This is a genomic window from Pseudomonas sp. S2_E01 (assembly GCF_054668365.1).
In genome coordinates this window covers 2,060,663-2,175,576 of sequence record NZ_CP162762.1, presented here as the reverse complement: position 1 = coordinate 2,175,576, position 114,914 = coordinate 2,060,663, and the positions used below count along the sequence as shown (strand labels likewise).

The window sequence follows — 114,914 nt, the reverse complement described above, 5'->3', positions numbered from 1 at the left end:
CCTGCAGTGGAGGCGGAGCACCCGCCTCTTTCACTTCACTGAGAGAGAGTTGCCCCATGAACAAAATCGAAATGCACCACACCATCATGGCCGCCAAGGCCCGTCTGAATCTGAACTGGGACAGCCTCGCCGACGCAGCGCAAAAAGCCCCGGTCTGGGTCGCTTCGGTGTGTTACGGGATGAACAGCGCACCGGCAGATGTGGCAGCGCGACTCTGTCAGGCGCTGGAATTGGATGACGACGTTGCGACCGCGATGACAGTTTTCCCGACCAAGGGCTGGGATCAGGCGATCCCCCAGGACCCTCTGATCTATCGCCTGTACGAACTGGTGGGCGTTTACGGGCCGACCCTGAAAGATGTGATCCAGGAAAAATTCGGCGACGGCATCATGAGCGCCATCGACTTCTCCATGCACGTCGACAAGATCGAAGACCCCAAGGGTGACCGCGTGTTGGTGACCCTCAATGGCAAGTTCCTGCCTTACCGATCCTGGTAACGACTTCACCTTCTCGCAACGTTCGCCAAGGGGTCATCCAATGTCTTATCTATTGCCGTTCGAATTCGTCACCAAAATGGTCGATGCCGGCGAATCCAAGATCCACATGTCCACCCGCGATACATTGATCCGCGCCTACATGGCGGGTGCCATCCTCGCGCTGGCCGCGGTGTTCGCAGTCACCATCGCCGTGCAGACCGGCTCGGCATTGCTGGGCGCCGTGCTCTTCCCCGTGGGCTTCTCCATGCTCTATCTGATGGGCTTCGACTTGCTCACCGGCGTGTTCGTCCTGACCCCGCTGGCGCTGCTGGACAAACGACCGGGCGTCACCGCCAGCCGCGTCCTGCAGAATTGGGGGTTGGTGTTCCTCGGCAATTTCGCCGGCGCGTTGACCGTGGCGTTCATGATGGCGTTCATCTTCACCTACGGCTTCAACGCACCACCGGGCGCCGTGGGCGACAAGATCGCCAACATCGGCGAAGCCCGCACCCTGGGCTACGCACATTACGGCGTCGCCGGCTGGTTCTCGATTTTCCTGCGCGGCATGCTGTGCAACTGGATGGTGTCGATGGGCGTGGTGGGCGCGATGATCTCGACTTCGGTCAGCGGCAAGGTCATCGCCATGTGGATGCCGATCATGCTGTTCTTCTTCATGGGCTTCGAGCACTCGGTGGTGAACATGTTCCTGTTCCCGTCCGCGATGATCATGGGCGGCAATTTCTCGATCATGGATTATATGATCTGGAACGAGATCCCCACGGTACTGGGCAACCTGGTCGGTGGCCTGGCCTTTACGGGCCTGACGCTGTACAGCACGCATATCAGGACGGCGGCGAAGCGCGCGATTTGCTGATCCATCGGCCAGGCCGCCGTGGGTATCAGGCGGCCAGCATGATCGTTGACGACCATCGCGACGGTTCGACGGTTCGACGCTTCGACGTGCTCGCGCCTACAAGTGCATCGGGGCTTCGAACCTTGTGGGGGGGGGCTCGCTCCCCACGACATCAAGGCTTGACCATCGCCTTGACACTGGCGATCACCGCGTCGATCGTAAACGGCTTGGCGAACACATCGGCGAACAGGTCAGCCCGCTCGTTGGCCAGATGGGCCTGCGCGCCGCTCATGAGCATGATGGGTATCTTGCTGAACTGGTCTTTCGCCTTGATGGATTCGGCGAACTCCAGCCCCGTCATGCCCGGCATCATGAAGTCGGTGATGATGAGGTCCGGCCGCTCCCGGTCGAGAATGTCGAGTGCTTTGAGTGCGCTTCCGGCCGTTACGGTCAGGAACCCCTCGTCCTCAAGCGCGAAGCTCAAAATGTCAGCGATCAGGTACTCGTCGTCGATGATGAGAATGGTAGTCATATTTCGCGTACATCCCACATCAGCCCCGAGGAACTCGAGCGAAATACACAATCTGGCCGTCCACAAATTGCCATTCGCATGTCTCAGGCCTTTTTCAGTTCGATTCCAGCATGGCCTATCACGACTTCGAGAAGCGAAGGGTCATAGGCGTTGTCTCTGATCTTGAGAATGGAGAGCTGGCGTTGAAGTTCAGAACCTTTGTAGCCGAACTGGATGAGCAACAGGTTATCCATGACACCGGAGAGTTCGGGCGCCGAGATGATCGGATGATCGCTGAAAAGATGCTGGATCTCCCAAGTGGCCAAAACCGTCACATCCCTTGAACGCAACTCGCCCAATACCGCCGTAAAAACCTCCAACACCCGGGTCTGATCGACCGAGACCCTGGCCATGGCCAGCAAGCTGTCGATAAAGACGCGCTTGATCCCATTCTCCTTGACGGTGTAGAGCAGGTCGTAGGCCAGGCGATCGATGAGCCCGGCCGACGCCGAGTTCCAGGACAGGTGCAGCGCACCTGATTGTTCCAGGGCAGTAAAGTCGTGACCGAGCGCCTGGGCCTTCATGCGCAGGCGTGAGGGCGATTCGTGGAAACCGAAATACAGGCCCGGCGCCTGCGGCGTGGAGCCTGCGAGGAATTGGGCGCCCAGCGACGTTTTACCTGCACCCGACGGTCCCATGACCAGCGTCACCGAAGAAGACATCAACCCGCCGCCAATCCGCGTATCAAGGGTGGGGATGCCACTGCTGACCAGATCGAACTCACCCGTGTCAATCAGCGCCGGACCGGTCAGGATACTTTCGATGCGCGGATAAACGGTGATGCCGTTTTCAGTGATTTCGAACTCGTGCGGACCTGCAATGGCGCCACTGCCACGGGTTTTGCGCAACCTGATCCGGCGGACCGCCTTCGAGGCCACCGACTCCTCGCCCATCTCGATGACGCCGTCCACCATCGTATGCTCCGGGCTGCCGTCATCAAGCTGCGAGCTGGTCAGGAACAGCACGGTGCAACCGGCAAAGGCTGCGTGCCCCTGCAACTCGGAGATGAACTGCTTGGTGTCCAGCGGCGACTCGGCCTTGGAGCGTGCATTGAGCAACCCGTCCAGAATCAACAGGCTGGATTTCTGCCGACTGATCTCTCGACGCAGCAGCTTGACCACCGCATCCAGACCGTCGTTTTCCAGCGTGTCGAACGCGCTGACGAACTGAATCCTTTGATTGACTTCGGCCTTATCGTAGAAGCTCAGGGTAGAGAGGAACTGGAAGAGCCGGTCATGGGGTTCCGCGAGCAGGGTCGCAAAAAGAACGTGACCATCACGCTTGATGTGGTTGAAACCGATCTGGTTCGCCAGGATGGTCTTGCCCGATCCTGGCCGTCCTTGAATGATGTAGGACGCGCCGGCGATCAGGCCTCCCTTCAACAGGGTATCGAGGCCTTCGATCCCACTTTCAAGACGTTTAAGCTGATTCAACGCTGATCCCTCCACTGATCTTCACCGGGTGCCAAAATAGCCTGTTGCGCTGGTGGAACGCGTTTGCGACGAGTGTTTTACCGAGTGTAACCCACACGCCTTAAAAACCTGTACAAAAGCATCGCCCGCGTAAAGCAGACAACCGTTTTCGTCGTTCGTGCCGGGAGAATGGGACTTGGCGAGACTGGGATCGTCGCACATCAAAAAAGGCAGTCGTCAGACACAAAAATGCCGCTCAATGAGCGGCATTCTGTTTGATCTGCAGGAAGGGGCCGAACAGGTTCAGGCGGTCGAATCGTCCTTTACTCGCTCCCCCGCCGGCCGGTCCGTCGCAATCACCGCGTCGATCCCCCAGTCATTGGGCTCGGCCCAATCCTCGCCGAACATTTCCACCGGGTGCATGGTGCGATCGGCGCCGTTACCGCAGGCCAGGGACTTCGCCGGACAATACCGATCACACCCCCAGCAGATGCGTTCAGGGTGACTGGGATTGACGGGGAAATTCTTGGCCATGCCGTTCTCCGGTCTTCAAGGGGCGTATTCCCACCCTACAACCTCGAACCGCCGCCAGCCTTGACTCACGTCAAGAACGGACACCCAACACCCTCACACGCTTCACATTCCTCGGGCTAAGCTTGTCTCGCCTGATACAGACCGGAGAGTCGCGATGCTTAACAAGAATCCTGCCACCCAGAATCCGCCGCCACTGTCCACATGGGACGATCAAGACGTCGCCGGGCACGAAGCCTTCACGGCCCCACCCGCCTTGACCAATGCGGAGTTGGTGCACCTGCGGGTCAGGGTGATTGCCCTGGAAAACCTGGTCATCGCCCTGCTGGCCGAAGGCTCGGAGCGCCAACGGGCGATAGCCCGGGAAATGGCCGATTTCATTTCCCCACGATCCGGTTTCACGCAACACCCGCTGACTATTCACGCGGCGGACCACATGACCCACAGCGTTGAGCGCGCCGAACGTTTCCGTCGACGGGAGGAAATTGAGGTTTAAATGCTCAAAACTTGATAACAATCATTATTGTTCGCAGTGAAGCTTCCTAGACTCGGGTTCCTATTTCCAAAGTCCCCAGGAAGTCACCATGCGTACCCCGTTCTCGCTGTCACTCGCCCTGCTCCTGCTCGCACCATTGGCCCATGCGAAGGAATACCCGATCGGATCGCCGCAGATGTGCGCCGGGCTGGAGGTCGGGGCGGTGTACTTGCAGCCGATTGAAATGGAACCCGCCGGCATGATGCGCGCCACTGCGGATTCCGACGTGCACCTGGAAGCCGACATCCGTGCCACTGCGGACAACCGTAACGGCTTCCAGGAAGGCAGTTTCGTGCCGTACCTCAACGTCTCGTTCAAGCTGAAAAAGGTCGGCGGCGAGCAGGAGCTCAAGGGCGATTTCCACGCCATGGTGGCCAACGACGGCCCCCACTACGGCGATAACGTCAAATTGCTCGGCCCTGGCAAATACCAACTGACCTTCACCGTCCTGCCACCGAGCGGCCATGCTGCACTGGGTCGTCACACCGACAAGGAAACCGGCGTCGCCCCATGGTTCGACAAGTGTGAGCTGAACTACGAGTTCGTCTACGCCGGCATCGGTAAAAAAGGCGGTTACTGAGATGAAGCGCCTGCCGCTGGCCCTGCTGCTGGCCGCAACCCTGGCACCGCTGGCCGCCCAGGCCGAGCTGCCGACCTATGAACTGAGCCTCAATGACGGTCATTTCACCCCCGCCGTGCTCGAGGTGCAGGCGGGACAGCGCTTCAAGATCATCTTGAAAAACATCGGCCAGGGGCCTGCCGAGTTCGAGAGCACACCGCTGCGAGTGGAAAAGGTGCTCTCGCCCGGGGTGACCACATTCGTGGTCATCCATCCGCTTAAACCTGGCCAATACCCGTTCTTCGACGAGTTCAATACGCAATTGCCCGAAGGCAGCATTCTCGCGAAATAACCCGTACGGAGTTCTCATGAATCAATCAATGTTCATCGTCTGGCGGGAAAGTGTCGAGGCGCTGCTGGTCATCGGCATTCTCCAGGCCTGGATCAGCCAACAGAGCCAGGGCAGCCGACTGGTCAAGTTTCTTTGGGCCGGGGTGGTGCTGGGGCTGTTGTTTTCCGGCCTGCTGGCCGGGCTGATCCTGTTGGCGGGCAGCGCCATGAGCGGACCGGCCAGTGAATGGTTCCAGGCTGCGCTCGCCTTGATCGCCAGCCTGTTGATCGTGCAAATGGTCAGCTGGATGCACCGCCATGGACGCACGCTCAAGCAGGACCTGCTGCGCGATGCCGACAGCAAGATGTCCCGGCAAGGTGGCTGGGGCCTGTTGCTGTTGGCGCTGCTCGCGGTGAGCCGCGAAGGCAGTGAAACCGTGGTGTTCCTGTATGGCGCAGGGGCGCAATTGCGTGGCCCGCAGCTGGGTCTGTTCGCCATCGGTGGCGCGCTCGGCCTGGTGCTGTCAGCGCTGACCATCGTCGTGCTGCATGGCAGTCGCCGGTTTATCTCGTGGCAACGATTCTTTGCCATCAGCGAGACGATCCTGCTACTGCTCGGCGCGGCGTTGCTGGTCAGCGGCATCGAGCGGGTGGGCGGCCAACTGCTCGCCATGGACGTGCCGGAGTGGGTCTACAGCCTTGCCGGTGACGCGCTGTGGGACAGCAACGCCTTGCTCAGCGACAGCCATGGCATGGGTGGTTTTCTTGCCAGTTTCACCGGTTACCGGGCCACGCCCAGCGCCCTTGCCGTGCTCGCATGGCTGGGTTATTGGTTGCTGGTCGGTGGCTGGCTACGGCTGCGAACCGCGGACAAAGTCCCATGCCTGAACTGACCTGGCGCAACCGCTGGTTGCAGCGCCTGGGAGACGGGATGCGTCATCACGCCCCCGTCATTCGGGCGGTGCAGTGGTTTGTCGTGCTGTTCTATGCCTTGCTGCTGGTGATCCCGGCGCTGCTGCCACTGCCGGACAGCCAGGCGCGGATGCTGGATAACCTGACCCTGTTCGCGCAGTTTCTGTTCTGGGGTCTCTGGTGGCCGTTCGTGCTGCTGTCGATCGTGCTGTTCGGCCGAGTGTGGTGTGGCGTGTTGTGTCCGGAAGGTTCGCTTAGCGAATGGGCCAGCCAGTACGGCAAAGGCATGGGCGTGCCACGCTGGGTCCGCTGGGGCGGTTGGCCGACCCTGGCGTTCTGCCTGACCACCCTCTATGGCCAACTGATCAGCGTCTATGACTACGCGCAAGCGGCGCTGTTGATCCTGGGCGGCTCGACTGTGGCGGCAGTGGTCGTCGGCTTGCTGTTCGCCCGGGGCAAGCGCATCTGGTGCCGTTACCTGTGCCCGGTCAGCGGCGTGTTCGCCCTGCTCGCCCGCCTTGCACCGGTGCACTTTCACGTCGATGAACAACGCTGGGTGGAAAACGCCGCCCCGCGCCAGCCACCGCCCAACTGTGCGCCACTGCTGGACATTCGCCGCCTGCGCGGCGCCAGCGACTGCCATGCCTGCGGGCGTTGCAGCGGCCAGCGTGGCGCAGTGCAATTGATCGCCCGCTCGAGCAATCAGGAAATCCTCGACTCGACGACGCAAAGCGTTTCCGCCTGGGACGTGCGCCTGTTGCTGTTCGGCGTGATCGGCCTGGCGATGGGCGCCTTCCAGTGGACGGTCAGCCCGTGGTTCATCGCCCTCAAGCAAAGCCTTGCGCAATGGCTGGTGGAGCATGATCAACTGTGGGCGCTGAACGACAATGCGCCCTGGTGGCTGCTCACCCATTACCCGCAGCTCAATGACAGTTTCAGCTGGCTCGACGGGTTCAGCATCATGGCTTACCTGGGGGTGAGTTCGCTGGTACTCGGCGCGGCATTGCTGATTATCATGCGCCTGGCCGCCCGGCTGGCCGGTGATCGCGCACTGTATTGGCCCCTGGCGCTGACCCTCACGCCCCTCGGTGGTGCGGGACTGTTTCTCGGGCTATCGGCGACCACCGTGAAATTACTGCGTTATGAAGGCTTGTTGCTGGAGTGGGTGCAACCGGCCAGGGCCTGCTTGCTGATCGCGGCGGTGGGTTGGAGTGTGCTGCTGGGGTACAAGCGCCTGAACCGGCAACGACTGCCCGTGCCAAGGCGACTGGCTGCCTGCACCTGCCTGATGCTGGCCAGTGGATTGATCGGGTACGGCTGGTGGTTGCAGTTTTGGGGTTGGGCCTGATGACATCCCCCATTCCCTGTAGGAGCGAGCATGCTCGCGATGGAGGCAGGGACAACACGGGCATCCAGGCAGCCCGCGTTATCGTTGACCTCCATCGCGAGCATGCTCGCTCCTACAGGGGGATTGGGGTGTCAGAGAAAAACGCGATCTAGACTTTGAACCGCGCCACCGTCTGATGCAGGTCGCCGGCCATTTGTGCCAGCTCCTGGCCAGCGCTGTCAGTGTGTTGGGCGCCGAGCAGGACCTGCTCGGATAAGCTGCGGATGCTCACCAGGTTGCGGTCCACTTCCCGGGCCACCAGCGCCTGCTGTTCGGTGGCACTGGCAATCATCATGTTGCGCTCGTTGATCTGTGAGATGGACCGAGTGATCTGATCCAGCGCTTCACCGGAACGGCGCGCGACTTCCAGGGTGGACTGGACCAAATCGTTGCTGCCGTGCATGGCGGTCACCGCAAGGCCGCTGTCTTGGCGAACATTGTCGATCATCTGTTCGATTTCCTGGGTCGATTCCTGGGTGCGCTGCGCCAGCGCCCGCACTTCATCGGCCACCACCGCAAAGCCGCGCCCGGCTTCCCCGGCCCGCGCCGCCTCGATCGCCGCATTGAGAGCCAGCAGATTGGTCTGGCCTGCAATGCCACGAATCACGTCCAGCACCTTGCTGATGTCCTGGACCCGGCCAGCCAGTTGTTCAATCCGTTGGGAGGTCTCGATGACGCCATCCGCCAGCACGCCAATCGAGGCGACCGTTTCCTGGACCTGTTCACGTCCCCGATGCGCGGTTTGCTCGGATTGCCGCGAAGCCTCGGAGGTGCTGACCGCATTGCGCGCCACTTCATCCACGGCGGCGGTCATCTGGTTGACGGCAGCCGCAGCCTGCTCGATCTCCTGCCCCTGCAATTGCAGGTTGCTGGCGGTCTGGCTGCTGACGGCGCTGAGTTCCTCGGAAGAGCTCGCGACCCGATCCACCGAGCCTGCGATGTGCTTGACCATGGTGTTGAGGTTCTGCTGCATCTGGCGCATGTTCATCATCACGCTGCCGGCGCTGCTGGAACTCACCGGCACCTCAGTCGTCAGGTCACCCTCGGCGATCTGGCTCAGAACCCGCGCGGCATCATTCGGTTCACCGCCCAGGGGCCTAGTCACGCTGCGGGTGACAATGATCGCAGCGCCGATGACCAGGGCGACACAAAACACAAACAGGCCGAGCATGTTGCGCCGCGCCTCGCTGTACAACTGCTGCGCCGACTGCTCACGGTCGGAGAATATTCTTCCCTGTAGCGCCATCAACTCATCCAGGCTGCGGTACACCTCAAGCTCGGCCGGGATGACCTTTTGCTTGAGTTGGGCCATGGCGTCATCGGTCGCGCCTTGCCCGATCAATACCTGCACCTGCGTGAACGCGGCAACGTACGCTTCGCGATTCTTTTTCAATGCCGTATAGGCTGCCTTTCCCTCGGGCAGGTCGAACAACGGCGCAAGGGTTTCGAAGGCCTGGGTGATGCGTTTTTTAGTGGAATCGATCGACTGTTGAGCTTGCAGGTTATCTTTGCTGATCAACAGATCCCGCGTGTTTCTGGCGTTGTCGCGAACGCCGGTGGCGATCACCATCATCGGCTCGATTTTCGGCCAGTCCTGTTTGACGATGACCTCCGACTGCTGCTTGAGCGTCGCCAGGTCATTCAACGCGTAAAACGCAATCCCCATCAGTGCCAGCGGTGCAATTGCAAAGCCGATCACGATACGTTGTGCCGTGGATAATTTAGCCATATCAAATGCTCCCCGTTTGATACCTGCCCGAAGGCAGCGCATTTGAACATCATGGTTGGGCTGTGCCGTCCCGGTCACCCCCGCAAAACGAAGACCGGAAACAGCTCGCGCATCGCGTCCCAAAGATCGGGTAGCAAGGCCTGTGCCGAAACGCTCGACAACAAGGGGTCGAACATCCGTTCGGTGCGCACCAGTTGGACAGCGAACCGTTTGACGCCCAGGGCACTCAGGCGCTGGGCAAGCACCAGCAGGCGTTCGGGCTCGAACAGATGCCAGTGCACGGTGGTGCGACATTCATAGTCCACGCCACTGGCCAGCAGGTATTGGAGACTGCGCCAGTTGGCGGTGCCGCTGCCCTCGACCCGGGTGATCGCCTGGGTGTCCTCGGGCAGCGCCTTGACGTCGAACCCCACCCAATCCGCCCCTTCCAGTGCCTTGGCGAAGGCCGCCGGCTTGATCCCGGCACTGTGCAGGCCGATGCGAAAACCCATGGCCCGCACTTCATCCATGGCCCCGAGCAGACAGTCCTGCAACGTCGGCTCGCCCCCACTGAACACCACGGCATCGAGCAGATCCTGACGGCGTTGCAGAAACGCAATGACCCGCCGCCAATCCACTTCCTCGGTGCCCCGAGGCGGGATCAGTTGCGGGTTATGGCAGTACCGACAACGCCAGGCACACCCCTGGCAGAACAGCACGCAGGCGAGTTGCCCCGGATAGTCGATGGTGGTCAGGGGCACCATGCCCCCGACCCGGATCACTCGACTCATTGACGCCCGGCCGCAGCCGAGCACTCGGTGAAATGGACGCGCTCGCGGTGCTCGGACTGTTTGCCGGGGTTGAACGCCGACACCGGACGGTGGTAACCCATCACGCGGGTCCAGACTTCGCAGCGTTGACGTTGAGCCTGTGGCAGGGTTTGCGATGCAGTCATGGTGAAGCTCCTTGCGGTTGAGTGGATCAAATCATTGAGCGGTGTCATAGAGCGGTGGCGGCTTTCTGCTCCTTGAGCAGCAAGGCCTCGTCGCATTTCGGGCAGAACTCGTGCTCACCATCGAGGTAGCCGTGCACCGGGCAGATCGAGAAGGTCGGCGTCACGGTCAGGTACGGCAGGCGGAAGCGCCCCAAAGCCTTGCGCACCAGCTGCTTACAGGCCTGGGTCGAGGAAATCCGCTCGGCCATGTACAAGTGCAACACGGTGCCACCGGTGTATTTGCATTGCAGTTCGTCTTGCAGCTCCAGAGCTTCGAACGGATCTTCGGTGTAGCCCACCGGCAACTGCGAAGAGTTGGTGTAATACGGCGCCTGGGCGCTGCCAGCCTGGAGAATGTCCGGGAAGCGCTTGAGGTCTTCCTTGGCGAAGCGGTAAGTGGTGCCTTCCGCGGGCGTTGCTTCGAGGTTGTAGAGGTGGCCGGTTTCCTCCTGGAAACGCAGGAGCGTGGCGCGCACATGGTCGAGCACGTTCAGCGCAAATTGCCGGCCCTTCTCGGTATGCATGCCCTCCTCGTCGCCGCTGAAATTGCGCAGCATTTCGTGCAGGCCATTCACACCGATGGTCGAAAAGTGGTTACGCAGGGTGCCCAGATAACGCTTGGTGTAGGGGTACAAACCGGCATCCATATGCCGCTGGATCACTTTGCGCTTGACCTCCAGGCTTTCCATCGCCAGTTCCATCAGCGTGTCCAGACGCTGCAACAAGCCACTGGTATTGCCCTTGAACACATAACCCAGGCGCGCGCAGTTGAGGGTGACCACCCCCAGCGAACCGGTCTGTTCCGCCGACCCGAACAGGCCGCCACCGCGCTTGAGCAGCTCGCGCACGTCCAGTTGCAGACGGCAGCACATCGAGCGCACCTGGTTGGGCTGCATGTCGGAGTTGAGGAAGTTCTGGAAGTACGGCAAGCCGTAGCGCGCGGTCATTTCAAACAGGCGGTCGGCGTTTTCGCTGTCCCAGGGAAAGTCATGGGTGATGTTGTAGGTCGGGATCGGGAAGGTGAACACTCGCCCTTTCGAGTCGCCCGCCTGCATCACTTCGATGTAGGCGCGGTTGAGCAGGTCCATTTCCACTTGCAGGTCGCCGTAGGCAAACGGCATTTCCTGGCCGCCGATCACTGGGATCTGCTCTTTGAGGTCCTGCGGACACACCCAGTCGAACGTCAGGTTGGTGAACGGGGTCTGGGTGCCCCAGCGCGACGGCACGTTGAGGTTGTAGATGAACTCCTGGATCGCCTGGCGAACCTCATCGAAGCTCAGTTGGTCCTTGCGCACGTACGGCGCCAGGTAAGTGTCGAAAGAGCTGAACGCCTGGGCGCCGGCCCATTCGTTTTGCAGGGTGCCGAGGAAGTTGACCATCTGGCCCAGGGCGCTGCTCAAGTGCTGCGGCGGGCCGGCTTCCACCCTCCCCGGTACGCCGTTGAGGCCTTCGTGCAACAGGGTTCGCAACGACCAGCCGGCGCAGTAGCCGGCGAGCATGTCGAGGTCGTGCACATGCAGGTCAGCCTCCCGGTGCGCCTCGCCGATGGCTTCGCTGTACACCTCATCCAGCCAGTAATTGGCGGTGACCTTGCCCGACACGTTCAGTACCAGCCCGCCCAGGGAGTAACCCTGGTTGGCGTTGGCCTGTACGCGCCAGTCTTCCCGGTCGAGGTATTCGTTCATCGAGGTCGCGACTTCGACCATGGTTCGGCGGTCGCGTCGCAGACGGCCGTGCTGTTCGCGGTAGACGATGTAGGCACGCATCGCGAAGAAGTAACCGGCGTCCATCAGGACCCGCTCGACCCGGTCCTGGACCTGCTCGACATGCAACCTCGGCATGCCTTCCAGGCGGGCAAGCACTGCCTCGAGCAAGCCTTCGACTTCGACGTCCGTGTACTCCCCGGTCGCCTTGCCGGCGGCGATCAATGCCTGACGAATCTTGTTGGCATCGAAGGCAACCAGGTCGCCATTGCGCTTGTGCAAGCGGTTACTTCCCACTGAGATCAGCGTGCTCTGCATTCGGCCTCCAAACACTACATATTGATTTTTAGAAATTCAAAAACACAAGATGATGTGAAGACTACGGACTAAACGGGGCTGTGCAATTGATCGATATCAAGTTTGGGCGGGGAAAAAAAGCCGCTCGAAAGCGGCGAGGAAAGGGAAGTTTTGGAAGGGTGACCGCCGACCACCGCACTCACTGTAGGAGCGAGCTTGCTCGCGATGGCGGTGCATCAGCCTAAAGTGATGTCGCCTGACGCTCCGCCATCGCGAGCAAGCTCGCTCCTACAGGGGTGTTGGTGTGTAATGGGTTATGTCACCCCCCACTCATGTTCATGAACCGCACAATCTGCACATCGCCTTGCGGGGTGAAGTCATGTCGTAGCGGTTTGCCGCGCAAGGCCTTTTGCACCGCGTTGATCACCGGCTGGTCATCCAGCGGATAACGACGCAGCAACCCGCGCAGATCCAGGGCGTCGTCCTGGCCGAGGCAGAGCAACAGCTTGCCTTCAACGGTCATGCGCACCCGGTTGCAGGTGCCGCAGAAGTTGTGGCTGTTGGGTGAGATGAAACCGATGCGCGTCTCGGGATGTTGCTCCAGGCGCACATAGCGTGCCGGCCCGCCGCTGTTTTCCGTGCTGTCGAGCAACCGATGGTGACGGGCAATTTCTGCCCGGACCTCTTCGCTCGAACAGAACGACTCGCCACGGGACCGCCCGACATCGCCCAAGGGCATTTCCTCGATGAAACTGATGTCGATACGCTGGTCGATGGCGTACTGCACCAACGCCGGCACTTCATCGAAGTTGCGCCCCTTCATCACCACGCAATTGAGTTTGATCCGCTCGAACCCGGCATCCCGCGCCGCCTCGATACCGTTGAGCACCTGATCGAGGTCGCCGATGCGGGTGATGGCGCGAAATTTGTGCGGGTCCAGGCTGTCGAGGCTGATGTTCATGCGTTTCACACCGGCCTCCACCAATGGTCGCGCCAGTCGGCCCAGTTGCGAGCCATTGCTGGTCATCACCAGTTCGCGCAAACCGGGCAGCGCGGCGATGTTGCGGCACAGGTCGACGATGCCTGGGCGGATCAACGGCTCGCCGCCGGTGAGGCGGATCTTGCGCACACCCATGCCCACGAACAACGTGGCCAGGCGCTGCAATTCCTCCAGCGTGAGCACCTGCTGACGCGGCAGGAAGGTCATGGTTTTCGCCATGCAATATACACAGCGAAAATCACACCGGTCCGTCACCGACATCCGCAGATAATCGATCTGCCGTCCAAAGCCGTCTTGCAAGTTCATCACGTCTCCCGGTTTGCCTCGATGCCTACTGCACCAGTGGTGAATCGGCGCCCTGCAAATGAATACCGCGAACATCCGCCGCACCGATCAGGGTTTGCAGATACTGCACCAGGGCTTTTTGCCAGACACCTTGTTGCAACTGCGTGCGGATCGCCGTCGCCACCGCTTCATAAGGCAATTGCTGGCCTTCGATGCGCTGATCAACGCTGATCACATGCCAGCCGTAGCGGCTTTCCAGCGGCTTGCTGGCCAGCCCGGCTTGCAGCGTGAACAATTGACGCTCCAGCTCCGGCACTGTCTGACCCTTGCTGATCTGCCCCAGCGAACCGCCCTGCTCCTTCGACGGGCAGGCCGAGTACTTCTGGGCCAGCTCGGCGAAACTGCCGGGCAAGTCGTTGAGCCGTTGCAGCAGCACTTCGGCCTGGTCGAAGGCAATGCCCCGGGCCTCGGCGTCGTCCGGTGCGCATTCGAGCAGAATGTGCCGCACTGCCAGCAACGGCGCGCTGTGAAACCGCGCACGGTTGCTTTCGTAGTAGCGAAGGCTGGTTTCTTCATCCAGCTCAGGCACTTTCACCTCACGCTCGAGCAACAACCGTGTGGCAGCCTCCTCTTCGTTCTCGCCGGCACCGACTTCGAGCGACAGCCCGAGTTCGGCAATGCGCTGCTGCAACAACTCACGGATCACCAGCGCCTTGGCGGCGAGGTACACCGCCTCCTCGCGACTTTCCGCCGGGTGATATTGCAGCTCCTGCGCCATCGCCTCCGGGGTGATCACCACCTCGTTGACGCTGATGATCGGCCATTCCTGTTCACTGCTGGCGATCAACTGGGCAGGCGTTTCTTCGACTGCCGCCGGTTCCACTGCCAGCTCTTCGAACAGTGCCGCCGGCGCCGCATCGAGCACCTCCTCAACGGGTCTTGAAGAACCGCAGCCACCGCCGCCCGCACCACCGCCGCCACATCCACAACCTGACATGATGACCTCCTCAGAATTTCTGCCGAACGATTTGATAACGACGTCCCAGGTACCAGACCGGCGCGCTGACGATGTGCACCAGACGGGTGAACGGGAACAGCACGAACAGGGTCAGGCCCAGGAACACGTGCAGTTTGTAGGTCAGGCCAACCGGAGCGATGGACGCTGCCGCCTCGATCGGGCGCAGCATCACGGTGTTCTGCGCCCAGTCGGCGAGCATCACCATCACCGAACCGTCCATATGCGCAGTAGAGGCAACGATGGTCAGCAGGCCCAGCAGCAATTGCGCCAGGAGCACGAACAGGATCAGGATGTCCGACGTGCTGGAAGTGGCGCGCACCCGTGGGTCGGTCAGGCGACGTTTGATCAGCATCAGCAAGCCGATCAGGCACAACAGGCCAAAGAAGCCGCCGGACACCATCGCCAGCAATTGCTTGTGCTCGGTGCTGATCACATGGTGATAGATCGACGCCGGGGTCAGCAGGCCGACGAAGTGGCCCGCCAGCACGAACAGCACGCCAACGTGGAAGAAGTTGCTCGCCACGCGCATGCCGCGTCCGTTGAGCATCTGGCTGGAGCCCGCCTTCCAGGTGTATTGCGACAGGTCGAAACGTGCCCAACTGCCAATCAGGCAAATCGCCAACGCCACGTAGGGATAGATCCCGAACACCAACAGATTCCATTTAGACATTGCGTGCCTCCTTGGCAGGCACGGCGGCCTGCCCTTCATGCTGAAAATCCACCCAGTGCAACGGCACTGCGCTTTCTTCCCGGGCCTTGCCCGGTGCGCTTGGCATCGAGCCGCAGCGCTCCTGCTGCTCGGCCTTGAGGAAGTCCACGGCCTCCTCTTCCCAGACTTTGTCCAGGGCTTCGAGGGAGTCGTCGCGTTTCTCGGCGGCGACCTGCTCACGCAGGTCGGCCACGGCCTGGTGCGGCTCGGTGCCGGCAATCTGCAGCAGCGCACGGAAGCAACTGGCGTAGGCGCTTTCACGCTCCTCCAGGCGCGCCGCGAGCAAGGCCAGCAAGTGCGCGACATCCGCCAGGCCCTCGCGGGCCTCGCCATCTTCACGGGTGGACAGATACTCCAGGTACAGCGGGATATAGTCCGGCAGCTCCTTGACGCCGATGGCAAACCCGGCTTCTTCGTACTGCGCCATCATGTCGACCATGGCCTGGCCACGGTCGCGGGACTCGCCGTGCACGTGTTCGAACAGCAGCAGCGACAGCGAGCGGCCCCGGCCGAACAGGGCACCGTAGTGCTCCTGTCCGTCCATCAGGTCATTGCCGCAGATCAGCTCCAACAACTCGAACAAGGCACCACGCTGTTTCGGGCTGATTTCCCGGGACTGGTGAATCGCCTGCTCGAGCTCATCACGGCCGCTGACCAGGGTTTCGGTCGGGTAATCAAGCAACAACGAAATCACTTTGAGGATTTGCATGCTCAGTCCTCCCACAACTGGACGGTTTTGAGGATGTCGCGACGGTTGGCTTTCTTCGCCCCGAACATGTTGGTGTCGGAACTGCCGCTGCAACCGCTGCCGAAGCTGAAGCCGCAACCGGAACGCTCGGCGAACGCGTCGCTCATGGCGTCTTCACGGTGGGCGCTCGGCACCACGAAACGATCTTCGTAGTTGGCGATGGCCAGGTAGCGATACATCTCCTCGACCTGGTTCACGCTCAGGCCGACATCCGCCAGCACTTGCATGTCCTTGACGCCATCGACCTGCTCGCTACGTTTGTAGGCGCGCATGGCCAGCAGGCGCTTGAGCGCACGCTTGACCGGTTTTTCGTCGCCGGCGGTCAGCAGGTTAGCCAGGTAGCGCAGCGGAATACGCAGGCTGTCGACGTCCGGGATCACCCCGTTCATGCCAACGGTGCCAGCCTCGGCAGCGTTTTGAATCGGCGAGAGCGGTGGTACGTACCAAACCATTGGCAAGGTGCGGTATTCCGGGTGCAGCGGCAGTGCGAGTTTCCAGTCCACGGCCATTTTGTAGACCGGCGAGCGCTGGGCGGAGTCGATCACCGATTGCGGAACGCCGTCGGCCAGGGCCTGGCGAATGACCGCCGGGTCGTTTGGATCGAGGAAAATCTCCAGTTGTTTCTCGTACAGGTCCTGCTCGTTGGCGGTGCTCGCCACTTCGCTGATACGGTCGGCGTCATACAGCAACACGCCCAGGTAACGGATACGCCCTACGCAAGTTTCGGCGCAGACGGTCGGCATGCCAGCTTCGATCCGTGGGTAGCAGAAGATGCACTTCTCGGATTTACCGCTTTTCCAGTTGAAGTAAATCTTCTTGTACGGGCAACCGCTGATGCACATCCGCCAGCCACGGCACTTTTCCTGGTCGATCAGGACGATGCCGTCTTCTTCACGCTTGTAGATCGCACCGCTCGGGCACGATGCCGCGCACGCCGGGTTCAGGCAGTGCTCGCACAGGCGCGGCAGGTACATCATGAAGGTGTTTTCGTACTCGCCATAGATGTCCGCCTGGATCTTGTCGAAGTTCTTGTCCTTGCGACGCTTGGCGAACTCAGTGCCGAGGATCTCTTCCCAGTTCGGGCCCCACTCGATTTTCTCCATGCGCTTGCCGGAGACCAGCGAGCGTGGACGTGCTACCGGCTGGTGCTCGCCCAAGGGCGCGGTGTGCAGGTGCTGATAGTCGAAGTCGAACGGCTCGTAGTAGTCGTCCAGGCTCGGCAGGTCCGGGTTGGCGAAGATGTTCGCCAGCACGCGGAACTTGCCGCCGATGCGCGGGTTGATCGAGCCATTGGCGTTGCGGATCCAGCCGCCCTTCCACTTGTCCTGGTTTTCCCATTCTTTGGGGTAGCCGATGCCGGGTTTGGTTTCAACGTTGTTGAACCAGGCGTACTCCATGCCTTCGCGGCTGGTCCAGACGTTTTTGCAAGTGATCGAGCAGGTGTGGCAGCCGATGCATTTGTCCAGGTTCAGGACCATGCCGATTTGTGAGCGAATCTTCATCTCAGTTCTCCTCGATGTCGGTCGGCAGTGGACGCGGCAAGGCATCGCCGTCGGTGCCATCGAGCCAGTCAATTTTGGACATTTTGCGCACCACCACGAATTCGTCGCGGTTACAGCCGACGGTGCCGTAGTAGTTGAAACCGTAGGCCTGCTGCGCGTAGCCGCCGATCATGTGGGTCGGCTTGAGCACCACGCGGGTCACCGAGTTGTGGTGGCCGCCACGGGTCTTGGTGGTCTGCGCACCCGGCACGTTCACGATCCGTTCCTGGGCGTGGTACATGATCACCATGCCGTCTTTCACGCGCTGGCTGACCACCGCACGGGCGGTCAGTGCACCGTTGGCGTTGAAGCACTCGACCCAGTCGTTGTCCTCGATGTTGGCGCGCTTGGCGTCGTTCTCCGAGAGCCAGACAATCGGGCCGCCACGGCTCAGGGTGAGCATCAGCAGGTTGTCGGTGTAGGTACTGTGGATGCCCCACTTCTGGTGCGGAGTGATCCAGTTCAGGACGATTTCGGTCTCGCCGTTGCCACGCTTGCCTTTGACACCGGCAATGGTGCGGGTGTTGACCGGTGGGCGATAGTTCATGAACTGCTCGCCGAACGCCTGCATCCACGGGTGATCCTGGTAGAACTGCTGGCGACCGGTGATGGTGCGCCACGGGATGTCTTCGTGCACGTTGGTGTAGCCGGCGTTGTAGCTGACGTGTTCATCCTCGAGCCCCGACCAGGTCGGGCTGGAGATGATCTTGCGCGGCTGCGCCTGGATGTCGCGGAAACGAATCGCTTCGTGGGCCTTGGACAACGCCAGGTGGCTGTGGTCGATGCCGGTGAATTCCGACAGCGCCGCCCAGGCCTTGACCGCTACGTGGCCGTTGGTTTCCGGAGCCAGGGACAGGATCACTTCGGCAGCGTCGATGGCCGTGTCGATTTTTGGCCGACCCTGGCTGATACCGTCAGCGGTTTCGTGGTGGTTCAGCTCGCCGAGGAATTCCACTTCCTCTTCGGTGTTCCAGTTGATGCCCTTGCCGCCGTTGCCGTGTTTCTCAAGCAAAGGGCCCAGCGAGGTGAACTGCTTGTAGATGTTGGTGTAGTCACGCTCGACCACTTGCAGGTTCGGCGCGTTCTTGCCCGGTTGCGGGGCCACACCGGCGGTTTTCCAGTCGGTGCCGCCGAACGGCTGGGCCAGTTCGCCCACGCTGTCGTGCATCAGGGGAACGGTCACCAGGTCTTTCTCGACACCCAGGTGCCCTTCGGACATGGCGGAAAACGCCTTGGCGATGCCTTTGTAGATTTCCCAGTCGGAACGCGATTCCCATGCCGGGTCGATGGCGGCCGACAGCGGGTGAATGAACGGGTGCATGTCCGAGGTGTTCATGTCGTCTTTTTCGTACCAGGTTGCGGTCGGCAACACGATGTCGGAATAGACGCAGGTCGAGGACATGCGGAAGTCCAGGGTGGTCACCAGGTCAAGCTTGCCGATGGCGCCCTGATCGACCCATTCGGCTTCTTCAGGTTTGCAGTCGCCCACCTGGCCGATGTCTTCGTTCATCACCCCGTTCTTGGTACCCAGCAGGTACTTGAGCATGTACTCGTGGCCCTTGCCCGAGGAGCCCAGCAGGTTGGAACGCCAGATGAACATGTTGCGCGGGAAGTTGACCGGGCTGTCCGGCTGTTCGCAGGCAAAGCGCAGCGAACCGTCCTGCCACGACTTGACCACGTAGTCTTTGGGGTCCATGCCGGCGGCAGCAGCGTCGCGGCAGATGTTCAGCGGGTTGGTGTTGAGTTGCGGCGCACTCGGCAACCAGCCGGCGCGTTCAGCACGGATGTTGTAGTCCAGGGCGTGTTCGGGGAACTGCGACTTGTCGGCCAATGGCGACAATATGTCGTGCATGCTCATCTTCTCGTGGCGCCATTGCGAGCTGTGCGCGTAGAAGAAGCTGGTGCCGTTCATCTGGCGTGGCGGACGGTTCCAGTCCAGGCCGAAGGCCAGTGGCAGCCAGCCGCACTGCGGACGCAGTTTTTCCTGGCCCACGTAGTGTGCCCAACCGCCACCGGTCTGGCCGACACAACCGCAGAGCATGAGCATGTTGATCAGCCCGCGGTAGTTCATGTCCATGTGGTACCAGTGGTTCATCGCCGCGCCGACGATGATCATGGAACGACCTTTGGTTTTGTCGGCGTTGTCGGCGAACTCACGGGCGATCTGAATGGCTTTTTCACGGCTGACGCCGGTGATCTGCTCCTGCCAGGCCGGGGTGCCAGGCACCGAGGCGTCGTTGTAGTCCTTGGCGACGTTGGCGCCACCCAGGCCACGGTCGATCGCCAGGTTGGCGGCCGAGAGGTCGAACACGGTGGCGACTTTCGCCACGCTGCCGTCGGCCAGGGTCACGCTGTGTACCGGCACACGGCGGTACTGGATGGCCTCGCCAGCGACGTGTTCGAAGTGCTCTTGCGACTCACCGGCAAAGTACGGGAACGCCACTTCGGCCACGTCTTCGCCGATCAGGCTGAGCTTCAGGTCGATCTCGCGACCTTCGCCGCCTTCACGCGGCAGAATGTTCCACTTGCCCTTCTCGCCCCAGCGATAACCGATGGAGCCTTGCGGCGATACCAGTTCGCCATTCGCGTCCAGGGCGATGGTTTTCCATTCCGGGTTGTTGTCCTGGCCGAGGTTGTCGGTCAGGTCACTGGCGCGCAGGAAGCGGTCCGGTTGGTAACCGGCTGCCTGGGTCGCATCCGCCGTTGGCTTGAGCAGCACCAGCACCGGCAAGTCGGTGAAGCGCTTGGCGTACTCGGTGAAGTAGGCGCTCGGCTTGTCCAGGTGGAATTCTTTGAAGATGACATGGTTGAACGCTTGCGCCAGCGCCGCGTCGGTCCCCTGTTTCGGGTTCAGCCACAGGTCGGTGAGCTTGGCGACTTCCGAGTAGTCCGGGGTGATCGCCACAGTCTTGGTGCCCTTGTAGCGAACTTCGGTGAAGAAGTGCGCATCGGGGGTACGGGTCTGCGGAACGTTGGAGCCCCAGGCGATGATGTAGTTGGAGTTGTACCAGTCGGCCGATTCCGGCACGTCGGTCTGCTCGCCCCATACCATTGGCGAGGCTGGCGGCAAGTCGCAGTACCAGTCGTAGAAGCTCAGGCAGGCGCCGCCGATCAGCGACAGGTAACGGGCACCCGCGGCGTAGCTGACCATCGACATCGCCGGGATCGGCGAGAAGCCGACCACCCGGTCCGGGCCGTAGGTTTTGATGGTGTAGACGTTGGACGCGGCGATGATTTCGTTGACTTCATCCCAGCTCGAACGAATGAAACCACCCATGCCGCGCTTGCTCTTGTACGAGTCGGCCTTGGCCTTGTTCTCGACGATGCTCGCCCAGGCTTCCACGGGCGCCATGGTCAGGCGCGCTTCACGCCACAGCTTGAGCAGCGGCTTGCGGATTTTCGGGTACTTGAGGCGGTTGGCGCTGTAGATGTACCAGCTGTAGCTCGCACCACGCGGGCAACCACGGGGTTCATGGTTGGGCAGGTCGTTGCGGGTACGCGGGTAGTCGGTCTGCTGGGTTTCCCAGGTGATCAGGCCGTTCTTCACGTAGATTTTCCACGAGCAGGACCCGGTGCAGTTCACCCCGTGGGTGGAACGCACGATCTTGTCGTACTGCCAGCGGGAACGGTAGACGTTCTCCCAGTCGCGAGACTCCTTGCGGGTCTCGCCATGACCGTCGGAAAACTCGCTTTGCTTGCGATTGAAAAACCGCAGTTGATCCAGTAAATGACTCAAGGTTATGTCCTCTCAGGCTTGCTGCGGGGTTCTGCGCCCCGCCCACGCAATGGTTGGATTGGGGTCGTATCAGCAGGGGTTCGCGGCGCCTTTGCGCGCGTAGCACCACCAGGTCACGACGATGCAGCTCAGGTAAAAACCGACAAACATGTAGAAAGCCATCTCCGGCCCGCCGGTCTGGGCCATCGACGTGCCGAACGATTTAGGGATGAAGAACGCACCGAAGGCGCCCATGGCGGAGCTGAAGCCGAGCACGGCGGCGGATTCCTTGCCGGCATCCTTGAGCGCTTGATCACGCACGGCTTGCGGCTTGCCGGCCGAGGCTTTCTCGTGCTGGGTGCGGAAGATCACCGGGATCATGCGGAAGGTGGAGCCGTTGCCGATGCCGGTGGTGATGAACAGCAGCATGAACATGCCCAGGAAGCCGTAGAAGCTACCGCCCTGGGCGGCGCCGCCGTTGTGGCTGACTGGCAGGAAGTGCAAGACACCAAAGACCATCACGATCATCAGCACGAAGTTCCACAGGGTCACCCGCGCACCGCCGAGCTTGTCTGCCAGCCAGCCACCCAATGGACGCACCAGGGCGCCAACCAGCGGGCCGAGGAAGGCGAATTTCAGGGCGATGACGTCCGGGAACGACGTCTTGATCAGCAGCGGGAAGGCTGCGGAGAAGCCAATGAACGAACCGAAAGTGGCCAGGTACAGCCAGCACATCAACCAGTTGTGCTTGCGTTTGAAGATCACCGCCTGCTCGCTGAACGAAGCGCGGGCGCTGGACAGGTCATTCATGCCGAACCAGGCAAACAGGGTGACCAGGACAATGAACGGCACCCAAATGAAACCGGCGTTCTGCAACCACAACTCACCACCGTCCGGCAGGGTTTGCGATTTGCCACCGAGGAAGCCAAACACGCCGAAGGTGATCACCAGCGGCACGCAGAACTGCATCACTGACACGCCCAGGTTACCCAGGCCGGCATTCAGGCCAAGCGCGGTGCCTTGTTGCGATTTCGGGTAGAAGAAGCTGATGTTGGACATGCTGGAGGCGAAGTTGCCGCCGCCAAAACCGCAGAGCAAGGCGATCCACACGAACACGCTGTAAGGGGTGCTCGGGTCCTGTACGGCAAAGCCCATCCACAGCGAAGGGATCAGCAGTGACGCGGTGCTCAGGGCGGTCCAGCGACGGCCACCGAAGATCGGCACCATGAACGAATAGAAGACGCGGAACGTAGCACCGGACAACCCTGGCAACGCCGCCAGCCAGAACAACTGGTCGGTACTGAAGTTGAAGCCGATGGCGTTCAGACGCACGATCACCGTGCTCCACACCATCCACACCGCAAAGGCCAACAGCAGCGCGGGGATGGAGATCCACAGGTTGCGCGTGGCGGTTTTCTTACCGCTGCGGCCCCAGAAAGTCGGGTCTTCGGGGCGCCAGTCGTGGATGACCGGGCCTTTATCAGGCTTTTGTAGAACGGACATGGTGTTCTCCTTGCAAGGCTGGAATTCAGGAGCGAGGCAGCGACGGTTCTTTACCGAGCACCTGGCTTTTGCGTACTTCGCTGATGTACATCCAGGTCAGGGACACCCAGACCACCCCGTACAGCAGCATGAAACAGGAGGAGCGCACGCCGGTGAGGTCCACCAGGGCGCCAAACATGATCGGCAGGACGAAACCACCCAGGCCGCCGGCCAGGCCGACGATGCCGGACACCGCCCCCATGTTTTTCGGATAGTCGTTAGCGATGTACTTGAAGACCGAGGCCTTGCCGAATGCGAAGGCGATGCCCATGACGAACAGCAGCACGGTGAACAGCGCAGGGCTCAGGCCGATGTGGAAGTCCACCGGACCATTGATGGTCTGCACCTGCAGTTGGGTTTGCGGGTACGACAGCAGGAACAGGCAGATCCAGCTCACCCACAGCACCCACCAGGTCACGCTCTGCGCGCCCCACCGATCCGACATCCAGCCACCGACGGCACGCAGCACGCCACCAGGCAGGGAGAAGCAGGCGGCCAGCAGCGCCGCGCTTTGCAGGCTGAAACCGTATTCCTGCACGTAGTATTTGGTCATCCACAACGCCAGGGCGACGTAGCCACCGAAGACGATCGAGTAGTACTGGCAGTAGCGCCACACCGCCGGGTCTTTCAGCGATGCCAGTTGTTCGCGGAGGCTGGCGCCCGACGCACTGCGGTGTGCCTTGTTGTCAGCACTCAGGAACCAGAACAGCAACGCCGTAATAAACAGGATGGCGCTGAACACTTTTGGCACCAGCTGCCAACTGCCAGCGGCAATCAAGGCCGGCGCGAGGAACTTGGTCACCGCGGAACCGGCGTTACCGGCACCGAACACGCCCATGGCGAAACCCTGGCTGTCCTTGTCGAACCACTTGGCGACGTAGGCAATGCCCACCGAGAAGGAACCACCGGCCAGGCCGACGAAGAGCCCCAGCACCAGGAACTGCCAGTAGGCGGTGGCGTGACTGATCAGGTAGAGCGGGCCGACGCAGGACAGCATCAGCAGAAAGAACACGATGCGCCCGCCGAACCGGTCGGTCAGCAGGCCCAGTGGCAGACGTACGAGGGAACCGGTCAGCACCGGCGTGGCGGCCAACAGGCCAAACTGAGTTTCGTTGAGCTGGAGCAGATCCTTGATCGGCACTCCAAGCACGGCAAACATCATCCAGACCATGAAACAGACGGTGAAGGCCAGGGTACTCATACCCAACACCAAGCCTTGTTGTACACGGGGTTGGCTCACGATGTTCTCCCAGTCAGTTAGCCATGGCCGCAGACTAAAGAGCCCTACCCCGCAAAAACTTGATCTGTATCAACGTCGCCCCCTCGGCCTCAGGCCTATGCTGGCGCCATCTACCTCTTTGGAGGTAGCCAGGAAAAAGCCTAAAACCCTTTGTTTATCAGCGTTTTAACTTTTTCTACCCAGTGTTCTGTCGACAAGGATCCGTCGACAACTCTTTAGAGGTAGCGCGTCCGGGATCGGGTGCCCACCTACCCGGGAATGCTCCATGCCTTGTTTTTTAGTGCTCTGCCAAGGTCAGCGACCATGATTCGCTGGTTACGCAGCTCCCTGCCCGCTCGCGCCGGTCTCGCGGTGATTCTGATCGCCGTTCTCGCCCTCGCCAGCTCCCTGAGCGCCGGCCTGATCGCCTGGTTCAGCCAGGGCGATGCCGCTGCCATCAATACCGCCGGCTCTGTGCGCATGGAGACCTACCACCTGAGTTGGAAACTCGCCGCCGGTGCCCCCGCCAGCGAAATCGCCGACATCACCACCAGCCTGCAACGGCGCCTCAACAGTCAGTCGCTCAAGGCCGTGCTGGAAGACGGCCCGACCACCGCGCTGCAAATCAGTTACGGACAGATCCAGCAGCAATGGAGCGAGGTGTTGCACCCTGCGCTGGCGCGTGGCGATGCCGTGGCGTTCCAGGCCGAGGCACAACCCTTCGTCGAACGGCTGAACCAGTTCGTCAGCCTTCTGCAACGCCAGAGCGAACAGAAACAAAGTTGGCAACAGTTCATCCAGGGCATGGCGCTGTTCAGCACCATGTTCATCCTGCTGATTGGCCTGTATGAATTGCAGTACGGCGTGGTCTCTCCGCTCAGGGAGTTGGTGGATGCCACCCAGCGTTTTCGTCGCGGCGACTTCCAGGTGCGCGTCAACCACCAGTCCGATGACGAACTGGGCCAACTGGCTACCAGTTTCAACGCCATGGCCGAGACCATCGAAGAATCCCATCGCACCCTTGAGAGCCAGGTTCAGCAAAAAACCCTGAACCTGCAACAGGCCAACGCGGCGCTGGAGCTGCTGTACCAGAGCAGCCGTAACCTGGCCACGCGCCTGGCCAACGCCGAAGGCCTGGATGACCTGATCCGGCGCTTCCAGCAACGTCTGCCCGGCCTGCGCCTGTCCCTGTGTCTGCAAGGCCAGCCGCAGGCCCCTGCCCAACAGTTGATCGCACTGCACGGTGCCAACAGCCGCGAGGTCTGCGCCAGCAGCGATTGCGCGACGTGCCACCGGCATCACAACACCAGCCAGCAGACCTTCAGCATCAGTAACCAGGGCAGCCAATTAGGCGAACTCAAGGCGCACTTCATCGACGGTCACCCGACCCAGGCCTGGGAAACTCAATTGATCCAGGCCCTGGCCAACCTGATCGGCACCTCGCTGTCTCTCAAGCGCCAACGGGAGCAGGACCATCGCCTGCTGCTGCTCGAAGAGCGCACGATCATCGCTCGCGAGCTGCACGACTCCCTCGCCCAGGCGCTGTCGTACATGAAGCTGCAAGTCAGCCGCATGCAGACCCTGATGCGCCGGGGCGAACCGGTGCACACCCTGGAAAGCGTCACCTCGGAATTGCGCGAAGGCTTGAACAACGCCTATCGCCAACTGCGCGAGCTGCTCACCACATTCCGCTTGCAGATCCACGATGCCGGCCTGGTCCAGGAGCTCAAGGACGCCGCCGAGGAGTTCACCCGTCGCGGCGAGTTCAAGGTGCACCTGCACGTTGACACCCTGGCCTTCGAGCTGTCGGCCAGCGAACAGATCCACATCCTGCAAATCACCCGCGAAGCGCTCTCCAACTGCCTGCGCCACGCCCATGCACAGAACGCCTGGCTGGAGCTGCGCCAGGACGGCGAAACCGTGCGGCTCTCGGTGGAAGACGACGGACGCGGTTTCAGCGGCGACGTCGACCAGCGCGAACACCACGGCCTGAACATCATGGATGAACGCGCTCGCAGCCTGCGCGGGCAATTGCACATTTTTTCCAGGGAGCCGCAGGGCACCCTCGTCCAACTGGAGTTCCGCCCGGAATTTCTCGGACAGCACACTGAAGGTAGCGTCGCATGAACACCCAACACCGAATCCTGCTGGTCGACGATCATCCGATGATGCGTCGCGGCATCCGCCAGATGCTCGAGCTCGAAGACGACTTCATGATCGTCGGCGAAGCCAACCATGGCGAAGAAGCGCTGACCCTGATCGAGCCCTTGCAACCGGACCTGGTGCTGCTCGACAACAACATGCCGCAAATGAACGGCATCCAGACCCTGCGGCATCTGCGGGCCATGAACTACACCGGCAAGGTGCTGATGTTCACCGTCTCGGATGCCGAAGACGACATCCGCGACGCCTTGCGCCTGGATGCCGACGGCTATCTGCTCAAGGACATGGAGCCCGAACTGCTGATCCAGTACATCCGCGATGCCATGAACGGCACGCTGGTGGTCAGCCCCGGGCTGACCCGGGTCATGGCCCAGGCCCTTCGCTCGCCGCCGCGCCAGGCCGTGGTGGAACTGACCGAGCGCGAGCGCCAGGTGCTCAAGACCATCGCCGCGGGCCTGAGCAACAAGGTGATCGGGCACAAGCTGGGGATCACCGAAGGCACAGTCAAGGTGCATGTGAAAAACCTGCTGCACAAGCTCGGTTTGCGCTCAAGGGTCGAAGCGGCCGTGTGGGCCATGGAGCACCTGCACAGTGCAGGTTGAAACGCATGCCTCCTTGGAGGTAGGCCGGCAGAGGCATAGGTCAAGCGGCCTGCGCTCTCTACTATGAGCGACAGCGGAGGTACGCCATGCTGACCCACCCATCCATTGTTTTAACGTTGCGCCGTCATCACCTGTTCAGCCAGCTGCCGGAGAAAGTCTTCGAGGAAGTCTGTGGGCTGGCCATGCTCAAGCGTTTGAGCTGCCACAGCACGCTCATGCACCAGGGCGACCCGGCCAAGCGTTTTTTCCTGCTGATCAGCGGGCAAATCAAGCTGTATCGACTGACCGGTGAAGGCCAGGAAAACCTGGTGGAAATCATCCAGCCCGGCCAGACGTTCGCCGAAGCCCTGCTCTTCAGCCAGGCACGCCAATACCCGGTCAGCGCCACGGCGCTCAAGGACAGCGTACTGGTGACCATCGACGGCCAGCACTATCGCAACGCCCTGGAAGATGCGCCAAAGGTTTGCCTGGCGATCCTGGCGAGCATGAGCATCCACCTGCACCTGCGTCTGCGCGACATCGACACCCTGACCATGGCCAGTGCCAGTCGGAGGGTGATCAACTTCCTGCTGCAGGAACGTCACCCCACCACCGGCCAGATCACCTTGCAGGTGTCCAAGCGACTGGTGGCGTCCAAGCTCGGGATTCAACCGGAGACGTTCTCGCGAATCCTGCACCGACTGGTGGAGTGCGAGTTGATTACGATGGAGCGGCGCAACATTCGTTTGCTGGCCGATGAAGAGGCGTTGGCGGCGTTCCAGTAGGCGAAATTGATTGCAATCAATTGTGTAACGCCTCGCACCTTGCACACTGGGACGGTCCACCACAGGAGAATGCCCATGCCCCCTTCAACGCTGCCCTTGGTTTACGCCTGCTCGGGCTGTTCCAACGTCGCGCAACTGGCCAACAACCTGGCTGTGCGCCTGGACCGCAGCGGTGTGGCAGAAATGTCCTGCATTGCGGGCATTGGCGGGCACGTGGGGTCGCTGGTCAACAAGGCACGCTCCGGACGCAGGATCTATGCCCTGGATGGTTGCCCGTTGCAATGCGTGGAGAACTGCCTGAAACAGCATGACTTGCACGCTGATGTCCATCTGATTCTCAGCCATTACGGGCTGCGCAAGCGATATGGCGAGGATTGCACCCAGGAGCAGAATGATCAGTTGTTCGAGGGGATCAGGCAGTTGATTGTCAGTGACCTGGCGCCCTGTAACCTGTAGGAGCGAGCATGCTCGCGATGGAGTCACGGCCGCCGCGGGGCGTCAGGTACCCAGCGGTATCGTTCACGACTATCGCGAGCATGCTCGCTCCTACAGGGCGGCAGGTCAGACGGTGAATTTCCCGACCAGCACTTCCAGCTCATGCCCAAGGCGCGCCAGCTCGATGCTGGAAGCGGCGGTTTCCTCGCTCGCACCGGCCGTTTGATCGGAAATATCGCGCACGTTGATCACGCTGCGGTTGATCTCCTCGGCCACTGCGCTCTGCTGTTCCGCCGCCGTGGCGATCTGCTGGTTCATCGCCTGGATGGTCGACACCGTGCGCGTGATGCCTTCGAGCGACTCACCGGCGCGCCGAGTGAATTGCACGCTGCTTTGGCTCATGTCCAGGCTGGTGTCCATGCTCGCGGAAACGGCTTCGGTGCTGGTTTGAATGCCGACAATCAGGCTTTCGATTTCTTCGGTGGAGCGCTGGGTACGTTGGGCCAGGTTGCGCACTTCATCGGCCACTACCGCAAAGCCGCGCCCCGCCTCGCCGGCCCGTGCCGCTTCAATGGCCGCGTTCAGCGCCAGCAGGTTGGTCTGTTGTGCCACGGCCTTGATCACGTCCAGCACACCACCGATCTTGTCGCTCTGCCCTTTCAGATGAGCCACGGCCTTCGCTGAGCTGCCCACCTCTTGTGCCAGGCGCTCAATGCGCTCGATGGCATCGCCCACCACCTGCTCACCTTCATTGGCCTGCTGATCGGCAACGGTCGCAGCCCGATTCGCTTCTTCGGCGTTGCGAGCAACGTCTTGCACGGTCGCGGTCATTTCGTTCATGGCGGTGGCGACGTGGTCGGTTTCCATTTTCTGGCTGTTGACCCCGGCGCTGGTCTCTTCGGTCACCGCGGACAACTGCTCGGCGGCGCTGGCGACCTGTACCACACTGTGGCGGATGCCGCCGATCAAGTCTCGTAGCGCGAGGGTCATTTGCTGCAGGCTCGATTGCAGTTGGCCCAGTTCGTCGCGTCGGTCGACTTTCACGTCGTGGCTAAGATCGCCCTTGGACACGCGCGACATGGCTTCCAGCGTGTGACGCAGGGGGCCGACGATTTGTCGGGTGATGACCCAGGCGGTCAGGCTGCCGATCAATAACGCGAGTATGCCGAGCCCGACCAACAGCGACTTGGCGGCGGTAGCATCGGCATCGCGCTTGTTGTTCTGCGCTTCGATCAATTCCTGGGAAGTGGTCAGCAGACGATCGCCCAATTGCACCAGACGGCTGTACAACGCTTTGGCGTCGGTCGCGGGTTGACTCAGTTGAGGCAAAAGTTTTGCGTACTCTTTGACCGCGTCAATTTGCTGGGCAAGTAACGCCTGATCAGCGGCCGTGCTGTAATGCCCTTTGATACTTTCCAGGTGAGTGGCCAACCGATCAAGAATCTTGTAGACGGGCTGCAAAGCCTCAACCTGAGTATTGCTGCCCGCCCGTAACCGCTCGATACGTAACTCTCGGGTGTATTCGCCGACTTTGACAATGTTCTCGATCTTTACGCCTCGCTCGGTCAGCGAGGTCAACGCATGCCAACCGGCAACGATCAACAGTAATGCCAGACCCAGTACGAGGCCAAAACCAAGTGCCAGTTTGGCACCCACACGGATATTCCTGATCCATACAAACATACCCACTCCTATTAGCCATGCTTACTGATTGGAGTCGGTATCGGTTGTGCGATAGTTATCTTGAGTAGACTTTAGTCGCTGAATATTTCCAGCTGGTGTAACGCACTGTAGGAGCGAGCTTGCTCGCGATAGCGGCTCAAACACCGCAGGGTGTCAGGCTGACAGCGTTATCGTTGACGACCATCGCGAGCAAGCCCGCTCCCACCGGAGAGCGCGTCCCTCTGTAGGAGCGAGCATGCTCGCGATGGCGGTTCGAACACCGCAGGGTGTCAGGCGGCCAGCGTTATCGTTGACGACCATCGCGAGCAAGCTCGCTCCCACCGGAGAGCGCGTACCTCTGTTGGAGCGAGCACGCTCGCGATGGCGGCTCGAACACCGCAGGGTGTCAGGCTGCCAGCGTTATCGTTGACGACCATCGCGAGCAAGCTCGCTCCCACCGGAGAGCGCGTACCTCTGTAGGAGCGAGCACGCTCGCGATGGCGGCTCGAACACCGCGGGGTGTCAGGCTGCCAGCGTTATCGTTGACGACCATCGCGAGCAAGCTCGCTCCCACCGGAGAGCGCGTACCTCTGTAGGAGCGAGCACGCTCGCGATGGCGGCTCGAACACCGCAGGGTGTCAGGCTGCCAGCGTTATCGTTGACGACCATCGCGAGCAGGCTCGCTCCCACCGGAGAGCGCGTACCTCTGCAGGAGCGAGCACGCTCGCGATTGCGGCTCGAACACCGCGGGGTGTCAGGCTGCCAGCGTTATCGTTGACGACCATCGCGAGCAGGCTCGCTCCCACCGGAGAGCGCCCACAGTTGGGAGGGGGTGGTGAGATTACTGGGTAGCCAACCCCTTCCCCGCCCGCTCAAGGTTGCGCCACAGCCACACCGGCAAGACATCCGGGTCGAGGCTGTCGATCAGGTTCTTCAACGCCAATCCCAGCTCGGTATCGCCCTCGATCACCAGGCGTCGGCGGAAGAACAGCGTGTCCGGATCTTCTTGGCGGCTGGCCAGCAACAGGAACTCGCGCCAGTTGCCGCTGATGGTTACGTGGGCTTGGGCCTGTTCGGCGATGCGCAGGCCCTCGCGATTGAGCGTCATGAACCAGGACAAGCCCAGGTCCGGAATACGCAGGCACAGCCAGCGCCCGCGAAGCATTTCGAACTGTCCGTCACGCAACGGCTCGGCCAGGCAGCGGTTCAGCGCCTGTTGCAATGCCAGCCGCTGCACCACGAACGGCACGCGACGCACCAATGGCAGCAGCCGGTCAGCGCCCTTGAGCAACCACTTCTTGCGGTTCAACACAGGCCCACCTCCTCGACGCGCAACATGCCGGCCTGGCCGTGCCAGTAACCGTTGCAACCCTCCACGAACAACGGCGGCTCCTCACCCCCGAGCACCTTGTGATAAGCCGCGATGACCTCTGTCATGCCCTGGGCACGCGGGCTCAGGCGCAGCAGATCGGCGCCGCAGGCCACCAGCCCCGAGTAATCGGCCAGCAGGTTGGTGACCTCCGCGGACATGGTCTGGATGCCGTTGAGGGTAAACAACGGCTGCCCTTCCTGGCTGGTCAACGCCATGCCGTCTGGATAGTTGAGGCAGCAGAACTGGCAGTCGTCCTTTGGCCGGTTTTCCGCCCGTGCAGTGAAGCAGCGTGCCGAATAGGCCAATGGCAGGTGCCCGTAGGCGAAGATTTCCACTTCCGGCACCGCATGCCCGAGTTCACGCACCTGCTCGATCACGTCGCGGATCAGTACGGCGGAACACTCCACCGGCGGCACCCAGCGGGTCATGCCGCTGTCGAGCATTTGCCCCAGCGAATGCCCGTTGTACAAGTTGAGCGCCGGGCCACCCACGAAGGGCAATTTGCGTTCAGAGAGAAACTGCACCGCGCTCATGTCATTGGCTTCTACCAGCAACTGGCCGTTGTCGCACAGACGACGCACGCTGGACAGTTCCGATGCCGCTTCGATCAGCGTCAGGCTGGACATCACCAATTGCGCCTGGCTGCATTCCTGCAATTCGCGGCCCAGGCCCAACCACTGATCGAGGGAAAATGCCCGACGCTTCGAGCACACGGTTTCCCCCAGGTAAATCACGTCCAGCGGCTGGCTAGACATCTCGGCGTAGAAGTTGCCGAGTTGCGCTTTGTCCCAATAAAACAGGACCGGTCCAAGGCTGAGTTTCATGTTCTCTCCCTCATTGCCATGATCGATGGTAAGCACCCAGGGTGGTCTGGCTGCCTTCGGACAGGCCGGCCAGCACCTTGCGCCATTCTTCCTTGACCCGGAAACTGCTCGGTGCGGTGCGGTGAGCATCCAGCGCCGCCCGCCAGACCCGGGTGACCTGCTCGACATAGGCCGGGCTGCGCTGCCGTCCCTCGATCTTCACCGCTTCGACGCCGATGGCGTTGAGCTCCGGGAGCAAGTCCAGGGTGTCGAGGCTGGTGGGTTCTTCAAGGGCATGGAAGCGCTTGCCGTCGACCAGAAAACGGCCCTTGCACAGGGTCGGATAGCCGGCAGGTTCGTCGGGCGTGTAGCGGTCGATCAACACTTCACTCAGGCGGGCACTCAAGCCATCGGTGTCTTCGCTCCAGCGCACGGCCTTGGCCGGCGAGCAGACGCCGCAGAGGTTCGGCGACTCGCCGGTGATGTAGGACGACAAATGGCAGCGCCCCTCAGCCATGATGCACAGGCTGCCGAAACCGAAGACTTCGATCGGCACCGTACTGCTCGCGGCCACCTGGCGCACCTGGGCCAGCGACAATACCCGTGGCAGCACGGCGCGGCGGATGTCATAGCGCTGCGCATAAAACGCCAGGGCGGTGGCATTGGTCGCCGAGCCCTGCACAGACAAGTGCAGGTTCAGGTTCGGGTGACGTTTGCTGGCGTAACTGAGCACGCCCGGATCGGCGGCGATCAACGCGTCCACACCGAAATCGGCGGCACGGTCCACCGCGCGCTGCCAACGTTCCCAGCCCTTGGGCTGCGGGTAGGTGTTGACCGCGACGTAGATTTTGCGCTGGTGCTGGTGGATGTGGGCGACAGCGGCGTCGAACTGTTTGTCGTCCATGTTCAGCCCCGCAAAATGCCGGGCGTTGGTGTCATCGCGAAAGCCGACGTACACGGCATCGGCGCCTTGGCGCACCGCCGCTTTCAGCGCAGGCAGGTTCCCTGCCGGGCAGACCAGTTGCATGGGTAATCCTCGTGAAGAAACGCCTGCGGACCGTCGACATAGCTTGTGGCACGAGGTCCGCACCTGCGTAAAAAGGCGCTGCCAGTCTAGCCAGACCGGCAGGAACGACCTTGACGGCAATCAATTGCCCCTACTGCGTCAGGCTGGCGAACGGCAGGAACATCACCTCGTCGTGCTTGTGCACCTGGGCCTCGCGCTCGATCACCGCCAGCCCTTCGGCCCAGCACGCGGCGGTCAACATGGCCGAGCTTTGCTGCGGATGCAGCTCCACGCTCAAGCGGCCTTGGGCGTCCGGGGTCAGGCGCGCTCGCAGGTACTGGCGACGTTTGTTGCGCTTGGGCCAGTCGAAGCCGGCCGGCACTGCCAATGGCACCGGCAGCACCTCGCTGACGCCCTGCGCCCGCAGCAGAAATGGACGCACCACGACCATGGCAGTAATCAACGCCGCCGACGGATTGCCCGGCATACCGATCCACGGTTTGCCCAACACCTCGCCATACGCCAGCGGCTTGCCGGGCTGAATGGCCAGACGCCAGAAATTGACCTTGCCCAGTTCCTGGATCGCCTTTTTCAGGTGGTCCTCTTCACCGACGGAAACGCCGCCGGAACTCAACAACAGGTCGCAGCGCGCCGCGACCATGCTCAGGGTTTGTCGACTGGTCTGCAGGTCGTCAGCCATGACCCCGTAGTCGTGCACTTCCACGCCCCAGCCGCGCAACAACGCCGCGAGCAGGTAGCGATTGCTGTTGTAGATCTGCCCAGGGGCCAGCAACTCACCAGGCTCACGCAATTCGTTGCCGCTGCTGAGCAAGCCCACCTGCAGCGGCCGGTACACTTCGACCCGCGCCACGCCGGCACCGGCCAGCAAACCCAGCTCCTGAGCGCGCAGGCGTTTGCCGGTCTTGAGCAACAACGCCCCACGGCGGATTTCTTCGCCCTGCTTGCGCACGTGATCACCCAGGCTCACCGGCGGGAACCACACACCATCGCCCTCGACACGACACAGTTCCTGAGGCACCACGGTATCGGCGCCTTCGGGCAAGGGCGCACCGGTGAAAATCTGCACCGCATGCTGGGCGCGCAACGTCGGCCCCGGCGGATCACCCGCTGCGATGCGTCCGCCCACCAGCAGGTAGCCACCCTCCTCTGGCAAGTCCGAAGCCCGTAGCGCATAACCGTCCATGGCGCTGTTGTCCCAGGCCGGCAGGTTGACTGGCGAAACAATGTCTGCCGCCAGCACGCGGCCCATGGCCTGTTCCAGCGGGATCATTTGCGCCAGTGGCGGTGGCGGCACCTGCTCGAGCAAATGCGCGATGGCGTCGTCCACCGGCATCAAGTGGCCAAGGTCGCACCCGCAGCCGTTCACGAGCGCGACTCGCAGGCGTCGATGACTCGTTGCGATTGCGCTTTCAAATGCGGTGCGAAATTGCACGGGCCGGTGCGGCTGTCCAGTTGCTCCACCAGGATCTTGTTCCAGGCGGTCCGGCAGGCACCCGGAGAACCCGGTACGCAGCACACCAGTACACCGTTGCTCATGCCGGCGAGGGCACGCGATTGCAGGCTGGACATACCGATCTCTTCCAGCGACACCTGGCGGAACAGTTCTCCGAAACCTTCCACGTGTTTGTCCAGCAACGGCAAGACCGCTTGGGGGGTGTTGTCGCGGGCGGTAAAGCCAGTGCCGCCGGTCATCAGGATGACTTGCACCTTGGGGTCGGCGATCCAGCGCGAAACGATGGCGCGGATCTGATAGATGTCGTCCTTGACCAGGCCACGGTCGATCAACAGGTGCCCGGCGCCTTGCAGCAGATCGGCCAGGGTCTGGCCAGAGGTGTCAGTGTCGAAGGTGCGCGTGTCGCTGATGGTCAGCACCGCGATGTTCAAAGGTTCGAAAGTGCGTTGCGCCAGATGGGCCATGTTCAAGCCTCCCATGGAAAATGATAGTGGCAAGCCTGAACCGCAATGACGGTCCGGCCTATTCCTCCAAAGAGATACCTCGACTGGAAAACAGGCTCAGGGGGCCAGGCGATTCCGCCGCCAATGGCCGTTGTGCAGGCGGTAATCGATGCGGTCATGCAGGCGATCGGCACGGCCCTGCCAGAACTCCAGGCGCTCGGGACGCAGGCAGTAACCGCCCCAATGCTCGGGGCGCACAACGGGCTCGTCGACGAAGCGTTTGGTGATGTCCGCCAGCAGCGAATCCAGCGCGGCGCGACTGGCCAGCGGACGGCTTTGCGGTGAGGCCCAAGCCCCAAGCCGGCTGGAGACGGATCGACTGTTGAAGTAGGCGTCCGAGAGCGCCGGGTCGAGTTTCGACACTTGCCCTTCGACGCGCACCTGACGTTCCAGACCTGGCCAGAAAAACGTCATGGCCGCAAAGGGGTTGGCTGCCAGTTGCCGGCCCTTGTCGCTTTGGTAGTTGCCGAAAAAGGTAAAGCCTTCGTCGCTCAGCCCCTTGAGCAACAACACCCGGCAATGCGGCCGCCCTTCACTGTCGACGGTGGCCAGCATCATGCTGTTGGCTTCGACCGGCGCCTGCTCGGTGTCCCGAGCCTGTTGCAGCCATTGGCTGAACATTGCCAGCGGGTCGTCCAGCGCCTGCTCGTCCTGCAGGCCAAACAAGGTGTAGTTGCGGCGCATCTGCGCCAGGGAAAGCGTCATGGCAGTGATCTCCGGTGGTGTTCACCCCAGTGTGCGAGCCACCGGGACAAACCACCTTGATCGCCATCAACACCCGCCGTTTATTTCAGCCCCAGACGCTTGGCCAGCTTGTGCAGGTTGCTGGCATCGACTTCCAGCATGCGTGCGGCACGAGCCCAGTTGTCATCGGCCAGGCGCAGGGAATGCAGGATTTTTTGTCGCTGGCAGTCATCCACCGCATCGCTCAAGGCCTGGAAGGGTGCATCGTTCGCCAACGCCTGGGCTGGCTCGCTGGTCGTTCCCGGCACTACCATCTCGCTGTCGAGATCCAGCACGTGCGGCTCCAGGGTGATGATCAACGAACGGCTGGTTCCACGACTCAGCTCCTTCAATGCCGCACGACTGATCACGTGCTCCAGCTCGCGCACGTTGCCAGGCCAGGAGTACGCCAACAAGGCGCGTTCGGCCGCCGGCGACAGGCGCAGGCCACGCAGGCCCAGGCGTGCGCGGTTGAGTTCGAGGAAATGCCCCGCCAGCATCAGCACGTCATTGCCGCGTTCGCGCAGGGCCGGGATCGGCACCGGGTACACCGAGAGACGGTGGTACAGGTCAGCGCGAAACAGGCCATCGCGAATGCTGTCGGGCAGGTGGCGGTTGGTCGCCGCGATGATGCGCACGTCGACGTGCAACGGCTTGTCCGCACCCAGGCGCTGGATCTCGCCGTTCTGCAACGTGCGCAACAACTTGGCCTGCACGCTCAAGGGCAATTCGCCGACCTCATCCAGGAACAGCGTGCCGCCATTGGCCGCATCGAAGCGGCCTGCGCGGTCACTGGTGGCACCGGAAAATGCGCCTTTGACGTGACCGAACAATTCACTTTCAGCCAGGGATTCCGGGAGCGCCGCGCAGTTAACCTGGATCAGGGGCTTGTGGCTGCGCCGCGACAAACGATGCAGGCGACGGGCGAACAGTTCCTTGCCGACACCGGTCTCACCCAACAGCAACACAGGCAGATCGGAGTCGGCCAGCACATCCAGTTCGTTGAGCAAATGATCAATCACCTCGCTTTGTCCGAGGATCTCGCCGTCATCGACCGGCCTGTGCAAGTCCTGCGGATCGCTGCGGGACAGGCGCAAGCTGCGGTTTTCCTGCTCCAGGCGGGTGACCCGCACCGCGGCTTCGATCTGCAGGGTGCAGCGCTTGAGTTCATCCCGCGCGCGGCTGTCGAAAGTGCCAGGCTGTAACGCATCGAGGGTGATCGCGCCCCAGACCTTGCCATCCACGTACAGGCTCACGCCCATGCAGTCATGCACCGACAACGACTCGCCGACCTGGTGGTCGACCAGCCCGTCGTAAGGATCCGGCAGACGACTGTCTGGCTCGAACCAAGTGGGCTCGCGTGAGGCCATGATCGCCGCCAGACGTGGATGCTGGGCGATGACAAAGCGCCGACCCAACGCTTCATGGACAAGGCCCACCGTGGCCACCGGACGCAGGCTGTCTTCGTCCAGGCGCAGCAAACCGACGGCACCACTGTGGAAATATTCACGCAGGGTCTGCACCAGACGTTGTAACCGTACGGCATTGGGCAACTCGACGATCAGGTCGGCCGCCAGGCTCTCACGCAGCATGGTAGTAATCACCCTCTACGGTGGGATTGACCCTGTTTTTTCAGGGTGCGCATCACCACATCAAAAAATAAACCCATAGTTTTCAACTAATTAACTATGGCACGTCGAATGCAATATCCCCGGGGAACCGTTTGAACCAGAAACAAGGAACCCCTGATGAGCCTTAACCTGCTGGAACAAAGCCTTGGCCAATTGGCCTGCGACATTCCCGGTGCCACCCGGATTTTTCACACCTTCAACCTGGACTTCTGCTGCGGCGGCCACAAAAGCCTGCGCGAAGCCGCCCTGAGCAAAGAGCTCGACCCGGTAGTGATCGCCGAGGCGCTGCACATCCTGCAAGACGCGGGCGAAACCCACGACGACTGGCGCCACGAACCGCCCGAGGAACTGATCGCCCACCTGCTGACTCGCTACCACGCCCGCCACCGCGAGCAACTGCCGGAACTGATCCGTCTGGCGCGACGCGTCGAACACGTCCACGGTGCACGCCCATCCTGCCCCAACGGCCTGGCCGACCTGCTGAACGACCTTCAACAGGAACTGGAAAGCCACATGCTCAAGGAAGAACAAGTGCTCTTCCCGATGCTGCAACAGGGTTACGGCCCGCAGGCTGCACCGCCGATCCAGGTGATGCGTTTCGAACACGATCAACATGGCGAGTCGCTGGAAAAACTGCTGGCCCTGACCAACAACATCACCCCGCCGGCCGATGCCTGTAACACCTGGCGCGCCCTGTACCGCGGGCTGCTGGAGTTCCGCGATGACCTGATGCAGCACATCCACCTGGAAAACAACGTGTTGTTCATCAACGCCCTCAACCCACGCTGATCCCCACCTGTATCGAGCCCGCATCAGCCATCGGTTGATGCGGGTTTCTTTTGCCGGGAGGCCTCAACCGTGCCAATAGAACATCGCCTTGGCGAGAATCACGATCAGCACCATGTGCCCGAGGATGCTGCGACGAATCCAGGTGGCACGGGTGTCGCTCAAGCGTCCCTTGGTCAGCCAGAACGCCAGCAGCAGGTAATGGCCGATGATGCTCAGTGCGAGCAGGATCTTCAGGCTCAGCAAGGCACCAAAGCTGCTGGCCAGCGGATGAATCAACGCACTGCGGTATCGCCACGCCATACCGATGCCGGCGCCGTACAACAACAGCACCACGCCATGCAGCACCTTGCGCGAGCGCAAGGCAATGGCCCGGTCCGCGCTCGCCATGCTCGCTGGTCCCACCACCTGCCGACGCGCCTGGTGCCAGATCAGCACCTCGAAGAACAGCGTGCCGATAAAGGCGATGGCAGCCAGCAGGTGTGTCACCAATAGAAAGGGGTACATCAAGGTGTTCCTCCGTGGGTTTAACCCGGATGCCCATCGACCCGGGCGCGCAGCAGCATCGGCGCGTAGCGCCAGGTGTACAGCGCGAAGGCCAGTGCCCAGCACACGCCCGCGATCCACAGCGCCGCCAAGGGGAACAAGAGCACCAGGCCGACACGGCTCAGGCAACCGAGGTTGAGCAGAATGAACGCCAGGGTCATGCCCTGTGGTGGCTCCAGCGGGCGACCGGTGTGGCCGAGACTGACCCGCGCGATCATTGCCAGTACCAGGCCGCCCATGGCACCGATGGTCAGGCAATGCACCGCCAGGCTTGGATTGATGGGCGCGCCGAAGTGCCACGCCGCCATGCCCAGACAGGCGAGTGCCAACCAGCCGTAGGCCAGGTGCAGCGACCACAGCAACGGAACCTGCCACAAGCCACGATCATGCCAGCGCACCAGGCGAATCAAGTGGCCGACGCCGAGGACGGCGAACAGCACACCCACCCAGACATTGGCGTACAACGCAGGTCCGGCGGCGTACAACACCGCCACCAGCGGCGAGCCGATCAGCAGCAACCAATCCAGCCACGCCCATGGCACCACGGCGTCCTTGCGCCCCAGGCCGCGCTGGGTGAAGAACGGAATGACCCGCCCACCAATCAGGCCCATCATCGCGGCCACCAGCCAGATGCCGCCCAGCACGCCTTGGCGCTGCCAGCCTTCATGACCGGCGAGCAGTCCATACAAGGACACGGCGTCAGCGGCGGCCAGCAACAACAGGACCGCGACAATCGGGTAGTTGCGCTTCTGCCGCACCTTCCACAGGGTGAAGCCCATCAGCGCTGCCACGGCGAGCGGGAACGCCAGTTCGAGGACTGCCAGCAACGCCCAGGGCACATTGACCAGCCAGGCCACGCGGGCCAACAACCATACGACTGCGAGAGCCGCCAGCGGCTGACCGCTCAGGCCGGGGCGACTGGTCCAGGTCTGGACCGCCGTCAGCAGGAAACCGGCGATGATCGCCAACCCGAAGCCGAACAACAATTCGTGCCGATGCCAGCCCAACCAGCCACCGGCCGGTTGCCAGTTGACGATCGAACCGCTGAAGGCCGCCAGCCACAACGGAATCGCCAACAATGCCAACAGGCAGCCACCGAGGAAAAAGGGTCGAAACGCCAACCGCAATAACGGTGGAATCGCCAGCGCCTTACTGCGCTCAAGAACTTGCATGAAGCCACTCCTCTGCTTTACCCGGCGCTCACACGCAACGCCTGGGACAATCCGGGTCCAATCATCAGGGATTAATAATCAAACGCCTTTGTCGCAAATCAAGAGTGCAAGGGCTGTGCCCACTGCCATCGCCCGCCAACACGGGCACTCACGCCACGATAGAGTCATTACGACACGGTTAAAATGACCAATTGTGGTTATTTTAACCGGCTCAACAGCGGTGTTTTTGACCCCAATCAATAATAAGTCCAGCAAAAACAGGGACATTGCGCATGGCCCGGGTCTTGCTGAATACGGGCAACCTCTACCTTTGATTGCCTGCGGAGTCGTCATGAAAAAGATCATTCAACCACTGGGTTGGTTTGTGGTGCTGACCTCGGTGCTGGCGGTGGCCAGCAGCCTTTCGTTGGGCCTCGTCTGAGCGAATCACCCACTCACTTTCCCTTTTCAGGATGAACCTCCATGGTCCTTCACCGCGTCCACCACCAGATTCTGCGCAGCCATCACTTGTTCGAACCGTTGAACGACGATCAGATGAACGAACTGATGAGCACCAGCCAATTGCTGAGTATCGACAAGGGCGAACCGCTGTTCCGCCAGGGCGAGCCGGCGGACTCGTTCTACTTCGTGATTGCCGGCGCGGTGAAGATCTACCGACTGACACCCGATGGGCAGGAGAAGGTGTTCGAAGTGCTGGGCGATCGGCAGACCTTTGCCGAAGCGATGATGCTGATGGACACCCCCAACTACGTGGCCTCGGCGGAAGCCGTCTGCCCTACCCAGCTGTATCGACTCTCCAACAGCACCTACATGCGCCTGCTGCAAAGCAACAGCCGCCTGACCTTTGCCCTGCTGGGCAAGCTCTGCGTGCGGTTGCACCAGCGGGTCAACGAGATCGAAACCCTGTCACTCAAAAACGCCACCCACCGCGTAGTGCGTTACCTGTTGACGCAGTTGGTGCGCAAACAGACCGTGGATGACCGCTTTGAATTGCCGATGGCCAAGCAACTCATTGCCGGGCACCTGTCGATCCAGCCGGAGACCTTTTCGCGCATCATCCGCCGCTTGATCGATGAAAACATCATCACCCAGGACGGCCGCCAGATCGCGATACTCGACCGCATCCGCCTGGAACAATTCGAATGAGCGACCAGCCTGTGTGCCTGTATTGCCAACAGGCCAACGCACACCATGAGGTCGAATGCGGCCATTGCGGCATGCCACTGCCCGTCCACGCCGCCGGGGCTGGGGAGCGGCGGCAGCGACGATTCATGTGGTTTTGTGTGGGGTTGACGGTGTTTTGTTTTGTGATGTTTTTCTGGTTGCCTCGGAGCATTGTCTGAGGCCGGCCTAATTTACAGCGCGATGCGTTCCAACTTTTCTGAACAGTTAGTCACCACACCGAGTTTGTAATGAGGAGCCAACTGTCAGTTCAGCGACTGCTGAGATTTCCACCAAAGCCCCGTAGTGGAGCGGACTACAAGGGATCATCACCCTTGCGGGACGGTGCGCGCCCATCAACGTTGAATAAACCAGGTTGACGGTCGGCCAATAGGCAACATCCACGATGTAAATTTGCACGCTGACCAAATGATTCAGCGACGCACCAGCGGCCTGAAGCACGGTTTCCATATTGGCCATTGCCTGGCGAGTTTGTGCTTCTATCCCTTCAGGGAACTCCTGAGCATCCGGTGGAAACGGCAACTGGCCGGAAATGAAAAGAAGGTTTCCTGCCAGTGCACCGTGTGAGTAATGCCCGCCCGGCACAGGCAGTTTCGCTGCTGCGATCAACTTCATATGTCCACCTTGACCGATCAGGTTTTGAATTCGGGTGAATGATTTACCAGCCCGTGATACGGGGCCAATAACCGAGACTGCCTTCCTCATCGAGCACGTGATAACCACCGTGCTGCGCCGACGTGGCGCAGGCATGATTGGGCAAGATCCGCAGAAGCGTACCCAACGGCAGCAAGCTCGCCGGTTCAAGCTTTCCGGCCCGCGATGAAATGATTCCGTGTTCCTGATTCGTGGAGATGACGATCAGGTCGCCAATGGGTTGGCCGGCGGCGTCACACACGACGCCATATCCCTGATCAACCGCTTGCCGGGCGGTACCACGATCGCGGGAAAGTGCCATCCATCCCGCATCCGTAATGATCCAGCCTTTCTCAGCCTGATGACCAATGACGGTTGTCAGAACTGATACCGCAATATCCTGCACATCGCAGACACCCAAGCCCGCCATGACCAGATCGAAGAAGGCGAACACCCCCGCACGAACTTCAGTTATTCCGGTTAAATCCTTGGTAAAAAGTGCCGTGGGTGTCGAACCGATGCTGATGATCGCCATGTTGAAGCCCGCAGCGGCGAGCATTTGGCGGGCCTCGATAATCGCCGCGCGTTCCTGCCGGGCGCACGCCTCGATTTCAGCGATCGACTGGCTGTCGTAGGACTTGCCAGCGTGTGTCATCAAGCCGCTGAGCTTGACGCCTTTGGAGCTCAACAATTGCGCGATTTCCACCAACAGCGCCGATTGTGGGCCGAGACCGGAGCGGTGGCCGTCGCAATCGATTTCCAGCAGGACCTCAAAAACATGACCCGACGTTTGGGCAAAGTCGGCCAACAATCTGGCAGTGTCCAAATTATCGAGTACCAGTTTGAGCTGCGCGCCTTTGCTGATCAAAGTGGCGGCGTGAGCGAATTTGTTTGGCGCAATGCCAACGCCATACAAGATGTCGGTAAACCCGGCGTCGAAAAAGAAGTCGGCCTCACGCAGGGTCGAAACAGTAATGGGCCCACGCCCACCTGCAAACAGGCGCTCGGTGACTTCCAGCGATTTGTGGGTCTTTACGTGAGGACGCAATACCACATTGAATGCTGCCAGCTTATTGCGCATCCGTTGGATATTGGCATCGAGTCGATCACGATCGAGCATTAAAGCGGGAGTGTCGATATGAGTTTCGATATGAGTGAGTGCGGACATGTCTGGTCTCCTGGAATAGGGCTAGTCTAAACGTCCGACTTCAGATTAATATTTAATAATATTAATTCTAATATTCAGTGACTCTTAATGAATGAGGCATTTGATATCCGCTTTCTCCTGGTCGTCCGGGAAAGTGACAGTTTGTTGGCCGCATCACGCAAGCTGGGTCTGACGCCCTCGGCCGTGACCCAGCGACTTCAGCAAATGGAGAAAAAACTGTCGATTCGATTGCTGGATCGGTCAGCCCGGCAACTGCGTTTTACCGATGAGGGCGAGTTCTTGTGTCTGCAGGGTGCAGGGCTGGTCGAGCAGTTCGATACGCTGCTGGCGGATCTGCGTGAGCGACGCAGTGGCTTCATTGGCAAACTGAAAGTCAATGCACCGTTCGGGTTTGGGCGCGTGCACGTGGCACCCGCGGTGGCAACTTTCCAGCGTCTGCATCCGGATGTTGAAATAGCATTGAGTTTGTCCGAACAGCCGATGGTTGAGGCGACTGATCGATTTGACGTCGTTATCCATATTGGCGAACTGCGCGCCTCCAACCTGGTCGGCCATTCCATTGCCCCCAACCGTCGCTACGTATGCGCCTCACCCGCGTTTGTTGAGCGCCATGGCCTGCCGGAACATCCCGACCAGTTGGCTACCTTGCCCTGCCTTGCATTGCGGGAAAACAACGAAGACGTCACCCTCTGGCATTTCACGCGCGCGCACAAAACACTCAGTGTGCGCATCCGCCCAGCGATGAGCTGCAACGATGGAAGTGTCATTCGGCAATGGGCGTGCGAAGGGCACGGCATCATCATGCGTTCCGAATGGGATGTTGCCGATGCTTTGGCAGAGGGGACGTTGATACGGCTACTGCCTGGTTGGAAACTGCCGGATGTCAATGTTGTTGCGCTGACGCATCAACGCGAGGGGTTGCCCGCGCGAACGGTCAATTTTCTGCGTCACCTACAGGATCAGTTCCGGCCGCAACCACCTTGGCGACAATAGATTTTGTTGAAATAAAATGAGGTACTTACTGGATCAGCGAGGGTACAAGTCAGCAGTCAGAGCGTAGAGCGGATTGACATGGGGCCTGTCCTCGGGCAGGTATCGGCCGGAAGCCCTCATTTGAATAATTATGCCTTTGCTGCGATGAAAGCGAGTTGGAGCGCGTCTGATCAGGCGCGCTCGCGGGATCACGCACTTGGATGGGTGTGGTAAATCTTGCTGACGATCGTCCACTTCCCCTCAACCTTCAGCAGGTTGAAGAAGTCGGTGAAGCGAAATCCGGATACGTTGTCGGTGTCGACCCGGGCACTGGCTGCGGTGCCGACGATATCAATACGCACGATTGCCGCGCTGGCCTCGGGGGATGGGCGGAAGGCGTTGTCGATGACGTCGTACAGATTCTGAATCGCGCCGCCAACGAGCTTGTCACCGTCAACGCCAAACATCGTCGCCTGCGCGTTGAAAGCGGGCTTCATCAGAGCACTGTCGGCCTTTGCGCCACCTTCGTTGTACTGGTTCAATACGTCGACGATTGCCTTGTATTCCTGAACGTAAGTTGGATCGGACATGATGTATTCCTCAGTGAATAGATTAGCGAAGCTGTTTACGGGGTGTTATGACTGACAGTCACGACTCCTGAAAGGAACGGGCTATCCTGCGCCACACTTGACGCAGGAATTTGCCATTCAAAGGTCTGCGGTTGGCCAATCGATGTAACCTTTGGCGCCGCCGCCGTAGTAACTGTCGCGGGGCGCGATGGTTAGCTCGATACCGCGACGCAGACGCTCCACGAGGTCGGGGTTGGAGATAAACAAACGACCAAACGCCACCGCATCAATCCGGCGCTGAGCGCGGCGCTCTAGTGCCATCTCCAGGTCGTAGTTGTTGTTGCCAATGAATACGCCTTCGAACTGCGCGCTCAGCGCGTCCAGGGCCACGCCTTCGGGAACACTGCGGGATGTCGCCGTGGCACCTTCAACGAAATGCAGGTAGGCCAGATCGAATTTGTTGAGTTGCTGAATCAGGTAACCGTAAGTCGCCATGACATTGCTGTCGGGCGGCGTGTTACCGGCATCAGGTGTCACGGGGGAAAGCCGGATCCCAACACGCTCGCCACCCCAGATCGCAATCACGGCTCGGGTGACTTCCAATGTCAGTCGAGCCCGGTTCTCAATGGAACCGCCGTATTGGTCAGTACGCTGATTGGTGGAGTCGCGCAGGAACTGATCGAGCAGATAGCTGTTGGCGGAATGGACTTCCACGCCATCAAAACCTGCCTGCTTGGCATTCTCTGCGGCGATCTTGTACTGCTCGATGATGCCTGGAATTTCCGAGGTCTGCAGCGCGCGAGGCATCGACACCTCGACAAAGCCTTTTCCAGTGTACGTGCAGCCTTCAGCCTTGATTGCCGAGGGCGCCACTGGCGCGTCGCCGTTGGGCTGTAACTCGACACTGGAAAAGCGCCCTACATGCCACAACTGGCTAACGATTTTGCCGCCCGCCGCATGCACCGCATCGGTGACTTTTTTCCATCCAGCAACCTGCTCTTGCGACCAGATGCCCGGAGTCATTGCATAACCTCGTCCCTGTGCAGAGATGTTCGTTGCTTCGGCAATGATCAAACCTGCACTGGCGCGCTGGGCGTAATAAGTCGCATGCATTTCATTCGGTACACCGTCTTCGGCCATCCGGCTACGTGTCACGGGAGCCATGACAATTCGGTTGGCCAATTGAAGCGCCCCCATGCGCATGGGCGAAAAAAGATCGGTGTCAAAAGCGCTATCAGACATAAAATCTCCAAATCAATAGACCGGTCGTCTGGTCACTGTCTTCAGGACCTGACCGACGACCAGCCCCTCCAGGTTTGATGGCGCTTGCCGCCCTGGCGAACGACTAGGCCCTTGCCGCTGAATGTGCCCGTGAGGGTTCCAGTTTGACCTTCTCCCACTTGGCGATAACCAGCGGTGCGATGGCGTTACCCAATACGTTCAGCGTGGTGGTGCCGCTGTCAATAATTCTGAAAATGCCGGCGATCAACGCCACGCCCTCTAATGGAAGACCGGCAGACGCCAAGGTGGCTGACAAGATGATGATGGCAAAACCCGGCACCCCTGCTGCCCCTTTCGAGGTCAGCACCATCGTCACTACCAACAGGATTTGCTGAGACAACGACAAGTCGATTCCATAAAGTTGCGCCACAAAGATCGTCGCGACGCCGAGAAAAATCGACGCACCATCGAGATTGAAGGCATAACCCACCGGCACCACGAAACTGACTATCCGACGGGGTACACCGTAGCTCTCCAGCTTGGTCATCAATTGCGGCATGACGGCTGCCGACGCGGCACTCGAAAACGCCAAAATCAACTCATTGCGGAAGTACCGGATCAATCTGAAAATGTTTTCGCCAATCAAGTAGCAAATACCACCTAGCACCACGAGAGCGAAAACAATCAACGCCAGGTACACCACGCCAATCAACTTGAGCAAGGGAAGCAGCGAGGTAAAACCAAAGGTTGCCACCGTGGCACCGATCATGCCGAACACACCGATCGGCGCATAAGCCATGACAATGGAGACAACCCTGAACATCGCGTCCGAAAGACTCTGGACCAATGCGATTGCGGGGGCGCTTTTCTCGTGCGGCAAAGCGTTCAGTGCCAGGCCGAACAGCACGGCGAAAAACAGAACCGACAGCAACTTCGCCTCCGACATTGCGACGATGAGATTGTCTGGAACAATGTTCTGCAAAATGACCAAGGCCCCTTTCGAAGGCTCGATGGTGATAGAGGCAGAACTATGCGAAACGCCTGAAATATCGGTACCCGTGCCTGGCTCGAAGAGATTCGCGAAACACAACCCCATCACGATGGCCAACGCAGTAATCGCAAAGAAATAACCGAGCGACTTCATACCCATTCGACCAAACGATTTGCTGTCACCACCGCCTGCTATGCCCAAAATCATGCAACAGAACACGATCGGCACAACCACCATCTTCATCATTTTGATGAAGATATCGCCGAGCGGCTTGAGGATCTCCGCGCTCACCCATGTTTGATATTGCGGATGTGTATTGAAGTACCAACCGACAAGCACGCCAAGCAACAGCCCGGCAACGATTTGCCACACCAAGGGAATACGTTTCATGTCTAGCCTTCTTGTTGGAATGAAAGGTCTGCTCTGTTGGCAGTTGCTAGAGTCATGAGCTTCCAGCTCACTTGAGATCAAATGACACAACGGTGTTGTGCCATGAGTGTTTTACTTCGCGAAGAGCTGGCTCATATCCTTGAAAGCCTTGAATTCAAGGGCGTTGCCACATGGATCAAACAGGAACATCGTGGCTTGCTCGCCAACCTGACCTTTGAAACGAATGTACGGCTCGATCACAAACTCGGTGCCAAACGACTTCAAACGCTCAGCCAGTGCCTCCCATTGCTCCCACGCCAGGATGATGCCGAAGTGTGGAACAGGAACATCGTGACCATCGACCGGATTGCTGTGGACGCTCTCTTGAGAAGCAGTTTTGGGGTGCTCGTGAATCACGAGTTGGTGGCCATAAAAATCGAAATCGACCCACTGAGTGCTGGAACGCCCTTCTTCAAGACCGAAGACTTCTGCGTAGAACGTCCGCGCTGAGGCCAGGTTGTAAACAGGGATTGCGAGGTGGAATGGCGAGAGGCTCATCAGAACTCCAGTAATATTTTTTGTTGGTTGGTGACCGTCCCCACCGTCATTGGCTCTTTGGATTCAGCCGTTGCAGGGGATGGGGAACATCGTAGGACGGAAAACCAAACAGAAAAATCAATATATATTTCTTAGAAACACAACTAATATTTGTGAATGATCAAAGAACTCAAGACACTCATCGCTGTAGCCCGCGAAGGCACATTTGCCGCTGCCGGCAACAAGATCGGCCTCACGCAGGCTGCCGTGAGCGCGCAGATTCAGCGCCTGGAGGCTGAGCTAGGCTTCGAGGTTTTCGACAGAAAAGGACGCACGGCACATCTCAATAAAATGGGCCACCAGATACTCCTGCAAGCACAGGAGTTGCTCAGGCTCTATGACAATCTGGGCTCTACGACGGTGGGGCAACCTGCAAGCGTGCTGGTGAACATCGGCGCTATCGCGTCCGTGCAGCGCTCCTATTTGCCAGACGCACTGGCCAGGTTCCACCAACGATGCCCCCAATGCCGCACGCGTGTCGTCCCGGGCTTATCAATGGAGTTAGTGAACCTGGTAGATGCAGGCGAGATCGACATGGCCGCCATCATTCGCCCACCCTTCTCACTCCAGAGTGATCTTCGCTGGACGAATCTGGCGCTTGAACCCTACCGTCTGATCGTGCCGCGCGAAATGCCGGGAAACGACTGGTCGGAACTGCTTTGCAGCCAGCCGTTCATTCGATATGACCGATCATCATTTGGCGGCAGGCAAGTCGACCGGTTTCTGCGTCAGATGCACCTCACCCTGCATGAGGTCTGCGAACTGGATGAACTTGAGGCAATCATCAAACTGGTCGAAAACAACGTGGGCGTTGCGCTGGTACTACAAACTACGCCCCATCCGGAATGGCCAGCAGGTGTCCGCGCACTCGACCTGGGGATGCACACTTTTCACCGTGATATCGGGTTGATACATCGCTCTCGCCGAAGCCTCACCGAACCTGTGCGAACACTGGCGGACTTGATCAGTGAACAGGTCAAAAGCGGCTTTATCCAATGGCAGCCAGCCTAAAACACTGATTGCAATGCGTTTTTTCGGGACCTTACGAAAGGCATAATCAGTAACCCGGCCACTGCTGGATCGCAAAGAAGCGGGCCAGGTCGGTAGCGGTCCAACTCGCCAATAAAGTCATCCAGATGGTGGCCAGAAAGGCACGCGGTGTCTGGTAGCGATGCGGCTGATGCAAGTGGAGCGATGCCCCCTCCTGAAGAGGCAACGCCGCCCCGGCCTGGCGCTGTGCTAGCTCCCATCTCGAAAATCCACGATCGGTTGCAAGCTCCAACCGATGTCCGTAAACCGCGCCACGCACCCTTCGCCGGTCGGCGCCTGGGCGCCGAAGCCGATTCGCAAGGGCCTGAGCGCGATCCCGGGGAGCGTAAACCAGCGCAGGAACCGCCAATAGACGCCGTCCACGGAAAAGTGGAAGGCCAGCGTCTGACCGTCGCAGTGCACCCGCAGCCACACCGTGTCGCTGTCGATCGACGGCCCATCTGCGTCATCCGAGACCCCTCGGGTAATCACGCTGACCACGGTCGGCAGACCGGCTCCGGATTGCTCGAACGCCAGCTTTGCCCAGTTGTCTTCATCGACCTGGACAAACAGGGCACCGGCATCGAACGCGGATGAAAAGCTCACGCGGACCTTGGCAGACAGGGTGAAAACGGCGTCTTCAATCGTCATGGATGCGGCAATGACATTGTCTCGCCGCGACGCCCCCGCCGGATGAAAAAACCAATCGGTCTGCGGCCCGGCGTTCAGCACGACGGCGTGTGCCTCCAACTGTGCCGAACCGTTACCCTCACCTTTGACTGTCAGTTGCTCTATGCGCATAGCCACCACCTTGTATGGGTCATCACACTTTGAATTGGGTTACCAACGCCAGTTGCTCCTGCGTCAGTTCGTTGAGTTGCGCCGCTGCACGCGCCGAGTCATCTGCCTGATCGGTCAAGGCCTCGGTGACGGTGCGGATTGCCACGACATTGCGATTGAGCTCCTCTGCAACGGCGCTCTGCTCTTCAGCCGCGCTGGCAATGTGCAGGTTCATTTCCGTGATCGTGGAAATCGATTGCCCGATGCTGTCCAGCACCTGCACCGCCGATTCGAAGGCATCGACGCTTTCCTGAGCCCTGCCCCGGCTGCTGTGCATGCCGGCAACAACGGCCTGGGTCCCGCCCTGAAGCTGCTCGATCACTTGACGGATTTCTTCCACCGATCGTTGTGTCCGTTGAGCCAGACCCCGGACTTCATCGGCGACCACCGCAAACCCTCGACCGCTTTCCCCCGCACGGGCCGCTTCAATGGCCGCGTTCAACGCGAGCAGATTGGTCTGCTCGGCAATGGAGCGGATCACCTCCAGCACGCTGCCAATCTGATCGCTGCCCTGGGCGAGTCGGTCCACCTGCTGTTCGGCTCGTTCGAGCTCCTGCGAAAGCGCCGAAATCGAGTCCGTGCTTCTCTGGATGATCAGCCTTCCGGCCTGCGCCGAGCGGTCTGCCTCTTGCGCGGCCCCCGCAGCGCCGGTGGCGTTTCGGGACACTTCATGGGCGGTCAGGCTCATCTCGTTGGAGGCCGTGGCGACCAGGTCAATCTCGCGAAACTGGACTTGCATGCCGTTGCTGGTCTGACGGGCGATGTCGGCGGTTTGCGAGGCATTACTGCGCGCAGTGACCACGCTCTCCTTGAGAGAGGCCACCGTTGGCTGAAGCTTGTCCAGGAACCGATTGAACCAGGCAGTCAGGTTGCCCAGTTCGTCACGTCGGGCGTAACCCAATCGGCTGCGCAAGTCGCCGTCCCCCGTGGCGATTTCGCGCAGCCGGGCCGCGACCTCATCGATTGGTCGAGTGACGCTGCCTGCACTGAACCCAATGAGCAGCAACCCCAGCAGTGCCGCGACCACGGCAACACCGACACTGACCAACACGGCGTCTCGCTGGCTGGACTGCAGTTGACGGCCAAGCGCCACGGCGTCGGCCAGCAGCACCTCGCGTGGCAAATCGACGATGACGCCCCAGTTCGCCACACCTTCCACAGGCTGCACGGGGTAAATGGCATGGACCTCACCGGAAAACTCGATGACCGCCGGTTGGCCGGAACGAATGGCCTGCATCACTTTTTCGCTGTCGTCCCCCAGGAATGCCCTGATGGGCTTACCCAACGCTTCGGGGAATTTTCCGCTGGCGGCGTACGTGCCGCTGGGGGAAATGATGGAGGTCCGCCCAGCGCCGCCAAACAGACCGGCCTGGGCCTTCTCGATTTCATCCTGCAACGTGGCCAGCGGGATGTCCATGCCGGCCACTCCGAGCAGCTTTTCACCGTCCATGACGGGCACCGACAGGGCCGTCAACAGCGGTTGATTCCTGGCATTGAGGTCCGTGTAGGGATCTTTCAGGCAGGGTTTGGCGCTGTCCCGGGTGCACAGATACCAACTGTTGAGGGGCTCGCCGGTCGGGCCGGGGGCATCCTGGGTGAAGTCCGAGTCGGCGATGGGATAGGCCAGCTCTGATTGACCTTGCAGGTTCCAGTTGACGCCATAGCGCCCCTTCTCGTTACTGCCATGCCTGGCATCATTGATGAACCGTTGATCCTGGCCGTCCAGAAGGTTCGGCTCGAACGCAATCCACAGCTGTTGTGCATCGGGGTGCTGGGTATAGGCCGCCTGGACGAAACGCCCGATATCGTCTCGCAGGTCTTGCGCCTGGCCTGCGCGACGTATGGAAATCGCGCGCAGGGTCGAGACCTGCTCAGCCAGGGAGACCACCGTGGCCATTTTGGCGCTGAACTGCAGGGCGAAGGAGCGCCCCTGCTCGCCCGCTCTGGCGAGCAGCAAGGCCGCCACCGAGTCACCCAGCATGCGCTGGCTGGCTTCGGAAACCAGGGCGTTGTTCTGATACGCCTGACGGATATTGAAGAATTCGACAGACACGATGACCGCCAGCAAACAGACACCGGCAAGCAGGACGATCCTGGCTCGGATGGACAACGCCACGGCAGCTACCTCGATATTATTGATGTTTGGAGTCAGCAGGGTGATGAGGGCGATGCACTCGCCCCCTGCGCGTGACTGGCTACGGATTGCGCCGGATCATGTCCGCGAGTTTTTCGCCGATCATGATGCACACCGAATTCGGGTTGCCCGAGACCAGGGTCGGCATGATGGACGCGTCGGCAACGCGCAGGCGCTCGATGCCGTGCACGCGCAGCTCTGGCGAAACCACCGCGTGCGCATCGGTGCCCATTCGGCACGTGCCCGAAGGATGAAGCGCGGCGTGGGCTATCTCTTCACAGAACTGCGCGATTTCCTCACGGTTTTTCACCTGTGGCGCCGGTACGTGACGGCGCGCGATGTAAGGTTTGAATACCGACTGCTCCATGATCTGGTCGGCGATCCGGAAGCCCTCCACCAGCGCATCCAGGTCGTACGGATCGGCGAAGTAGTTGGGGACGACTCTCGGCGGCTGGTCCATGGAGCGACCGTTGAGCTCGACAAATCCTCGGGACCTGGGCCGGATCTGACCGAAGTTGATCGTACAGCCATTGCCGCCGGGCACTGAATCGACGCCCTCTTCGATTCCCGCGCCGACCACCATGAAGTACTGGATATCCGGTGTCGTTTCTTCCTTCTGCCCCCACCAGAATGCGCCCGCCTCGATCAGGTTGGACGCCGCCGGGCCGTTGCGAAACAGACCGTACTGCAAGCCCGCCGCGGCCTTCCACAACGGTTTTTTGTACTTGTCGTAGCTGTGCGGACCGGTCAGCTCGTAGACCATCGATATCTCGATGTGGTCCTGCAGGTTCTGGCCCACGCCAGGCAGGTCCTTGACGACACTGACGCCCTGCTGCTCGAGGTGCCTGGCGGGTCCGATGCCCGATACCATCAGCAGTTGCGGCGTGGCAATGGCGCCCGCCGAAAGGATGATTTCCTTGTTGGCGTACAGTTCCTTACGCACGCCCTTTTCGGTGTAGACGACGCCCTTGGCCACATGGCCTTCGAACAGGATCTTCTCGACCTTGCATCCGGTCCTGACCGACAGATTCTTGCGACCACGGGCGGGACGGATATAAGCGGCTGCCGCGCTGCTGCGCACGCCGTTGCGCGACGTGATCTGGTAGAAGCCGCACCCTTCGGGTTTGCCACTGTTGAAGTCCGGATTGTAAGGCAGGCCATATTCCTGGCAGGCCTGCAGCCAGACCCTCGACAACGGGTGGATATAGGGCGGGTAAGACACCCCCAGCGGGCCGCCTGTACCATGCACCTCATTATTGAAGGTGTCGTTGTTCTCTGCCTTCCTGAAGAACGGAAGCACCTCCTGATAAGACCAGCCAACCGCGCCCTGCTCCGCCCAGCCGTCGTAATCCTCGGGTACCCCGCGAATGTAGATCATGGCATTGACCGAGCTGCCACCACCGAGCACCCTGGCCTGGACCATGGTTGGCGGCTCACTGCGCGATTGCGAACCGGTGGGCTCCCATTGATAACGCTTGAGCAGGTCGCCCTGCGCGGTTTTGTAGTAGGCGCCGGGGATATGGATATAAGGGCTGAGATCACGTGGCCCCTCTTCGAACAACACCACCTGCGTCGCGCTGTCTTCGCTCAACCGACCGGCGAGCGTACAGCCTGTGGAACCGCCACCCACGACTATGTAATCAACCATGTTCAATTCCAGTACCGATTAACCGTTGACGAGCTCATTGAGCAACTTGAAGTGGCTGCGGGCGACCTCGAAGCTGTTCGCCTGATGCTGTTTCTGACAGAACAGCTCGCAGCTCCACCACCCCTGGTAACCCGTGGCCTTGACGGCCTGAACCCACGCCTTGAGGTCCAGAACCCCTTCACCGGTGGGCACGTCGCGAAGAACGTCTTCATTGGGAATGCCGCCGTTGAATGCCAGCGAGTCGCACACATGCACGCCATAGAGGTAGTGCTTGTCCATCCGTGCAACGGTGTCGGGCGTGTCACCCGAGGTGTAGCAATGCCAGAAGTCGATCACCATCTTGACGTTGGGCCGGTCGGCTCGGTCGATCAACTCGATCTGGTGGGTGATCCCGGTGAGAGGCGTCCAGGCCAGGGCCTCCAGGTAAAGGGTGAGGTTGAACTGGGCAGCAAGATCAGCCAACGCTCGCAGATTGCTGGCGGTAATGCGCTTTTGTTCTTCAAGCTCCAGCCCCAACAAACCGGCATACGCGCTGGACCGGCGGCGATCGCGATGATCGATGACGGCCTGGACATCGATCGGTCCGGTCAGCACCTGAACCCCTTTTGCACCTGCGGCAACGGCCATGGAAAACAGCTGCTGGGCGTCTTCCATCAATTGCGCGTGCAGTGCGCCAGTCCGCTCGATATCGCGCAGATAACCCAGGCCCGGCACCGACAGGCCGCCCAGCAATCCCTTGAGATCATCGTGCGAATAACCGGCGTCGAAGTACTTGTGCAGCTTGGTTGCTGACAGTTCCAGCGCCGTAAACCCGACGGATTTCGCCAGGTTCACATCCAGCGCCACCGTACCGTGGCGCGCCACGGTGCAGTGCAGGGCAAATTCATTCACGGCCATTTACAACTCTCCCGAGTAACTCGCGTTTGTTTTTATTGAGCTCGACTCAGCGAGCAAACCTGACCCACTTTCTGTGGGTGCTCGATTCGAAGCACAGGTGAGCCAGTTCGACCCCTCGGCAGCCCTGCTCCAGGTCCGGAACCGGCACCCGCAACGCGCCCGGCCCGCGATCGCCTGCGGCGATGGCCACGGCAAAATCCTGGTAGAGGATCGCCAGGGCCTCCAGATACCCTTCGCTGCAGCCGGCTGGCAGGCTCGAAAAGGCCTGGGCTTCAAGGTTGTCCGCTTGCCCGCGACGCAGGATCAGCTCCGCGCTGTCCACGGGCTTGAGGTGCAGCAGTTCGGGCGACTCCTGGGACCACTCAAGGCTGGCTCGACTGCCAATCACCTTGAACGTCAGGCCATTGCGATGCCCGGGGGCCGCGAAGCTCACCCACATCAGGCCTTCGATGTCCTGACTGAATTCGAACTGGGCCACGCAGTTGTCGTCCATCGGCCAGCCCGGCACCTTGTTGCTCAAGGTCGCACTCAGCGCCGTTGCGCGTTGGCCGGTGAGAAACTCCATCAGGTTGAACGCATGGGTGCCGATGTCGCCGACCACGCTGCTGATGCCTGCCTTGTCGCGCTCACCACGCCAGGCCAGGCTGGCGTTGAGCGATTCCACGCCCGGCGCCAGCCACTCCAGCAAGTACTGGACCTGGATGAACCTGACCTCGCCAATGGCACCGTCCTGGATTCTGCGACGGGCTTCGCGCACCATCGGATAACCCTGATAGGTGTAGGTCAGCGCAAAGAACGTATTGCGCTCGGCGGCCAGGCGTTTGAGTTCATTCGCCTGGTAGATTTCGTTCACCAGCGGCTTGTCGCAGATGACCGCTATCCCGGCGCGCAGGAACGCCTGGCAGGCTTCAAAATGCAGGTGGTTGGGGGTGACGATAATGACGGCATCGATGGGGTCGGCCCGACCGGCTTCAGCACTGGCCATCTGCTGAGCGCTGGCGTAGATCCGCGAGTGGCTGACGCCCAGCGCATGGCCGGCCACGAGGGACTTTTCAGGGTGTGAAGAGAACACCCCCGCGACGAGTTCATAACGATTGGACAGGCGCATCGCCGCCCGATGCAGCGACGCAAAATAAGCGCCCTCGCCGCCGCCGATCATGCCGACCTTGAGCTTTGCGGGGCTCGGAATATCGCTCGTTATATTGGGCATCTCACGATCTCGGATTGACACTCTTGTACCCCGAGTATCAGCCCGCCCTGCCCAGCGCTCAATTTCGCAAGCCGTCGGCACATGACGCGAACTGACGCAAGTCATGACTGATGGCTCGTACGACCCGCGATCGTTCACACCTGATTGTGCGTCAGACTGCGTCAGATATCCCTTTCATGCGAAATTGATCGCGTCTGTTTGCAGTTCGATACTCGGCTCATGAAAACAATAAGCCGAGCCTGTCAAGCGCTGGGCGCACAGTGTGTTTTTCCTGCGGATCCCGCGGCGCGAAACCCTGTGCAACCCGGCCACCCTGCGACGCCAAGCCACGTGCATGGGTGGGTGGACTATTCAGTCCGTCTTTCCCAGCGCCCGGCTCGCAACATCGCCCCGCTGCGCCTTTCTCCTTCTGCCCAATTCGTACCTGTAACTGCGGCCTTCGCCCCCGTGGCGGTGGCGTGTTTCCGATCGATTTCATCCCCAACACGAGTAGGACATCTGTATGAAGCACGAATCAGATAAGGCCGGACCTTCCAAAACGACGACAACACTTTTTGGTGATGTCACCCTTAATCGCCGCTCGTTCATGCTTGGCTCGGCGGCGGCCGCTGCCGGGCTGTACATCAGTTCGTGGGCACCGAACAGCTTCGCCGCGACGGGCCATCTGGAGATCCTCGGCTGGGAGGGCGAGACCGGCGACGCCGAACTCGCAGCCTGGCGCAAGCAGCGCGACATCACCGTGCGCTCCAGCTACGCCGCCACCCAGGATGACATCACCGCACGACTGGCCGGCAGCAATCCGGTACAGCTCGACCTGACCATGTACGCCCTGGGCTATGAGGCCATCTACCGGGACATGGGCATCCTCTCCCCCATCGACGCCTCGCGGATTTCCAACTACAACGCCAATGACACCCTGCCGCTGTTCTACAAGGGCGCTCAATGGTTCTGGGACGGCAAACAGTGGGGTATTCCGCTGCTCTGGGGTATGAACACCATTGTCTACAACGTCGCCAAAATCGACAAACCCACCCGATACAGCGACCTGCTCAACCCTAAACTCAAGGGCAAGCTGACCTTTGTCGACGACTCGCTTTCCACCTGGAGCCTGATCGCGATCATCGCCGGTTACGGCGACAAATACCCGAACCTGACCCGCGCCGAATTCACCGATGCGTTCGAAAAGCTGCAGCCCTACCGAGACCAGTGCCGAGTGTTTGCCGCCTCGGTGGGCGACGCCGTTTCGCTGCTGGCTTCCGGTGAAGTCGACGCGGTGTTTTCCCTCTCGGCGCAGGGTGTCCTGGAAACGCAGAAGCGTGGGGTGAAAACCGCCCTGTCGGTGCCCGAGGAAGGCGCTGCCATCTGGTGCGATGCGCTGTTCGTGCCACAAACAGCCAAGGATGTGCCGCTGGCGCTGGAATACGTCAACAAGATGCTGGAACCGCAGATACAGGCAGAAATGGCCTGGTCGATGTTTTCAGGCGTCACCAACCAGAAGGCCATCCCGCTGCTCAGGCCCGAGCTCAAAGAGCTGTTCGACTACGACCATCTCGACGCGGTCTTCAAGAAGTCGAAGCTCTATGGCGTACCGCCGTTGAACTCTGAGCAATACGTGACTTACGCAGAGTGGGTGGATCAATGGGCCACCTTCAAAGGCTCCTTTTGAGCCACACCCTTGGCCAGGGCGCACACGCCCTGGCGCAACCCCGACACGGGACGCCGGGAAAAACGATCAATCGAGTAAGCGAAGTCCGCATGCCTGGCAAGCATCCCACTACCTGCTGCAATGGGTCTGTATCATGAACGTCATCAATCAAAGCAAGTTGGCAAGCACGGACGCTTGTGACTCGACACCCTCAGGGAACGCCGACAGAAAACGCTTCACCCCCTTTTACCTGGCCGGGGCGCCGTTCGCCTTCCTGCTGGTCTTTTTCATCATCCCTGCGGTCCTGCTGTTCGTTTCGAGTTTCTGGCTGTCGCGGTCATTCACCATGATCCCCTCTGCCACGCTGGCCAACTACGCCCGTGTGCTGGGGGCCAGCGGCTTCTACGACTCGCTGTGGATCTCCATGCAGAACGGCTTCTGGACCGCCACGCTGTCCACCCTGCTCAGCGCGCCCGTGGCCTGGTACATCGTCTACCGAACACGCTCCAACGCGATCCTCTACCTGGTATTGGTTTCCTGGTTCTCCAGCTACCTGGTGCGGGTCTACGCCTGGCGCACCATCCTTGGCTCGACCGGTGTGATCAACAGTTCGCTCATGCAGTGGGGCGTGATCGACACGCCCATCGACTGGATCGTGTTCAACAAATTCGCGGTGGTCATCACCCTGGTCCACATCATGTTGCCCTTCACCCTGTTGCTGTTGGTGTCGGGCTTGCGTGATGTGAAAAAGGACTATCTGGAAGCCTGCGCCGACCTGGGCGGCAGCGGCTCGGTGGCCATCCGCAAGGTCATCATTCCCATGGCGCACAAAAGCATCGTCAGCTCCTTCATGTTCACTTTCGTGCTCGCCGCCGCGGATTACGTCACGCCACAGTTGCTCGGCGGCCGCGATGCCATGACCACCGGGCTGTTGATCGCCAACCAGTTCCGCACCGTGGGCAACTGGCCGCTGGGTGCGGCCATGGCTTACCTCCTGCTGATGGTCTTCATGCTGGTCTACGCCGCCCTGCTGGTGTTCATGCGTTCGATGAACCTGGCGCCCGGCAAGCGTTATCACGACTGACAAACAGGGCGCTGCCCCCCGGAGAATGAAAATGGCCCGGTTATTTACCTGGTTCTACATGCTGTTCCTGTATGCCCCCATCGGCCTGATCGTGCTGTTCAGCTTTCACTCGACACCGTCGTTGTCACTGCCTTTCGAAGGCGTTTCGCTGCGCTGGTACGAAACCATCTTCAACAGCTATGACTTCAGGACCGCGCTGGGCAACAGCCTGATTGTGGCGGGCGCCTCGGCGCTCTTCACCACCTTGCTCGGGACGTTGTCCGCGCTGGCCCTGATGCGCATGAAAGGCAAGGCGAAATCCACGTTCGCCTTCCTCAATTTCGCGCCCATCGCCATGCCGGGGCTGTTCCTGGGTATCGCGCTGGTCATCCTGTTTTCGCTGATCGGGCTGCCGCGTTCTCTGCTCACCATCATCATCGGTCACACCTTGTTTACCCTGCCCTTCTTCGTCGAATCAGTGCGCTCGCGCCTGGAGTATTTCGACCTGTCCTTCGAAGAAGCCGCACGGGATCTCGGCGCTACGCCACTGAAGGCTTTCTGGCTGGTCACCTTGCCCATCATCGGCCCGACCATCGCCGGCGCCGCCATCCTGACCGTGGCGTTGTCGCTGGACGAGTTTCTGATCACGGTCTTCGTCACCGGGACCGATACCACCCTGCCGCTGCTCATCCTCTCGATGATCCGCCGCGCCGTTGACCCAAGCATCAACGCCGCGTCCGTGATCATGCTGGTGATGACCATTGCAATCATCGGGGTCGCTGGATTGGTAATGACGATGCGCCGCCGGCGCATCGAACTCGAACGCACAGGGGAATGAACCATGTCCATCAACAGCATTGAACTCACCGGAATTTCCAAGGCCTACGGCAATCTCACCGCGCTTGGAAAGCTCGACCTCAACGTGCGCAAAAATGAAATCCTGACCTTGCTCGGCCCAAGCGGCTGCGGCAAGACCACGCTGATGCGCATCATCGCCGGCTTTGAAACGCCGACCACCGGCAAGGTGCTGATCGACGGCAAGGACGCCACCCGGCTGCCCCCGGAACAACGGCCGGTGAACATGGTGTTCCAGAAATACGCGCTGTTCCCGCACCTGGACGTGTTCGACAACGTCGCCTTCGGCCTGCGCCTCAAGCGCACGCCCAAAGATGAGATCAAGCGTGAAGTGTCCCGGGTACTGGAGCTGGTGCAATTGAGCACCTTCAAGAACCGTTGGATCTCCGAACTCAGCGGCGGCCAGGCGCAGCGGGTCGCGCTGGCGCGGGCGCTGGTCAATCGCCCTGCCGTATTGCTGCTGGACGAACCGCTGGCCGCGCTCGACCTGAAGATCCGTCACCACATGCTCAACGAGATCAAGCGCATCCACGAAGAGTCCTCCACCACTTTTGTCTACGTCACCCACGACCAGGACGAGGCCATGATCCTTTCCGATCGTGTGGTGCTGCTGAACAAGGGTGGCATCGAGCAGATCGGCGATCCGGAGGAAATGTACTGGGCACCCAAGACGCTGTTCGCCGCACGGTTTTTCGGCGATACCAATATCGTCGACGGTGTTTACGAACACGAAGGCTCAGGCCCCGGCAAGGTGAAACTGCCGTTCGGCCAATACGCCCACCTGCCCAAGGTCGCGTTGAACAGTGGCCCGGTGAATGTCTCGATCCGGCCGGAAACCATCGTCCTGTCGCCTTCGTCGGGCGCAACGCTGGACGGCGCTTTCGCCGGCACGGTCAAGGACACGTCCTTCATCGGCAATCGGGTGATCTACCGCGTCGCCGTGGGCGGCAGCGACCTGGAACTCAAATGCCAGCAACTGCCGACACCCGGCAGCCACACCATGGCCCCGGGTACACCGGTGACGCTGACGTGCCGGCCTGACAGTTTTGTGGTGGTGGCCGCCTGAAGGTTCTTCGAGGCGCATCCTGCGCCTCAAAGACCGCCTGTGTGCCGTGAGGAGGATCATGCGTTGGTGAACTACATAGTGGTGGGTGGCGGCTCGGCGGGTTGCGTGGTTGCGGCCCGGCTGAGCGAGAACCCTGATGCTTCGGTGGTGTTGCTGGAGGAAGGTCCCAGTGACTGGAATCCCTACATCCATTTGCCGGTGGGGTTTTACAAGACGAGCCAGGGCGCGCTGGTGGAACACTATCCCTGGCAACCGCCGCCGGACTACATCGGCCCCGCCAATCCGGGCATGGTTCAGGCGCGGGTGCTGGGCGGCGGCGCGACGGTGAACGCGATGGTGTACCTGCGCGGGCAGCCTGCCGATTATGATCAGTGGAGCCGGTCGGGCGCTGCCGGCTGGTCGTACCAGGACGTGTTGCCGTTCTTTCTGAAACATGAGGCCAACGATCGCTTCAACAACGCCTGTCACAACGTGGCAGGGCCAGTGGGGGTGAGTGACCAACGCTACACCCATCCATTGGCGCGCTTCTGGGTGCAAGCCTGTCAGGAAGCCGGCATGGCCTTCAATCCGGACTTCAATGGCGGCGCTCAGGACGGGTGCGGCTTCTATCAGATCAACGCCCGTAACGGCCGTCGCTCCAGCACCTCCGTTGCCTATCTCAAGCCCGCCAGGGTGCGGGCGAACCTTGAGGTGATTACCCAGGCCCGGGTGTTGCAGATCATCATCAGCCAAGGTCGCGCGGTGGGTGTGAAATACCAGCGTCGCGGCCAGGTGCAGCACCTGATGGCCGACAGCGAAGTGATCGTATGCGCGGGTGCCATCAACTCCCCCAGGTTGTTGATGCTGTCCGGTATTGGCGCAGCGGATGCGCTCGCCGGGCACGGCCTCAAGGTGCATTGCGACCTCCCAGGTGTGGGCCAGAACCTGCAGGATCACGTTGAGGTGTCGCTGATCAGCGAACTGAATACCGCCCTGAGCTACGACAAATACAAAAAGCTGCACCACAAGCTCTACGCAGGCTTGCAATACCTGCTGTTCAGGAACGGGCCGGCCAGCTCCAACATCGTCGAAGGCGGTGCGTTCTGGCGCACGTCCCTTGCCGAAGGACGGGCGGATGCGCAGTACTGCTTCATGGCCGGAGCAGGCGTCGAAGCGGGGGTCGATTCGGTGCCGGGTGGAAACGGCTGCACCCTGAACGTCTGCCAGACCAGACCGCGTTCCGTCGGCAGCGTAGCACTGCGCAGCGCAGATCCCGGGGCAAAACCGCTCATCCGCCCCAACTACCTGCAAGACCCGTACGACGTGGACTGCATGGCCGAGGCCGTGGAATATGGCCGCCACATCATGGCGCAGAGCGCAATCGCCCGGCATATACGCCGCGAGTTCGTCCCTGCGAAGGCGCTGCGCTCGCGAGACGACTACCGCACCTTCGTCCGCCAAACCGCCCACGGCGCGCTTCACCCGGTGGGCACGTGCCGGATGGGCGAGGATGACAATGCCGTGGTCGATAAGCACCTGCGCGTGCGGGGTATCGACGGCTTGCGAGTGATCGATAACTCGATTGCCCCCAACCTCTGCTCCAGCAATACCAACGCGATGGCTATCATGATCGGTGAAAAAGGCGCCTATCATGTCCTTCATGCCAGCGCTTGATGCCCGCAGGACCGCGCCTTGCCGGGCTGGGGTGAATGCCCCTAGACTGCCCCACTGCTCGCAAACGACTGAATAGATGCCATGCAAAACCAAGAGAATTTCCAAGAAAACCTGAAAATGTTATGCGAGCAGGTTGGCACGGTTTCGGAGATGTGCCGCCGTGTCGGCATCAATCGCCAACAGTTCAACAAGTACCTGGCCGGCACTCACCAACCCTCGAAATCGAACTTGCGGGCCATTGCAGGCTTCTTCGGGCTCAGCATCGATATTCTCTATACCCACCCCAACGACTTCCGCTCGATGATCGAGGGTGGCCACTTCCACCTGTTCCGCAACCTGGTCCAGTCACCCAAGATGTTGCTGTTCATCAACGAATTGTTGATGGAGAACGACGCCGATATCAGCGACCTGACGGGCGTCTATGAGCGTTATCACTACTCCTCCATCTACAAGGGCAAGATCGTCAGGTCAGTGTTCTGCATCTACGAGAAGAACGGAATACTGATGCACTATTACCTGGAGCGCTTTCCCAACCAGGACGGCAGCGGCAAGATCGACTACCACTTCAAGTACCACGGTTTGAGCTTCCTGATCTCCAATCGCATTTTTTGCGTCGACTTCGAAACGATCCAGCGCAATGAGATCACCTTCACCAACCTGGCGGCGGTCAGCCGTAACGCCAAGAAATACGTGTTTGGCGTGTCCAGCGGGATCGCCGCGACCATGGTTCGCCAGCCAGTGGCGGCAAAAGTCGCGATGAACTTCGTGGGCAAGGGGTTCATCAAGAAAGCGCATATCAAGCGGGCCACCGTGTTGTCTCCGGACGATCCGACCATCCCCAAGGAAGTGGTGGACTACCTGGGTTCCGGGACGGCCTCGATCGACCCGGTCTGATCAACTTAGATGTCCAACACGTCAGTAGCGGCCCGCAAGGCCGCTTTTTGCGTCAGCGATAAATTCACTCTGCGTCACTTTGCGTCAACTGTCGCTCGGGTGAGAAATTGTTCACCCACCCTCCCCGCTGTATTTTTTTCGAAGCAGCGGAAATCGTAGCGCTCACAACTTATTGCTCACCACGCACATTTGCATGATTGCGTGCGCCGGCTCGTGCTGCCCAAAAACCGAATAAATTGTTTGCGCCCGATCGAGGTGATGTCATGGCTCAATGGATAAAAAAAGCGAAACCTGCCGCACAGCAGGTAGAACGCAACGAACAGGTCAAAAGCGATGTTTCCCGCATCCTGCTGGATATCGAAAAGCGCGGCGACGCCGCAGTACGTGAACTCTCCGTAAAGTTCGACGGCTGGGATCGCGCGGACTATCGCCTCAGCGACGCGGAAATCAAAGAGTGCGTGGCCAGGCTGACCGAGCGTGAATACAACGACATTCTCTTCGCCCAGGCGCAGGTGCGTCGCTTTGCAGCCGCCCAACGCCAATCCCTGCTGGATGTTGAAATCGAAAGCATTCCGGGCGTGATTCTCGGTCACCGGCACATTCCGGTGAATGCCGCCGGATGCTATGTACCAGGCGGCAAATACCCGCTGCTGGCCTCCGCGCACATGTCGATCGTCACCGCCAAATCGGCCGGTGTGAAGAACATCACCACCGCCGCTCCGCCTTTCCAGGGCAAACCTGCGCCCTACATAGTCGCGGCCCAAGCCCTGGGCGGCGCGGATGCGATCTACAGCCTGGGCGGTATCCAGGCAGTGGCCGCGATGGCAATCGGTACCGAATCGATCAACCCCGTGGACATCATCGTCGGGCCGGGCAACGCTTATGTGGCCGAAGCCAAACGTCAGCTGTTCGGCCGCGTGGGCATCGACCTCTTCGCCGGCCCGACCGAGACCCTGCTGATCACCGACGACTCGGTGGATGGCGAGCTGTGTGCCACTGACCTCTTGGGCCAGGCCGAACATGGCGTGGACTCTCCGGCCGTCATGCTGACCACGTCGCGCGAACTGGCACTGGAAACCCTCAAGGAAATCGAGCGGCTCCTGGTCAAGCTGCCCACCCAGAAAATTGCCCGCGAAGCCTGGGAAAACTTCGGTGAGATCATCCTCTGTGAAGACTACGAAGAGATGGTCAGGTATTCGGACGAGTACGCCTCCGAGCACGTGCAGATCATGACCCATGACGACGATTACTTCATGAAGCGCCTGACCAATTTTGGCGCCCTGTTCGTGGGAGCGCGCACCAACGTTTCCTATGGCGACAAGGTCATCGGCACCAACCACACCCTGCCGACCAACAAGGCGGCGCGTTATACCGGCGGCCTGTGGGTCGGCAAGTACATCAAGACCTGCACCTACCAGCGCATCCTCACCGATGAAGCGTCCTCCCAGATCGGCGAATACTGTTCGCGACTGTGCCTGATGGAAGGGTTCGTGGGGCACGCGGAACAAGCCAACATCCGTGTTCGCCGCTATGGCAAAAAGGAAGTCGGTTTTGGTGAGCCGGCGCTCTGACGGCGGATCAGCACAAAAAAACCAGCACCGTAAAGGTGCTGGTTTTTTTATGGCTGGCAAACGCCCGACCTGCTAACCCCGGCGCACGACGGTCGCCGAGGTGAGCGCCACGAAAACCAGCAGGCCAGCGGTTATCAGCAACGCGAAGCTCAATGACGAAAGATGAGCGATGAACCCGATGGCCGCCGGACCCATGAGGATGCCCAGGTAGCCGATCGCGTTGACCGTCGACAGGGCCTGCGACACCGGCATCACCTGCTGCCGCCCGACCGCCGAGCAGTAGACGGGCACCATATTGGCGATGCCCGATCCCACCAGCACGAATCCGGCCAGGGTCAACCACTGGCTGTCGACCAGCACCGAAATGAGCATGCCGAACATCGCCACGGCACTGCCACCGACCAGCACCGTGCGCTCGCCCAGTCGTGGTACCAGCCAGTCACCGCCGAGCCTGCCGACGGCCATGGTCACGGAGAACAGCGCATAGCCGATGCCAGCCTGGCTGATGTCCATGCCTCGCACGGTGGTCAGAAAGACCGCGCTCCAGTCGAGCATCGAGCCTTCGACCAGGAACGCGATCAGGCACAGGATACCCACCAGGCAGACGTACCGGGTTGGCCGCGTGAACATCGGTGCCCCGGCACCCTCGCCATAAGCAAGCATGTGCCGACCGAATGCGACCAGCAGCGCCGCGACCACGCTTCCCAGCACGGCAACCGCCGACAACGGCGATAGACCAATGCCGAGCAATACCGAAACCAGCAACGCACTGAAGATGTTACCGACGCTGAACAGTCCATGAAACCCGGACATCATCGTACGCCCCAGACCACGCTCCACCATCGATCCCTGCAGGTTCATGGTGACGTCGGCCGTGCCCATGCAGGCGCCGAAGCACAGCAGGAACACCACCAGCCAATGGAACTGCGAGGCAACCGACAGCGCCAGCAGGCACAGGATCGCCGCACCCACCGCCGTCGTCATGGTTGCCCGGCATCCGACCTTGCTCACCAGCCTGGCCACGAACGGCATCATGCACATCGAGCCACTGCCCAGGCAGAGCAGCAACAGCCCCAGCTCGCCATCGCCGATCCCGGCGCGCTCGCGGGCAAAAGGCACCAGCGGCGCCCATGCCCCCATGGCGACGCCTGACAGGAAGAAGGCAATCCGACAGGCCAGCAGATTGTTGCGCGAGATCACGAAAAGGGAGTGGGTCAAATCGTTCATTGCTGATCAGCCATAAAAAAGCCCATCCGGGGATGGGCAAGGGTTGGTGAGCCGGGCTCGACGGGACAGTGAGACTCAGGCCTTGTCGCGCCTTTGCAGCACCACACCGATGACAATGAGCGTCAGGGTGAGCACCGAGGACACGAGCAACTCGGTCTGGTGGCCGGGTACCACCGCCATCAACACCAGGAAGGCCACGATCGCCGCGATGGTCAGATACGACAGCGCCGGGAACAGCGGGAACGTCACCAGCAGCGAGCGTCCCTGTACGATGGCGCGCTTGCGCAGAATGACCTGGCTGATCGCAATCACCAGGTACATCACCAGGGCGATGGTGCCGATAGTGGCGATCAGCGGAACGAGCACCGTCTGCGGCAAGGTGTAGTTGGCCACCAGCAGCACCAGAGCCCCGGCGCTGGCATAAAAGATCGACACTTTAGGCACACCGTTGGACGTGGTCTGGGCCCACGCACGCGGCGCGTCACGCCGAACGGCGAGTGAATAGCCCATGCGCGAGGCGGTGAAGATCGCCGAATTCAAGGTGCTGGCGACGCCGACCAGGATGACCGCCTGAATGATGGTCGCGGCCCCGGGTATGCCCATGGTTTCCAGTGCCGACTGGAACGAACCGGCCTGCAGCGCCGGAGCGTTCCACGCCACCAGGCTGACGATCACCAGGATCGAGCCGAAATAGAAAATCAGCATGCGCCAGACGACCGAGCGGATGGCACGACGGATATTGGCGCGTGGGTCCTCGGATTCGGCGGCGGCAATGGTGACGATTTCCATGCCGGTAAAACTGAACAGCGCGAGCACCAACGCCGAGGCAATGCCCGCGAGGCCGGTGGGTGCGAAGCCCCCGTCCTGCCAGAGATGGCCGAACCCTGTGGCCGAACTGCTCGGCAACAGGCCTGCAATCGCGCAGGCACCGAGCGCAATGAAGGCCAGGATGGTCACGACCTTGATCAGCGAAAACCAGTATTCCAGCGTGCCGAAGTTCTTCACGCTCATGATGTTGGTGAGGGTCAGCCCAACGATCAGGATCACCCCGATCGCCATGGAAGGCACCCCGACCCAGGCGCCGAGGATATCGGCGGCGACGATGGCCTCCAGTGGAATCACCAACACGTAGAACCACCAGTACAACCAGCCGATGGCAAATCCCGCCCAACGTCCCATTGCCTGTTGCGCGTAGGTCGAAAACGAGCCGGTGTCCGGGTTGGCCGTGGCCAGTTCGGCCAACATGCCCATGACGAGCACCACGAGTATCGCGGCGATGCCGAAGGACACCAGCACGGCAGGACCGGCGGCGCTGATCGCGCTCGCCGAGCCCACGAAGAAGCCCGCGCCGATCACGCCACCAATCGAAATCATGGTGATCTGGCGACTGCTCAGTCCTTTGGAAAGCGAGCCATGGGAAGCCACCGTCCGCTCGGACGGCAAATCCAGTTGATAGTCCACAGTGATGCCCCAATCAGGCACTGACCGCCGCATGGCGTGGCACGGACGGCAGTGAATTACACGAGAATTGTTGTTTTGACCGCTGTGTAGCCAGGGTCAGATTAGGGCGTGCCATGGACGGGGCTCAATTTCTCACCGCCTGAATAAGTGACGCAGCTTGACGCATCCGCCGCTCTGACGTTGCGCGATCAAGACGCAGGAGGCGCCGTCGACCCCCGCACCACCAGGCTGGTGTCGAAGATTTTCACCCGCGGCGCGAGCGGCTCACCGGCTTCAAGCTCTTCGAGCAGGATGCGCGCCGCCCACTCCCCCTTGCCGATCAGCGACTGGCGAATGGTGGTGAGATCGCGAAGACCGGCTTCAGGGATGTCGTCAAAGCCGATCACCGACAATTGCTCGGGCACCTGGACGCCCTGGGCAGCGGCGCGCGTCAGGGTGGCCAGCGCCATCACGTCCGAGCTGGCCACGATGGCCGTGATGCCGGTATCGCGTAGCAGAGTCGCCGCCGCTTCCTGACCAAGCGTGTTGGTGAACCCGCCCGCCTCGACGATCACCAGGTCGTCGTAGCCAATGCCATGGCGCTGCGCAGCATCCACATACGCGGCGAGCCGTTCCCTCACGATCATTTCCGTGGAAGCCTTGAAGCGTGCCTTGCTGACCAGGCCTTTCTTGCCATCGGGAAGCAGACGCTCGACGAGCACGCCAATCCTGCGATGCCCCAGCCCGATGATGTGCTCCATCTGGTCGATGGAAGCCTGGCGGTCGTCGATCCCCACGTAGTGCACCCCTTCCAGGCGCGGGGAGTCGATCACCACCGCCGGAATGGCGCGCCTGGCGATGTACTGCACGATGGGGTGATCGTCCGGCAGGGTCGAAATGATCAGGCCATCCACCAGGCCGCGCACGGCCAGGTTGTCGTCCCCTGCGCCCTCGCCTTCGAGTTTCTTGCTGCGCAAGGGAAACAGGGTCAGCGCCACGTTGGAGAGCTCATTGACCTGGGCAATGCCCTTGAGCAGGGAAAGGGCCCAGGGGTCATCGAACGCGTAGGACAACTGATCCATGACCGCCAGGCCGATGGCACCGACGCGCCCGGAGCGCAGGCTGCGGCCGCGAACGTTCGGGCCCGGATAACCCAACGATGCCGCCACTGCCAGAATGTGTTCGCGCTGGGTGGCAGACACCTTGCTGGAGCCACTGTAGGCATAGGAAACCGCCGGCTGGGAAACGCCGGCGGCCTTGGCCACGTCCTTCATCGAAACCATTTGAACCTTGTCCTTTTCTCTGTCACGGCAATGCGCGAGCGAGGTCGGCAAACCGAAAGTGGCGCCCAGCATACCGGCTCGATCCGGGCAAAGATAACCCTTGTCAGGGCTCTTTGGACGGCTGTCGGGGTGAGCGGGCAAAGGCCCCTTCCTCGCGGCCCATCACAGCCTTCTCGAGCGGGTTGCAACCTCGGGAAATTTCGACCGATGGCAATGCCCTTTGTCGCAACAGGGTATTGACCAGCCAAAATCGCGTGTTAATTTGTGCTCAAGGTTATACGTATAACCGAGCAAAATCACCTAACAAAAAAATGAGGCCCGCTTATGTCAGGCGCCCAAATACCGAATCCGGTCCAACGGCCGATTCATCCACTGCAACGCCGCGAATCCGTGATTGAACGGCACGCGTTTTTGCACACCTTTGCTTTCACTGTCCTACACAAATTCACATTGCAAACGTATTGAGCGTTCTTCGTTAAGAGCACTCTGCTGCGTGCAATGAGATGAATAACAGGCGCGGTTCCGACACTTCGGAACAGCTTGTATCGATAACGTTTTATCAATAACGCATTTCATGCGGCGGCCTCTTGCAGCCGCGAAAAAGTTCTCGCGGGAACTGTGTGATGCCGTTGAAAGATGGACAAGCCAAACGTCGAAGTTGCTTCGACCGATGCTTGTCGCCTGAAAAAAACAGAGTGGAGAGATAACCGTGACCCGTGTTCTTTATTTGTACGGCGGCTGGCCAGGCCACTACCCCTACGAAATCGCCGGTTGGGCGCGCGAACTGTTCAAGGAGCTGGATTTCGACGTCGAAGAGTCGACCGATATCTTCACCCTGGACCGCGACCTGAAGTCCTACGACTTAATCGTCATCGGCTGGAACAACGCCGTTACGACCGAAACGCTGACGGCGACCCAGGAAAAACACTTGTCCGAAGCCATCGAAAGCGGCGTCGGACTGGTCGGCTGGCATGGCGCCGGGGCGGCCTTCCGCGCCAGCCTCAAATACCACTTCATTCTCGGCGGCTCGTTCCTGGAGCACCCCGCAGGCGAAGGGTATCCGCACCCCTACAGGGTCAACTTCCTCGACCGCCAACATGAAGTGACTCAGGGTGTGGAAGATTTCGAAGTGCGCTCCGAGCAGTACTACATGCAGGTCGACCCGAACATTCATGTGCTGGCCGAGACCACATTCGACGGCAATCCGATGCCGTGGCTCAAGGGTCATCGCAGCCCAGTGGCCTGGGTGCGCAACTGGGGCGAAGGACGGGTGTTCTATCACTCCATCGGCCACGACACCAGCAACCTCGCCGACCCCAACATCCGTCGCCTGACCAAGCAAGGCCTGCGTTGGGCTGCGCGCAAGTGAATACCTGACCGGTAGCTCCAGGCGCCCCGGCCCCTGAAGTCATTCCAGAAAAACCCCCTCCAAGCAGGAGCGAAACAAAATGGCAAAACTTACAGGCAGCCAGGTGGTTGCCCAAACCCTGAAAAACTACGGCGTGGAGTACGTCGCCGGGATTCCCGGCCACGGCATCTGGACCTTGATGGACGCCTTCATGGAAGAGGAGTCCAAGCTCAAGTTCATTCAGGTTTTCCATGAACAGAGCGCCGTGCACCTGGCTGACGGTTATTACCGTGTCGCCGGCAAACCCATGGTTGCCGTGACGTCCATTGGCGCTGGCGCCAGCAACACGGTGATCGGCATGGCCACCGCCTACACCGACTCCACCAGTTGCATGCTGATTACCGGCGGCCCGCCCACCCACATGCGTGGCCATGGCCTGCTGCAGGAGCTGGAGCGCTACACCGACAACGACTTCCCGAAGATCGCCGAAGCCGTGTCCAAGCGTCACTGGGTCGCCACTCGTACCGAGGAAATGCCGTTCATTATGCACCGCGCCTTCAGCTCGATGCTGACCGGTCGCCCGGGCCCCGTGCACATTGAAATCCCGATGGACGTCCAGGCCGAAGCGGGTGAAGTCACGCTGCACGACCTTCAAGAGCGCATTCCGGTGGGCAAGGTCTACCCAGACCCCGAGGCCATCAAGCGCGCCGCCCAAGTGTTGCGCGAAGCCAGGCGTCCGATGATTGTCATCGGCGGTGGCGTGATCACAGCCGAGGCTTCGGCAGAAGTCGTCGCCCTGGCCGAGCATTGGAAAATCCCGGTGGTCACCACCTGGAACGGCAAGAGCGGCTTCCCGGAAGATCACGCCCTGTTCGCCGGCAGCGTCGGCCAGACCGGCACCCTGTGCGGTAACCAGATGGCCTCCAGTGCCGACGTTATCCTGGCTGTCGGTTGCCGGTTCACTGACTGGTCGTCATCGAGCTATGCCCAAGGCGTGACCTTTTCCATTCCACCGGGACGACTGATCCATATCGATATCGATCCGCACGAGATCGGCAAGAACTACCCGGTGGCCGTGGGCATCGTGTCGGATGCGAAATACGCCCTCGCCCATCTCGTCGAGGCTTTGAAGAGCGACTCCGTCGATCGCAGCGATTATCTGGCGGACTTGAAGCGCAATCAGGATCTGTGGGAAGCCAAATTGGCCACCCGTCGTGATTCCGACCGTTTTCCATTCACCTCACAACGGCCGCTGGGTGCGCTGCGCAAGATCTTCCCGCGCGACACCATTGTGGTGGTCGGCTCGGGCAACGCCCAGGGTGCGGTCAAGCAGACGTTCCCGGTGTACACCCCACGCACGCACCTGACCTCCGGCGGCTTCTCGTCCATGGGCTGGGCCGTGCCTGCAGCCATCGGCGCCAAGCTGGCGGCTCCGAACCAGCCGGTGGTGTGCATCCTGGGCGATGGCGACTTCCTCATGAACCCACAGGAAATCGCGGTCTGCGTGACCAACAATATCCCAGTGGTCTTCCTGATCCAGAACAACGCCGGCTATATGTCGATCCGTGGCGGCCAGCGCAAGCAGACCAGTCGTCATCTGGGCAGCGAGTTCAACCTGCCGAACGGCGAACCCTATTCGCCGGACTACGCGGCGCTCGGCAAGGCGTTCGGCATGCTGTCGTTCTGCGTGAAGAGCAACGAGGAGCTGGAGCCGATCCTGCAACAGGCTCTGGACGCCAATGCCCCTGTGCTGATCGAAGTGCCGACTGACCGCGACGCGGCCGGCCCGTGGGTGCCGGGCTGGTGGGACTTCCCGGTACCGGAGTACATCACTGACGAACGTCAGGACGAGTACTGGGAACTGCGCAAAAAAGAACAGCATCTGTAAACCACGATGAAGGCATGCACGAAGTGAGTACTTCAAACATCACTCTTTCAGCGCAAGCCACGTCCGAGGGAGCGCCGGTTCGCCGGCGCTCCACCGAGACCGCCACGCCTGATGAAAACGGGAACCTGACCTGCGACGTGCTGATCATCGGATCAGGCATGGGCGGTTCAACCTTCGCCCACGCGCTCGTCGACAAGGGACTGGATGTACTGATCGTCGAGCGCGGTGATTTCCTGCCGCGCGAGACCGAGAACTGGAGCGCCGAGGCCGTTTTTGGCCAGGGGCGCTATCGCAATGCCGAACAATGGCTGGACCACCACAACAAGCCGTTCTCCCCCGGCGTGTTTTATTACGTCGGTGGCAACACCAAATTCTACGGCGCCATGTTGCCCCGTTTCCGGGAGGTCGACTTTGCTGCGGTTCATCATGCCGAGGGCATCGCGCCAGCCTGGCCAATCACCTATGCCGACCTGGAGCCGTTCTATTGCCAGGCCGAGGCGTTGTACAAGGTGCATGGCAACGCGGGGCAAGATCCCACCGACCCATGGCGCTCCAAGCCATATCCGTGGCCGGGATTGAAACATGACCCCGCCCTGTTGCCCCTCGAAGCCGCGATGCGACACGCCGGGCTGTCACCTTTCGTAATGCCTGCGGCGGTGGATTACGGCACTGATCGGGCCTGCGTGCTGTGCTCCACGTGCGACGGCTACCCCTGCCTGCTCGAAGCCAAAGCCGACGCAGAAATATCGGCGCTGCGCCCGGCCCTGCAAAAAGGCGCGCGGCTGTTGGTTGGCACGAAGATTGATGCGTTATCGACCTCTGACGACGGAAAACGCGTCACCGAGGCCTGCGGTACAAAGGACGGCAAACCGGTGCGGATTGTCGCCAGGCGCGTTGCGCTGGCCTGCGGCGCCGTCAACAGTGCCGCCCTGCTCCTGCGCTCACGCAACGCGCAGCACCCCAACGGGCTGGGCAACCGCTCCGATCAATTGGGAAGAAACTATATGGTGCATAACAGTACCTTCATGATTGCCGTCGACCCTCGACGCAGCAACGACGTGAAGTTTCAGAAAACCCTGGCGATCAACGACTGGTACACCGCCGGTCGCAGCAATACCTTCCCGCTGGGAAATGTGCAGATGCTGGGCAAGATCCGCGAACCCATGATCAGCCCGATGCGCCCATGGATTCCAAAAATGCTTTCGCGCTATATCACCGCGCACAGCGTCGACCTGTACCTGACGTCCGAAGACATTCCCACCCCTGACAATCGCATCGAATACGACGCCGAACGCGATGCCATCAAGGTTCACTGGACCCCCAACAACCTCAGCGCCCACGCACAACTGGTCGAGCGTACGAGCGAGATGATGAAGAAAGCCGGGTACCCGTTTGTCCTCACCGAGCGCATGGGCATTGGCACCAACTCGCACCAATGCGGCACCGCCGTGATGGGCAATGACCCGGCCAACAGCGTGGTGGATGCGAACTGCAAGATGCATGACCTGGACAATGTCTGGATCGTCGACAGCGCTTCGTTCCCCTCCTCGGCGGCCGTCAACCCGGCGCTGACCATTGCCGCGAATGCGCTGCGCGTCGCCGCCAACTTCCACTGATACGGCATCCCTGCGGGGATACTTCGCTGACAGGATTTGTTAAAACATGAACAAAATCGACAACAGCCTCGTCACACCACGAATTCGCAGGGCCAGGATTGCAACCTTCGCAGGCTTCATGATGATCGGAGCCATGCTGTATATCTGGTCCACGGGTGTTTCCGCTTTTCGTCATCACATGGGCCTGAACGGCGACCTGGGCGATGCCAGTTTCGGCATGATCGCCTTCGGCATCGGCGTGGGCAGCGCCGCCGGGTCTTTCCTGGTGGGCCTTTTCCTCGACCGATTCGGCGCCAAGCGAGTGATCCTGGCAACCGCGATTGCCTATCCCCTTTCGATCATTCCACTGGGCTTCACCACCGACTTCAATTTCGCGCTGTTCTTCGGCGTGCTTCTGGGGTTGTTGCGCGGGGCCACCGATACCGCGTTCAACACTCATGGGGTGCAGGTAGAGCGCTTCTATCAGCGCTCGATCATGACGTCGTTCCACGCGGCCTACGCACTGGGCGGCTTCCTGCTGGGCATGGTCGGCAGCCTGTTTGCGGCCCGATTCACCGAGAGCGCTGCCGTACCCTTTGCGATCCTGGGTGGACTCACGATTCTCGGGGGTGCCGCTGTGGGTTATTTCATGCTGGACAAACATGAAGTGGTCCCGCATGTCGAGACCCTGACGGCTGCAAGCGCCGGCGTGACCAAGCGTTCGTCGAACGCCGTTATTTTGCTGATGATCGGGTTTGGCGTGCTGTTGCTCGGCAGCATGGTCGGCGAAGGGACGGTGGCTGATTGGGGCCAGGAATATGGGCGGCGCGTGCTCGGCGCGACAGCGTCAAGTGCTGGTATCGCCGTCTCGGTGTTCACCGGCGCTGAGTTTCTCGCGCGTCTGTTCGGTGATCGGTTCGCGGCCTGGGTCGGCCCTGCTCGAATGGTATTGATCAGCTCGGTGGTGGCGATTTGCGGACTGCTGGTAACCGTCGTGTTCCATACCCATCTGGCGGGTTTGGTCGGTTTCGCCCTGTTCGGTCTTGGTCTTGCCTGCATCGCGCCGCTCATGCTGTCGAGCGCCGGTCGCAAGGACCCGGCCAACGCCGGCCGAAATATCGGTATCGTCAACTGCATTGGCTACTCCGGCATGCTCCTGGGCCCGGCGGCCATCGCCTATGTCGTGAGTACATTCGGTATCGACAAGCTGCTTTATTTCCCGTTGCTGCTGATGATCCCACTGGCCCTGTTCGGCCCTGCACTGATGCGCCAGACACGCACGCCACAATCGGCTGCGGTCACGTCAACCCATTTGCAGAAATGCCTGTAGGCCGGGCGCCGGCCTTGTCGTTTCCCTGACCACACCAAAAGAGCTCGACATGGATCTTCAAGAAGACCTGGCAATATTGATTCGACAGGAGGAGGAACTTCAGTTCGAAGCCTTCGACGAAAGCACGGCCTGGCAACTCGGCTCGTTGCTGTACAACCGGGCCACTGCCCAGCGCTGGCCGCTACTGATCGATGTGAGGCTTTTTGACCGTGCGTTGTTTCTGGCCGCCACGCCCGGCATCACCGCCGATAACCACGACTGGGTGAGACGCAAAACCAACACGGTCCGCAGGTTTCTGTGCAGTTCCTACCGGATCGCTCACCAGTTGAAGCTGGAGGGCAAGAACATCACGGAGCGTTATCAGCTATCGCCCAGCGACTACGCCAACTTCGGCGGAGGGTTTCCGATCACGGTACGGGGCGCGGGGGTGATCGGCAGTGTGACGGTATCGGGTCTACCAGATCGCCAGGATCATCAGCTTGTCATTGACGCCTTGTGCACGTTGCTTGGCAAGCCCCCCGTTCCATTGACGCTCTCGCCACACCTGCCCGCCTGACCACCACGGCGCCAACCCCGTCCACGAAACGGGGTTGGCGCAGTGGACGGCCAATCAGCCCTTGCTGTCCTTGGCCAACATCGACTTGGGAATCAGCATGATCAGCACGCAGCTCACCAGCAGGCATCCACCCAGCACATAGGTGCCATTGTTGATGTCGCCCGTGAGTGTCTCGGCCATGGCGGTGATCATGGAGCCGGTGAACCCGGAGAGGTTACCGATGGCGTTGATCATGCCAATGCCCGCCGCCGCGGCTACGCCCGAGAGAACAGTACCCGGCAGGGTCCAGAAAATCGGCATCAGGCTCAGCAACCCAGAGGCAGCGACGCTCAGGAAGAAGATCGACACCGGCAGGTTATGGGCGAAGATGGCGCTGCAAATCAGGCCGATGCCGCCGATGAATGCCGGGATGGCCGCGTGGTATCGACGTTCACCGGTTTTGTTGGAGTGCCAGGCATTGAGGGTCATGGCCACGATGGCGGTGGCGTAAGGAATCGCCGTCAACAGACCGATGTGCAGGGTGTTGGAGATACCGGTCGACTTGATGATCGTCGGCATCCAGAACGCCAAGCCATAGAAGCCCGTGTTGAACGTCAGCAGGATCGCCACCAGCAACCATACGCGGCCGTTGAAGATCACATCACGAAGACTGGAAGCCTTGGTGGTGTTGTCGCGCTCGAGGTTGTTCTTGAGGACGTTTTTCTCCGCCGTCGTCAGCCACTTGGCGTTGTCGATCTTGTCCACCAGCAACGTCACGACGACCACGGCCATGATCAACGAAGGAATGCCTTCGATGATCAGCATCCACTGCCAGCCCGCCATGCCGTGCACGCCTTGCATGGACTGCATCAACCAACCGGACAGAATCCCGCCCAGGGTCAGGCTGATGGGCATCGCCATCAGGAAGCCTGCCATGACGCGGCTTTGACGGTGGGTGGGGAACCAGTAGTTGAGGTAGAGAATCACGCCCGGGAAGAAACCGGCTTCACAGATGCCGAGCAAAAAGCGCAGCACGTAGAACATGGTTTCCGATTCGATATGGAAGAACTTGGCCAGCGGCACCGTGAAGGCGACCGCCATGGAGACAATGCTCCAACTGATCATGATCCGGGCGATCCAGAGGCGCGCGCCGAAACGATGGAGAAACAGGTTGCTCGGCACTTCGAAGAGGAAATAACCCCAGAAGAAGATGCTCGCGCCCAAGGCGTAGACGGTGTTGCTGAATTGCAGGTCGTTGAGCATGTCCAGCTTGGCAAAGCCGATGTTGACCCGATCCAGGTATGCCGCCATGTAGCAAAACAGCAGGATCGGCAGGATACGCAGGATGACTTTTCGGTAGGTGCGGTCCTCGGAGGTAAGCGCCGCCGAGCCCTCTCCGTCGAGAGAGCGCTGAGATACTGATTCCATGTGTAAACCTCAAGGCATGTCGTCATGCCGATTGTTTTTGTTTTGGCTTGCGACCTTGAGTTCCTCGGACCGTCTGAGGCAATCCGGAGGGAGAAAAGGACTCTGCAAGATAGGCTGTTACCGGTAACATTTTTAATTTAACAACGAGTTTCCGAGCAAAGCAAGCAGGCCCGACTAAAAATTTCAGGTGCTTTCGCGGGCGAGGATCTTGAATTCGACCACTTCGGATTGTCTTGGTCGCGGCTGTCCGAGCCGCTGGGCGTTGGCACTGTTCGCCAGCAGTTCCCCGGCGCGGCGACCAATCCGGTAAGGGTCCACGGAGACCGTGGTGATGGTCGGCGTGCAATAACGCGACACCTCGAAATCACCGAAACCGGCGATGGCGACGTCGTCCGGCACACGCAGCCCCTGACGATGGCACTGCATGATGGCGCCGAACGCGGACAGGTCACTCACGCACATGACCGCGTCAGTGTCCGGCCACTTCTCCAGCAACCGTTTCACCGACTCACCACCGTGGCTCATGGTGATCGGCGACTCGCCATACTCCATCACCCTCGGCTCCCCTGCCCCCAGCGCCTGCACTGCCTGGAGGTAGCCCTGCTGTCGTTGCTGACCACGGTGGTCGAGCACGGACGCGCCGCCGATGTAGCCGATGCGCCGATAACCCTGCTGATACAGGTGCTCGTACAGCGCGGCGGCGGCGGCAACGTTGGAAAAGCCCACCGATTGCTCGATGGGGTCATCGGGAATGTCCCAGGTCTCAACGACAGGCACTTGCGCCTGGCGCAACAGCTTGCGGGTTTCATCCAGGTGCGCGCTGCCGGTCAACATCACACCGACGGGGCGATGGCGCAGCAGCGTGCGCACCAGCAACGCCTCTTGTTCCAGGTGGTAATCGGTGTCGCCCAGGAGCAGGCACAGGCCATGCCCGCTGACGGCGTCGTTGAGGCCGCGCACGGTATCGGCAAAGTTCGAACTCGCCAGTGACGGCACCAGGGCGACGATGAATTCCGAGCGCCCGGTGGACAAGGTCCCGGCGGAGGCATCAGGCAGGTAACCGAGGCTTTCGATGGCGTCCAGAACGAGCTTCTGCGTGCGCTCTGACACGTCTCGACCCGCCAGAACACGGGAGACCGTCATCTTCGATACACCGGCCAGTTTGGCAACGTCGGCCATGCGCGGCGGCGTGGTGGTTTTGCCTGAATCCTCGAAACTCATGAACGTCCTGTTTTCCTGAAAAAGACCGGGCAGTGCCTGAAAATCAACGCCGCCAACACGGATGCCGGCCGATTATACATGGGCGGTACTCACCCGACCTCTGCTGCTTGATACCGCATCGGCCACCCGGTCGAATATCGATATTGGGCCTTTACAAAATAAAAATGTTACCGGTAACATCAAGTCATTCGAACTCCGGCAGACGCTGTGCAACCCGTCAGTCTTGTCGCTTCTCGCGGTGGTTCGCTTTTCGTCGATCGACGCCTAACAAGAGATAAAAAAATGTCTGAAAACACTCCTCTGCCCCTTCGCAGCCAACAATGGTTTGACGATCCGAGCCACGCCGACATGACCGCGCTCTACGTGGAACGGTTCATGAACTACGGCATGACGCGCGAGGAGTTGCAATCAGGCCGCCCCATCATTGGCATCGCCCAGACCGGCAGCGACCTGGCGCCGTGCAACCGCCATCACCTGGAACTCTCGCAGCGAACCAAGGCAGGCATTCGTGATGCCGGTGGCATTCCGATGGAGTTCCCCGTGCATCCGATGGCCGAGCAGACACGACGCCCCACCGCGGCCCTGGATCGCAACCTGGCGTATCTGGGTCTGGTGGAAATCCTGCACGGCTTCCCGCTCGATGGCGTTGTGCTGACCACCGGCTGTGACAAGACCACCCCGGCCTGTCTCATGGCGGCGGCGACGGTCGATATTCCGGCAATCGTGTTGTCCGGCGGGCCGATGCTGGACGGCCACCACAAGGGCCAGTTGATCGGTTCGGGCACCGTGTTGTGGCATGCGCGCAATCTGCTGGCCAGTGGCGAGATCGATTACGAAGGCTTCATGGAGATGACCACGGCGGCCTCCCCTTCGATTGGTCACTGCAACACCATGGGCACGGCCCTGTCGATGAACGCGCTAGCCGAAGCCCTGGGCATGTCACTGCCCGGCTGCGCGAGCATTCCGGCGGCCTATCGTGAGCGCGGCCAGATGGCCTACGCCACGGGCCGCCGCATCGTCGACATGGTGCGCCAGGATATTCGTCCTTCGAGCATCATGACCCGCGAAGCGTTCGAGAACGCGATTGCCGTCGCTTCGGCGCTGGGCGCCTCGACCAACTGCCCGCCGCACCTGATCGCCATCGCGCGGCACACCGGCATCGATCTCAGCTTGCAGGATTGGCAACGCATCGGCGAAGACGTGCCGCTGCTGGTCAATTGCATGCCCGCCGGCAAATACCTCGGCGAGGGGTTCCACCGCGCTGGCGGCGTTCCGGCGGTGATGCACGAACTGAAAAACGCCGGTCGCCTGCACGAAGACTGCGCCACGGTCTCGGGTAAAACCATCGGCGAGATCGTCAGCCACAGCGCCGCGAGCGATAAAGACGTCATCCATTCGTTTGAAGACCCCTTGATCCAGCGGGCCGGGTTTATCGTATTGAGCGGTAACTTCTTCGACAGCGCCATCATGAAAATGTCGGTGGTCGGCGAAGCCTTCCGCAAGACGTATCTGTCCGAGCCTGGCGCGGAGAACAGTTTCGAAGCCCGCGCCATCGTGTTCGAAGGTCCGGAGGACTACCACGCGCGCATCAACGACCCGGCACTGGACATTGACGAGCGCTGCATCCTGGTCATTCGTGGCTGTGGCACCGTGGGTTACCCGGGCAGCGCCGAGGTGGTCAACATGGCCCCACCGGCCGAGCTGATCAAACGCGGTATCGACTCGCTGCCGTGCCTGGGTGACGGTCGCCAGAGCGGTACCTCCGCCAGTCCGTCGATCCTCAACATGTCGCCTGAAGCGGCGGTTGGCGGCGGGATCGGTTTGCTGGAAACCAACGACCGCCTGCGCATCGACCTCAATGCGCGTCGAGTGGACCTGTTGGTCGATGAAAGCGAAATGGCCCGTCGCCAGGCGGCCTTCAAACCCACCATCCCGGCCTCGCAGACACCCTGGCAGGAAATCTATCGCCAGCAGGTGGGCCAACTGTCAACGGGCGGTTGCCTGGAACCCGCGACCTTGCACTTGCGCGTCATCGCGCGCAGCGGCAATCCACGTCACTCCCATTGATCCGCCCTTTGCGCCGAGGTGTTTTCCATGTCTCAAACAATTGTTGCAACCGCATTATCGGACTTGAATGTGCACGCGCAGGATCTGGCCCAAGGCACCTGGATCAGCCGTGTGTGGATCCCCGGCGCCACGGCCGGCCCTGCGGTCGTGCTGCTCAAGGATCATCAGGTCTATGACATCAGTGCCCGGGTCGCGACCGTGTCGGCGTTGCTTGAACTCGATGAGCCCGTTGCCTACCTGCGCAGCCTGCCACTGGAGCAGGCGCTGATCAGCTTTGATGAGTTGCTGCGCAACAGCGACGCCGCCACCCGTGACGAAGCCCGACCGTGGCTACTGGCGCCCATCGACCTGCAAGCCGTCAAGGCCGCCGGGGTGACCTTTGCCACCAGCATGCTCGAACGCGTGGTCGAAGAGCAGGCCAAGGGTGACCCGGCCAAGGCCGACAGCATTCGGGCAATATTGGTGGAAAGCATCGGCGCCGACCTGGGTGACATCGTGCCGGGCTCCGCCCAGGCCGCTGCCCTCAAGGAAGTGTTGATCAGCCAGGGCATGTGGTCGCAATACCTGGAAGTGGGCATCGGACCTGACGCCGAGATCTTCACCAAGGCGCAACCTCTGTCGGCAGTAGGCTACGGGTCGGACATCGGCATCCATCCCAAATCCAGCTGGAACAACCCTGAACCGGAAGTGGTATTGGCCGTCTCCAGCAAAGGCAGGATCCAGGGCGCTACGCTGGGCAATGACGTCAACCTGCGAGACTTCGAGGGCCGCAGCGCCCTGCTGTTGTCCAAGGCCAAGGACAACAACGCATCGACCTCCCTGGGCCCGTTTATCCGCCTGTTCGACGAAACCTTCGGCATCGACGACGTGCGCTCGGCGGAAGTCGCCCTGCGCGTCGTCGGCGAGGATGGTTTTGTCCTCGATGGCAGCAGCTCCATGAATCAGATCAGCCGCGATCCGACGGATCTGGTGGCTCAAACGCTCAATGAAAACCATCAATACCCCGATGGCTTCGTGCTGTTCCTCGGCACGCTGTTCGCCCCCAAGCAAGACCGGGATCTGCCCGGAGGTGGCTTCACCCACAAGCCGGGTGACGTGGTGGCCATCAGCAGTTCCAAGCTCGGCACACTGGTGAACCGGGTGACGACCAGCGATCGCGCGCCTGCATGGCAGATGGGTTATCGTGCCCTGCTCGACAATCTGCACAGTCGCGGGTTGATCGACGCCGCCATCCAGCCATGTTGACCCTTGGGAGCCTATCCATGAACGAACACAACGGACACAACTTCATCAACGGCCAGCGCAGCGCGGCGGGGCAAAATCGCCTGCAAAGCTTTGACGCCAGCACGGGTGAAGAACTGCCTGGCTTCTACATCGAAGCCACACAGGAAGAAGTCAACGCCGCCGCTCAGGCCGCCGCGGCGGCTTACCCGGCCTACCGCACGCAGCCTGCTGCCCGACGCGCCTTGTTTCTTGAAGCCATCGCCGATGAGCTCGATGCTCTGGGCGACGAGTTCATCACCACGGTGTGCCGCGAAACGGCGTTGCCGGCCGCGCGCATCCAGGGTGAGCGGGCTCGCACCAGCGGCCAGATGAGGCTGTTTGCCCAGGTGCTCAAGCGCGGGGATTTCTACGGGGCACGCATCGACCGCGCCCTGCCCGATCGCCAGCCCCTGCCACGCCCTGACTTGCGCCAATACCACATCGGGCTCGGCCCGGTGGCCGTATTCGGCGCCAGCAACTTTCCGCTCGCCTTCTCTACCGCCGGCGGCGATACCGCCGCAGCGCTCGCGGCCGGTTGCCCGGTGGTTTTCAAGGCGCACCCGGGTCACATGGCCACTGCTGAATGGGTCGCCCTGGCGATCATTCGCGCCGCCGAACGTACAGCCATGCCGGCGGGCGTCTTCAACATGATCTACGGTGGCACCGTCGGTGCCTGGCTGGTGCAGCACCCGGCGATCAAGGCGGTCGGTTTCACCGGTTCGCTCAGGGGCGGTCGAGCGCTGTGCGACATGGCAGCGGCGCGGCCGGAACCGATTCCGGTTTTCGCCGAGATGTCGAGCGTCAACCCCGTGCTGGTATTGCCCGAGGCTTTGAAGGTCCGGGGCGCCGAAGTGGCTGCGCAGTTGAGCGCTTCGGTGGTTCAGGGTGCGGGGCAGTTCTGCACCAAACCCGGCATGGTCATCGGCATACGCTCACCCGAATTCGAGGCATTCCTGGACGACCTGGTCCAACAGGTCAATGCTCACCCTGCGCAAACCATGCTCAATGCCGGTGGGCTGTGCAATTACTCGGACGGCTTGACGCGCCTGCATGATCATCCGCAGATCCAGCACCTTGCGGGACGCCCACAGGAAGGCGGCCAGGCACATCCACAACTCTACGAAGCGGACGCCGCGCTGTTGATCGAGGGCAACGAACTGCTCCAGCACGAAGTGTTCGGCCCGGTCATCGTCGTCGTTGCGGTGAAGGATCGACAGCAACTGCAGCAGGCACTGCAAGGTTTGCAGGGCCAACTGACGGCCACCCTGATCGCCGAACCGGCGGATCTGGAGGTCTTCGGCGATCTGGTTCCGTTGCTGGAACTCAAGGCCGGTCGCCTCCTGCTGAATGGATACCCGACCGGTGTCGAAGTCTGCGACGCGATGGTCCATGGCGGCCCCTACCCGGCCACCTCGGATGCTCGCGGTACGTCCGTGGGCACGTTGTCGATCAATCGCTTCCTGCGCCCGATCTGCTTCCAGAACTACCCGGACAGCCTGCTCCCCGACCCGCTGAAGAATGCCAATCCACTGGGCATCCTGCGTCTGGTGGATGGCGTGAGCACCCGGGATCGCCTGGCCGACCATTAAGTGAATGGCGCCCCTGGTCAGGCGATGGCGCGTGGCTCAGGGGCGTGTTTTGTAAGATCGCTCATCAAGGCGCGGCCTTGTCTTCATTCAGGCGGGGCTCCACCCGCCCATGCCTACCGTTGTGTCAACTGCCGATACAACTGCGGCAACCGCAGCGGCAGTTGCTCGGGCTGGCGGATCAGAGTGTAGCCATTGGCGCCGAACATGTAGGGCAGGTATTCCTCGGCCTCGCGATCGATGGTGATGCAGAACGGGATCAGGCCCTGGCGCCGTGCTTCCATGACCGCCTCGCGGGTGTCTTCCACGCCGTAGCGTCCTTCGTACAGGTCCAGGTCGTTGGGTTTTCCATCGGTGACCAGCAACAACAACTTGCTGCGTCGCTTGCTCTGCCCCAACAGGTGGGTGGCGTGACGAATGGCGGCGCCCATGCGCGTGTAATAACCGGGTTTAAGGCCCTGGATCCGCCCACGGGTGTTGTCATCGTAACGTTGGCCGAACGACTTCAACTCCTGCATGCGTACCTGCTGTCGGCGTAATGACGAAAACCCATACAAGGCAAAATCATCACCCAACCCCGACAGGGTTTCGCCGAACAACAGCAAACTGTCGCGCACCACATCAATCACCCGATGCTCATTGTTCAAATGCGCATCGGTGGACATCGACAGATCCGCCAGCAACAGGCAAGCCAGATCCCGCCGTGTTCGCCGTTGCTCCATGAACAGTCCTCGCTCGGCGCTCTGCCCATGCGCGCGCTCGACGTGAAAATCCAGCCATGCTTGCATGTCGAGCTCCGAACCTTGCGCCTGCTGGCGCAACCACTGCCGATCATTGCGCAGGTGCTCGAACTGGCGCCGCAGACGATGGGCCGAAGCCTTGAGCCGTTGCGGCAGCGGCAGTGCCTCACAGTCACGAGGCACCATCATTTGCAGGTTGACGAAGCTGTCCTGCATTTGCTGCTTGCGGTAGTCCCATTCCGGCAACTTGATGCCCTCGCCCAGCGGCATATCGTCAACGTCGGCGGGTGGCAAATCCAGGTGCAGCTTGAGACCGCCGCCCTTGCGCAGACGTGTGCGCGACAGGGTCAATTCATCCAGATCATCAGCCACCTTGGAGGCGTCCTCGTCTTCGCTGTCGTCCTCCCAGCGATCCAGGTCGACGTGTTCACTCCAGCTGAACAGGTTCTCGAGGCGCACCACCAGGAAACCGCCATCGCGGGTGCTGTCGTCGATGCGTTTGGCGCGCTTGCGCCCGCTCTTCTGTTCGCCGGGTGCGGTGGTCAATGATTCTTCGGATTCCTCACCCAGGTCGGCCTTCTGCGGCGTCGACAGGTTTTGCGGCGGATACAGCCACAGCGGCAGCGGCCAGGCCGCCCGTTCGCTGCGCGGGAAATGCTCGACACTGCCAGGCTCACGCAGCGCCTGACACAACGTCCGCTCCAGCGCCGCCTCACTGCGACTCAATGAGCCAGGATCGGGGCGCAGTTGCAGGTGCGCGTCCACCAGGCGCTTGTAGCGGGCGCGCAACGCCGGGAAGCGTTGCAACAACTGCTGGGTCCAGCGCTGATTATCCCGCCCCCAGTGCCGCATCGGCCCGGCCTGCGCGGCCAGCAACGCGAGCCAGCGGTACAGTTCCTGGTTCAGGGAGACTTCGGGAAACACCGCCAGGCTCGGCGGCAGACGCAGCGTGGTGTCGTCACACCAGGCCAATGGCACTTGCTTGCAGGTGCCGGCGATCTGCTGCAACACATTACGCCGCAGCAGCAGGTCACGTTCGCTGGCCGCTTCCACACCGATGCCGCTGGCGCCGCCCATGGCACGGAACAACAACGCCAACGGACGTTGCTGGCTGATCAGCTCAACCCGCGCATCGGGAAAATCAGGGCTGGCGCGACGGGTGATGAAACGGTGCCAGACACTGCCGACCCACTCTTCCAGTTCGACGGTAAAGGCCATTGAATTCGCCCTTTCTGAAACCAAAAAACGGCCCGCTGTACCAGCCGGGCCGACCTTTTCTAGCCGTTACTTGCACTCATGAAGGGACTACCGGTGCGGGAGCCCGCAACGCGGCGCGACCACGCTGGCGGAAGCTGCACAGGTAGCAGACCAAGCCGCCGAGGAACGCCACACCCGAAGCCAGGCGAGCCCAGAACAGCACTTGAAGGTGATCGACCGTGGCCATGAACGGCATGGCCAGGCCATCAGCCTGCCAGCGTTGCAGGTAGACCTGCACGGCACCCGCGGCGGTGAGGAACAGCGTAATCGCCACCATCGACAGGGTCATCAGCCAGAAGCCCCAGACTTCGAGGGTCTGCGAACGCTCGTCTGCCGCTTCACCCAAGCCGCGCAAGCGTGGCATGGCGTAGCTGATCAGGGTCATGACGATCATGGCGTAGGCGCCGTAGAAGGCCAGGTGACCGTGGGCCGCCGTCAATTGCGTACCGTGGGTGTAGTAGTTGACCGGTGCCAGGGTGTGCAGGAACCCCCAGACGCCCGCCCCGAAGAACGCGGTGACGGTGGTGCCCTTGGCCCACAGGGTAGCCGCACGGTTAGGGTGCTGCCGACGACGTTTTTTCACCATGCTGAAGGCGAACATCACCATGGCCAGGAACGGCAGCGGTTCCATGGCGGAGAAGATCGAGCCCACCCACAGCCAGACCTCGGGGGCACCAATCCAGAAGAAGTGGTGACCGGTACCGATGATCCCGGTAATCAGCGCCATGGCGATGATCACGTACAGCCATTTCTCCACGACTTCGCGGTCGACACCGGTGATCTTGATCAGGACGAAGGCCAGCATCGAACCCATGATCAGTTCCCAGACGCCTTCCACCCACAGATGCACCACCCACCACCAGTAGAACTTGTCACGGGCCAGGTTATCGGGGTTGTAGAAGGAGAACAGGAAGAACACCGCAAGGCCGATCAACCCGGTCATCATCACCATGCTGACAGTGGTCTTGCGACCTTTGAGCAGGGTCATGCCGATGTTGTAGAGAAAGCCCAGGCAGACGACCACAATGCCCATCTTGGTGATGGTCGGCTGCTCCAGGAACTCACGCCCCATGGTCGGCAGCAACTCGTTGTGCGTCAGTTTGGCGAGGCCAGCGTACGGCACCAGCAGGTAACCGAGGATGGTCAGCACACCCGCTGCGGCGAACACCCAGAACAGCAGGATCGCCAGTTTCGGACTGTGCAGCTCGCGGTCCGCCTCCTCGGGAATCAGGTAGTAGGCCGCGCCCATGAAGCCAAACAGCAGCCACACGATCAGCAGGTTGGTGTGAACCATCCGCGCCACGTTGAACGGAATGACCGGGAACAGGAAGTCGCCGATCACGTATTGCAAGCCCATGATCAAACCGAACAGCACCTGGCCGAGGAACAGCATCAGGGCGAACACGAAGTACGGCTTGGCCACGGCTTGCGAGGCGAATTTCAGATGCGGATTAGAAATACTCATCTCTCAACCCTCCTTGTTTGGCGGCCAGTTGTTGGTATTGATCTTCGAGCTCCACTTGAGGAACTCGGAGAGGTCGTTGACCTCCTGCTCCTTGAGGTGGAACTGAGGCATCGCCCGCCGACCGGGTACGCCCAACGGCTGCATTTTCATCCACGCCTGCAGGAACGGCTTGAAGCCTTCCTCGCCGCCGCGACGCTGGAACACGTTGCCCAGCTCAGGCGCGAAGTAAGCGCCCTCGCCCAGCAGCGTATGGCAGCCGATGCAGTTGTTTTGCTCCCAGACTGTCTTGCCGCGTATCACCGACTCGGTTAACTGCTCGACGTTACTGCGCTCCGGAAAGGTCTGTTCTGTGTGGTAGGTCAAGGCCAGGAATATCAGGAAGAAGAACACGCTTCCCCCGAAGTAGATATTCCTGGCCATGCCCTTGGTGAAGGTCTCTGACATGGTCGCTTCCTCATTGCTTGGCGAGTCCATGATAGGAACCGAGGGGCTTAAAACCGCTTGATGGCAATCAAGAAAAGCAGATGGATTAAGGCAGCTGCAAGTTTCAAGCTGCAAGCCTCAAGCTAAAAGCGTCAGCGCGATGAGTGCGGCCAGAATTAGGGCCCAGGCGAGCATCAGGCGGCGCCACAGGCGTGGGGCGCGGCGCAGCTCCATGAAGCCTTCGGTGATCAGCCAGGCCTTGGCCACCGCAACCAGCAGGATGGTGATCGACAACCACGCGGTGGCGCCGGAATGTGCGAGCACGACCGTGCACACGCTTAATGTCGCCAGCGCAGCCCAGCACATCCACAGCAATCGGGAAGCCGACATAAGCCCTCGCCTCAGTTCAGTACGTAGACCAGCGGAAACAACACCACCCAGATCAGGTCGACCATGTGCCAATACAGCACGCCGGATTCGAAACCACCGCGATTGTCGGCGCTGTACAGGCCACGGCGGCAGCGCAGGGCCAACCAGGCAAGGATGAACATGCCCAGCAGCACGTGGACGAAATGAAATCCCGTGAGGATCCAGTACAGGGTGAAAAACGTGTTGTGCTCCATGCCCAGCCCGTTGGCCAGAAGGTGCCGGTACTCGGTGAGTTTCAACACCACATACACGCTGGCAGCGAGCAGCGCCGCCAGCAGCAGGAGCGCACCTCGACGCGGCTGCGAGTGACGTACCTGCTCCTGGGCCAGCGCGGCGAACAACCCTGCCGTGAGCAGGCTGAGGGTCATCGCCAGGCCGGTGGAGGTGTCGAGCAAGGCGCGGCTGTCGGCGAACAATTGCGGCTTGATCGCCTGGGTCACGGCGAACGCCAGGATCAGCAGCGCGAACACCGACAGCTCGGCGAGGATGAAAAACCACATCGCCAGATCGCCCGGCAAGTGGCCGGGCGATACGCGAGAAGCGTCAGCCGAAATGGACATCGACCACGCCCATCAGCGCCGCGACGGTCAGCGGATCATCGCTCAAGGGCTCGGCCAGGCAGGCCATGCACGCCTCGCGCGGGCTCATGCCGGAGCGGATCATGCGTGCAGTGAAAATCAGCAGCCGGGTCGAGGCCACTTCTTCCAGGTCATGCTGATCGAGCCGGCGCAGCGCCTGTCCCAACTTCACCACCTGCGCCGCCAACGCGCTGTCCACCTGCGCCTCGCGAGCGACGATGCGCTCTTCCTCGGCCACCGGCGGGTAATCGAAACGCATCGCCACAAAGCGCTGGCGGGTACTGGGTTTCATGCCCTTGAGCAGGGTCTGGTAACCCGGGTTGTAGGACACCACCAGCATGAACGACGGCGGTGCCTTCAGCACTTCGCCGGTGCGGTCCAGGAACAGTTCGCGACGGTCATCGGCCAGCGGGTGCAACACCACCGCCGTGTCCTGCCGCGCCTCGACCACTTCGTCCAGGTAGCAGATGCCGCCTTCGCGCACCGCGCGGGTCAGCGGGCCGTCCTGCCACCAGGTCCCCTGGGCGCCAATCAGGTGCCGACCGATCAGGTCAGCGGCACTCAAATCGTCATGACAGGCCACCGTGTACAGCGGCAGGTTCAAGCGGTGCGCCATGTGCTGGACGAAGCGCGTCTTGCCGCAACCGGTCGGGCCTTTGATCAGCACCGGCATGCCGTGGTGCCAGGCCTGTTCGAACAGCACCTGCTCGTTGTTCAGGGGCTGGTAGAAGGGTTCGGGATTGATGTCGCGTGAGTGGCTGAGGTCCATGAAGCACCTGAATTAACAGCGGATTTGGGTCACACGCTACGAGCCCCTGCGACAACTTGGCAAGCGCCATGGCCGGCAAACTTGATCACCGTCAAGCAGCCTTTACCGCGCTCCGGCATAGCCTTGCAGCGCACTAAGAACCTGCGTCCTGTGCTGTCGTCTGGGCACATAGAAGAGGTCCAGCCTGAGGAGAAATGGAATGCTGATCAGTAATAGAAAAACGTTAGCTGTGACTGCCGCCACACTGTTTTCAACACTTGCCATGAGTCACGCCGTCGGGGCCGGCGAGGCAGCCTCCGCACCCGTCAAGGCGGCCATGGTGACCAGCGCCGGGGCGCCGGACATGAGCCAGGCCGAGTTCGACTCGTCCAAGGAAATCTACTTCCAGCGCTGCGCCGGTTGCCACGGCGTACTGCGCAAGGGTGCTACCGGTAAACCGCTGACACCGGACATCACCACATCCCGTGGCCAGGCCTACCTGGAAGCCCTGATCACTTACGGCTCGCCCGCAGGCATGCCGAACTGGGGCACCTCCAATGCACTGACCAAGGAGCAGATCACCTCCATGGCCAAGTTCGTCCAGCACACGCCGCCTACCCCGCCGGAATGGGGCATGGCCGAGACGCTGAAAACCTGGAAAGTCCTGGTCAAGCCTGAGGATCGTCCGAAGAAACAGCTGAGTAAACTCAACCTGCCGAACCTGTTCTCGGTGACCCTGCGCGATGACGGCAAGATCGCCCTGATCGACGGCGACACCAAGAAAATCGTCAAGCTGATCGAGACCGGTTACGCGGTGCACATCTCGCGGATTTCCGCTTCCGGTCGCTACCTGCTGGTGATCGGCCGCGATGCCCGCATCGACATGATCGACCTGTGGCCGGCCGAGCCCACCAAGGTGGCCGAAGTCAAGGTCGGTATCGAAGCACGCTCGGTGGAGACCTCCAAGTTCAAGGGCTACGAGGACAAATACACCATTGCCGGTTCCTACTGGCCGCCACAGTTCACCATCATGGACGGCGAAACCCTGGAGCCGAAACAGATCGTCTCGACTCGCGGCATGACCGTCGACAAGCAGGAATACCACCCCGAACCTCGGGTCGCGGCGATCATCGCCTCCCACGAATGGCCTGAGTTCATCGTTAACGTCAAGGAAACCGGCAAGGTCATGCTGGTCAATTACGAAGACATCAAGAATCTCAACATCACCTACATTGACGCCGCGCCGTTCCTGCATGACGGTGGTTGGGACAGCTCGCACCGCTACTTCATGACCGCTGCGAACAACTCCAACAAGGTGGCCGTGATCGACTCCAAGGATCGCAAGCTGACGTCCCTGGTGGACGTGGGCAAGATCCCGCACCCGGGTCGTGGCGCCAACTTCAATCACCCCACCTACGGACCGGTCTGGGCCACCAGCCACCTGGGTGACGAAGGCATTTCGCTGATCGGCACCGACCCGGCCAAACATCCGCAATACGCCTGGAAACAAGTGGCCTCGCTCAAGGGCCAGGGCGGTGGTTCGCTGTTCATCAAGACCCACCCCAACTCCCGTCACCTGTATGTCGACACCACCCTCAACCCGGACGCCAAGATCAGCCAGTCCGTGGCGGTGTTCAACATCGACAAGCTCGACGCCGGCTACACCGTGCTGCCCATCGCCGAATACGCAGGCATCAAGGAAGGCGCCATGCGCGTCGTGCAACCGGAATACAACAAGGCTGGCGACGAGGTCTGGTTCTCCGTGTGGAGTGGTCAGTCGGATGAGTCCGCACTGGTCGTGATCGACGACAAAACGCTGAAGCTCAAAACAGTGATCAAGGACAAGCGCCTCATCACGCCAACTGGCAAATTCAACGTTTACAACACCCAACACGACATCTATTGAGCTTCATCAATACAAGGAAACACCATGAAAAATACATTGTTTTCACTGCTCGCCCTGACTGCCGCACTCAGCGTGCAACCGGTCATGGCCGAAGACGGACCGACACTGTTCAAGGCCAAACCGTGCGCAGCCTGCCACTCGATCGACGCCAAACTGGTCGGTCCGGCACTCAAGGATGTGGCGAAGAAAAACGCTGGAGTCGCCGGCGCCGCCGACACCCTGGCCAGCCACATCAAGAACGGCACCCAGGGTAACTGGGGGGCCATGCCGATGCCGGCCAACCCGGTGACGGATGAAGAAGCCAAGATCCTGGCGAACTGGGTACTGAGCCTCAAATAACCAACAAGGAGGGCGTCATGAGCATCTACCGACACATCGTCGTCCTGGCGGCCCTCCTCCTCTTTTGCGCAATCTCGGTTGCGTCGCCTGACGCCCAGCGTCAGGCGAAACTCGAACACCTGCTGGTCCAGGATTGCGGCGCCTGCCATGGCCTGCACATGACCGGCGGGCTTGGGCCCGAGCTGACTCGCACAGCCCTGGCCGGCAAATCCAGGGACAGCCTGATTGCCACCGTCACCCACGGCCGGCCTGGCACCGCCATGCCTGGCTGGGCCCCGTTGCTCGGCCCCGATGACATCGGCTGGCTGGTCGACCTTCTTCTGCAGGGATACCCCGCACCATGATCCGCTCCACTGTGCTTGCAGCCGCCATCGGCGTGTTGCTGTCCGGCTGCACCCAAACACCGTTGCGTGGCACCGGCGATCTCGGTGTGGTGGTCGAGCGCGCCACCGGCAGCGTGCAGATTATCGAAAGCGACACTCGCACCGCGCTCTCCCGAATCGAGGGCCTGGGCGACCTGTCCCATGCATCGGTGGTGTACTCGCGTGACCAGCGCTATGCCTACGTGTTCGGTCGCGATGGCGGGTTGAGCAAGATCGACCTCTTGACCCAACGCATCGACCATCGCGTGATCCAGGGCGGCAACGCCATCGGCGGTGCCATCAGCCAGGACGGCAAATTGATCGCCGTGTCCAACTACGTGCCCGGCGGGGTCAAGGTGTTCGATGCACGCACCCTGGAGCAAGTGGCCGACATCCCCGCCACACCGTTGGCCGACGGCAGCAAGCGCTCGCGCACAGTCGGCCTGGTGGACGCCCCCGGTCAGCGTTTCGTGTTCAGCCTGTTCGATACCGGCGAGATCTGGGTCGCCGACTTCAGCCAGGGCAACACACCTGAAATCACCCGTTACCCCGGCATCGGCCAACAACCCTATGACGCGCTGATCACGCCGGACGGTCGCTACTACATGGCCGGCCTGTTCGGAGAAGACGGCATGGCCCAGCTCGACCTCTGGCACCCCGAACGCGGCGTGAAACGCGTGCTTGGCGACTACGGACGCGGACAGGAAAAACTGCCGGTGTACAAGATGCCCCACCTGGAAGGCTGGGCCGTTGCCGACAACCAGGCATTCGTGCCGGCAGTCGGTCGGCATCAAGTGCTGGTGATGGACGCCCGCACCTGGAAACAGACCGCCGCGATTCCCGTGGCCGGCCAACCGGTGTTCGTCACCTCGCGCCCGGACGGACGTCAACTGTGGGTCAACTTCGCCTACCCCGACAACGACAAGGTCCAGGTGATCGACACCGAAACCCACCAGGTGGTCGCCGACCTACGTCCTGGACCGGGGGTACTGCACATGGAATTCACCTCGCGCGGCGACCAGTTGTGGTTGTCCGTGCGTGACGGCGACGAGGTACAGGTCTGGGACCCTTACAGCCTCAAGCCACTGAGCACCCTCCCCGCCACTGCGCCGAGCGGCATTTTCTTCAGCAGCCGCGCACAAAAAATGGGTTATTGAAATGGACCTCGACCTGCTCAGCCGCCAACTGATCGATCGCTATCAGCACGGGATGCCGTTGTGCGCCGAACCCTACCGGGAGATGGCCCAGGTGCTCGGTTGCACCGAAGCGCAGGTGATGGCTTGCCTGCAACGCCTGGAACTGGCCGGCGCCCTGTCGCGCATCGGCCCGGTGTTCGAACACAGTCGCGCCGGTGCCAGCACCCTCGCGGCCCTCGCCGTGCCCACCGAACGCCTGCACCAGGTGGCCGAGCGCGTCAGTCAGTATCCGGAGGTCAATCACAATTACGCGCGCGAGCATCACTACAACCTGTGGTTCGTGTTGACCGGCCCCGACCGCCAGCACATCGAGCGCGTACTCGAAGAACTGGAGCACGACACCGGCCTTGCCCCGCTGGACCTGCCCATGCTCACGGCCTACCGCATCGACCTCGGATTCGCCCTGGGAGACAGCCCATGCAAAGCAGTTTGAACCCCAGACAGGCCACGGCCCTGCGACGGCATCTGGAAGGCGGCCTGCCCCGCGTCTCGCGGCCTTATCAGGAGCTCGCCGAACGGATCGACGCCGACGAACACCAGGTGCTCGGGCAAATGCGCGAGTGGCATGAGCAGGGGTTGTTCCGCCGGATCGGCCTGGTGCTCAACCATCGCGCCCTGGGGTTCACCGCCAACGCCATGCTGGTGCTCGATGTGCCCGACGCCTTGATCGACGAAGTCGGCAAGCGCTTGGGGCAAGCGCCTGACGTCAGCCTCTGCTATCAACGTCCGCGACGCCTGCCGCAATGGCGCTACAACCTGTTCTGCATGGTCCACGGCCGCCAACGTGATCGGGTCGAGGCGCACATCAAGGCGTTGCTGGCCGAGCATCTGCTGAGTGACCTGCCCCATCAACTGTTGTTCAGCACTCACGCCTTCAAGCAATGCGGCGGGCGTTTTGCCCCGTCGACACCGCGAGCCTGCGCCCATGGATGACCTCGACCGTCGATTGATCAATCGCCTGCAACTGGGCCTGCCCCTGGTACGCCATCCCTGGAAAGTGCTGGCCGCCGAACTGGACAGTAGCGACATCGAACTGCTGGACCGCCTGCACCTGCTGCTCGAAGACGGCGTGCTCACCCGCTTCGGCCCGATGTTCGACATCGAGCGACTGGGCGGTGCCTTCACCCTGGCCGCGCTGGCGGTGCCCGAAGAGTGTTTCGACGACGTGGCGGCGCAACTCCATGCCCTGCCGGAAGTGGCGCACAACTATCGCCGCGAACACGAGTGGAACATGTGGTTCGTCCTCGGCTGCGCCACCGAACAACGCCTGAACGACACCCTGCAGCACATCGAGACACTGACCGGCCTGCCCTTGCTCAACCTGCCCAAAGAGGAGACTTACCATGTCGGTCTGTATTTCCCGGTCTGAGAACACCCTCGCACAGCGCCTGATCGAATTGACCCAGGCCGGCCTGCCGCTGGTCGAGGACCCCTGGGCCTGGCTCGCCGAGCAAATGGACCTGAGCGTCGAATCGACCCTGGACCTGCTCAAGCGCTTGCAGGCCGAGGGCGCCATCCGACGCATCGCCGCCGTGCCCAACCACTACCGACTGGGCTATCGCTTCAACGGCATGACCGTCTGGGACGTGCGCGACGCCGACATGCCGCGCCTCGGTGCGCTGATCGGCGCGCAGCCCTTCGTCAGCCACTGCTATCGCCGACCACGGCGCACCGACTGGCCCTACAACCTGTTTGCCATGGTGCATGGGCGCAGCAGCGAGGAAATCGACAGCTACCGCGAACACCTGCGCTACCTGCTGGGCGATGCCTGCGCCGCCGATGAGATGCTGGTCAGCAGCCGCATCCTGAAAAAAACCGGGCTGCGCCTGCCTTCAAACTGAACGCACGCCGACTCAAGGAGAGCCGTATGTTGAGGATCAGCCAATACCTTCGAGCGCTGGCCGACGCCGCGCCCGCCCCCAGGACCCGCCCTCCGGGCAGCCATCGCGCACCGGTGGTGATCTGGAATTTGCTCAGGCGTTGCAACCTGACCTGCAAACACTGTTACGCCACCTCGGCCGACAGTGTGTTTCGCGACGAACTGGACACCACCACGGCGATGTCCGTGATCGATGACCTGCACGAGGCCGGGGTCAAGGTGCTGATCCTGTCCGGCGGCGAACCGCTGTTGCGCCATGACCTCTTCGTGCTGAGCGCCTACGCCCGGTCCAAGGGGTTCTTTGTCGCGCTGTCCACCAACGGCACGTTGATCAACGAAGACAACATCGCGCACATCCGCGCGGCGCAATTCGATTATGTCGGGATCAGTATCGATGGCCTGGAGGCCACCCACGACGAATTCCGCCAACTCAAGGGCAGCTTTGCCAGTTCCATGCGCGGCATCCAGTTGTGCCGCGAGCAAGGCATTCGCGTGGGCCTGCGCACCACCCTCACCCAGGAAAACCACGCGCAACTGCCGCAACTGCTGGAGCTGATGCGCGAATACGACGTGCAGAAATTCTACCTCTCGCACCTCAACTACAGCGGTCGTGGCAAACGCAGCCGCAAGCTCGATGCACGGCAACAAATGAGCCGCGAAGCCATGACGCTGATTTTCGAGCGAGCCTGGGCCGACATCCAGCAAGGCCTGGACAGCGATTTTGTCAGCGGCAACAACGACGCCGATGCCGTCCTGATGCTGCAATGGGTGCAGCAGCATCTGCCTCGGCACGCTCCACGCCTGGAACGCATGCTGCTCGACTGGGGCGGCAATGCCTCAGGCAGCGGCATCGCCAACATCGACAACACCGGCGAAGTGCACCCGGACACCTACTGGTGGCAGCACTCGGTGGGCAATGTGCGGCGCACGCCATTTCGAACCTTGTGGCTGGATCAACCCGACGCCTTGTTGCAGCAATTGCGCGTGCACCCACGCAAGGTCGGCGGCCGCTGCGCCCATTGCCGCTGGCTGGCCATCTGCAACGGCAACACCCGCACCCGCGCCTGGGCCGAGGGTGACCTCTGGGGCCAGGACCCCGGTTGCCACCTCAGCGATGAAGAAATCGGCCTGCCGCCGATCAACACGATTGCCTGCATCACCCATTGATTGCCCGTTCGGCCAACCACCTAAAAAGGCTGGGGCCGATCAACCTGATGAAGCACCAAGGACGTTCCATGCCTTTATCGATCGCTCTACCGGCAACACTCGAGTCCCTGTTCAGACCGGGCGAAGTCGCCCTGGTCGGTGCCGGCCCCGGCGATCCGCGCCTGCTGACCCTGCGCGCCTGGAGCCTGTTGATGCAGGCCGACGCCGTGGTCTACGACCGCCTGATCAGCCCGGAACTGCTGACGCTGATCCCGCTGACCTGCGCCCGGCATTACGTTGGCAAGGCCAGTGGTTGCCACAGTTTGCCCCAGGAGCAGATCAACCAGTTGCTGGTGGATCTGGCCGACCAGGGCCAGCGTGTGGTGCGGCTCAAGGGCGGCGATCCGTTCATTTTCGGGCGGGGTGCCGAAGAGCTGGAATACCTGCTGGCGCGCAACGTCGATTGCCAGGTCGTGCCCGGCATTACCGCCGCTTCCGGTTGCAGCGCTTATGCCGGCATCCCCCTGACCCATCGTGACCTGGTCAACTCCTGCCGTTTCATCACCGGTCACCTGCACAACGATGGCGACTTGAATCTGCCGTGGCACGACCTGGCCGACGACAGCCAGACCCTGGTGTTTTACATGGGGCTGTCGAACCTGGGCATCATCGCACGCAAGCTGATCGAAGCCGGGCTCGCGGCCGACACGCCGGCGGCGTTGATCAGCAATGGCTCGCGCCCCGATCAGCATGTCGTCCGTGGCACGCTGCACCAACTGCCGACCCTGGCGCTGGAGTGCCCGCCCGGGGTTCCGACGCTGACCGTGATCGGCAAGGTCGTCGACCTGTTCGCGACGCAACCCATGGAGCACCCGGCGCGTTTTTATCCGATACAGGCCGTGCAGCGCCGTAAGGTGGCGCTATGAAAGGTGCGCTGCTCGTTCCCCTGCTGCTTGTCGGCGCCGCGCAGGCACACGCAGCCTCGACGCCCGCCGCACTGGCCGAGGCCGCCAGCAACTACCAGCAACATTGCCAGAGCTGCCACGGCGCCACCCGGTTTGGCGGCACCGGGCCTGCGTTGCTGCCGGAGAGCCTGAGCCGGATCAAGCCGGATGAGATCCGCAAGGTGATCAGCAACGGACGCCCAGCCAGCCAGATGGCCGCCTTCAACACGGTGTTCAACCCGGCGCAGATCGACGCCTTGGCGGACTTTCTGCAACAGCCACCCGCCACCCCGCCGGTGTGGACCGATGACGACATTCGCAACAGCCACATCATCGTCACCGATATCAAGCAACTGCCCAGCACACCGCAGCACGGCGCCGACCCACTGAACCTGTTCGTGGTGGTGGAAGCCGGCGATCACCACATCAACATCCTCGATGGCGATCGTTTGAACGTGCTGGCCCGGTTCACCTCGCACTTTGCCGTGCATGGCGGACCAAAGTTTTCCCCTGATGGTCGTTTTGTCTACGTGGCATCACGCGATGGCTGGGTCAGCCTGTATGACCTGAACAACCTGAAGCTGATTGCCGAGATCCGCGCCGGGCTCAATACGCGCAACCTGGCGGTGAGCAAGGACGGCCGCTGGGTGCTGGTGGGCAACTATCTGCCAGGCAGCCTGGTCGTGCTCGATGCCCGGGACCTGTCGCCGGTCAAGACCCTTCCCACGATAGGCCAGGATGGCACGGCTTCGCGGGTCAGCGCGGTCTATACCGCGCCGCCACGGGACAGCTTCATCGTTGCGCTCAAGGACGTGAAAGAAGCCTGGGAAATCTCCACCGCCGGCACACCCGATTTCGAACCCCGGCGGATTCCGGCCGAGGACATGCTCGACGACTTCTCCTTCTCACCCGACTACAAGCAACTGCTGGCCACCTCGCGCAAGGCCAAGGGTGGCCAGGTGATCGACCTGGACAGCGGCAAGGTGGTCACCGACATCCCGCTGCCGGGCATGCCACACCTGGGTTCCGGAACGTACTGGAAGCGTAAGGGTGAGTGGGTGTTCGCCACGCCGAACATCAGCAAGGGGCTGATCTCGGTGATCGACTTCAAGACCTGGAAACTGATCAAGGAAATCCCGACGCTGGGGCCGGGTTTCTTCATGCGCAGTCACGTCAACTCACGGTATGCCTGGACCGATGTGTTCTTCGGGCCGGACAACGATGCGATCCACCTGATCGACAAACAGACCCTGAAAATCGCCCACACCCTGCGCCCGATGCCCGGCAAGACCGCCGCCCACGTCGAATTCACCCGCGACGGCCGCCACCTGCTGTTGAGCATCTGGGCCACCGACGGCGCACTGATCGTCTACGACAGCAACACCCTCAAGGAAATCAAACGCATCCCGATGAACAAACCGTCGGGCAAATACAACGTGGGCAACAAGATCGAGTTTGCCGAAGGGACTTCGCATTAGTCCACAATTCATAAACCACACAACCCCACTGTGGGAGCGGGCTTGCCCGCGAAGGCGTCGTGTCAGTCAATATATTCGTCGTCTGACACACCGCCTTCGCGAGCAAGCCCGCTCCCACAGGGAGGTGGTGTTCGTTGGGGATGTGTCAGGCCAGGGTATAACCGTGGTCCACCCGCCAATCCTGGCCGTACACACCGCGTGCGCCTTGGGAGAGCTGGAAGACGATCACGTTGGCCACCGCAGCGGCATCGAGGAAATGCCCGGGCAGCAAGCGCTTGCCCAGGTGATCGGCGACATTGTCGAGCTCGCCGTCGCTCAGGCCAAGGTTGTCCCACATCGGGGTGGCGGTCGGGCCTGGTGAAACCAGGTTGATGCGCACATCACAAGGGGCAAACTCCACCGCCAAAGTACGCGCCTGCGCTGCCAGTGCGGCCTTGCTGGCGATGCAGGCGGCCAAGCCGGGGAAGCTCGAGCCGGTGAGAAAACTGCCAACGAACACCACCGACGCCGGGCTCGCCAGTTCACCGCGCAACGCCGCCAACGTATTCAGCGCACCCGCCCCGTTCACTGCCCACTGACGCTCAAAGGCAGACAAATCGAGACTGTCGGCCATCTCGGCAATGCCCGCATTCGGCACCAGGTAATCCACCGGTCCCAGCGCCGCTGCACGTCGCGCCAGCGCCTGCAAATCCAGTTCAGAGGTCACATCACCGGCCAGCCATTGCAAACGCTCGCCATAGATCTGCTGCAAGGTTGGCAACTCTCCCACCGTCCGCGACATGGCCAATACCTTCACCCCACGCGGCAACAGCGCCGCACACAAGGCCAGGCCAATGCCGGAACTGGCGCCGGTGATCACCGCCAAACGATCCTGAAACTCGGTTTTCATCATGTTCTCCTGGGCATCGACGATGCCGGGCACTCGCGACCTTACGGGAGCTCATCTTTGAACATGCGGGGGAATATCGACTTGACGGCGATCAGATTTTCAAAATGGCGATTTGTGAACGGCAGAAGCTTTTGTGGGAGCACATTTACTCAGAATTGATGTCGCCTGACATGGCCTCTTCGCGGGCAAGCCCGCTCCCACAGGGATCTTCAGTGGTCCCGGTGGTTGTGAACACCAGGGATACAGTGTAGGAGCGAGCTTGCTCGCGATAGCAGTGTGTCAGTCACCCTCAATGCATCGAATGACCAGCCATCCCCGGCTGCTGCAGTACAGACTGGTCGATCTCGCTGAAACGCAACACCCGCCCACCCTGCTCTTCGGCCAGTTTGTCAGCCATGTGCTTGCTGGAGAACGACGCCAGCACCACCCCCATCGCGCCCTTGAGTTGGGTGCCCACCACGTAGAACGCATCCCTGGCATCAATCAATTGCGCATCATCGGGCTTGTCCCACGCCACGCGGCCCATGTCGTGCACATACAGTTTCGCACCGCGGTGTTGGTTCTCCGGCTGTAGCCACCAGCCAATCATTTCTGCCGTGCTGCAGAATTTCTTCACGCCGCTGCGCTCGACCACTTCGCCCTTGGGCCCCGGAAACTCGCCGATGATCATGCCGCAGACATGGCATTCGTCACTGGAATGAAACGCGACGGGCTGCAGGCTGTTGCTGGCTTCGACCGGTTTGTCACAGCCGGTCAGCAACAGGCAAGCCATCAAGCCCGCCACCGCGCCCACGGTTCTCAGATAAAGCGTACTCATCGTCAACTCCAAACATTTCAAGACAGGAATTCAGGTCGCCCGGCGACGGAACAGCAGCCAGGCCGCACCCAGCGGCGCCGCCACCCACAACAACAGGCACAGCCAGAGCATGGCGCCCGGCAGCGGCAGATCGCTGCCCAGGGTCAGCACCCCGGCGGTCGTGGCGCCGCCATCGAAACCGGACAGATTGATCAAGCGATAGACGTCAGCCGGGTTGAGCAACAGCAACCAAGGCAGCACCTTGGGGTTGAACTGCCCTTCGCTGAGCACCAGCAATGCCAGCAGCGCCAGGTCGAACACCAGCACAAAAAAGAACCACACCCCCAGCGCCAGCCCGGCTGCGGTGGATTTCTCGGCCGAGACGCTGCTCAGCACATAGGCGAGCCCCAGAAAGCCCCAACCGAGCAAGGTCGACGACAGCATGAAGCGACCAAATGCCCAGACCAGCAGGCTCAGTTCGACGTCGTCGACCAGCACCGCGATCGCCAGCATCGCGCAGCCAAAACCCAGCAGCGTCGCCAGCGCGAGGATGCCGCCGTGGCCGATGAACTTGCCGAGCAGGATGTGCCCGCGCCCCAGCGGATACGTGAGCAGCAACAGCAAGGTGCCGCTTTCGTCCTCGCCGACGATGGCGTCATAAGCCAGCAACAAGGCAATCAGCGGCATCAGGAACGTCGCCAGGCTGGCGAGGCTGGCGATGGTCGCCGGCACCGACGTAAAACCCAGTTGCCCGGACGCCGCTGCACCCAGCCAGGCAATGCCAGTGGCCAGCACTGCGAACAACAGGCTGATCGCCAGCAACCAGCGGTTGCGCAGGCCATCGCTGAACTCCTTGCGGGCCATGTTCCAGATTGGGTTCATGCGGTCTCTCCCTTGGCGTGTACACCGGCCTGCCCCATGTAATAGCGATAGAGGTCTTCCAGGGACGGAGGGGCAATTTCCACGTCGCTTGGGTCGTCCTCGTTGAGTAGCTGACGCAACAGGCGCAGCTTGCTGCCATTGAGCGCCGCCACTTCCAGCCCTTCCACGCCCCAGCGCTGGGTGACGTGCCCGTCGATGTTCCAGGAAGTCTGCAAGGACCCTGCGCGCTTTAGGCCGTTGGCACGGATCAGCGTCGGCAGGCCCGCGTCTTCGCGCAACTTGCGCAGGCTGCCGAGCGCCAGCAGCCGGCCCTGGGTCAGGATCGCGGCGCGGTTGATGTGCGCCTCGACCCCCGGCAGCACGTGGGAGCAGATGATGATGCTGGTGCCCTGGCCCCGCAGGCGGTCGAGCAGGCGGTACAGGTCCTGGGTGGCAATCGGATCGAGGCCGACGGTCGGCTCGTCCAGCAGCAACAGGCGAGGCTCGCCCAGCAGCGCCTGGGCCAGGCCGAGCCGTTGACGCATGCCCTTGGAGTAGGTCTTCACACGCCTGCGCGCCGCAGCCGCCAGGCCGACCTCCTCCAGCAACTGGTCCACCTGAGCGTTCGAAGCGCCCTTGAGGCGGGCAAAATGGCGCAAGGTTTCCAGGCCGCTCATCTGCGGATAAAACGTCACGTTCTCCGGCAGGTAACCGAGCAGACGCCGCACGTGCGGATCGCTGGGCTGGCGGCCAAATACCCGCACCTGGCCGTCGCTGGCTTCCAGCAAACCGAGCACCAGTTTCATGCTGGTGGTCTTGCCCGCACCGTTATGGCCGAACAGGCCCAACACTTCGCCCTCGCCCAGGCTCAGGTTCAAATCATGCAAAACGGTGGTCTGCCCATAGCGCTGGCTGACGCCTTCGATGTCGATGACATTCATCCGATGGGCTCCTTGATCAGTGTTTCAGTGGTCGATTTCATCAGCGGATGGCTGTCCATCACGCCCGGCGACTTCATCACCGGAAACGCCCGTTGCACCCAGCGCAACAACTCGATGCCCGGGCTGTTCATCAGCAGGCGTACCTGAGGGTACATCCACAGCAGGCGGTCGACGTTGTCGTTGGGTTCGTAGGCGATATCGCCCAGGCCGTCGTTATTGCGGTCCCAGCCCAGGTAGTCGCTCCAGTAGTTGCCCCGGCCGTCGATCGACCATTCCTGCAAACGGGTGGCGACGTACTTGACCTGGCGCTGGTTGCCGACAAAGGCGTTGTCGGCGATGCGGTTGTCCTCCGAGCCGGCCGTGAGGTGGATGCCCACGGCGCTGCGCTCGAAGTGGTTGTGTTCGATGCTGTTGAACAGCGAGTTGTAGATGAACAACGCCTTGCCTTCGGCGCCGGTGATCATGGTGTCGCCGGTGGAGCCGTCGCGCACGTCACTGACGAAGTTGTCCCGCAATGTGGAATAGGTGATGTAGTTCATCAGGATCCCGTAGTTCTGATCCTGTTCGGAGCGGTTGCCGGTCACCGTCAGCTTGCGGCTTTGCATCAGGGCATAGCCGGTGCGGGTGCGGCGGGTGATGTTGTCGATGACCTGGTTGTCGTTGGCGAACATGTAGTGCACGCCATAACGAAGGTCTTCGAGCGTGTTGCCTTGCAGCAGGTTGCCGTTGGAGGTGTCGATGTAGATGCCATCGCGGGCTTCGCGCACGTGGTTGCCAATGACTTTGGCCCCCCGCACGGCATACAGGTGAATGCCATTGCCGCGATCCTGCGAGCGCAGCGTCGGATCACCCTGAATGTCGTTGTCGATCAGGCTGGCATCGTGGGTACTGTCGACCCAGATACCAAAGCCCTGCCCTTGCATGCGGTTGCCCTTGATCACGGCACCCCGGGCCTTGGGTTGCAGGAACACCGCCGAGTTCATGGCGGTGAGATCATGCCCCCAATCGAGAAAGGTACAGCCCTCGATCGTCACGTCGGGTGCGCTGACCGTCACCCCATTCCCCTGCCCCTGCGCCTGAAACACAGCGCCGGGTTCACAGACGATCTGCATCGGCGAATCGACGCTGAACGAGCCGCGATACTCGCCCGCCGGCAGGTGCCAGCGTTGCTGCGCGTCCTGTTGCAGCGGCAGATCAGTAATGGGTTGTACGGCCAACGCACTGCCGGACATCGACAGGAGCGCGAACACGATCACCTTGATCGGGTTGCCCAAGATTGCGGTCATCGCTGCACTCCTGTCCTCAACCACCCGTCAGGCCGGTTCGACCAGCATGCGGCCGACCATTTCCATGTGCAGCGCATGGCAGAACCAGCTGCAGTAGTACCAATGCACGCCAGGCTGGTCAGCCTTGAAGGTGATGGACGACGTTTGCTGCGGGCTGATCTCCATGCTCGCGCCGTGGTTGGTCATGACAAAACCGTGGGACACGTCCTCGATCTGGTCAATGTTGGTGATGGTCACGGTGACTTCGTCGCCCTGCTTGACGGTGAACTCGGTCAGCCCGTACGCCGGTGCCATGGAGGTCATGTAGACCCGCACTTTCTTGCCGTCGCGAATGACCTTGTTGTCGGTCTCCAGGTTGATCCCGTCTTTCTTGGCCCGCGCCACGGTCGGAGCGAAGAACGGGTCGTTGCGGTCCCAGATCTTCTTGGTCTTGATCTGGTCGCGGCGCGCCAGGATGCAGTCGTGGGGTTCGGCGAATGCCGGACCGTCGTGCACCAGTTTCATTTCTTCGCCGGAAATGTCGATCAACTGGTCGTTTTCCGGGTGCAGCGGGCCGGTTGGCAGGAAGCGGTCCTTGGAGAATTTGCACAACACCACCAGCCACTTGCCGTCAGCTTCACTGGTTTCGGTCAGGGACGCATGGTTGTGGCCTGGCTGGTAGTGCACATCGAGCTTTTGCTTGATGTAGTTGACCTTCTCGCCCTTGTAGGCACGTACGGCATCGGCCATGTTCCACTTCACCACCTGGCTGTCGATGAACAGCGTGGTGTAGGCATTGCCGCGACCGTCGAAGGTGGTGTGCAGCGGGCCAAGGCCCAACTCCGGCTCGGCGGCGATGACCTCGCGGGGGTCCTTGATCTTGTCGTTGAACAGATCATCCAGACGGGCAATCTCGATCATCGATACGGTGGGCGAGAGTTTGCCGGCAGCAATGAAATACTTGCCATCGGAGGACGTGTTGCAACCATGCGGGTTCTTTGGCACTGGGATGTAGCGGGTAAATTCGGAATCCTTGCCATCGGTCTTGCGACCGTCGACCACCGGCACTTTGGAGCCGGGTAGCGTCGTGAATTTACCGGCCTTGATCGCTGCCTCGATGCGCGGGATGTTGAACACCACCACCCAGTCGCGCTCATTGCGCATCATGCCGCCAAGGTCGAAAGCCTTTTCCGAGTTGTAGCAGGTCGACGCCGCGTACTTGCCCGAGTAATCGGCATCGGAGTTATCGAGGTTGCCGTCGACAATCACCTGGAACGCCATCTCCATTTTCTCGGCGTCGATGGCGTTGAACATGGTGTAGCTGTTTTTGTCCTGCAGGTCGAACGTGTGACCATCATTGGGATGCGGAATGATGAACTCGGCGTTGGCGAACACGTATTTGGTGTACGGCACTTTTTGCAGGCGCAGACCGTGGATCGCTTGCACGTTCGGCACGGTGAGAATCTTGTCGCACTTCATGATGTCCAGGCGGATACGCGCGACGCGCGAGTTGGCCTTGTCATTGATGAACAGGTATTTGCCGTCGTACTTGCCGTCGGTCATGGAGATGTGCGGGTGGTGGCAGTCGCCATTCTGGTACTTGGCACTGTCGCCCAGAATCGCCTTGCTTTCGTTGGTCAGGCCCCAACCGGTGGCGGAGTCGACGTTGAACACCGGAATACGCATCAACTCACGCATGGACGGCACGCCCAGGACGCGCACTTCACCCTGGTGACCGCCGCTCCAGAAGCCGTAGTACTCGTCGAGCTCGCCGGGACCCACATGGATTTTCGACTGCGCGTCCTTGACCGCCGCCGCCCAGGATTCACGGGTGAACACGGTTCCACCCAGGGCCGTGGCGCCCGCCAGCACCGCACCGGTCATGGCGCTGCCACCCAGGAAGCCGCGCCGGCTCAGGCCCGCCTGCTCTTCTTCCTGTCCGACTTTTTTGGATTCTTTATCGCTCATCTTGCGTTACTCCTTGAAGGGAAACGGACACTGCGCAGGTGCGCTCATGGAAATCATTCAGAAGCGGCGACTTCCACGACGGGGATCAGTTGTGCTGTGACCGGTGCTGACTTGTTGCGCTTCTTGCGCTTGTTGATCAGCGGCGGGCATTTGTTGTCGTTGTGATAAGTCATCTGGCAATCGAGGCAGTAGTGGCACTCGTTGGCATTGATCCGGCCATCGGGATGGATGGCCTGGATCTCGCATTCCTTGGCGCACAACTGACAAGGGTTGCCGCACTCCTTGCGCCGCTTGAGCCAGTCGAACAGGCGCAGCTTGGTCGGGATCGCCAGTGCCGCGCCCAGCGGGCAGATGTAGCGGCAGTAAACCTTGCGCGTAAAAATGTTGATGACCAGCAACGCCACCGCGTAGAGCACGAACCACCACTGGCGGTCGAAGCGCAGGGTGATGGCGGTCTTGAAGGGTTCGACTTCAGCGAATTGTTCGGCGGTGGACATCGATTCCAGCGAGAGACCGAACAGCAGCAGCAAAATGATGTACTTGATCGCCCACAGCCGCTCATGCACGGCGAACGGCAATTCGTATTGCGGGATTTTCAGCTTGCGCGCGGCCTCGTTGATGAGCTCCTGCAACGCGCCGAACGGACACAGCCAGCCGCAGAACACACCACGGCCCCACAGCAGGATGCTCGCGGCCGTGAACACCCAGAGCATGAAAATCAAGGGATCGGTGAGGAACAGCTCCCAACGGAAGTTCTGGAACAGCGCGTGGACGAACGTCAGCACGTTGACCACCGACAGTTGCCCCAGGGCATACCACCCCATGAACACCACGGTGAACATCAGGTAGCCACGGCGCAGCCAATGCAGGAAGCGCGGCTGGCGGGTGAACTTGTCCTGCAGGAACAGGATGGCGGTCAGCAACAACAGCGCGCTGGCCAGCACGGCGATCTGGAATTGCTTCTGATACCAGATGTTCAACCACATCGGCCGGTTGGCTTCCTCGACGGCCGCCAGTTCTTCTGCGGTCGGCGCCGGGCGCTCGATGTACTGTTCGGGCAGTTGGTAACCCACTTCGAAGCTGCTGAAGATACCGTTGACCGGCCCGGTCTGCCGGCGCACCAGCAGTTCCAGCGACCACGGCGAACCTGGATCGAACGCGGCAGCCTTGCGAACGATGAACACCGACAGCTCATCGAATTCCGGCATGCCTTGGGCGAACACGTCGGACAGCCGTTGATGGTCCATGTCGCGGAAGCTGATGACGTTGCCGAACTGGCGCAATTGCACCCGATCGAAGATCCCGCCGCGCACGTAGCCCGAGCCCTTGAACGAATACTGCCCACGGCCGAGTACGGCGATGGCCTGCTCGCCCGGCTTGAGCTCTTGCATCAGGAAGCGATATTGGTTGTCGCCCAGCAATGCACGGCCAATGGTCGGCGGGTTGAGGTCGGCGGTGTACAGATCGATGAAGGTGTCGTTGACCTGATCGGGGCTGGCATTTTCCACGCCTTCGGCTTCGGTGCCCTTGAAGGCGGCGTCGACCTGGCCACGGGTCAGGTTGAGGCGGCGGATCGAGCCGTCACCGGTGAGCTGCTCCCAGGTGGCGGGCTGGTAAACGTCCTGGCGCACGATGGCCGGTTTTTTCCGCATTCCACCGGTATCGGCCACCAGCTTGAGCGACACGGCCACATCATGGGCAGCGCGCATGATCACTTCGTTGACCACCATGGCGGTCACCGTGGCGCCGGCGATGGCATCCACTGTCACGGCGCTCGTGTCGCTGGAGCGGCCGACCACCACCCGCTGCGTGACCTTGATGCCTTTGTAGCGCGCGCTGAAACCGTGGAGTTTTTCTTCGGGAATGCCAATCAGCAGGATGGGCTCGTGGTGTTCCAGCACATAGGCGTCCTGGATCACGCCGGCCGTATCGAGGATTACCTGGGTATTGATCGGCTTGCCGGAGTAGGCCGGAATGTCCACCACGTCGAGGCTCTGGAAGACGTAACCGACCACCTTCCCTGCTGCGGAGATGGTGCGCACCTTGAACTTGCCTTCCGGCTCCGAGACCTTGTCCGTCTGCGGGAACACCTTGTCGATGCGCTGGCGCTCGATATCGCCATAGGACTTGGCTTGCACCGTCGCAAATGCGGCGACCATCAACAGCACCATCACCACCAACCCAACGCTCCAGTAGCGTGGGAAGACCTGTCTTAAAAGCGGCTGGGCTGTCATGGGCTGGCTGATTTCAATGGGCTTGCGGCCATCTTAGGTAGCAATGAGCCACATGCCCTTGACCGAAATCAACTCAACCCAAAACCCCGGCGCAGAAAGCTCCAGGGGTTCAAACGGTACGGGAAAAACGCCCCTTCTGTTCGCCGCCCAAGTAGGCATCAAAGGCCATGGCGGCGCTACGCATCATCAAATGCCCCTGGGACAACAGCACCAGTTCGTCGGAGTGAATTTGCAGCAGACCGTCGCGCACATGCTCTTCGAGTTGCGCCAGCGCATCGGCGAAATACTCGTTGAAGCAGATGCCATGGCGAGCCTCGAACTTGGCGAAATCGATGCGCCCGTGGCACATCAAATCGCTGATCACTTCGCGACGCAACACGTCATCGTCGGTCAGGCGATAGCCACGATGCACCGGTAGCAACCCCTGATCGATGCGAGCGTAGTACTGCGAAAGCTCCTTGACGCTCTGGCTGTAGCTGTCACCAACCTTGCCGATCGACGACACGCCCAGGCCGATCAGATCGCAATCGGCATGGGTCGAGTAACCCTGGAAGTTGCGTTGCAAGGTGCCGCGGCTACGGGCCAGGGTCAGTTCATCATCCGGCAAGGCGAAGTGGTCCATGCCGATGTAGACGTAACCGGCGTCAGTCAGGCGGCGAATGGTCAGCTCCAGCAGCTCGAGCTTGCGTTCCGGTGGCGGCATGTCCTCGGGTCGGATCAGCCGTTGCGCGCGTACCATCTCCGGTAGGTGCGCGTAGCTGTAGGCGGCAATGCGATCCGGGCGCAAGGCGATGATCTTGCCCAGTGTGACGTCAAAACTGCTCACTGTTTGCAACGGCAGGCCGTAGATCAGGTCGACGCTGATCGATTTGAAGTGCGCCTCTCGTGCCGCCGCGACCAAGGCATAAATCTGCTCTTCGCTTTGCTGGCGATTGACGGCGGCTTGCACGTGCGGATCGAAGTCCTGCACGCCAAAGCTCAGGCGATTGAAACCGAGCTGGCGCAGGGTCTGAATGCGTTCGGTGCTGATGGTGCGCGGATCGACCTCGATGGAAAACTCGTGGTTGTCGCTGTCGTCCATGTCGAAGGACTGATGCAGGCACGCCATCAGGTCGGCCAGTTGCTCGCTGGTCAAATAGGTTGGGGTTCCGCCGCCCAGGTGCAACTGCGTGAGCTTGCGGGTGCTGTCGAACAGGGCCGCCTGCATGGCGATTTCACGCTTGAGGTAGGTCAGGTATTCGACGGCGCGATGGGTTTTCTGGGTAATGATCTTGTTGCACGCGCAGTAATAACAAAGGCTTTTGCAGAACGGGATGTGGATATACACCGACAACGGTTTGGGCGTTGGCGCCTGGTTGCTGGCACGCGCCGCTTGCTGGTAGTCGTCGACGGCAAACGCCTGGTGAAACTGTGGCGCCGTCGGGTAGGAGGTGTAGCGCGGCCCTGGGCGATCGTATTTTTCTACCAGGGCGCGATTGAACACAGATTTCATGACATCCACTCACAAAAAGATTAATGCCGTGCACTGCCCAGTTCTTTTTCGAACAGATTGCAGATGACATCCACTTCCTGCCGACCGGCGGGAAGAATACTGAGAAAACGATCCGACAATTCAATCAGGCCGTCGCGATTCAATTGCTCGAGCAGCGGCCAGACCGAGGCGAAATAGCGGGGAAACACCAGCCCATAGCGGCGTTCGATAGCACGGATATCCAATTCCAGATCACACGCCAGCCGTTCCGTGACCGTGTGACGGATCTGCTCCCCCGTCTCGAAGCGCCACCCCCGGGACGTCGGCAGTTGGTTATTGCCCAGGTGGCGGTGGTAATGTGCGATCTCGTCGGCGTTCTGCGTGTACAGGTCGTCGATCTGGCTGATCGCGCCCAGACCAAAACCGATGTGATCGCAGAAACCGTGACGGGTGAAACCGTCACAGGTACGGCGCAGGCGACCGCGTTCCTGTGCAATGGCCAAATCATCGTCTGGTCGCACGAACTGGCCCATGCCGATGTAGTGGTATCCGGCGGCGATCAATTGCTCGAAGCAGATCTGGCGCATCGCGCCCTTGTCGTCCTGGCTGCACAACGCCCGGACCTTGTCGCCGATCATTGGCCGGTAGCGGCGCGGAGGTCGGGCATAGTCGAACACCATCAACCGGTCTGGCTCCAGTTCGACGATGGTCTTGAGCTTCAGGGCAAAACTGTCCGGTGTTTGCCAGGCATGACCAAAGCCCAGGTCGACATTGACCGAGCGAAACCCGAAAGTGCGCGCGGCGTCGATCAGGGAGTTGATCGGGGCCGGATTCTGGTAGCAGGCCACCGAGCGCTCGCACTCGCCGTCGATGTCCGGCACGCCGATGCTGACGTGGTTGAAGCCCTGTTCGCGCAAAGCGCCCATGATCGCCCAGTCGGTGTGCTGCAAGTCCACTTCGGCACTGTAGTCGCCGGACTCATGCTCGAGGAAATGGAAACGCCGACGCAAATGATTCATCAACTGCTGCAGATGGGCGATGCCGGGCGTACCGCCGCCCAGGTGGAACTGCTCGACCCGTTGATCGGGGCTGAGGTGGCAACCGACCAGGTCAATTTCGCGTTTCAGATGATCAAAGTACTGCTCGATGGCCCCTTGCTCGCCGACAGCATCGGACTGCGTGCAAAAGGACGGTTTGAGGTTGGACGGCAATTGCACGTTGAGCGACAGCGGCCGGCGCTTCTGGCGGCTGACACGCACGGCGCGCAGCAGGTCCAGGGAGCCGATCCCAGTGTGAAATTTCTGGGTATCGGAATGACAGTTGGGGTCGAGTACGCCCTGATCGCAGCGAGCGACCGGCTCGCCGGGTGTTGGAAAGAAATCGAGCATGACAGGTCTCCGAGACGGGTCGCAGGCCTTCAGTGTCCGGGATTGTCGAACAACGCTCCTTGACTTGTATCAAGCTGCAGGCCACGTCTTTAAAGGAGCGGACGACCGGTCACCACGTCAGGTAGAACATGCCTTTGGCCAGCAAAACGATGAGCACCATGTGGCAGAACACGCTGGTGTGGATGAAATGCACGTAACGGGCCTTCATGCGCCCGGTCTTGAACAGCAGCATGGCCGTTGCGAAGTGCCCGAGCACACTGATCGCGGCGAGTATTTTCAGCATCAGCAAGGTGCCGAACGACGAAGCCAGCGGCGCCGCCAGCACCGGCAGGTAACGCAACCCCACCATGCCGACGCCCGCACCGAACAACACCAGCAACACCCAAGGCATCAACTGCCGAGCCCGGCGCGCCACGCCCTCCTCGACCAGCAGCATCACCTTGGCCGGCAATCGCTTGCGGATGTTTTCCAGAAACAGCACCTCGAAGAATACCGTGCCGATGAAGATCAGCGCGGCGAATAGGTGCAGGGTGAGAAACAGCGGATAGAGCATGGTGGTCTGGCGCTCAAGTCGGGCCTTGCTGCAGCTTAACCAAGCCGTCGATTGGTCCGGTTGATGCCAATCAAGAAAGCGCCAAGGGAGGGGCACAAGCAAATAATACGGAACTGGCACGAGGCCACCACTGTCGGACACACATCCCCCGAAGAGAACGGTTGATGCGCCCACGGCATTTTGAAATCACCTACCGCTTGAACGATTCTCGGCGAGTGTTCGTCCAGCCGGACACGCACATGACTGACGACGACGCGTGGTATTACGCGTGTTTGCATGCGGACATCGGTGTGTTCTATGGCGACGGAAGCGAGCAGCCACGGGTGTATGCCGAGGAAGCCGGGTTGACCGAGGTCAGGTGGGAAGAGTTGCCGTAGCCATTGCCGGAATTTCGAACCATTGTGGAAACCAATGTGGGAGCGGCGGTGCGACGATTCGGCTTGCCCGCGATGGTGGTGTGTCAGCCAACATAGTAGCCACTGACAGATTGCCATCGCGGGCAAGCCCGCTCCCACAGGGGTACTGCATCAACCCAGGTATTGCATCAACCAGGCTGCTTGTTCAACAACACTTCGGTCCCGCCTTGCTGCCGTAACGGGCTTCCTGGCGCTCCCGGAAGAACACCTCGTAGCTCATCACCGGTTTGTCCGGGTGTTTGGTCTGCATGTGCTCGACGTAGGTGTCGTAGTCGGGCATGCCGACCATCAGGCGTGCAGCTTGCCCAAGGTACTTACCCAGGCGACTCAGGTCATTGAACATGCTGCACTCCTCGCTCACGCATCCGGTACGGCCTGGAACGGTGCTTCTTTATCCGTACGTTCCTTGGTGCCCCAGGCGGCGACGCCAACCTTGAGGGCGAAGAACAGGATGCTGAACACCACCAGCAGGAACAGCGCGGTCAACGTCGCATTGGTGTAGGCGTTGTAGATCACGTGCTGCATCTGGTCGATGCTCTTGGCCGGGGCCAGGACCTGACCGTTGGCCAAGGCGTCGCTGTATTTCCGGGCCAGCGCCAGGAAGCCGATTGCCGGGTTGGCGTCGAACAGCTTGATGAAACCGGCGGAGGTGGTGCAGATCAGCAGCCACACCGCAGGCAACATGGTGACCCAGACGTAGCGCTGGCGCTTCATCTTGATCAGCACGACGGTCGCCAGCATCAGCGCGATACCGGCCAGCATCTGGTTGGAGATACCAAACAGCGGCCACAGGGTGTTGATGCCACCCAGCGGGTCGATCACGCCCTGGTAAAGCAGGTAACCCCACATGGCGACACAACCGGCGGTGGCGATCAGGTTGGCGGTCCAGGATTCGGTGCGTTTCAGTGCCGGCACGAAGGAGCCCAGCAGGTCCTGCAGCATGAAGCGCCCGGCACGGGTGCCGGCATCGACCGCAGTCAGGATGAACAGCGCTTCGAACAGGATCGCGAAGTGGTACCAGAACGCCATGGTGTTTTCACCCGGCAGGACGTGGTGCAGGATCTGCGCGATACCGACCGCCAGGGTCGGCGCACCGCCGGCACGGGCCAGGATGGTGGTTTCACCGATGTCCTTGGCCACCGCTTGCAGCGCTTCGGGGGTAATCACGAAACCCCAGCTGCTGACGGTCTGCGCCACGGAAACGGCGTCGGCACCGACGACGGCTGCCGGGCTGTTCATGGCGAAGTACACGCCCGGTTCGATCACCGAGGCGGCAACCATGGCCATGATGGCAACGAAGGACTCCATCAGCATGCCGCCGTAACCGATGTAACGGGCATGGCTTTCATTGGCCAGCAACTTGGGCGTGGTGCCCGAAGCGATCAGCGCATGGAAACCCGATACCGCGCCACAGGCGATGGTAATGAACAGGAACGGGAACAGACCGCCCTTCCAGACCGGGCCAGTGCCGTCGACGAACTGAGTCAACGCCGGCATTTTCAACTCGGGCATGGTGATCAGGATGCCGATTGCCAGGGCAACGATGGTACCGATTTTCAGGAAGGTGGAGAGGTAGTCACGCGGCGCCAGGATCAGCCACACCGGCAGAACGGCAGCGACAAAACCATAGCCAATCAGCATCCAGGTGATCTGGATCCCGGTGAAGGTGAAGGCCTTGGCCCAGACCGGATCAGCAGCAATCTGCCCGCCCAGCCAAATGGAACCGAGCAGCAACAGCACGCCGATCACCGAGATTTCGCCAATGCGACCCGGGCGGATGTAGCGCATGTAGACACCCATGAACATCGCGATCGGGATGGTCGCCATGACGGTGAAGATGCCCCACGGGCTCTCGGCCAGGGCCTTGACCACGATCAGCGCCAGCACCGCGAGGATGATGATCATGATCAGGAAGCAGCCAAACAGGGCGATGGTGCCGGGGATGCGGCCCATTTCCTCACGGACCATGTCGCCCAGGGAGCGACCGTTGCGGCGAGTGGAGAGGAACAGGACCATGAAGTCCTGCACCGCACCGGCCAGTACCACGCCGGCGATCAGCCACAGCACGCCGGGCAGGTAGCCCATCTGCGCAGCCAGGACCGGACCGACCAGTGGCCCCGCGCCCGCGATGGCGGCGAAGTGGTGACCGAAGAGTACGTGTTTGTTGGTTGGAACAAAGTCCAGACCGTCGTTGTTGAGCACGGCGGGCGTGGCTCGATTGGGGTCCAGTTGCATCACCTTGTTGGCGATGAACAGGCTGTAGTAGCGGTAGGCAACGAGGTAAATGGCGACGGCCGCGACTACGATCCAGAGGGCGTTGATCGCTTCGCCGCGGCGCAGGGCCACGACACTCAGCGCGAACGCTCCCAGAACAGCCACGGCAAACCAGGCGAGGTGTTTAGCCAGACGGGGCATAGCGTGTCTCCTGCCGACAGCTTGTGACTGCGGCGGTAATTTTTATAATTGTGTCCGCAATACGGAGCTGGCCCAATATCTGCGCATGGCGTCTACAAATAAATCCGCGTAACTACGTACGCAGCCTCTACGTAGTACTACGTAGAGGCGCGGAATCCTTGTGGGAGCGGGCTTGCTCCGGGCGGCGTTCCGACGATAGCGGTGGGTCAGCCGGCATCCATGTTGAATGACACACCGCCATCGCGGGCAAGCCCGCTCCCACAGGGTTCGCGTATCGACCGGCTGCCCGGTAGCGCTACTCCACGGGCATCTCTTTGGCCTATGATGCCGCCCCGAAGCAGGTCCCCTGTAGGAGCGAGCATGCTCGCGATGGTCGTCAACGATAACGCTGGGAGCCCGACACCCCGCGGTGTCGTTGCGTTCATCGCGAGCATGCTCGCTCCTACAGAAGAAGAAAAAATCGCGCAGGAGTCTCCATGCAACTCAAACACAAAATCGTCGCACTCGGGATCCTGCCGTTGGTGTTGGCGATTGCGGTCATCTGCGCGTTGGTGATTTCGCTCAACCGTCAGTTGGGCGACCAGCAGGCGCAGTTGATCGAAGACAGCATCCTGGCCAGCAAACGCGCAGAACTTAAGAACTACGTGGAAATGGCCAAGAGCCTGATCGCCCCGCTGTACGACGAAGGCCGTGGCGACGCCCGCGCCCAGCAACAGGTGCTGGAGGATCTGCGCAAGCTCAGTTTCGGCATCAACGGCTACTTCTTCGTCTACGACCACGAGGGCCGCAGCCTGATGCATGCGCGCCAATCGGAACTGGTCGGCCAGTACCTGTGGGACATGAAAGACCCCCACGGCTTGCCGGTGATCCAGGCCCTGTTGCAAAGCGCGCAATCGGGCGAAGGTTTCCAGCGCTACGCCTGGAACAAGCCCTCCTCCGGCCAGGTCACCGACAAACTGGCCTACGTGGTGATGCTCGATCGCTGGGGCTGGATGCTCGGCACCGGTATTTACCTGGAAGACGTCGAACGCGCCACCCAGCAGGCCCGCGACGAGGTGGCACAAGGTATCCGCACGACCATGCTGGCCATTGCCGCCGTCGCCCTGGTGGCGGTGTTGTTCGTGTTCGCCAGCGGCATGACACTCAACGTCAGCGAGCACCGGCTGGCGGATAAAAAACTGCAACGCCTCACCCAGCGTATCGTCAGCTTGCAGGAAGAGGAGCGCTCGCGGGTGTCCCGTGAGTTGCACGACGGCATCAGCCAGGTGCTGGTCTCCATCAAGTTCCAGTTCGAGCTGGCCGGCCTGGTCCTGGAAAAGGGCGAGGACCGTGGCCTGGGCATCCTGAAGGACGCCACCGAACGTCTCGGCGAAGCGATAGGCGAAGTGCGCAGCCTGTCCCATGACCTGCGTTCTTCCCTGCTCGACACCCTGGGGCTGGCCGCCGCCATCGGTCAGCTTGCCGAAGAATTCGAACAGCGCAGTGGCCTGAGCGTCACCTACAACGACAATGAATTCGATTGCGACCTGGTAGAGGGCGCGGCAGTGGCGCTGTTTCGCATCGTCCAGGAGGCCCTGACCAACATTGAACGACACGCCCAGGCGAAAAACGTCTCCATCGACCTGCACGGCACGGCACAATCCATACGCTTGACGGTCATCGATGACGGCGTCGGCTTCAATGTCGCCCAGGTCGAGCGGCGCCAGGCCGGGATTGGCTTGCGCAACATGCGTGAGCGTGTCGAGCATTTCGGCGGACGATTCGACCTGATCTCGGTGCCCGGAAGAAGTGAACTGGACGTGCTGCTGCCCATGCAAGTCCCCGGCGCCAAGCGCTGACCCGACAACAAGAGAGAGATGCCCGTGATGAACCTGCCCTCCCCGATCCGCGTCGCACTGGTCGACGATCACTCGCTGGTCCGCGACGGCATCAAGGCGCTGTTGTCGGTCATGGCCCCGCTGGAAGTGGTCGGTGAAGCCGAGAACGGCGCCGACGCCATCGAGATGGTCGGGCGCTGCCAGCCGGACCTGCTGCTGGTGGACATCGGCCTCCAGGACATCAACGGCCTCGAGCTGACCCGCCTGCTGCGCAGCCAATACCCGGCGCTGAAAGTGCTGGTGCTGAGCATGTACGACAATTACGAATATGTGAGCGAATCCGTGCGCTCCGGCGCCAGCGGCTACGTGCTGAAAAACGCCCCGTCACGGGAAATCATCGCCGCGATCGAGGCGATTGCCAGCGGCGGCACTTTCTACAGCGCCGAGATCGCCCAACGCCTGATCGCCGACAAGAATACCGACAATGAACTGACGCCGCGTGAAAGTCAGGTGCTGTACAAAATGGTCCAGGGCATGAACAACAAGGAAATGGCCCGCGACCTCGACATCAGCGTACGCACCGTGGAAACCCACCGCCTGAGCATCCGCCGCAAGCTCAACATCGACAAGCCGGCGGCGCTGGTCAAGTACGCCATCGATCACGGGATCATTTCCCGGTAAGCCCTGCCCTGGGCTTCAACATCAGTACACACCGACCTCGACCGCGTCACCGTTCAACCGCACCGGCCAGACGCGCAGGCGTTGTTGCGGGTATTCCAGGCAACTGCCGTCTTCCAGGCGAAAATGCTGCTTGTAGATCGGCGACGCCACGACCAGGTCACCCTTGATGCTGCCCACCAGGCCCCGACCGATCACGTTGGCCCCGGATTGCGGGTCATGGTTGT

General features: G+C 61.0%; 105 protein-coding genes and 1 pseudogene (1 of these 106 cut by a window edge). 45 read left to right on the top strand and 61 right to left on the bottom strand.

The window, feature by feature from the left end:
* The first annotated feature begins 56 nt into the window (after positions 1 to 56).
* Together cynS and AB4O36_RS09940 are read left to right on the top strand one after the other, a co-directional pair.
* Positions 57 to 497 carry a cyanase gene (cynS, locus tag AB4O36_RS09945; protein WP_460141618.1) on the top strand — a complete coding sequence of 147 codons (441 nt, stop codon included), beginning with the start codon at positions 57 to 59 and terminating at the stop codon, positions 495 to 497.
* A gap of 40 nt (positions 498 to 537) precedes the next feature.
* Positions 538 to 1,350, top strand: a complete 813-nt coding sequence (locus AB4O36_RS09940; protein WP_460124232.1) for a formate/nitrite transporter family protein — start codon at positions 538 to 540, stop codon at positions 1,348 to 1,350.
* Positions 1,351 to 1,501: 151 nt separating this feature from the next.
* Here AB4O36_RS09940 and AB4O36_RS09935 read toward each other — a convergent pair whose 3' ends face one another.
* The 3 genes from AB4O36_RS09935 to AB4O36_RS09925 form a co-directional block, all read right to left on the bottom strand.
* Positions 1,502 to 1,861, bottom strand: coding sequence for a response regulator (locus AB4O36_RS09935; protein ID WP_460126676.1), 360 nt, complete (start codon positions 1,859 to 1,861; stop codon positions 1,502 to 1,504).
* A gap of 83 nt (positions 1,862 to 1,944) precedes the next feature.
* Positions 1,945 to 3,333: an ATPase domain-containing protein gene (locus AB4O36_RS09930; RefSeq protein ID WP_460141617.1), complete on the bottom strand. Its 1,389-nt coding sequence runs from the start codon at positions 3,331 to 3,333 to the stop codon at positions 1,945 to 1,947.
* A gap of 282 nt (positions 3,334 to 3,615) precedes the next feature.
* Entirely contained in the window at positions 3,616 to 3,846 is a 231-nt protein-coding gene (locus tag AB4O36_RS09925) for a DUF3079 domain-containing protein (protein WP_460124226.1), read from the bottom strand.
* 154 nt (positions 3,847 to 4,000) lie between these two features.
* Here AB4O36_RS09925 and AB4O36_RS09920 point away from each other — a divergent pair, with 154 nt between their 5' ends.
* The 5 genes from AB4O36_RS09920 (at position 4,001) to AB4O36_RS09900 (ending at position 7,527) form a co-directional block, all read left to right on the top strand.
* Positions 4,001 to 4,339 carry a hypothetical protein gene (locus tag AB4O36_RS09920; protein ID WP_460141616.1) on the top strand — a complete coding sequence of 113 codons (339 nt, stop codon included), beginning with the start codon at positions 4,001 to 4,003 and terminating at the stop codon, positions 4,337 to 4,339.
* Between the two features lie 88 nt (positions 4,340 to 4,427).
* Positions 4,428 to 4,958 carry an iron transporter gene (locus AB4O36_RS09915; RefSeq protein ID WP_460124220.1) on the top strand — a complete coding sequence of 177 codons (531 nt, stop codon included), beginning with the start codon at positions 4,428 to 4,430 and terminating at the stop codon, positions 4,956 to 4,958.
* A gap of 1 nt (position 4,959) precedes the next feature.
* On the top strand, positions 4,960 to 5,289 hold the full coding sequence (locus tag AB4O36_RS09910) for a cupredoxin domain-containing protein (protein ID WP_460141615.1): 330 nt from the start codon (positions 4,960 to 4,962) through the stop codon (positions 5,287 to 5,289).
* Positions 5,290 to 5,305: 16 nt separating this feature from the next.
* On the top strand, positions 5,306 to 6,160 hold the full coding sequence (locus AB4O36_RS09905) for an FTR1 family iron permease (RefSeq protein ID WP_460124214.1): 855 nt from the start codon (positions 5,306 to 5,308) through the stop codon (positions 6,158 to 6,160).
* Positions 6,148 to 7,527 carry a 4Fe-4S binding protein gene (locus AB4O36_RS09900; protein ID WP_460141614.1) on the top strand — a complete coding sequence of 460 codons (1,380 nt, stop codon included), beginning with the start codon at positions 6,148 to 6,150 and terminating at the stop codon, positions 7,525 to 7,527. The genes AB4O36_RS09905 and AB4O36_RS09900 overlap by 13 nt, the downstream gene beginning before the upstream one ends.
* A 148-nt stretch (positions 7,528 to 7,675) precedes the next feature.
* Here the strand turns inward: AB4O36_RS09900 and AB4O36_RS09895 are convergent, their stop codons facing one another.
* From AB4O36_RS09895 to AB4O36_RS09840, 12 genes are all read right to left on the bottom strand, one after another.
* The gene (locus AB4O36_RS09895; protein ID WP_460141613.1) at positions 7,676 to 9,295 is read right to left on the bottom strand and encodes a methyl-accepting chemotaxis protein; all 1,620 of its coding nucleotides are present in this window, start codon (positions 9,293 to 9,295) and stop codon (positions 7,676 to 7,678) included.
* Positions 9,296 to 9,369: 74 nt separating this feature from the next.
* A complete protein-coding gene (locus tag AB4O36_RS09890) occupies positions 9,370 to 10,065 on the bottom strand; it encodes an anaerobic ribonucleoside-triphosphate reductase activating protein (RefSeq protein ID WP_460124208.1) in 696 nt (231 codons plus the stop codon).
* A complete protein-coding gene (gene nrdD / locus AB4O36_RS09885) occupies positions 10,062 to 10,229 on the bottom strand; it encodes an anaerobic ribonucleoside-triphosphate reductase (protein ID WP_460124205.1) in 168 nt (55 codons plus the stop codon). The genes AB4O36_RS09890 and nrdD overlap by 4 nt, the downstream gene beginning before the upstream one ends.
* A 44-nt stretch (positions 10,230 to 10,273) precedes the next feature.
* On the bottom strand, positions 10,274 to 12,289 hold the full coding sequence (locus tag AB4O36_RS09880; RefSeq protein ID WP_460141612.1) for a ribonucleoside triphosphate reductase: 2,016 nt from the start codon (positions 12,287 to 12,289) through the stop codon (positions 10,274 to 10,276).
* Between the two features lie 298 nt (positions 12,290 to 12,587).
* On the bottom strand, positions 12,588 to 13,574 hold the full coding sequence (moaA, locus tag AB4O36_RS09875) for a GTP 3',8-cyclase MoaA (protein ID WP_460141611.1): 987 nt from the start codon (positions 13,572 to 13,574) through the stop codon (positions 12,588 to 12,590).
* Positions 13,575 to 13,599: 25 nt separating this feature from the next.
* Positions 13,600 to 14,553: a peptidylprolyl isomerase gene (locus tag AB4O36_RS09870; RefSeq protein WP_460126671.1), complete on the bottom strand. Its 954-nt coding sequence runs from the start codon at positions 14,551 to 14,553 to the stop codon at positions 13,600 to 13,602.
* A 7-nt stretch (positions 14,554 to 14,560) separates the two neighbouring features.
* The gene (gene narI / locus AB4O36_RS09865) at positions 14,561 to 15,241 is read right to left on the bottom strand and encodes a respiratory nitrate reductase subunit gamma (protein WP_460124197.1); all 681 of its coding nucleotides are present in this window, start codon (positions 15,239 to 15,241) and stop codon (positions 14,561 to 14,563) included.
* On the bottom strand, positions 15,234 to 15,989 hold the full coding sequence (gene narJ, locus AB4O36_RS09860; protein WP_460124195.1) for a nitrate reductase molybdenum cofactor assembly chaperone: 756 nt from the start codon (positions 15,987 to 15,989) through the stop codon (positions 15,234 to 15,236). The genes narI and narJ overlap by 8 nt, the downstream gene beginning before the upstream one ends.
* Before the next feature lie 2 nt (positions 15,990 to 15,991).
* Positions 15,992 to 17,530, bottom strand: coding sequence for a nitrate reductase subunit beta (gene narH / locus AB4O36_RS09855; RefSeq protein WP_460124193.1), 1,539 nt, complete (start codon positions 17,528 to 17,530; stop codon positions 15,992 to 15,994).
* Between the two features lies 1 nt (position 17,531).
* The gene (locus AB4O36_RS09850; RefSeq protein WP_460141610.1) at positions 17,532 to 21,305 is read right to left on the bottom strand and encodes a nitrate reductase subunit alpha; all 3,774 of its coding nucleotides are present in this window, start codon (positions 21,303 to 21,305) and stop codon (positions 17,532 to 17,534) included.
* A 69-nt stretch (positions 21,306 to 21,374) separates the two neighbouring features.
* Complete coding sequence (locus AB4O36_RS09845; RefSeq protein ID WP_460124187.1) at positions 21,375 to 22,787, bottom strand: NarK family nitrate/nitrite MFS transporter; 1,413 nt, start codon at positions 22,785 to 22,787, stop codon at positions 21,375 to 21,377.
* 25 nt (positions 22,788 to 22,812) lie between these two features.
* Positions 22,813 to 24,066: an MFS transporter gene (locus AB4O36_RS09840; RefSeq protein WP_460141609.1), complete on the bottom strand. Its 1,254-nt coding sequence runs from the start codon at positions 24,064 to 24,066 to the stop codon at positions 22,813 to 22,815.
* A gap of 303 nt (positions 24,067 to 24,369) precedes the next feature.
* Here AB4O36_RS09840 and AB4O36_RS09835 point away from each other — a divergent pair, with 303 nt between their 5' ends.
* The 4 genes from AB4O36_RS09835 to AB4O36_RS09820 all read left to right on the top strand — a co-directional run bounded on the left by AB4O36_RS09835 (position 24,370) and on the right by AB4O36_RS09820 (position 28,030).
* A complete protein-coding gene (locus AB4O36_RS09835; RefSeq protein WP_460124182.1) occupies positions 24,370 to 26,172 on the top strand; it encodes a HAMP domain-containing protein in 1,803 nt (600 codons plus the stop codon).
* A complete protein-coding gene (gene narL, locus AB4O36_RS09830) occupies positions 26,169 to 26,810 on the top strand; it encodes a two-component system response regulator NarL (RefSeq protein ID WP_460124179.1) in 642 nt (213 codons plus the stop codon). Before AB4O36_RS09835 ends, narL begins: the two co-directional genes overlap by 4 nt.
* 86 nt (positions 26,811 to 26,896) lie before the next feature.
* The gene (locus tag AB4O36_RS09825) at positions 26,897 to 27,574 is read left to right on the top strand and encodes a Crp/Fnr family transcriptional regulator (RefSeq protein WP_460124176.1); all 678 of its coding nucleotides are present in this window, start codon (positions 26,897 to 26,899) and stop codon (positions 27,572 to 27,574) included.
* A gap of 75 nt (positions 27,575 to 27,649) precedes the next feature.
* A complete protein-coding gene (locus tag AB4O36_RS09820; RefSeq protein WP_460124174.1) occupies positions 27,650 to 28,030 on the top strand; it encodes a putative zinc-binding protein in 381 nt (126 codons plus the stop codon).
* A 105-nt stretch (positions 28,031 to 28,135) separates the two neighbouring features.
* Here the strand turns inward: AB4O36_RS09820 and AB4O36_RS09815 are convergent, their stop codons facing one another.
* The 8 genes from AB4O36_RS09815 to norR form a co-directional block, all read right to left on the bottom strand.
* Positions 28,136 to 29,692 carry a methyl-accepting chemotaxis protein gene (locus tag AB4O36_RS09815; RefSeq protein ID WP_460141608.1) on the bottom strand — a complete coding sequence of 519 codons (1,557 nt, stop codon included), beginning with the start codon at positions 29,690 to 29,692 and terminating at the stop codon, positions 28,136 to 28,138.
* A gap of 820 nt (positions 29,693 to 30,512) precedes the next feature.
* Positions 30,513 to 30,983, bottom strand: coding sequence for a ubiquinone anaerobic biosynthesis accessory factor UbiT (gene ubiT, locus AB4O36_RS09810; protein ID WP_460124168.1), 471 nt, complete (start codon positions 30,981 to 30,983; stop codon positions 30,513 to 30,515).
* Complete coding sequence (locus tag AB4O36_RS09805) at positions 30,977 to 31,867, bottom strand: U32 family peptidase (RefSeq protein WP_460141607.1); 891 nt, start codon at positions 31,865 to 31,867, stop codon at positions 30,977 to 30,979. Before AB4O36_RS09805 ends, ubiT begins: the two co-directional genes overlap by 7 nt.
* A 10-nt stretch (positions 31,868 to 31,877) precedes the next feature.
* Entirely contained in the window at positions 31,878 to 32,873 is a 996-nt protein-coding gene (gene ubiU, locus AB4O36_RS09800) for a ubiquinone anaerobic biosynthesis protein UbiU (RefSeq protein ID WP_460124162.1), read from the bottom strand.
* Positions 32,874 to 33,003: 130 nt separating this feature from the next.
* Positions 33,004 to 34,239 carry a molybdopterin molybdotransferase MoeA gene (locus AB4O36_RS09795; RefSeq protein WP_460141606.1) on the bottom strand — a complete coding sequence of 412 codons (1,236 nt, stop codon included), beginning with the start codon at positions 34,237 to 34,239 and terminating at the stop codon, positions 33,004 to 33,006.
* Positions 34,236 to 34,790, bottom strand: coding sequence for a molybdenum cofactor biosynthesis protein B (gene moaB / locus AB4O36_RS09790; protein WP_460124156.1), 555 nt, complete (start codon positions 34,788 to 34,790; stop codon positions 34,236 to 34,238). Before moaB ends, AB4O36_RS09795 begins: the two co-directional genes overlap by 4 nt.
* Positions 34,791 to 34,886: 96 nt before the next feature.
* Entirely contained in the window at positions 34,887 to 35,534 is a 648-nt protein-coding gene (gene pdxH / locus AB4O36_RS09785) for a pyridoxamine 5'-phosphate oxidase (protein WP_460141605.1), read from the bottom strand.
* Between the two features lie 80 nt (positions 35,535 to 35,614).
* Entirely contained in the window at positions 35,615 to 37,144 is a 1,530-nt protein-coding gene (gene norR, locus AB4O36_RS09780) for a nitric oxide reductase transcriptional regulator NorR (protein WP_460141604.1), read from the bottom strand.
* A 156-nt stretch (positions 37,145 to 37,300) separates the two neighbouring features.
* Between norR and ytfE the strand changes: the two genes are divergently transcribed.
* Positions 37,301 to 37,972 carry an iron-sulfur cluster repair protein YtfE gene (gene ytfE, locus AB4O36_RS09775; RefSeq protein ID WP_460141603.1) on the top strand — a complete coding sequence of 224 codons (672 nt, stop codon included), beginning with the start codon at positions 37,301 to 37,303 and terminating at the stop codon, positions 37,970 to 37,972.
* A 63-nt stretch (positions 37,973 to 38,035) separates the two neighbouring features.
* Here the strand turns inward: ytfE and AB4O36_RS09770 are convergent, their stop codons facing one another.
* Positions 38,036 to 38,476, bottom strand: a complete 441-nt coding sequence (locus AB4O36_RS09770) for a hypothetical protein (protein WP_460141602.1) — start codon at positions 38,474 to 38,476, stop codon at positions 38,036 to 38,038.
* A 20-nt stretch (positions 38,477 to 38,496) separates the two neighbouring features.
* A complete protein-coding gene (locus tag AB4O36_RS09765) occupies positions 38,497 to 39,687 on the bottom strand; it encodes an NnrS family protein (RefSeq protein ID WP_460141601.1) in 1,191 nt (396 codons plus the stop codon).
* A gap of 462 nt (positions 39,688 to 40,149) precedes the next feature.
* Between AB4O36_RS09765 and AB4O36_RS09760 the strand changes: the two genes are divergently transcribed.
* Complete coding sequence (locus AB4O36_RS09760) at positions 40,150 to 40,833, top strand: Crp/Fnr family transcriptional regulator (protein WP_460124138.1); 684 nt, start codon at positions 40,150 to 40,152, stop codon at positions 40,831 to 40,833.
* The gene (locus tag AB4O36_RS09755) at positions 40,830 to 41,030 is read left to right on the top strand and encodes a protein DnrP (RefSeq protein WP_460141600.1); all 201 of its coding nucleotides are present in this window, start codon (positions 40,830 to 40,832) and stop codon (positions 41,028 to 41,030) included. The genes AB4O36_RS09760 and AB4O36_RS09755 overlap by 4 nt, the downstream gene beginning before the upstream one ends.
* A gap of 46 nt (positions 41,031 to 41,076) precedes the next feature.
* On the opposite strand, the gene AB4O36_RS09750 is transcribed toward AB4O36_RS09755, so the two are convergent.
* Positions 41,077 to 41,484, bottom strand: a complete 408-nt coding sequence (locus AB4O36_RS09750) for a RidA family protein (RefSeq protein ID WP_460141599.1) — start codon at positions 41,482 to 41,484, stop codon at positions 41,077 to 41,079.
* A gap of 43 nt (positions 41,485 to 41,527) precedes the next feature.
* Entirely contained in the window at positions 41,528 to 42,670 is a 1,143-nt protein-coding gene (locus AB4O36_RS09745; RefSeq protein WP_460141598.1) for an alanine racemase, read from the bottom strand.
* 87 nt (positions 42,671 to 42,757) lie between these two features.
* Between AB4O36_RS09745 and AB4O36_RS09740 the strand changes: the two genes are divergently transcribed.
* Positions 42,758 to 43,663 carry a LysR family transcriptional regulator gene (locus tag AB4O36_RS09740; RefSeq protein WP_460141597.1) on the top strand — a complete coding sequence of 302 codons (906 nt, stop codon included), beginning with the start codon at positions 42,758 to 42,760 and terminating at the stop codon, positions 43,661 to 43,663.
* Between the two features lie 188 nt (positions 43,664 to 43,851).
* On the opposite strand, the gene AB4O36_RS09735 is transcribed toward AB4O36_RS09740, so the two are convergent.
* The 4 genes from AB4O36_RS09735 to AB4O36_RS09720 all read right to left on the bottom strand — a co-directional run bounded on the left by AB4O36_RS09735 (position 43,852) and on the right by AB4O36_RS09720 (position 47,350).
* A complete protein-coding gene (locus AB4O36_RS09735; RefSeq protein WP_460141596.1) occupies positions 43,852 to 44,232 on the bottom strand; it encodes a nuclear transport factor 2 family protein in 381 nt (126 codons plus the stop codon).
* 117 nt (positions 44,233 to 44,349) lie between these two features.
* On the bottom strand, positions 44,350 to 45,453 hold the full coding sequence (locus AB4O36_RS09730) for an alkene reductase (protein WP_460141595.1): 1,104 nt from the start codon (positions 45,451 to 45,453) through the stop codon (positions 44,350 to 44,352).
* Positions 45,454 to 45,556: 103 nt separating this feature from the next.
* Positions 45,557 to 46,813 carry a cation:dicarboxylate symporter family transporter gene (locus AB4O36_RS09725; RefSeq protein ID WP_460141594.1) on the bottom strand — a complete coding sequence of 419 codons (1,257 nt, stop codon included), beginning with the start codon at positions 46,811 to 46,813 and terminating at the stop codon, positions 45,557 to 45,559.
* Between the two features lie 111 nt (positions 46,814 to 46,924).
* The gene (locus AB4O36_RS09720) at positions 46,925 to 47,350 is read right to left on the bottom strand and encodes a VOC family protein (protein ID WP_460141593.1); all 426 of its coding nucleotides are present in this window, start codon (positions 47,348 to 47,350) and stop codon (positions 46,925 to 46,927) included.
* Between the two features lie 156 nt (positions 47,351 to 47,506).
* On the opposite strand from AB4O36_RS09720, the gene AB4O36_RS09715 reads away from it, so the two are divergent.
* Positions 47,507 to 48,400 carry a LysR family transcriptional regulator gene (locus tag AB4O36_RS09715; protein WP_460141592.1) on the top strand — a complete coding sequence of 298 codons (894 nt, stop codon included), beginning with the start codon at positions 47,507 to 47,509 and terminating at the stop codon, positions 48,398 to 48,400.
* A 228-nt stretch (positions 48,401 to 48,628) separates the two neighbouring features.
* On the opposite strand, the gene AB4O36_RS09710 is transcribed toward AB4O36_RS09715, so the two are convergent.
* From AB4O36_RS09710 to AB4O36_RS09685, 6 genes and pseudogenes are all read right to left on the bottom strand, one after another.
* Positions 48,629 to 49,219, bottom strand: a complete 591-nt coding sequence (locus tag AB4O36_RS09710; protein ID WP_460141591.1) for a DUF1349 domain-containing protein — start codon at positions 49,217 to 49,219, stop codon at positions 48,629 to 48,631.
* Positions 49,220 to 49,241: 22 nt separating this feature from the next.
* A complete protein-coding gene (locus AB4O36_RS09705; protein WP_460126668.1) occupies positions 49,242 to 49,997 on the bottom strand; it encodes a methyl-accepting chemotaxis protein in 756 nt (251 codons plus the stop codon).
* A gap of 102 nt (positions 49,998 to 50,099) precedes the next feature.
* A pseudogene (locus tag AB4O36_RS09700) lies at positions 50,100 to 50,495 on the bottom strand (HAMP domain-containing protein); the annotation flags it as partial.
* Between the two features lie 958 nt (positions 50,496 to 51,453).
* Positions 51,454 to 53,040 (bottom strand): GMC family oxidoreductase, encoded by a 1,587-nt coding sequence (locus tag AB4O36_RS09695; RefSeq protein WP_460141590.1) that lies wholly within the window; start codon positions 53,038 to 53,040, stop codon positions 51,454 to 51,456.
* Between the two features lie 18 nt (positions 53,041 to 53,058).
* Positions 53,059 to 53,937 (bottom strand): sugar phosphate isomerase/epimerase family protein, encoded by an 879-nt coding sequence (locus AB4O36_RS09690; RefSeq protein WP_460141589.1) that lies wholly within the window; start codon positions 53,935 to 53,937, stop codon positions 53,059 to 53,061.
* Positions 53,938 to 53,983: 46 nt separating this feature from the next.
* Positions 53,984 to 55,147 (bottom strand): Gfo/Idh/MocA family protein, encoded by a 1,164-nt coding sequence (locus AB4O36_RS09685; RefSeq protein WP_460141588.1) that lies wholly within the window; start codon positions 55,145 to 55,147, stop codon positions 53,984 to 53,986.
* A 502-nt stretch (positions 55,148 to 55,649) separates the two neighbouring features.
* Between AB4O36_RS09685 and AB4O36_RS09680 the strand changes: the two genes are divergently transcribed.
* The 7 genes from AB4O36_RS09680 to hisD all read left to right on the top strand — a co-directional run bounded on the left by AB4O36_RS09680 (position 55,650) and on the right by hisD (position 63,894).
* Complete coding sequence (locus AB4O36_RS09680; protein WP_460124097.1) at positions 55,650 to 56,813, top strand: ABC transporter substrate-binding protein; 1,164 nt, start codon at positions 55,650 to 55,652, stop codon at positions 56,811 to 56,813.
* Positions 56,814 to 56,946: 133 nt separating this feature from the next.
* A complete protein-coding gene (locus AB4O36_RS09675; protein WP_460141587.1) occupies positions 56,947 to 57,876 on the top strand; it encodes an ABC transporter permease in 930 nt (309 codons plus the stop codon).
* Positions 57,877 to 57,907: 31 nt separating this feature from the next.
* Entirely contained in the window at positions 57,908 to 58,693 is a 786-nt protein-coding gene (locus AB4O36_RS09670) for an ABC transporter permease (RefSeq protein ID WP_460141586.1), read from the top strand.
* Positions 58,694 to 58,696: 3 nt separating this feature from the next.
* Positions 58,697 to 59,776 (top strand): ABC transporter ATP-binding protein, encoded by a 1,080-nt coding sequence (locus AB4O36_RS09665; RefSeq protein ID WP_460124088.1) that lies wholly within the window; start codon positions 58,697 to 58,699, stop codon positions 59,774 to 59,776.
* 63 nt (positions 59,777 to 59,839) lie between these two features.
* Entirely contained in the window at positions 59,840 to 61,429 is a 1,590-nt protein-coding gene (locus AB4O36_RS09660) for a GMC family oxidoreductase (protein WP_460141585.1), read from the top strand.
* A gap of 81 nt (positions 61,430 to 61,510) precedes the next feature.
* Positions 61,511 to 62,323, top strand: a complete 813-nt coding sequence (locus AB4O36_RS09655; RefSeq protein WP_460141584.1) for a helix-turn-helix domain-containing protein — start codon at positions 61,511 to 61,513, stop codon at positions 62,321 to 62,323.
* A gap of 263 nt (positions 62,324 to 62,586) precedes the next feature.
* Positions 62,587 to 63,894, top strand: a complete 1,308-nt coding sequence (hisD, locus tag AB4O36_RS09650) for a histidinol dehydrogenase (RefSeq protein ID WP_460141583.1) — start codon at positions 62,587 to 62,589, stop codon at positions 63,892 to 63,894.
* A gap of 72 nt (positions 63,895 to 63,966) precedes the next feature.
* On the opposite strand, the gene AB4O36_RS09645 is transcribed toward hisD, so the two are convergent.
* The 3 genes from AB4O36_RS09645 to AB4O36_RS09635 all read right to left on the bottom strand — a co-directional run bounded on the left by AB4O36_RS09645 (position 63,967) and on the right by AB4O36_RS09635 (position 67,844).
* A complete protein-coding gene (locus tag AB4O36_RS09645; protein ID WP_460124076.1) occupies positions 63,967 to 65,121 on the bottom strand; it encodes an MFS transporter in 1,155 nt (384 codons plus the stop codon).
* Between the two features lie 75 nt (positions 65,122 to 65,196).
* A complete protein-coding gene (locus tag AB4O36_RS09640) occupies positions 65,197 to 66,582 on the bottom strand; it encodes an amino acid permease (protein ID WP_460141582.1) in 1,386 nt (461 codons plus the stop codon).
* Positions 66,583 to 66,770: 188 nt separating this feature from the next.
* The gene (locus AB4O36_RS09635) at positions 66,771 to 67,844 is read right to left on the bottom strand and encodes a LacI family DNA-binding transcriptional regulator (RefSeq protein ID WP_460124070.1); all 1,074 of its coding nucleotides are present in this window, start codon (positions 67,842 to 67,844) and stop codon (positions 66,771 to 66,773) included.
* Positions 67,845 to 68,553: 709 nt separating this feature from the next.
* Between AB4O36_RS09635 and AB4O36_RS09630 the strand changes: the two genes are divergently transcribed.
* The 5 genes from AB4O36_RS09630 (at position 68,554) to AB4O36_RS09610 (ending at position 74,561) form a co-directional block, all read left to right on the top strand.
* On the top strand, positions 68,554 to 69,213 hold the full coding sequence (locus tag AB4O36_RS09630; RefSeq protein WP_460124067.1) for a ThuA domain-containing protein: 660 nt from the start codon (positions 68,554 to 68,556) through the stop codon (positions 69,211 to 69,213).
* A 79-nt stretch (positions 69,214 to 69,292) separates the two neighbouring features.
* On the top strand, positions 69,293 to 71,080 hold the full coding sequence (locus AB4O36_RS09625; RefSeq protein WP_460124064.1) for a thiamine pyrophosphate-binding protein: 1,788 nt from the start codon (positions 69,293 to 69,295) through the stop codon (positions 71,078 to 71,080).
* Between the two features lie 14 nt (positions 71,081 to 71,094).
* Entirely contained in the window at positions 71,095 to 72,696 is a 1,602-nt protein-coding gene (locus tag AB4O36_RS09620; RefSeq protein WP_460124061.1) for a GMC oxidoreductase, read from the top strand.
* Between the two features lie 46 nt (positions 72,697 to 72,742).
* The gene (locus AB4O36_RS09615; RefSeq protein ID WP_460124058.1) at positions 72,743 to 74,005 is read left to right on the top strand and encodes an MFS transporter; all 1,263 of its coding nucleotides are present in this window, start codon (positions 72,743 to 72,745) and stop codon (positions 74,003 to 74,005) included.
* A gap of 49 nt (positions 74,006 to 74,054) precedes the next feature.
* Positions 74,055 to 74,561, top strand: coding sequence for a heme-degrading domain-containing protein (locus AB4O36_RS09610; RefSeq protein WP_460141581.1), 507 nt, complete (start codon positions 74,055 to 74,057; stop codon positions 74,559 to 74,561).
* Positions 74,562 to 74,615: 54 nt separating this feature from the next.
* Here the strand turns inward: AB4O36_RS09610 and AB4O36_RS09605 are convergent, their stop codons facing one another.
* Both AB4O36_RS09605 and AB4O36_RS09600 read right to left on the bottom strand, forming a co-directional pair.
* Positions 74,616 to 75,968 carry an MFS transporter gene (locus AB4O36_RS09605; protein ID WP_460124052.1) on the bottom strand — a complete coding sequence of 451 codons (1,353 nt, stop codon included), beginning with the start codon at positions 75,966 to 75,968 and terminating at the stop codon, positions 74,616 to 74,618.
* A 183-nt stretch (positions 75,969 to 76,151) separates the two neighbouring features.
* The gene (locus AB4O36_RS09600) at positions 76,152 to 77,189 is read right to left on the bottom strand and encodes a LacI family DNA-binding transcriptional regulator (RefSeq protein ID WP_460124049.1); all 1,038 of its coding nucleotides are present in this window, start codon (positions 77,187 to 77,189) and stop codon (positions 76,152 to 76,154) included.
* A 282-nt stretch (positions 77,190 to 77,471) separates the two neighbouring features.
* Here AB4O36_RS09600 and AB4O36_RS09595 point away from each other — a divergent pair, with 282 nt between their 5' ends.
* The 3 genes from AB4O36_RS09595 to AB4O36_RS09585 are packed head-to-tail and all read left to right on the top strand — an operon-like array spanning position 77,472 to position 82,108.
* The gene (locus tag AB4O36_RS09595; RefSeq protein WP_460124047.1) at positions 77,472 to 79,256 is read left to right on the top strand and encodes an IlvD/Edd family dehydratase; all 1,785 of its coding nucleotides are present in this window, start codon (positions 77,472 to 77,474) and stop codon (positions 79,254 to 79,256) included.
* Positions 79,257 to 79,283: 27 nt separating this feature from the next.
* Positions 79,284 to 80,501 carry a fumarylacetoacetate hydrolase family protein gene (locus AB4O36_RS09590; protein WP_460141580.1) on the top strand — a complete coding sequence of 406 codons (1,218 nt, stop codon included), beginning with the start codon at positions 79,284 to 79,286 and terminating at the stop codon, positions 80,499 to 80,501.
* 17 nt (positions 80,502 to 80,518) lie between these two features.
* The gene (locus tag AB4O36_RS09585) at positions 80,519 to 82,108 is read left to right on the top strand and encodes an aldehyde dehydrogenase (NADP(+)) (protein ID WP_460141579.1); all 1,590 of its coding nucleotides are present in this window, start codon (positions 80,519 to 80,521) and stop codon (positions 82,106 to 82,108) included.
* A 113-nt stretch (positions 82,109 to 82,221) separates the two neighbouring features.
* On the opposite strand, the gene AB4O36_RS09580 is transcribed toward AB4O36_RS09585, so the two are convergent.
* From AB4O36_RS09580 to AB4O36_RS09555, 6 genes are all read right to left on the bottom strand, one after another.
* The gene (locus AB4O36_RS09580) at positions 82,222 to 84,063 is read right to left on the bottom strand and encodes a VWA domain-containing protein (RefSeq protein WP_460141578.1); all 1,842 of its coding nucleotides are present in this window, start codon (positions 84,061 to 84,063) and stop codon (positions 82,222 to 82,224) included.
* 76 nt (positions 84,064 to 84,139) lie between these two features.
* Positions 84,140 to 85,567 (bottom strand): cbb3-type cytochrome c oxidase subunit I, encoded by a 1,428-nt coding sequence (locus AB4O36_RS09575; RefSeq protein WP_460124036.1) that lies wholly within the window; start codon positions 85,565 to 85,567, stop codon positions 84,140 to 84,142.
* Between the two features lie 3 nt (positions 85,568 to 85,570).
* Positions 85,571 to 86,011 (bottom strand): c-type cytochrome, encoded by a 441-nt coding sequence (locus AB4O36_RS09570; protein WP_460124034.1) that lies wholly within the window; start codon positions 86,009 to 86,011, stop codon positions 85,571 to 85,573.
* A 117-nt stretch (positions 86,012 to 86,128) separates the two neighbouring features.
* Positions 86,129 to 86,380: a cytochrome C oxidase subunit IV family protein gene (locus AB4O36_RS09565; protein ID WP_460124031.1), complete on the bottom strand. Its 252-nt coding sequence runs from the start codon at positions 86,378 to 86,380 to the stop codon at positions 86,129 to 86,131.
* An 11-nt stretch (positions 86,381 to 86,391) separates the two neighbouring features.
* Entirely contained in the window at positions 86,392 to 86,979 is a 588-nt protein-coding gene (locus AB4O36_RS09560) for a cytochrome c oxidase subunit 3 (RefSeq protein WP_460124028.1), read from the bottom strand.
* The gene (locus AB4O36_RS09555) at positions 86,963 to 87,766 is read right to left on the bottom strand and encodes an AAA family ATPase (protein ID WP_460141577.1); all 804 of its coding nucleotides are present in this window, start codon (positions 87,764 to 87,766) and stop codon (positions 86,963 to 86,965) included. Before AB4O36_RS09555 ends, AB4O36_RS09560 begins: the two co-directional genes overlap by 17 nt.
* Positions 87,767 to 88,028: 262 nt before the next feature.
* Between AB4O36_RS09555 and nirS the strand changes: the two genes are divergently transcribed.
* The 11 genes from nirS (at position 88,029) to AB4O36_RS09500 (ending at position 96,995) form a co-directional block, all read left to right on the top strand.
* Positions 88,029 to 89,651 carry a nitrite reductase gene (gene nirS / locus AB4O36_RS09550; RefSeq protein ID WP_460141576.1) on the top strand — a complete coding sequence of 541 codons (1,623 nt, stop codon included), beginning with the start codon at positions 88,029 to 88,031 and terminating at the stop codon, positions 89,649 to 89,651.
* Positions 89,652 to 89,675: 24 nt separating this feature from the next.
* Positions 89,676 to 89,990, top strand: a complete 315-nt coding sequence (locus tag AB4O36_RS09545; protein WP_010466069.1) for a c-type cytochrome — start codon at positions 89,676 to 89,678, stop codon at positions 89,988 to 89,990.
* Positions 89,991 to 90,007: 17 nt separating this feature from the next.
* Positions 90,008 to 90,334, top strand: a complete 327-nt coding sequence (locus tag AB4O36_RS09540) for a c-type cytochrome (RefSeq protein WP_460141575.1) — start codon at positions 90,008 to 90,010, stop codon at positions 90,332 to 90,334.
* Positions 90,331 to 91,509 carry a cytochrome D1 domain-containing protein gene (locus AB4O36_RS09535; RefSeq protein WP_460124017.1) on the top strand — a complete coding sequence of 393 codons (1,179 nt, stop codon included), beginning with the start codon at positions 90,331 to 90,333 and terminating at the stop codon, positions 91,507 to 91,509. Before AB4O36_RS09540 ends, AB4O36_RS09535 begins: the two co-directional genes overlap by 4 nt.
* Position 91,510: 1 nt before the next feature.
* Positions 91,511 to 91,981: an Lrp/AsnC family transcriptional regulator gene (locus AB4O36_RS09530; protein ID WP_010466075.1), complete on the top strand. Its 471-nt coding sequence runs from the start codon at positions 91,511 to 91,513 to the stop codon at positions 91,979 to 91,981.
* Positions 91,966 to 92,481 carry a siroheme decarboxylase subunit beta gene (gene ahbB / locus AB4O36_RS09525; RefSeq protein WP_010466077.1) on the top strand — a complete coding sequence of 172 codons (516 nt, stop codon included), beginning with the start codon at positions 91,966 to 91,968 and terminating at the stop codon, positions 92,479 to 92,481. The genes AB4O36_RS09530 and ahbB (AB4O36_RS09525) overlap by 16 nt, the downstream gene beginning before the upstream one ends.
* Positions 92,474 to 92,917, top strand: a complete 444-nt coding sequence (locus AB4O36_RS09520) for an Lrp/AsnC family transcriptional regulator (protein ID WP_010466079.1) — start codon at positions 92,474 to 92,476, stop codon at positions 92,915 to 92,917. Before ahbB (AB4O36_RS09525) ends, AB4O36_RS09520 begins: the two co-directional genes overlap by 8 nt.
* Complete coding sequence (gene ahbB / locus AB4O36_RS09515; protein WP_010466081.1) at positions 92,892 to 93,389, top strand: siroheme decarboxylase subunit beta; 498 nt, start codon at positions 92,892 to 92,894, stop codon at positions 93,387 to 93,389. Before AB4O36_RS09520 ends, ahbB (AB4O36_RS09515) begins: the two co-directional genes overlap by 26 nt.
* A gap of 26 nt (positions 93,390 to 93,415) precedes the next feature.
* Positions 93,416 to 94,594 carry a heme d1 biosynthesis radical SAM protein NirJ gene (gene nirJ / locus AB4O36_RS09510; protein WP_460124013.1) on the top strand — a complete coding sequence of 393 codons (1,179 nt, stop codon included), beginning with the start codon at positions 93,416 to 93,418 and terminating at the stop codon, positions 94,592 to 94,594.
* 68 nt (positions 94,595 to 94,662) lie between these two features.
* Positions 94,663 to 95,499, top strand: coding sequence for a uroporphyrinogen-III C-methyltransferase (gene cobA, locus AB4O36_RS09505; RefSeq protein ID WP_460124010.1), 837 nt, complete (start codon positions 94,663 to 94,665; stop codon positions 95,497 to 95,499).
* Positions 95,496 to 96,995 carry a cytochrome D1 domain-containing protein gene (locus tag AB4O36_RS09500; RefSeq protein WP_460141574.1) on the top strand — a complete coding sequence of 500 codons (1,500 nt, stop codon included), beginning with the start codon at positions 95,496 to 95,498 and terminating at the stop codon, positions 96,993 to 96,995. The genes cobA and AB4O36_RS09500 overlap by 4 nt, the downstream gene beginning before the upstream one ends.
* 145 nt (positions 96,996 to 97,140) lie before the next feature.
* On the opposite strand, the gene AB4O36_RS09495 is transcribed toward AB4O36_RS09500, so the two are convergent.
* The 10 genes from AB4O36_RS09495 to AB4O36_RS09450 all read right to left on the bottom strand — a co-directional run bounded on the left by AB4O36_RS09495 (position 97,141) and on the right by AB4O36_RS09450 (position 109,361).
* Entirely contained in the window at positions 97,141 to 97,884 is a 744-nt protein-coding gene (locus tag AB4O36_RS09495) for an SDR family oxidoreductase (protein ID WP_010466089.1), read from the bottom strand.
* 289 nt (positions 97,885 to 98,173) lie between these two features.
* Entirely contained in the window at positions 98,174 to 98,701 is a 528-nt protein-coding gene (locus AB4O36_RS09490) for a nitrous oxide reductase accessory protein NosL (RefSeq protein ID WP_010466091.1), read from the bottom strand.
* A 30-nt stretch (positions 98,702 to 98,731) separates the two neighbouring features.
* Complete coding sequence (locus tag AB4O36_RS09485) at positions 98,732 to 99,562, bottom strand: ABC transporter permease (RefSeq protein ID WP_010466093.1); 831 nt, start codon at positions 99,560 to 99,562, stop codon at positions 98,732 to 98,734.
* Positions 99,559 to 100,482, bottom strand: coding sequence for an ABC transporter ATP-binding protein (locus tag AB4O36_RS09480; RefSeq protein WP_460124002.1), 924 nt, complete (start codon positions 100,480 to 100,482; stop codon positions 99,559 to 99,561). The genes AB4O36_RS09485 and AB4O36_RS09480 overlap by 4 nt, the downstream gene beginning before the upstream one ends.
* Positions 100,479 to 101,768 (bottom strand): nitrous oxide reductase family maturation protein NosD, encoded by a 1,290-nt coding sequence (locus AB4O36_RS09475; protein ID WP_010466098.1) that lies wholly within the window; start codon positions 101,766 to 101,768, stop codon positions 100,479 to 100,481. The genes AB4O36_RS09480 and AB4O36_RS09475 overlap by 4 nt, the downstream gene beginning before the upstream one ends.
* 27 nt (positions 101,769 to 101,795) lie before the next feature.
* On the bottom strand, positions 101,796 to 103,715 hold the full coding sequence (nosZ, locus tag AB4O36_RS09470) for a TAT-dependent nitrous-oxide reductase (RefSeq protein WP_460141573.1): 1,920 nt from the start codon (positions 103,713 to 103,715) through the stop codon (positions 101,796 to 101,798).
* A 53-nt stretch (positions 103,716 to 103,768) separates the two neighbouring features.
* On the bottom strand, positions 103,769 to 105,949 hold the full coding sequence (nosR, locus tag AB4O36_RS09465; RefSeq protein ID WP_460141572.1) for a transcriptional regulator NosR: 2,181 nt from the start codon (positions 105,947 to 105,949) through the stop codon (positions 103,769 to 103,771).
* Between the two features lie 109 nt (positions 105,950 to 106,058).
* Positions 106,059 to 107,441: an oxygen-independent coproporphyrinogen III oxidase gene (gene hemN / locus AB4O36_RS09460; RefSeq protein WP_460123993.1), complete on the bottom strand. Its 1,383-nt coding sequence runs from the start codon at positions 107,439 to 107,441 to the stop codon at positions 106,059 to 106,061.
* Positions 107,442 to 107,461: 20 nt separating this feature from the next.
* Positions 107,462 to 108,808, bottom strand: a complete 1,347-nt coding sequence (locus tag AB4O36_RS09455; protein WP_460141571.1) for an oxygen-independent coproporphyrinogen III oxidase — start codon at positions 108,806 to 108,808, stop codon at positions 107,462 to 107,464.
* Positions 108,809 to 108,917: 109 nt separating this feature from the next.
* A complete protein-coding gene (locus AB4O36_RS09450) occupies positions 108,918 to 109,361 on the bottom strand; it encodes a CopD family copper resistance protein (protein WP_460123987.1) in 444 nt (147 codons plus the stop codon).
* A gap of 164 nt (positions 109,362 to 109,525) precedes the next feature.
* Here AB4O36_RS09450 and AB4O36_RS09445 point away from each other — a divergent pair, with 164 nt between their 5' ends.
* Positions 109,526 to 109,738 carry a DUF6555 family protein gene (locus AB4O36_RS09445; protein WP_010466110.1) on the top strand — a complete coding sequence of 71 codons (213 nt, stop codon included), beginning with the start codon at positions 109,526 to 109,528 and terminating at the stop codon, positions 109,736 to 109,738.
* A 184-nt stretch (positions 109,739 to 109,922) separates the two neighbouring features.
* Here AB4O36_RS09445 and AB4O36_RS09440 read toward each other — a convergent pair whose 3' ends face one another.
* A complete protein-coding gene (locus AB4O36_RS09440) occupies positions 109,923 to 110,120 on the bottom strand; it encodes a YbdD/YjiX family protein (protein ID WP_007900300.1) in 198 nt (65 codons plus the stop codon).
* Positions 110,121 to 110,134: 14 nt separating this feature from the next.
* Positions 110,135 to 112,192, bottom strand: coding sequence for a carbon starvation CstA family protein (locus AB4O36_RS09435; protein WP_010466113.1), 2,058 nt, complete (start codon positions 112,190 to 112,192; stop codon positions 110,135 to 110,137).
* A gap of 476 nt (positions 112,193 to 112,668) precedes the next feature.
* Between AB4O36_RS09435 and AB4O36_RS09430 the strand changes: the two genes are divergently transcribed.
* Complete coding sequence (locus AB4O36_RS09430; protein ID WP_010466118.1) at positions 112,669 to 114,030, top strand: cache domain-containing protein; 1,362 nt, start codon at positions 112,669 to 112,671, stop codon at positions 114,028 to 114,030.
* A gap of 27 nt (positions 114,031 to 114,057) precedes the next feature.
* Positions 114,058 to 114,690, top strand: coding sequence for a response regulator (locus AB4O36_RS09425; protein ID WP_010466120.1), 633 nt, complete (start codon positions 114,058 to 114,060; stop codon positions 114,688 to 114,690).
* Positions 114,691 to 114,711: 21 nt separating this feature from the next.
* On the opposite strand, the gene nirD is transcribed toward AB4O36_RS09425, so the two are convergent.
* A protein-coding gene (gene nirD / locus AB4O36_RS09420) for a nitrite reductase small subunit NirD (RefSeq protein WP_010466122.1) crosses the window boundary here: on the bottom strand, positions 114,712 to 114,914 show its 3' portion. 166 nt of this gene lie beyond the right edge of the window; only the last 203 of its 369 coding nucleotides appear in the window; the start codon falls outside the window, past its right edge; its stop codon occupies positions 114,712 to 114,714.

Coding starts and splice junctions, on each gene's coding strand:
- AB4O36_RS09690 (WP_460141589.1), bottom strand. CDS start 53,937: ATGGCCGTGAATGAATTTGCCCTGCACTGCACCGTGGCGCGCCACGGT.
- nirS (WP_460141576.1), top strand. CDS start 88,029: ATGAGTCACGCCGTCGGGGCCGGCGAGGCAGCCTCCGCACCCGTCAAG.
- AB4O36_RS09595 (WP_460124047.1), top strand. CDS start 77,472: ATGTCTGAAAACACTCCTCTGCCCCTTCGCAGCCAACAATGGTTTGAC.
- AB4O36_RS09935 (WP_460126676.1), bottom strand. CDS start 1,861: ATGACTACCATTCTCATCATCGACGACGAGTACCTGATCGCTGACATT.
- AB4O36_RS09600 (WP_460124049.1), bottom strand. CDS start 77,189: ATGAGTTTCGAGGATTCAGGCAAAACCACCACGCCGCCGCGCATGGCC.
- narI (WP_460124197.1), bottom strand. CDS start 15,241: ATGTCTAAATGGAATCTGTTGGTGTTCGGGATCTATCCCTACGTGGCG.
- cobA (WP_460124010.1), top strand. CDS start 94,663: ATGCCTTTATCGATCGCTCTACCGGCAACACTCGAGTCCCTGTTCAGA.
- AB4O36_RS09680 (WP_460124097.1), top strand. CDS start 55,650: ATGAAGCACGAATCAGATAAGGCCGGACCTTCCAAAACGACGACAACA.
- AB4O36_RS09560 (WP_460124028.1), bottom strand. CDS start 86,979: ATGTCCATTTCGGCTGACGCTTCTCGCGTATCGCCCGGCCACTTGCCG.
- AB4O36_RS09430 (WP_010466118.1), top strand. CDS start 112,669: ATGCAACTCAAACACAAAATCGTCGCACTCGGGATCCTGCCGTTGGTG.
- AB4O36_RS09485 (WP_010466093.1), bottom strand. CDS start 99,562: ATGAACCCAATCTGGAACATGGCCCGCAAGGAGTTCAGCGATGGCCTG.
- AB4O36_RS09580 (WP_460141578.1), bottom strand. CDS start 84,063: ATGGCCTTTACCGTCGAACTGGAAGAGTGGGTCGGCAGTGTCTGGCAC.
- AB4O36_RS09940 (WP_460124232.1), top strand. CDS start 538: ATGTCTTATCTATTGCCGTTCGAATTCGTCACCAAAATGGTCGATGCC.
- AB4O36_RS09450 (WP_460123987.1), bottom strand. CDS start 109,361: ATGCTCTATCCGCTGTTTCTCACCCTGCACCTATTCGCCGCGCTGATC.
- ahbB (WP_010466077.1), top strand. CDS start 91,966: ATGCAAAGCAGTTTGAACCCCAGACAGGCCACGGCCCTGCGACGGCAT.
- AB4O36_RS09915 (WP_460124220.1), top strand. CDS start 4,428: ATGCGTACCCCGTTCTCGCTGTCACTCGCCCTGCTCCTGCTCGCACCA.
- AB4O36_RS09635 (WP_460124070.1), bottom strand. CDS start 67,844: ATGGTTTCGATGAAGGACGTGGCCAAGGCCGCCGGCGTTTCCCAGCCG.
- AB4O36_RS09760 (WP_460124138.1), top strand. CDS start 40,150: ATGGTCCTTCACCGCGTCCACCACCAGATTCTGCGCAGCCATCACTTG.
- AB4O36_RS09695 (WP_460141590.1), bottom strand. CDS start 53,040: ATGGTTGATTACATAGTCGTGGGTGGCGGTTCCACAGGCTGTACGCTC.
- AB4O36_RS09520 (WP_010466079.1), top strand. CDS start 92,474: ATGGATGACCTCGACCGTCGATTGATCAATCGCCTGCAACTGGGCCTG.
- AB4O36_RS09815 (WP_460141608.1), bottom strand. CDS start 29,692: ATGTTTGTATGGATCAGGAATATCCGTGTGGGTGCCAAACTGGCACTT.
- AB4O36_RS09480 (WP_460124002.1), bottom strand. CDS start 100,482: ATGAATGTCATCGACATCGAAGGCGTCAGCCAGCGCTATGGGCAGACC.
- AB4O36_RS09585 (WP_460141579.1), top strand. CDS start 80,519: ATGAACGAACACAACGGACACAACTTCATCAACGGCCAGCGCAGCGCG.
- AB4O36_RS09645 (WP_460124076.1), bottom strand. CDS start 65,121: ATGAACGATTTGACCCACTCCCTTTTCGTGATCTCGCGCAACAATCTG.
- AB4O36_RS09765 (WP_460141601.1), bottom strand. CDS start 39,687: ATGCAAGTTCTTGAGCGCAGTAAGGCGCTGGCGATTCCACCGTTATTG.
- AB4O36_RS09910 (WP_460141615.1), top strand. CDS start 4,960: ATGAAGCGCCTGCCGCTGGCCCTGCTGCTGGCCGCAACCCTGGCACCG.
- AB4O36_RS09610 (WP_460141581.1), top strand. CDS start 74,055: ATGGATCTTCAAGAAGACCTGGCAATATTGATTCGACAGGAGGAGGAA.
- AB4O36_RS09705 (WP_460126668.1), bottom strand. CDS start 49,997: ATGCAAGTCCAGTTTCGCGAGATTGACCTGGTCGCCACGGCCTCCAAC.
- AB4O36_RS09805 (WP_460141607.1), bottom strand. CDS start 31,867: ATGAAACTCAGCCTTGGACCGGTCCTGTTTTATTGGGACAAAGCGCAA.
- AB4O36_RS09605 (WP_460124052.1), bottom strand. CDS start 75,968: ATGGAATCAGTATCTCAGCGCTCTCTCGACGGAGAGGGCTCGGCGGCG.
- AB4O36_RS09725 (WP_460141594.1), bottom strand. CDS start 46,813: ATGAAACGTATTCCCTTGGTGTGGCAAATCGTTGCCGGGCTGTTGCTT.
- AB4O36_RS09435 (WP_010466113.1), bottom strand. CDS start 112,192: ATGCCCCGTCTGGCTAAACACCTCGCCTGGTTTGCCGTGGCTGTTCTG.
- AB4O36_RS09665 (WP_460124088.1), top strand. CDS start 58,697: ATGTCCATCAACAGCATTGAACTCACCGGAATTTCCAAGGCCTACGGC.
- nosR (WP_460141572.1), bottom strand. CDS start 105,949: ATGACAGCCCAGCCGCTTTTAAGACAGGTCTTCCCACGCTACTGGAGC.
- narL (WP_460124179.1), top strand. CDS start 26,169: ATGAACACCCAACACCGAATCCTGCTGGTCGACGATCATCCGATGATG.
- AB4O36_RS09920 (WP_460141616.1), top strand. CDS start 4,001: ATGCTTAACAAGAATCCTGCCACCCAGAATCCGCCGCCACTGTCCACA.
- narH (WP_460124193.1), bottom strand. CDS start 17,530: ATGAAGATTCGCTCACAAATCGGCATGGTCCTGAACCTGGACAAATGC.
- AB4O36_RS09925 (WP_460124226.1), bottom strand. CDS start 3,846: ATGGCCAAGAATTTCCCCGTCAATCCCAGTCACCCTGAACGCATCTGC.
- AB4O36_RS09905 (WP_460124214.1), top strand. CDS start 5,306: ATGAATCAATCAATGTTCATCGTCTGGCGGGAAAGTGTCGAGGCGCTG.
- AB4O36_RS09890 (WP_460124208.1), bottom strand. CDS start 10,065: ATGAGTCGAGTGATCCGGGTCGGGGGCATGGTGCCCCTGACCACCATC.
- AB4O36_RS09530 (WP_010466075.1), top strand. CDS start 91,511: ATGGACCTCGACCTGCTCAGCCGCCAACTGATCGATCGCTATCAGCAC.
- AB4O36_RS09475 (WP_010466098.1), bottom strand. CDS start 101,768: ATGACCGCAATCTTGGGCAACCCGATCAAGGTGATCGTGTTCGCGCTC.
- ubiU (WP_460124162.1), bottom strand. CDS start 32,873: ATGCAACTGGTCTGCCCGGCAGGGAACCTGCCTGCGCTGAAAGCGGCG.
- nirJ (WP_460124013.1), top strand. CDS start 93,416: ATGTTGAGGATCAGCCAATACCTTCGAGCGCTGGCCGACGCCGCGCCC.
- AB4O36_RS09745 (WP_460141598.1), bottom strand. CDS start 42,670: ATGTCCGCACTCACTCATATCGAAACTCATATCGACACTCCCGCTTTA.
- AB4O36_RS09570 (WP_460124034.1), bottom strand. CDS start 86,011: ATGTCAGAGACCTTCACCAAGGGCATGGCCAGGAATATCTACTTCGGG.
- AB4O36_RS09740 (WP_460141597.1), top strand. CDS start 42,758: ATGAATGAGGCATTTGATATCCGCTTTCTCCTGGTCGTCCGGGAAAGT.
- AB4O36_RS09620 (WP_460124061.1), top strand. CDS start 71,095: ATGCACGAAGTGAGTACTTCAAACATCACTCTTTCAGCGCAAGCCACG.
- moaB (WP_460124156.1), bottom strand. CDS start 34,790: ATGGCCCATCTGGCGCAACGCACTTTCGAACCTTTGAACATCGCGGTG.
- AB4O36_RS09670 (WP_460141586.1), top strand. CDS start 57,908: ATGGCCCGGTTATTTACCTGGTTCTACATGCTGTTCCTGTATGCCCCC.
- AB4O36_RS09500 (WP_460141574.1), top strand. CDS start 95,496: ATGAAAGGTGCGCTGCTCGTTCCCCTGCTGCTTGTCGGCGCCGCGCAG.
- AB4O36_RS09440 (WP_007900300.1), bottom strand. CDS start 110,120: ATGTTCAATGACCTGAGTCGCCTGGGTAAGTACCTTGGGCAAGCTGCA.
- AB4O36_RS09720 (WP_460141593.1), bottom strand. CDS start 47,350: ATGAGCCTCTCGCCATTCCACCTCGCAATCCCTGTTTACAACCTGGCC.
- AB4O36_RS09845 (WP_460124187.1), bottom strand. CDS start 22,787: ATGTCCGTTCTACAAAAGCCTGATAAAGGCCCGGTCATCCACGACTGG.
- AB4O36_RS09565 (WP_460124031.1), bottom strand. CDS start 86,380: ATGTCGGCTTCCCGATTGCTGTGGATGTGCTGGGCTGCGCTGGCGACA.
- AB4O36_RS09490 (WP_010466091.1), bottom strand. CDS start 98,701: ATGAGTACGCTTTATCTGAGAACCGTGGGCGCGGTGGCGGGCTTGATG.
- AB4O36_RS09655 (WP_460141584.1), top strand. CDS start 61,511: ATGCAAAACCAAGAGAATTTCCAAGAAAACCTGAAAATGTTATGCGAG.
- AB4O36_RS09825 (WP_460124176.1), top strand. CDS start 26,897: ATGCTGACCCACCCATCCATTGTTTTAACGTTGCGCCGTCATCACCTG.
- ahbB (WP_010466081.1), top strand. CDS start 92,892: ATGTCGGTCTGTATTTCCCGGTCTGAGAACACCCTCGCACAGCGCCTG.
- AB4O36_RS09455 (WP_460141571.1), bottom strand. CDS start 108,808: ATGCTCGATTTCTTTCCAACACCCGGCGAGCCGGTCGCTCGCTGCGAT.
- AB4O36_RS09540 (WP_460141575.1), top strand. CDS start 90,008: ATGAGCATCTACCGACACATCGTCGTCCTGGCGGCCCTCCTCCTCTTT.
- AB4O36_RS09770 (WP_460141602.1), bottom strand. CDS start 38,476: ATGTACCCCTTTCTATTGGTGACACACCTGCTGGCTGCCATCGCCTTT.
- norR (WP_460141604.1), bottom strand. CDS start 37,144: ATGCTGCGTGAGAGCCTGGCGGCCGACCTGATCGTCGAGTTGCCCAAT.
- pdxH (WP_460141605.1), bottom strand. CDS start 35,534: ATGACGCTTTCCCTGGCGCAGATGCGCCGCAACTACACCTTGTTTGGC.
- nosZ (WP_460141573.1), bottom strand. CDS start 103,715: ATGAGCGATAAAGAATCCAAAAAAGTCGGACAGGAAGAAGAGCAGGCG.
- nrdD (WP_460124205.1), bottom strand. CDS start 10,229: ATGACTGCATCGCAAACCCTGCCACAGGCTCAACGTCAACGCTGCGAA.
- AB4O36_RS09895 (WP_460141613.1), bottom strand. CDS start 9,295: ATGGCTAAATTATCCACGGCACAACGTATCGTGATCGGCTTTGCAATT.
- cynS (WP_460141618.1), top strand. CDS start 57: ATGAACAAAATCGAAATGCACCACACCATCATGGCCGCCAAGGCCCGT.
- AB4O36_RS09755 (WP_460141600.1), top strand. CDS start 40,830: ATGAGCGACCAGCCTGTGTGCCTGTATTGCCAACAGGCCAACGCACAC.
- AB4O36_RS09750 (WP_460141599.1), bottom strand. CDS start 41,484: ATGAAGTTGATCGCAGCAGCGAAACTGCCTGTGCCGGGCGGGCATTAC.
- AB4O36_RS09425 (WP_010466120.1), top strand. CDS start 114,058: ATGAACCTGCCCTCCCCGATCCGCGTCGCACTGGTCGACGATCACTCG.
- AB4O36_RS09685 (WP_460141588.1), bottom strand. CDS start 55,147: ATGCCCAATATAACGAGCGATATTCCGAGCCCCGCAAAGCTCAAGGTC.
- AB4O36_RS09820 (WP_460124174.1), top strand. CDS start 27,650: ATGCCCCCTTCAACGCTGCCCTTGGTTTACGCCTGCTCGGGCTGTTCC.
- AB4O36_RS09445 (WP_010466110.1), top strand. CDS start 109,526: ATGCGCCCACGGCATTTTGAAATCACCTACCGCTTGAACGATTCTCGG.
- AB4O36_RS09625 (WP_460124064.1), top strand. CDS start 69,293: ATGGCAAAACTTACAGGCAGCCAGGTGGTTGCCCAAACCCTGAAAAAC.
- hisD (WP_460141583.1), top strand. CDS start 62,587: ATGGCTCAATGGATAAAAAAAGCGAAACCTGCCGCACAGCAGGTAGAA.
- AB4O36_RS09730 (WP_460141595.1), bottom strand. CDS start 45,453: ATGTCTGATAGCGCTTTTGACACCGATCTTTTTTCGCCCATGCGCATG.
- moaA (WP_460141611.1), bottom strand. CDS start 13,574: ATGAACTTGCAAGACGGCTTTGGACGGCAGATCGATTATCTGCGGATG.
- AB4O36_RS09590 (WP_460141580.1), top strand. CDS start 79,284: ATGTCTCAAACAATTGTTGCAACCGCATTATCGGACTTGAATGTGCAC.
- AB4O36_RS09715 (WP_460141592.1), top strand. CDS start 47,507: ATGATCAAAGAACTCAAGACACTCATCGCTGTAGCCCGCGAAGGCACA.
- AB4O36_RS09615 (WP_460124058.1), top strand. CDS start 72,743: ATGAACAAAATCGACAACAGCCTCGTCACACCACGAATTCGCAGGGCC.
- AB4O36_RS09900 (WP_460141614.1), top strand. CDS start 6,148: ATGCCTGAACTGACCTGGCGCAACCGCTGGTTGCAGCGCCTGGGAGAC.
- AB4O36_RS09835 (WP_460124182.1), top strand. CDS start 24,370: ATGATTCGCTGGTTACGCAGCTCCCTGCCCGCTCGCGCCGGTCTCGCG.
- ytfE (WP_460141603.1), top strand. CDS start 37,301: ATGAGCCTTAACCTGCTGGAACAAAGCCTTGGCCAATTGGCCTGCGAC.
- AB4O36_RS09555 (WP_460141577.1), bottom strand. CDS start 87,766: ATGGACCTCAGCCACTCACGCGACATCAATCCCGAACCCTTCTACCAG.
- AB4O36_RS09575 (WP_460124036.1), bottom strand. CDS start 85,567: ATGAGTATTTCTAATCCGCATCTGAAATTCGCCTCGCAAGCCGTGGCC.
- AB4O36_RS09880 (WP_460141612.1), bottom strand. CDS start 12,289: ATGCAGAGCACGCTGATCTCAGTGGGAAGTAACCGCTTGCACAAGCGC.
- AB4O36_RS09675 (WP_460141587.1), top strand. CDS start 56,947: ATGAACGTCATCAATCAAAGCAAGTTGGCAAGCACGGACGCTTGTGAC.
- AB4O36_RS09710 (WP_460141591.1), bottom strand. CDS start 49,219: ATGCGCATAGAGCAACTGACAGTCAAAGGTGAGGGTAACGGTTCGGCA.
- hemN (WP_460123993.1), bottom strand. CDS start 107,441: ATGAAATCTGTGTTCAATCGCGCCCTGGTAGAAAAATACGATCGCCCA.
- AB4O36_RS09495 (WP_010466089.1), bottom strand. CDS start 97,884: ATGAAAACCGAGTTTCAGGATCGTTTGGCGGTGATCACCGGCGCCAGT.
- narJ (WP_460124195.1), bottom strand. CDS start 15,989: ATGCAAATCCTCAAAGTGATTTCGTTGTTGCTTGATTACCCGACCGAA.
- AB4O36_RS09545 (WP_010466069.1), top strand. CDS start 89,676: ATGAAAAATACATTGTTTTCACTGCTCGCCCTGACTGCCGCACTCAGC.
- AB4O36_RS09735 (WP_460141596.1), bottom strand. CDS start 44,232: ATGTCCGATCCAACTTACGTTCAGGAATACAAGGCAATCGTCGACGTA.
- AB4O36_RS09535 (WP_460124017.1), top strand. CDS start 90,331: ATGATCCGCTCCACTGTGCTTGCAGCCGCCATCGGCGTGTTGCTGTCC.